The sequence below is a fragment of the Rhizobium sp. YAF28 genome (assembly GCF_052113285.1).
GTDB lineage: Bacteria > Pseudomonadota > Alphaproteobacteria > Rhizobiales > Rhizobiaceae > Rhizobium.
This window is the reverse complement of the sequence record NZ_JBFRCX010000004.1, coordinates 165,726-276,842: the sequence shown is the minus strand read 5'-3', so window position 1 is coordinate 276,842 and position 111,117 is coordinate 165,726. Positions and strand designations below refer to the sequence as shown.

The 111,117-nt window shown below is 60.1% G+C and carries 112 protein-coding genes and 1 tRNA gene (2 of these 113 running past the window's edge); 58 read left to right on the top strand and 55 right to left on the bottom strand.

Annotated elements, in window-relative coordinates:
• Positions 1-527 carry the 3' portion of an SDR family oxidoreductase gene (locus AB4Z13_RS11425; RefSeq protein ID WP_439013985.1) on the top strand. It extends 298 nt beyond the left edge of the window, so the window shows 527 of its 825 coding nt (coding positions 299-825); its start codon lies beyond the left edge, outside the window; the stop codon is at positions 525-527.
• Between the two features lie 2 nt (positions 528-529).
• Positions 530-1,012 (top strand): anthrone oxygenase family protein, encoded by a 483-nt coding sequence (locus AB4Z13_RS11420; RefSeq protein WP_439013984.1) that lies wholly within the window; start codon positions 530-532, stop codon positions 1,010-1,012.
• 86 nt (positions 1,013-1,098) lie between these two features.
• Here AB4Z13_RS11420 and AB4Z13_RS11415 read toward each other — a convergent pair whose 3' ends face one another.
• The 7 genes from AB4Z13_RS11415 to AB4Z13_RS11385 all read right to left on the bottom strand — a co-directional run bounded on the left by AB4Z13_RS11415 (position 1,099) and on the right by AB4Z13_RS11385 (position 7,939).
• Positions 1,099-1,635: a glyoxalase superfamily protein gene (locus AB4Z13_RS11415; RefSeq protein WP_439013983.1), complete on the bottom strand. Its 537-nt coding sequence runs from the start codon at positions 1,633-1,635 to the stop codon at positions 1,099-1,101.
• 187 nt (positions 1,636-1,822) lie between these two features.
• On the bottom strand, positions 1,823-3,001 hold the full coding sequence (locus tag AB4Z13_RS11410; protein ID WP_439013982.1) for a GGDEF domain-containing protein: 1,179 nt from the start codon (positions 2,999-3,001) through the stop codon (positions 1,823-1,825).
• A 178-nt stretch (positions 3,002-3,179) separates the two neighbouring features.
• A complete protein-coding gene (gene pyrC, locus AB4Z13_RS11405) occupies positions 3,180-4,220 on the bottom strand; it encodes a dihydroorotase (protein WP_439013981.1) in 1,041 nt (346 codons plus the stop codon).
• A 64-nt stretch (positions 4,221-4,284) separates the two neighbouring features.
• Positions 4,285-4,917 (bottom strand): nucleoside triphosphate hydrolase, encoded by a 633-nt coding sequence (locus AB4Z13_RS11400; RefSeq protein ID WP_113322877.1) that lies wholly within the window; start codon positions 4,915-4,917, stop codon positions 4,285-4,287.
• Complete coding sequence (locus tag AB4Z13_RS11395; RefSeq protein ID WP_113322876.1) at positions 4,914-5,696, bottom strand: ATP-binding cassette domain-containing protein; 783 nt, start codon at positions 5,694-5,696, stop codon at positions 4,914-4,916. Before AB4Z13_RS11395 ends, AB4Z13_RS11400 begins: the two co-directional genes overlap by 4 nt.
• 2 nt (positions 5,697-5,698) lie before the next feature.
• Entirely contained in the window at positions 5,699-6,763 is a 1,065-nt protein-coding gene (locus tag AB4Z13_RS11390; RefSeq protein WP_113322875.1) for an ABC transporter permease, read from the bottom strand.
• Between the two features lie 156 nt (positions 6,764-6,919).
• Positions 6,920-7,939: a sugar ABC transporter substrate-binding protein gene (locus AB4Z13_RS11385; RefSeq protein WP_037071865.1), complete on the bottom strand. Its 1,020-nt coding sequence runs from the start codon at positions 7,937-7,939 to the stop codon at positions 6,920-6,922.
• A 235-nt stretch (positions 7,940-8,174) separates the two neighbouring features.
• Between AB4Z13_RS11385 and AB4Z13_RS11380 the strand changes: the two genes are divergently transcribed.
• A complete protein-coding gene (locus AB4Z13_RS11380; RefSeq protein WP_439013980.1) occupies positions 8,175-9,422 on the top strand; it encodes an ROK family transcriptional regulator in 1,248 nt (415 codons plus the stop codon).
• A complete protein-coding gene (locus tag AB4Z13_RS11375) occupies positions 9,406-9,882 on the top strand; it encodes an RbsD/FucU family protein (RefSeq protein WP_113322873.1) in 477 nt (158 codons plus the stop codon). The genes AB4Z13_RS11380 and AB4Z13_RS11375 overlap by 17 nt, the downstream gene beginning before the upstream one ends.
• Before the next feature lie 57 nt (positions 9,883-9,939).
• Here AB4Z13_RS11375 and AB4Z13_RS11370 read toward each other — a convergent pair whose 3' ends face one another.
• The 5 genes from AB4Z13_RS11370 to AB4Z13_RS11350 all read right to left on the bottom strand — a co-directional run bounded on the left by AB4Z13_RS11370 (position 9,940) and on the right by AB4Z13_RS11350 (position 16,039).
• Positions 9,940-10,977, bottom strand: coding sequence for a 4-hydroxyproline epimerase (locus tag AB4Z13_RS11370; protein WP_439013978.1), 1,038 nt, complete (start codon positions 10,975-10,977; stop codon positions 9,940-9,942).
• A gap of 89 nt (positions 10,978-11,066) precedes the next feature.
• Positions 11,067-12,317 carry an NAD(P)/FAD-dependent oxidoreductase gene (locus AB4Z13_RS11365; RefSeq protein WP_439013977.1) on the bottom strand — a complete coding sequence of 417 codons (1,251 nt, stop codon included), beginning with the start codon at positions 12,315-12,317 and terminating at the stop codon, positions 11,067-11,069.
• 76 nt (positions 12,318-12,393) lie between these two features.
• Positions 12,394-13,671, bottom strand: a complete 1,278-nt coding sequence (locus tag AB4Z13_RS11360) for an alpha/beta hydrolase (protein ID WP_439013976.1) — start codon at positions 13,669-13,671, stop codon at positions 12,394-12,396.
• Positions 13,672-14,290: 619 nt separating this feature from the next.
• Positions 14,291-15,172, bottom strand: a complete 882-nt coding sequence (locus tag AB4Z13_RS11355; RefSeq protein WP_113322868.1) for an aldo/keto reductase — start codon at positions 15,170-15,172, stop codon at positions 14,291-14,293.
• A 27-nt stretch (positions 15,173-15,199) separates the two neighbouring features.
• Entirely contained in the window at positions 15,200-16,039 is an 840-nt protein-coding gene (locus AB4Z13_RS11350) for an oxidoreductase (protein WP_113322867.1), read from the bottom strand.
• A 129-nt stretch (positions 16,040-16,168) separates the two neighbouring features.
• Here AB4Z13_RS11350 and AB4Z13_RS11345 point away from each other — a divergent pair, with 129 nt between their 5' ends.
• The gene (locus tag AB4Z13_RS11345) at positions 16,169-17,098 is read left to right on the top strand and encodes a LysR family transcriptional regulator (protein ID WP_439013975.1); all 930 of its coding nucleotides are present in this window, start codon (positions 16,169-16,171) and stop codon (positions 17,096-17,098) included.
• On the opposite strand, the gene AB4Z13_RS11340 is transcribed toward AB4Z13_RS11345, so the two are convergent.
• Positions 17,095-17,763, bottom strand: coding sequence for a TetR family transcriptional regulator (locus tag AB4Z13_RS11340; protein ID WP_439017166.1), 669 nt, complete (start codon positions 17,761-17,763; stop codon positions 17,095-17,097). The two genes, AB4Z13_RS11345 and AB4Z13_RS11340, sit on opposite strands and share 4 nt — an antisense overlap.
• A gap of 16 nt (positions 17,764-17,779) precedes the next feature.
• Positions 17,780-18,445: a class I SAM-dependent methyltransferase gene (locus tag AB4Z13_RS11335; protein ID WP_439013974.1), complete on the bottom strand. Its 666-nt coding sequence runs from the start codon at positions 18,443-18,445 to the stop codon at positions 17,780-17,782.
• A 225-nt stretch (positions 18,446-18,670) separates the two neighbouring features.
• On the opposite strand from AB4Z13_RS11335, the gene AB4Z13_RS11330 reads away from it, so the two are divergent.
• On the top strand, positions 18,671-19,642 hold the full coding sequence (locus AB4Z13_RS11330) for an oxidoreductase (RefSeq protein WP_439013973.1): 972 nt from the start codon (positions 18,671-18,673) through the stop codon (positions 19,640-19,642).
• Positions 19,643-19,702: 60 nt separating this feature from the next.
• On the opposite strand, the gene AB4Z13_RS11325 is transcribed toward AB4Z13_RS11330, so the two are convergent.
• From AB4Z13_RS11325 to AB4Z13_RS11300, 6 genes are all read right to left on the bottom strand, one after another.
• On the bottom strand, positions 19,703-19,981 hold the full coding sequence (locus AB4Z13_RS11325; protein ID WP_439013972.1) for a hypothetical protein: 279 nt from the start codon (positions 19,979-19,981) through the stop codon (positions 19,703-19,705).
• Between the two features lie 155 nt (positions 19,982-20,136).
• Positions 20,137-20,508 (bottom strand): cell surface protein, encoded by a 372-nt coding sequence (locus AB4Z13_RS11320; protein WP_439013971.1) that lies wholly within the window; start codon positions 20,506-20,508, stop codon positions 20,137-20,139.
• Between the two features lie 200 nt (positions 20,509-20,708).
• Positions 20,709-21,023, bottom strand: a complete 315-nt coding sequence (locus AB4Z13_RS11315; RefSeq protein WP_405049679.1) for a hypothetical protein — start codon at positions 21,021-21,023, stop codon at positions 20,709-20,711.
• Between the two features lie 494 nt (positions 21,024-21,517).
• A tRNA-Arg gene (locus AB4Z13_RS11310) sits at positions 21,518-21,594 on the bottom strand.
• Between the two features lie 123 nt (positions 21,595-21,717).
• Positions 21,718-23,238 carry a sensor histidine kinase gene (locus AB4Z13_RS11305; RefSeq protein WP_113322859.1) on the bottom strand — a complete coding sequence of 507 codons (1,521 nt, stop codon included), beginning with the start codon at positions 23,236-23,238 and terminating at the stop codon, positions 21,718-21,720.
• A gap of 153 nt (positions 23,239-23,391) precedes the next feature.
• Entirely contained in the window at positions 23,392-25,383 is a 1,992-nt protein-coding gene (locus tag AB4Z13_RS11300) for a methyl-accepting chemotaxis protein (protein WP_439013970.1), read from the bottom strand.
• Between the two features lie 454 nt (positions 25,384-25,837).
• Here AB4Z13_RS11300 and rpmH point away from each other — a divergent pair, with 454 nt between their 5' ends.
• The 4 genes from rpmH (at position 25,838) to yihA (ending at position 28,973) form a co-directional block, all read left to right on the top strand.
• Positions 25,838-25,972 carry a 50S ribosomal protein L34 gene (gene rpmH, locus AB4Z13_RS11295; RefSeq protein WP_016552555.1) on the top strand — a complete coding sequence of 45 codons (135 nt, stop codon included), beginning with the start codon at positions 25,838-25,840 and terminating at the stop codon, positions 25,970-25,972.
• A gap of 22 nt (positions 25,973-25,994) precedes the next feature.
• Positions 25,995-26,396: a ribonuclease P protein component gene (gene rnpA / locus AB4Z13_RS11290; RefSeq protein ID WP_037100997.1), complete on the top strand. Its 402-nt coding sequence runs from the start codon at positions 25,995-25,997 to the stop codon at positions 26,394-26,396.
• A complete protein-coding gene (gene yidC / locus AB4Z13_RS11285) occupies positions 26,396-28,189 on the top strand; it encodes a membrane protein insertase YidC (RefSeq protein ID WP_439013969.1) in 1,794 nt (597 codons plus the stop codon). The genes rnpA and yidC overlap by 1 nt, the downstream gene beginning before the upstream one ends.
• A gap of 130 nt (positions 28,190-28,319) precedes the next feature.
• Entirely contained in the window at positions 28,320-28,973 is a 654-nt protein-coding gene (gene yihA, locus AB4Z13_RS11280; RefSeq protein WP_113322856.1) for a ribosome biogenesis GTP-binding protein YihA/YsxC, read from the top strand.
• Positions 28,974-29,017: 44 nt separating this feature from the next.
• Here the strand turns inward: yihA and AB4Z13_RS11275 are convergent, their stop codons facing one another.
• From AB4Z13_RS11275 to AB4Z13_RS11265, 3 genes are all read right to left on the bottom strand, one after another.
• Entirely contained in the window at positions 29,018-29,575 is a 558-nt protein-coding gene (locus tag AB4Z13_RS11275; protein ID WP_113322855.1) for a fasciclin domain-containing protein, read from the bottom strand.
• A 110-nt stretch (positions 29,576-29,685) separates the two neighbouring features.
• Positions 29,686-30,405 carry an anti-sigma factor gene (locus tag AB4Z13_RS11270; protein WP_442206006.1) on the bottom strand — a complete coding sequence of 240 codons (720 nt, stop codon included), beginning with the start codon at positions 30,403-30,405 and terminating at the stop codon, positions 29,686-29,688.
• The gene (locus AB4Z13_RS11265; RefSeq protein WP_439013967.1) at positions 30,402-30,938 is read right to left on the bottom strand and encodes a sigma-70 family RNA polymerase sigma factor; all 537 of its coding nucleotides are present in this window, start codon (positions 30,936-30,938) and stop codon (positions 30,402-30,404) included. The genes AB4Z13_RS11270 and AB4Z13_RS11265 overlap by 4 nt, the downstream gene beginning before the upstream one ends.
• A 156-nt stretch (positions 30,939-31,094) precedes the next feature.
• Between AB4Z13_RS11265 and argB the strand changes: the two genes are divergently transcribed.
• A complete protein-coding gene (gene argB, locus AB4Z13_RS11260; RefSeq protein ID WP_037100983.1) occupies positions 31,095-31,982 on the top strand; it encodes an acetylglutamate kinase in 888 nt (295 codons plus the stop codon).
• 31 nt (positions 31,983-32,013) lie between these two features.
• On the opposite strand, the gene AB4Z13_RS11255 is transcribed toward argB, so the two are convergent.
• On the bottom strand, positions 32,014-32,859 hold the full coding sequence (locus AB4Z13_RS11255) for an oxidoreductase (RefSeq protein ID WP_439013966.1): 846 nt from the start codon (positions 32,857-32,859) through the stop codon (positions 32,014-32,016).
• A gap of 119 nt (positions 32,860-32,978) precedes the next feature.
• On the opposite strand from AB4Z13_RS11255, the gene AB4Z13_RS11250 reads away from it, so the two are divergent.
• Entirely contained in the window at positions 32,979-33,896 is a 918-nt protein-coding gene (locus tag AB4Z13_RS11250) for a LysR family transcriptional regulator (RefSeq protein WP_439013965.1), read from the top strand.
• Here AB4Z13_RS11250 and AB4Z13_RS11245 read toward each other — a convergent pair.
• The 3 genes from AB4Z13_RS11245 to bchE are packed head-to-tail and all read right to left on the bottom strand — an operon-like array spanning position 33,881 to position 37,303.
• A complete protein-coding gene (locus AB4Z13_RS11245; RefSeq protein ID WP_439013964.1) occupies positions 33,881-34,651 on the bottom strand; it encodes an isocitrate lyase/PEP mutase family protein in 771 nt (256 codons plus the stop codon). The two genes, AB4Z13_RS11250 and AB4Z13_RS11245, sit on opposite strands and share 16 nt — an antisense overlap.
• Entirely contained in the window at positions 34,648-35,718 is a 1,071-nt protein-coding gene (locus tag AB4Z13_RS11240; RefSeq protein ID WP_439013963.1) for a bifunctional transcriptional activator/DNA repair enzyme AdaA, read from the bottom strand. Before AB4Z13_RS11240 ends, AB4Z13_RS11245 begins: the two co-directional genes overlap by 4 nt.
• Before the next feature lie 55 nt (positions 35,719-35,773).
• On the bottom strand, positions 35,774-37,303 hold the full coding sequence (gene bchE, locus AB4Z13_RS11235; RefSeq protein WP_439013962.1) for a magnesium-protoporphyrin IX monomethyl ester anaerobic oxidative cyclase: 1,530 nt from the start codon (positions 37,301-37,303) through the stop codon (positions 35,774-35,776).
• Positions 37,304-37,490: 187 nt separating this feature from the next.
• Between bchE and AB4Z13_RS11230 the strand changes: the two genes are divergently transcribed.
• Positions 37,491-38,198, top strand: a complete 708-nt coding sequence (locus AB4Z13_RS11230) for a pyrimidine 5'-nucleotidase (RefSeq protein ID WP_439013961.1) — start codon at positions 37,491-37,493, stop codon at positions 38,196-38,198.
• Positions 38,199-38,300: 102 nt separating this feature from the next.
• Positions 38,301-38,930 (top strand): calcium-binding protein, encoded by a 630-nt coding sequence (locus tag AB4Z13_RS11225; protein WP_439013960.1) that lies wholly within the window; start codon positions 38,301-38,303, stop codon positions 38,928-38,930.
• A 133-nt stretch (positions 38,931-39,063) separates the two neighbouring features.
• Here the strand turns inward: AB4Z13_RS11225 and AB4Z13_RS11220 are convergent, their stop codons facing one another.
• A complete protein-coding gene (locus tag AB4Z13_RS11220) occupies positions 39,064-39,930 on the bottom strand; it encodes an LOG family protein (RefSeq protein WP_439013959.1) in 867 nt (288 codons plus the stop codon).
• Between the two features lie 194 nt (positions 39,931-40,124).
• Here AB4Z13_RS11220 and dapD point away from each other — a divergent pair, with 194 nt between their 5' ends.
• The 3 genes from dapD (at position 40,125) to AB4Z13_RS11205 (ending at position 42,861) form a co-directional block, all read left to right on the top strand.
• A complete protein-coding gene (gene dapD / locus AB4Z13_RS11215) occupies positions 40,125-40,982 on the top strand; it encodes a 2,3,4,5-tetrahydropyridine-2,6-dicarboxylate N-succinyltransferase (protein ID WP_113325080.1) in 858 nt (285 codons plus the stop codon).
• Between the two features lie 102 nt (positions 40,983-41,084).
• The gene (gene dapE / locus AB4Z13_RS11210) at positions 41,085-42,278 is read left to right on the top strand and encodes a succinyl-diaminopimelate desuccinylase (RefSeq protein ID WP_439013958.1); all 1,194 of its coding nucleotides are present in this window, start codon (positions 41,085-41,087) and stop codon (positions 42,276-42,278) included.
• The gene (locus AB4Z13_RS11205) at positions 42,265-42,861 is read left to right on the top strand and encodes a hypothetical protein (protein WP_439013957.1); all 597 of its coding nucleotides are present in this window, start codon (positions 42,265-42,267) and stop codon (positions 42,859-42,861) included. Before dapE ends, AB4Z13_RS11205 begins: the two co-directional genes overlap by 14 nt.
• Before the next feature lie 65 nt (positions 42,862-42,926).
• Here the strand turns inward: AB4Z13_RS11205 and truA are convergent, their stop codons facing one another.
• The 6 genes from truA to AB4Z13_RS11175 all read right to left on the bottom strand — a co-directional run bounded on the left by truA (position 42,927) and on the right by AB4Z13_RS11175 (position 47,546).
• Entirely contained in the window at positions 42,927-43,733 is an 807-nt protein-coding gene (gene truA / locus AB4Z13_RS11200; RefSeq protein WP_439013956.1) for a tRNA pseudouridine(38-40) synthase TruA, read from the bottom strand.
• Entirely contained in the window at positions 43,733-44,668 is a 936-nt protein-coding gene (gene fmt / locus AB4Z13_RS11195) for a methionyl-tRNA formyltransferase (protein WP_439013955.1), read from the bottom strand. The genes truA and fmt overlap by 1 nt, the downstream gene beginning before the upstream one ends.
• Positions 44,669-44,688: 20 nt before the next feature.
• Entirely contained in the window at positions 44,689-45,111 is a 423-nt protein-coding gene (locus AB4Z13_RS11190) for a type II toxin-antitoxin system VapC family toxin (RefSeq protein ID WP_113325075.1), read from the bottom strand.
• Complete coding sequence (locus tag AB4Z13_RS11185; protein ID WP_113325074.1) at positions 45,108-45,371, bottom strand: FitA-like ribbon-helix-helix domain-containing protein; 264 nt, start codon at positions 45,369-45,371, stop codon at positions 45,108-45,110. The genes AB4Z13_RS11190 and AB4Z13_RS11185 overlap by 4 nt, the downstream gene beginning before the upstream one ends.
• Before the next feature lie 63 nt (positions 45,372-45,434).
• The gene (gene def, locus AB4Z13_RS11180) at positions 45,435-45,950 is read right to left on the bottom strand and encodes a peptide deformylase (protein WP_113325084.1); all 516 of its coding nucleotides are present in this window, start codon (positions 45,948-45,950) and stop codon (positions 45,435-45,437) included.
• A 96-nt stretch (positions 45,951-46,046) separates the two neighbouring features.
• The gene (locus tag AB4Z13_RS11175) at positions 46,047-47,546 is read right to left on the bottom strand and encodes a methyl-accepting chemotaxis protein (protein WP_439013954.1); all 1,500 of its coding nucleotides are present in this window, start codon (positions 47,544-47,546) and stop codon (positions 46,047-46,049) included.
• A gap of 193 nt (positions 47,547-47,739) precedes the next feature.
• Here AB4Z13_RS11175 and AB4Z13_RS11170 point away from each other — a divergent pair, with 193 nt between their 5' ends.
• The 3 genes from AB4Z13_RS11170 (at position 47,740) to AB4Z13_RS11160 (ending at position 52,487) form a co-directional block, all read left to right on the top strand.
• The gene (locus AB4Z13_RS11170; RefSeq protein WP_439013953.1) at positions 47,740-48,963 is read left to right on the top strand and encodes a DNA recombination protein RmuC; all 1,224 of its coding nucleotides are present in this window, start codon (positions 47,740-47,742) and stop codon (positions 48,961-48,963) included.
• Positions 48,964-49,007: 44 nt separating this feature from the next.
• Entirely contained in the window at positions 49,008-49,907 is a 900-nt protein-coding gene (locus AB4Z13_RS11165; RefSeq protein WP_439013952.1) for a ribokinase, read from the top strand.
• Between the two features lie 240 nt (positions 49,908-50,147).
• Positions 50,148-52,487, top strand: coding sequence for a methyl-accepting chemotaxis protein (locus AB4Z13_RS11160; RefSeq protein WP_442206005.1), 2,340 nt, complete (start codon positions 50,148-50,150; stop codon positions 52,485-52,487).
• Positions 52,488-52,557: 70 nt separating this feature from the next.
• Here AB4Z13_RS11160 and ptsN read toward each other — a convergent pair whose 3' ends face one another.
• From ptsN to lptC, 6 genes are all read right to left on the bottom strand, one after another.
• Positions 52,558-53,022 (bottom strand): PTS IIA-like nitrogen regulatory protein PtsN, encoded by a 465-nt coding sequence (gene ptsN, locus AB4Z13_RS11155; protein ID WP_029868958.1) that lies wholly within the window; start codon positions 53,020-53,022, stop codon positions 52,558-52,560.
• A gap of 72 nt (positions 53,023-53,094) precedes the next feature.
• On the bottom strand, positions 53,095-53,676 hold the full coding sequence (gene hpf / locus AB4Z13_RS11150) for a ribosome hibernation-promoting factor, HPF/YfiA family (protein ID WP_007814977.1): 582 nt from the start codon (positions 53,674-53,676) through the stop codon (positions 53,095-53,097).
• A 323-nt stretch (positions 53,677-53,999) separates the two neighbouring features.
• A complete protein-coding gene (gene rpoN, locus AB4Z13_RS11145) occupies positions 54,000-55,550 on the bottom strand; it encodes an RNA polymerase factor sigma-54 (RefSeq protein WP_439013950.1) in 1,551 nt (516 codons plus the stop codon).
• Between the two features lie 156 nt (positions 55,551-55,706).
• Positions 55,707-56,507: an LPS export ABC transporter ATP-binding protein gene (lptB, locus tag AB4Z13_RS11140; protein WP_113325068.1), complete on the bottom strand. Its 801-nt coding sequence runs from the start codon at positions 56,505-56,507 to the stop codon at positions 55,707-55,709.
• Positions 56,508-56,523: 16 nt separating this feature from the next.
• On the bottom strand, positions 56,524-57,174 hold the full coding sequence (locus AB4Z13_RS11135) for an LptA/OstA family protein (RefSeq protein WP_113325067.1): 651 nt from the start codon (positions 57,172-57,174) through the stop codon (positions 56,524-56,526).
• A 13-nt stretch (positions 57,175-57,187) separates the two neighbouring features.
• Positions 57,188-57,853, bottom strand: a complete 666-nt coding sequence (gene lptC / locus AB4Z13_RS11130) for an LPS export ABC transporter periplasmic protein LptC (protein ID WP_113325066.1) — start codon at positions 57,851-57,853, stop codon at positions 57,188-57,190.
• A 223-nt stretch (positions 57,854-58,076) separates the two neighbouring features.
• Between lptC and sppA the strand changes: the two genes are divergently transcribed.
• The 3 genes from sppA (at position 58,077) to AB4Z13_RS11115 (ending at position 59,790) form a co-directional block, all read left to right on the top strand.
• On the top strand, positions 58,077-59,027 hold the full coding sequence (gene sppA, locus AB4Z13_RS11125; RefSeq protein ID WP_113325065.1) for a signal peptide peptidase SppA: 951 nt from the start codon (positions 58,077-58,079) through the stop codon (positions 59,025-59,027).
• A gap of 30 nt (positions 59,028-59,057) precedes the next feature.
• On the top strand, positions 59,058-59,357 hold the full coding sequence (locus AB4Z13_RS11120) for an integration host factor subunit beta (protein WP_003544934.1): 300 nt from the start codon (positions 59,058-59,060) through the stop codon (positions 59,355-59,357).
• Positions 59,358-59,457: 100 nt separating this feature from the next.
• A complete protein-coding gene (locus AB4Z13_RS11115) occupies positions 59,458-59,790 on the top strand; it encodes a LapA family protein (RefSeq protein WP_037100920.1) in 333 nt (110 codons plus the stop codon).
• Between the two features lie 6 nt (positions 59,791-59,796).
• On the opposite strand, the gene AB4Z13_RS11110 is transcribed toward AB4Z13_RS11115, so the two are convergent.
• Together AB4Z13_RS11110 and AB4Z13_RS11105 are read right to left on the bottom strand one after the other, a co-directional pair.
• The gene (locus tag AB4Z13_RS11110) at positions 59,797-60,240 is read right to left on the bottom strand and encodes a GNAT family N-acetyltransferase (protein WP_439013949.1); all 444 of its coding nucleotides are present in this window, start codon (positions 60,238-60,240) and stop codon (positions 59,797-59,799) included.
• A 45-nt stretch (positions 60,241-60,285) separates the two neighbouring features.
• Positions 60,286-60,738, bottom strand: a complete 453-nt coding sequence (locus tag AB4Z13_RS11105; protein ID WP_439013948.1) for a CoxG family protein — start codon at positions 60,736-60,738, stop codon at positions 60,286-60,288.
• A gap of 115 nt (positions 60,739-60,853) precedes the next feature.
• On the opposite strand from AB4Z13_RS11105, the gene AB4Z13_RS11100 reads away from it, so the two are divergent.
• The 6 genes from AB4Z13_RS11100 to AB4Z13_RS11075 all read left to right on the top strand — a co-directional run bounded on the left by AB4Z13_RS11100 (position 60,854) and on the right by AB4Z13_RS11075 (position 67,330).
• The gene (locus AB4Z13_RS11100) at positions 60,854-61,945 is read left to right on the top strand and encodes a class I SAM-dependent methyltransferase (protein ID WP_439013947.1); all 1,092 of its coding nucleotides are present in this window, start codon (positions 60,854-60,856) and stop codon (positions 61,943-61,945) included.
• A complete protein-coding gene (locus AB4Z13_RS11095; RefSeq protein ID WP_439020296.1) occupies positions 61,942-62,799 on the top strand; it encodes a TrmH family RNA methyltransferase in 858 nt (285 codons plus the stop codon). Before AB4Z13_RS11100 ends, AB4Z13_RS11095 begins: the two co-directional genes overlap by 4 nt.
• The gene (gene lspA / locus AB4Z13_RS11090) at positions 62,796-63,302 is read left to right on the top strand and encodes a signal peptidase II (protein WP_439013944.1); all 507 of its coding nucleotides are present in this window, start codon (positions 62,796-62,798) and stop codon (positions 63,300-63,302) included. The genes AB4Z13_RS11095 and lspA overlap by 4 nt, the downstream gene beginning before the upstream one ends.
• Positions 63,303-63,357: 55 nt before the next feature.
• Entirely contained in the window at positions 63,358-65,592 is a 2,235-nt protein-coding gene (locus AB4Z13_RS11085) for an ATP-binding response regulator (RefSeq protein ID WP_442206004.1), read from the top strand.
• Between the two features lie 108 nt (positions 65,593-65,700).
• Positions 65,701-66,576 carry a GNAT family N-acetyltransferase gene (locus AB4Z13_RS11080; protein ID WP_439013942.1) on the top strand — a complete coding sequence of 292 codons (876 nt, stop codon included), beginning with the start codon at positions 65,701-65,703 and terminating at the stop codon, positions 66,574-66,576.
• A gap of 118 nt (positions 66,577-66,694) precedes the next feature.
• Positions 66,695-67,330 carry a bleomycin resistance protein gene (locus AB4Z13_RS11075; protein ID WP_310379427.1) on the top strand — a complete coding sequence of 212 codons (636 nt, stop codon included), beginning with the start codon at positions 66,695-66,697 and terminating at the stop codon, positions 67,328-67,330.
• Between the two features lie 45 nt (positions 67,331-67,375).
• Here AB4Z13_RS11075 and AB4Z13_RS11070 read toward each other — a convergent pair whose 3' ends face one another.
• Positions 67,376-69,661: an NADP-dependent malic enzyme gene (locus AB4Z13_RS11070; protein ID WP_113325056.1), complete on the bottom strand. Its 2,286-nt coding sequence runs from the start codon at positions 69,659-69,661 to the stop codon at positions 67,376-67,378.
• 113 nt (positions 69,662-69,774) lie between these two features.
• Between AB4Z13_RS11070 and mutS the strand changes: the two genes are divergently transcribed.
• From mutS to murJ, 4 genes are all read left to right on the top strand, one after another.
• On the top strand, positions 69,775-72,501 hold the full coding sequence (mutS, locus tag AB4Z13_RS11065) for a DNA mismatch repair protein MutS (protein WP_439013941.1): 2,727 nt from the start codon (positions 69,775-69,777) through the stop codon (positions 72,499-72,501).
• A 10-nt stretch (positions 72,502-72,511) separates the two neighbouring features.
• A complete protein-coding gene (locus AB4Z13_RS11060) occupies positions 72,512-72,787 on the top strand; it encodes a hypothetical protein (protein WP_113325054.1) in 276 nt (91 codons plus the stop codon).
• Positions 72,788-72,901: 114 nt separating this feature from the next.
• The gene (locus AB4Z13_RS11055; RefSeq protein WP_439013940.1) at positions 72,902-75,793 is read left to right on the top strand and encodes a [protein-PII] uridylyltransferase; all 2,892 of its coding nucleotides are present in this window, start codon (positions 72,902-72,904) and stop codon (positions 75,791-75,793) included.
• Positions 75,790-77,370 (top strand): murein biosynthesis integral membrane protein MurJ, encoded by a 1,581-nt coding sequence (gene murJ / locus AB4Z13_RS11050; protein ID WP_439013939.1) that lies wholly within the window; start codon positions 75,790-75,792, stop codon positions 77,368-77,370. The genes AB4Z13_RS11055 and murJ overlap by 4 nt, the downstream gene beginning before the upstream one ends.
• 57 nt (positions 77,371-77,427) lie before the next feature.
• On the opposite strand, the gene AB4Z13_RS11045 is transcribed toward murJ, so the two are convergent.
• Complete coding sequence (locus tag AB4Z13_RS11045) at positions 77,428-77,856, bottom strand: YcbK family protein (protein ID WP_113323570.1); 429 nt, start codon at positions 77,854-77,856, stop codon at positions 77,428-77,430.
• 187 nt (positions 77,857-78,043) lie between these two features.
• Here AB4Z13_RS11045 and AB4Z13_RS11040 point away from each other — a divergent pair, with 187 nt between their 5' ends.
• The 16 genes from AB4Z13_RS11040 (at position 78,044) to trmB (ending at position 91,942) form a co-directional block, all read left to right on the top strand.
• On the top strand, positions 78,044-78,448 hold the full coding sequence (locus AB4Z13_RS11040; protein WP_439013938.1) for a VOC family protein: 405 nt from the start codon (positions 78,044-78,046) through the stop codon (positions 78,446-78,448).
• Positions 78,449-78,539: 91 nt separating this feature from the next.
• Entirely contained in the window at positions 78,540-79,604 is a 1,065-nt protein-coding gene (trpS, locus tag AB4Z13_RS11035) for a tryptophan--tRNA ligase (protein ID WP_439013937.1), read from the top strand.
• A gap of 75 nt (positions 79,605-79,679) precedes the next feature.
• Positions 79,680-80,171, top strand: coding sequence for a universal stress protein (locus AB4Z13_RS11030; protein WP_007814929.1), 492 nt, complete (start codon positions 79,680-79,682; stop codon positions 80,169-80,171).
• A 107-nt stretch (positions 80,172-80,278) separates the two neighbouring features.
• The gene (locus AB4Z13_RS11025) at positions 80,279-80,845 is read left to right on the top strand and encodes a NifU family protein (RefSeq protein ID WP_007814928.1); all 567 of its coding nucleotides are present in this window, start codon (positions 80,279-80,281) and stop codon (positions 80,843-80,845) included.
• Positions 80,846-80,932: 87 nt separating this feature from the next.
• On the top strand, positions 80,933-81,592 hold the full coding sequence (gene tsaB, locus AB4Z13_RS11020; protein WP_439013936.1) for a tRNA (adenosine(37)-N6)-threonylcarbamoyltransferase complex dimerization subunit type 1 TsaB: 660 nt from the start codon (positions 80,933-80,935) through the stop codon (positions 81,590-81,592).
• The gene (locus tag AB4Z13_RS11015; RefSeq protein ID WP_439013935.1) at positions 81,589-82,089 is read left to right on the top strand and encodes a GNAT family N-acetyltransferase; all 501 of its coding nucleotides are present in this window, start codon (positions 81,589-81,591) and stop codon (positions 82,087-82,089) included. Before tsaB ends, AB4Z13_RS11015 begins: the two co-directional genes overlap by 4 nt.
• Positions 82,090-82,123: 34 nt before the next feature.
• Positions 82,124-82,552: a Fur family transcriptional regulator gene (locus AB4Z13_RS11010; RefSeq protein ID WP_007814920.1), complete on the top strand. Its 429-nt coding sequence runs from the start codon at positions 82,124-82,126 to the stop codon at positions 82,550-82,552.
• Positions 82,553-82,579: 27 nt separating this feature from the next.
• Complete coding sequence (locus tag AB4Z13_RS11005) at positions 82,580-83,377, top strand: lysophospholipid acyltransferase family protein (RefSeq protein ID WP_439013934.1); 798 nt, start codon at positions 82,580-82,582, stop codon at positions 83,375-83,377.
• A gap of 48 nt (positions 83,378-83,425) precedes the next feature.
• Positions 83,426-84,835 (top strand): tRNA (N6-isopentenyl adenosine(37)-C2)-methylthiotransferase MiaB, encoded by a 1,410-nt coding sequence (miaB, locus tag AB4Z13_RS11000; protein ID WP_310379451.1) that lies wholly within the window; start codon positions 83,426-83,428, stop codon positions 84,833-84,835.
• Positions 84,836-84,853: 18 nt separating this feature from the next.
• Positions 84,854-85,906 (top strand): PhoH family protein, encoded by a 1,053-nt coding sequence (locus AB4Z13_RS10995; protein WP_113323564.1) that lies wholly within the window; start codon positions 84,854-84,856, stop codon positions 85,904-85,906.
• Positions 85,906-86,421: an rRNA maturation RNase YbeY gene (gene ybeY / locus AB4Z13_RS10990; protein ID WP_113323563.1), complete on the top strand. Its 516-nt coding sequence runs from the start codon at positions 85,906-85,908 to the stop codon at positions 86,419-86,421. The genes AB4Z13_RS10995 and ybeY overlap by 1 nt, the downstream gene beginning before the upstream one ends.
• The gene (locus AB4Z13_RS10985; protein WP_113323562.1) at positions 86,418-87,554 is read left to right on the top strand and encodes a hemolysin family protein; all 1,137 of its coding nucleotides are present in this window, start codon (positions 86,418-86,420) and stop codon (positions 87,552-87,554) included. The genes ybeY and AB4Z13_RS10985 overlap by 4 nt, the downstream gene beginning before the upstream one ends.
• Positions 87,555-87,632: 78 nt before the next feature.
• Positions 87,633-89,237 carry an apolipoprotein N-acyltransferase gene (lnt, locus tag AB4Z13_RS10980; protein WP_442206003.1) on the top strand — a complete coding sequence of 535 codons (1,605 nt, stop codon included), beginning with the start codon at positions 87,633-87,635 and terminating at the stop codon, positions 89,235-89,237.
• Between the two features lie 153 nt (positions 89,238-89,390).
• Complete coding sequence (locus tag AB4Z13_RS10975) at positions 89,391-89,810, top strand: helix-turn-helix domain-containing protein (protein ID WP_007814904.1); 420 nt, start codon at positions 89,391-89,393, stop codon at positions 89,808-89,810.
• Between the two features lie 180 nt (positions 89,811-89,990).
• A complete protein-coding gene (gene metK, locus AB4Z13_RS10970; protein WP_310379463.1) occupies positions 89,991-91,244 on the top strand; it encodes a methionine adenosyltransferase in 1,254 nt (417 codons plus the stop codon).
• Complete coding sequence (gene trmB, locus AB4Z13_RS10965) at positions 91,241-91,942, top strand: tRNA (guanine(46)-N(7))-methyltransferase TrmB (protein ID WP_113323559.1); 702 nt, start codon at positions 91,241-91,243, stop codon at positions 91,940-91,942. Before metK ends, trmB begins: the two co-directional genes overlap by 4 nt.
• A 19-nt stretch (positions 91,943-91,961) precedes the next feature.
• Here trmB and AB4Z13_RS10960 read toward each other — a convergent pair whose 3' ends face one another.
• The 3 genes from AB4Z13_RS10960 to AB4Z13_RS10950 all read right to left on the bottom strand — a co-directional run bounded on the left by AB4Z13_RS10960 (position 91,962) and on the right by AB4Z13_RS10950 (position 93,513).
• Positions 91,962-92,690 (bottom strand): carbon-nitrogen hydrolase family protein, encoded by a 729-nt coding sequence (locus AB4Z13_RS10960; RefSeq protein ID WP_442206014.1) that lies wholly within the window; start codon positions 92,688-92,690, stop codon positions 91,962-91,964.
• A gap of 92 nt (positions 92,691-92,782) precedes the next feature.
• Positions 92,783-93,040: a DUF1150 family protein gene (locus tag AB4Z13_RS10955; RefSeq protein ID WP_007814896.1), complete on the bottom strand. Its 258-nt coding sequence runs from the start codon at positions 93,038-93,040 to the stop codon at positions 92,783-92,785.
• A gap of 47 nt (positions 93,041-93,087) precedes the next feature.
• Entirely contained in the window at positions 93,088-93,513 is a 426-nt protein-coding gene (locus AB4Z13_RS10950) for an Hsp20 family protein (protein WP_037100862.1), read from the bottom strand.
• 282 nt (positions 93,514-93,795) lie between these two features.
• Here AB4Z13_RS10950 and AB4Z13_RS10945 point away from each other — a divergent pair, with 282 nt between their 5' ends.
• Positions 93,796-94,740: a nucleoside hydrolase gene (locus AB4Z13_RS10945; RefSeq protein ID WP_113323557.1), complete on the top strand. Its 945-nt coding sequence runs from the start codon at positions 93,796-93,798 to the stop codon at positions 94,738-94,740.
• Between the two features lie 71 nt (positions 94,741-94,811).
• On the opposite strand, the gene grpE is transcribed toward AB4Z13_RS10945, so the two are convergent.
• On the bottom strand, positions 94,812-95,447 hold the full coding sequence (grpE, locus tag AB4Z13_RS10940; RefSeq protein ID WP_113323556.1) for a nucleotide exchange factor GrpE: 636 nt from the start codon (positions 95,445-95,447) through the stop codon (positions 94,812-94,814).
• Positions 95,448-95,558: 111 nt separating this feature from the next.
• Complete coding sequence (gene hrcA / locus AB4Z13_RS10935; RefSeq protein WP_037070837.1) at positions 95,559-96,647, bottom strand: heat-inducible transcriptional repressor HrcA; 1,089 nt, start codon at positions 96,645-96,647, stop codon at positions 95,559-95,561.
• A 178-nt stretch (positions 96,648-96,825) separates the two neighbouring features.
• Here hrcA and rph point away from each other — a divergent pair, with 178 nt between their 5' ends.
• The 4 genes from rph (at position 96,826) to hemW (ending at position 99,896) form a co-directional block, all read left to right on the top strand.
• Positions 96,826-97,542 carry a ribonuclease PH gene (gene rph, locus AB4Z13_RS10930; RefSeq protein WP_113323597.1) on the top strand — a complete coding sequence of 239 codons (717 nt, stop codon included), beginning with the start codon at positions 96,826-96,828 and terminating at the stop codon, positions 97,540-97,542.
• Between the two features lie 71 nt (positions 97,543-97,613).
• Positions 97,614-98,030: a VOC family protein gene (locus tag AB4Z13_RS10925; RefSeq protein WP_113323555.1), complete on the top strand. Its 417-nt coding sequence runs from the start codon at positions 97,614-97,616 to the stop codon at positions 98,028-98,030.
• 9 nt (positions 98,031-98,039) lie between these two features.
• Positions 98,040-98,684, top strand: coding sequence for an RdgB/HAM1 family non-canonical purine NTP pyrophosphatase (rdgB, locus tag AB4Z13_RS10920; protein ID WP_442206002.1), 645 nt, complete (start codon positions 98,040-98,042; stop codon positions 98,682-98,684).
• Positions 98,685-98,699: 15 nt separating this feature from the next.
• The gene (gene hemW, locus AB4Z13_RS10915; RefSeq protein WP_439013930.1) at positions 98,700-99,896 is read left to right on the top strand and encodes a radical SAM family heme chaperone HemW; all 1,197 of its coding nucleotides are present in this window, start codon (positions 98,700-98,702) and stop codon (positions 99,894-99,896) included.
• Positions 99,897-100,001: 105 nt separating this feature from the next.
• On the opposite strand, the gene AB4Z13_RS10910 is transcribed toward hemW, so the two are convergent.
• Positions 100,002-100,922 carry a DMT family transporter gene (locus AB4Z13_RS10910; protein WP_442206001.1) on the bottom strand — a complete coding sequence of 307 codons (921 nt, stop codon included), beginning with the start codon at positions 100,920-100,922 and terminating at the stop codon, positions 100,002-100,004.
• 141 nt (positions 100,923-101,063) lie between these two features.
• On the opposite strand from AB4Z13_RS10910, the gene gcvA reads away from it, so the two are divergent.
• Entirely contained in the window at positions 101,064-101,948 is an 885-nt protein-coding gene (gene gcvA / locus AB4Z13_RS10905) for a transcriptional regulator GcvA (protein WP_439013928.1), read from the top strand.
• A 98-nt stretch (positions 101,949-102,046) separates the two neighbouring features.
• Here the strand turns inward: gcvA and AB4Z13_RS10900 are convergent, their stop codons facing one another.
• The 5 genes from AB4Z13_RS10900 to mutM form a co-directional block, all read right to left on the bottom strand.
• Positions 102,047-103,129: a saccharopine dehydrogenase C-terminal domain-containing protein gene (locus AB4Z13_RS10900; protein WP_442206000.1), complete on the bottom strand. Its 1,083-nt coding sequence runs from the start codon at positions 103,127-103,129 to the stop codon at positions 102,047-102,049.
• A 133-nt stretch (positions 103,130-103,262) separates the two neighbouring features.
• Complete coding sequence (gene dnaA, locus AB4Z13_RS10895) at positions 103,263-104,816, bottom strand: chromosomal replication initiator protein DnaA (RefSeq protein WP_113324749.1); 1,554 nt, start codon at positions 104,814-104,816, stop codon at positions 103,263-103,265.
• Positions 104,817-105,677: 861 nt separating this feature from the next.
• A complete protein-coding gene (gene rpsT / locus AB4Z13_RS10890) occupies positions 105,678-105,956 on the bottom strand; it encodes a 30S ribosomal protein S20 (protein ID WP_113324735.1) in 279 nt (92 codons plus the stop codon).
• A 194-nt stretch (positions 105,957-106,150) separates the two neighbouring features.
• A complete protein-coding gene (locus AB4Z13_RS10885) occupies positions 106,151-106,924 on the bottom strand; it encodes an enoyl-CoA hydratase (protein WP_442205999.1) in 774 nt (257 codons plus the stop codon).
• Positions 106,925-106,933: 9 nt separating this feature from the next.
• A complete protein-coding gene (gene mutM, locus AB4Z13_RS10880) occupies positions 106,934-107,824 on the bottom strand; it encodes a bifunctional DNA-formamidopyrimidine glycosylase/DNA-(apurinic or apyrimidinic site) lyase (RefSeq protein WP_442205998.1) in 891 nt (296 codons plus the stop codon).
• Between the two features lie 153 nt (positions 107,825-107,977).
• On the opposite strand from mutM, the gene ubiE reads away from it, so the two are divergent.
• From ubiE to AB4Z13_RS10865, 3 genes are all read left to right on the top strand, one after another.
• Positions 107,978-108,754 carry a bifunctional demethylmenaquinone methyltransferase/2-methoxy-6-polyprenyl-1,4-benzoquinol methylase UbiE gene (gene ubiE / locus AB4Z13_RS10875; protein WP_439017165.1) on the top strand — a complete coding sequence of 259 codons (777 nt, stop codon included), beginning with the start codon at positions 107,978-107,980 and terminating at the stop codon, positions 108,752-108,754.
• A 5-nt stretch (positions 108,755-108,759) separates the two neighbouring features.
• Entirely contained in the window at positions 108,760-110,334 is a 1,575-nt protein-coding gene (gene ubiB / locus AB4Z13_RS10870) for a 2-polyprenylphenol 6-hydroxylase (RefSeq protein ID WP_113324739.1), read from the top strand.
• A 92-nt stretch (positions 110,335-110,426) separates the two neighbouring features.
• On the top strand, positions 110,427-111,117 hold the 5' portion of the coding sequence (locus AB4Z13_RS10865; RefSeq protein ID WP_113182162.1) for an aromatic amino acid lyase. Its footprint extends 893 nt past the window's final position; 691 of the gene's 1,584 nt are visible here — the first part of the coding sequence; its start codon is at positions 110,427-110,429; the stop codon falls past the right edge of the window.

The following is a 111,117-nucleotide window of genomic DNA, read 5'->3' as shown; positions in this document are numbered from 1 at the left end:
AAGGGGCACAGCGGAGCGAGGAAGCGCTCAAGGCAATTGGGATCGGCTACACGATCCTGCGCGCCTCCTGGTTCTGCCAGAATTTCAGCGAGGGCGCTTTCGTGGAGCCGCTCATTGCCGGCAGGCTGGAGCTGCCGGCTGGCGATATCAGGGAACCCTTCATCGATGCCGATGACAGTGCCGATGCGGCAGTGGCGGCACTCACCGATATCAGGCATCGCAACAAGATCTATGAGCTGACCGGCCCTCGCGCCCTGACCTTCCGCGAAGCCGTTGCCGAGATTGCCGCAGCCGCGGACCGTCCGATAGAATATGGGCAGGTATCGATGGCGGATTTCAAGGACGGGCTTGCCGCTGCAGGAATGCCCGAGCCGATCGTGGCACTTCTGGAAGAACTCTTCGGACAGGTGCTCGATGGGCGCAATTCTGAAGTGATGGGTGGTGTGACAGAGATACTCGGCCGCCCGGCAAGGGATTTCAGCCAATATGCGCGGGAGACCGCGGCAACCGGATTGTGGAGCGCCTGACCATGCAGATCGTTCTCGTCATTTCCCTCATTGCGGCAGCGATCGGCAGCGGCCTTGTCGCCGGCATCTTCTTTGCCTTCTCCACCTTCATCATGACCGCCTTTTCGCGCATCCCGGCCGAGCAGGGCATTGCTGCGATGAATTCCATCAATGTGACCATCGTGCGCTCGCCCTTCATGCTACTTTTCGTGCCGACGGCGATCCTCTGCGTAGTGATCGCAGTGCTCGCCTTCATAAACTGGCGCGGCGGCGCCTCTTCTATGATGCTGACCGGCGCGGCACTCTATGTCATCGCGTCCTTCCTCTCGACCATCGTCTTCAACGTGCCGATGAACGACGCGCTGGCGAAAGTCAGCGGCAACGGGCCAGAAGCGGTGCAGCTCTGGATGACCTATCTCAGGGACTGGACCTGGTGGAACCATGTGCGCACCAGCGCCTCGCTGCTGGCCTCGGTCGCGTTCGTCCGTGCGCTGATGCTGATCTGAAAAGGGCGGAGGCAATGCCCTCCGCCCTTCCTTTGTTTTCACGCAATTCCCGACGCAGAACCGCTGCACAGTTTTGCTGTAATTGCTCAGTTCTGTTGGCAGAAGGTGATGCGGTTGTTGAAGGGATCGATGACGCCCATTTCGAGGCCCCAGGGCGCTTCCTCGATGCCCGGGTTCATATAGCGGTAGTTCTTGGCGGCGAGTTCGGCCTGGTAGGCGCTGATATCCTTCACCCGCACGAAGGCTCGGGCGCCGGGGCTGGCATCGCCGGAATGCTCGCTCAGATGTAATTGCATGCTTTCACGCGAGACCTGGCAATAAAGCGGGGAGTTCTCGCCGAAACGGTGCTCCCAGTCGAGCGTGAAGCCCAGGAAGCCGCAATAAAATTCCATGGCTTTTTCGACCGAGAAGATGCGGAAGATCGGCACCGGTGGCTCGATGCCCACAGCCGATTTTACGCCTTTGGTGTCATCCAGTTTTGCGGAGAGAATATTCCACTGGTCGAAGCCGAATTGTCTGGCGACAATCTCCAGGGTTTCGCTATGAGTGAGGGAAATATCGCGGTCGGCAAGCGCCTGACGCAGGTTTTTTGCCATAAGCTTGGCATCGCGAAAATCGCGCATGGTTCATCCTTCTCCGTTGGCGGCAAACAGGAAGATCAGTGCCCGCGTCTGCTGACCCGTTCGCCATCGATTGCCAAGAGCAAGGATGTGAAACTGGATTTGGATGCCTTCACCATAATGCTTGCGCATCGCGGGGCGGCTGGCTGCATCCGGCCGGCTGTGAGCTTACGAAAGGTCGGGAGAAGGATCAAGAGGCCGATCGCGCATCCCCTGACGGTACCGAATGCAGGTGGCTGGCGAGTTCGACACGATTGCGGCCGGCGCGTTTTGCGACATAGAGCGCCTTGTCCGCCTCCCCCAGCATGGCATCGAAATCCAGCGGCTTGGAGCGACCAGGTGCAACACCGACACTGACGGTGCATTTCAGCACCTCATCGTCGATATAGATATCGCGCTCCTCGAAAGCCTTGCGGATGCGCTCAGCGGCAAGCTCGGCGCGGCCGGGCATGATTTCCTTCAGCACCAGCGCGAATTCCTCGCCGCCGAGGCGGGCGGCCGTATCGCCGCTACGGCAATTGGCCGAGAGTTCGCCGGCAAAGACCTTCAGGACGTGATCACCGGCCGCATGGCCATAGCGGTCGTTGACCGATTTGAAATGATCGATGTCGAAGACGATGACAGCAGTCGAAGCGCCCATGGCGCGGACGCCATATTGGTCGAACAGAGCGCGGCGGTTCAGCAAGCCGGTCAGCGGATCGGTGATCGCATCCATGCGGTGACGGGCGGCAAGCCGCCATTGATGCAGCGCCAGCGACAGGGCACCGATACCGGTCATGCCGGCAATGCATATGGCAAGGCTCAGATCTTCCGCCCAATTGCTGGGTGCGGCGCCAAGCACCAGTTTGCCGTCCCAGATCAACACGGCAGCGCAGAGTACGAAGGAAATCGCCGTCAATGTATAGAGAGCGGTAATGCCCGATATCGGCGCAGGTGCTTCGGCGCGGTCGAGCCAATATTGCCAGGCGGTCGCGAAGAGCAGAAAGGCGATAGCGAGATTATCGGCCATGAAAGCCAGACCATCCAGCCCGGCGATCATCGGCGGAATGGATGTGGCCATGGCGACAAGTGCACGGACGACGATGCCTGATATCGGGAGCCTGCCGGTACGGAACTGATAGCCAGCGCCCCAGATAGTGGCAAAACCGGCATGAAACAGCACGAAATTACCTGCACCAAGCAGGCGCCCGGGCTGCTCCACATAGAAGGCATAGGCAAAAATGCCGGCGACGACGAGAACGAGGCCGAATGCGCCGGTGAGAAGAAAGGTTTCGGCCCGGCGCGCGAGCCAACTTCCCGTGAGCGTCACGGCAAGGCAGGTTGCTGACACGCCAAGCGCCAGCAGCAATGAATTATAGTCAAGCATCATGCTTTAAATCTCCGCGGCTCTTGCCGCGCCGATAACGTTCTGAAATCTATCTCGTCATTGCTGACGAATGTCTTACGCATTCCGTTAAAAAAACATGGATTTCGCAGCCGGGCGTTACAAATTCAACATTCGGCAGCAACTATAAGAAGAATAATATTTAAGCCCGCAACGTCTTTTCTCAGGCTTTGATCTGCCAATGCAGTGCAAACATCGGATCGAAGACGGTAACCAGGCCGGCGCCGGTCTCAATCCTGGCGGGGAAGACCACGGGTTCGGCCTGCCGCTCCAGCGTGATACGTTCCTCGTTGGGCGCCAGCCCATACCAGGCCGGGCCATTCAGGGAGGCAAAGGCCTCCAACCTGTCGAGCGCACTATCCTGCTCGAACACATGGGCAAGGCAGCTCATCGTATTGATCGAGGTATAGATCCCCGCGCAGCCGCAGGCGCATTCCTTGAGCGGGTCGACATGGGGCGCTGAATCCGTGCCGAGGAAGAACCTAGCATCGCCGCTCGTCGCCGCGGCCCGCAGCGCCAGCCTGTGGTTCTCGCGTTTTGCGACCGGCAGGCAGTAATAATGCGGGCGAATGCCGCCGACGAGGATGGCGTTACGGTTGATGATCAGGTGATGGGTGGTGATGGAGCCAGCGAGATTGGCCTTGGCCGACTTGATGTAGTCGATGCCATCGGCCGTCGTGACATGTTCCATCGTCACTTTCAGCTCCGGCAGGCGCTTGCGCAGCGGGTCGAGCACCGTCTCGATGAAGACGGCCTCACGATCGAAGATATCGACATCAGGTGTCGTCACCTCGCCATGAACGCAGAGCGGCAGGCCGATCCTGGCCATGCGCTCCAGCACCGGCATGGCCTTTTCCATGTCGCGCACACCACCGTGTGAATTCGTCGTGGCGCCGGCGGGATAGAGTTTCACGGCGGTGATGAGGCCGCTCTTCTTTCCCTCTTCCACGTCATCGGGGCTCGTATTCTCGGTGAGATAGAGCGTCATCAGCGGCTGGAAGCGATGGCCAGCCGGAAGCGCCTTCATGATGCGCTCGCGATAGGCGGTCGCATCTGACGTCGTGACGACGGGTGGCACTAGGTTCGGCATGATGATGGCGCGCGCAAAGGTGCTGCTCGTATCCCCGATCACACCTTCCAGCATGGCGCCGTCGCGCAGATGCAGATGCCAGTCGTCAGGACGGCGGATTGTGATCGATTGCATGGGAGCCTCCGAAGCGATGCGGGTTTCGCCTCGATAGCATCAACACCGGTACGGAAACAACTGTTCAGGCCAGCGCGATTTCCAATGTGATGTCTGCAGGCCGGCGATTTTCGAGGATGAGGCGACCGTTCGGCAGGTCGTTGCCATAGACTTTGGCGCTCGCTTCTTCCTCAGTCAGCTTGTAGCCGCGCCAGCGATCCCAGAGGCGCTCTTCCAGCACCTCCATCGGCGGGGCGAGCATGATCGTGTAATCGAAGATACCGTCGAGTTCGGCCCATTTGCCCAGCGTGAAGAGCAGATAGTTGCCCTCGATTATGATGAAGCGGTCCTGAGGATCGATCGGCCGGGCAGAGGCGATGGCAAGTTCGCGCGAACGGTCGAAGACGGGAACGAGGACCTCCTGATCGGCGGGACGCACGGCTTTGACGATATCGAGGAAGCCGCGTACATCGAAGGTCTCCGGAATGCCCTTGCGGGCCAGCAGACCACGCTCGATGAGAATGGCGTTGTCCATATGGAAGCCATCCATGGGAAGCACCGAGACACTCTCGCCCTTGGCCTTCAGGGCGCTGGCGACATTGTCGGCCATGGTGGATTTGCCGGCGCCGGGCGGCCCGGCGATCGCGATGAGGAAGCGCCTCGTGTTGCCGGCGCGGTTTAGAACCTCGCCGACAATTTCGTCTATTCTTGCATTCATGCAGCGACGGGCTCCGCAGGGACCGCCTTGGCGCCGGTCATGAAGGCGACGGCATCGGACATCGTGTATTCCTTGGGGTTGATGACCGTCAAGCGGCGCCCAAGGCGATGGATATGGATGCGATCCGCCACCTCGAAGACATGCGGCATGTTATGTGAGATGAGCACGATCGGAATGCCGCGGGCGCGCACGTCGAGGATGAGTTCCAGCACTCGGCGGCTTTCCTTGACGCCGAGAGCGGCAGTCGGCTCGTCCATGATGATGACCTTTGAGCCGAAGGCAGCGGCACGGGCAACGGCCACGCCCTGACGCTGGCCGCCGGAGAGCGTTTCCACTGCCTGGTTGATATTCTGGATGGTCATCAGGCCGAGTTCGGAAAGCTTGCTGCGTGCCTGCTTTTCCATCGTCGGACGGTCGAGCATGCGGAACCAGGAGCCGAGCGGACCCGGTTTGCGAATCTCGCGGCCGAGGAACATATTGTCGGCGATCGACAGTGCCGGCGAAAGGGCGAGGTTCTGATAGACGGTTTCGATGCCCGCGTCGCGCGCTTCCATCGGCGATCTGAACTGTACCTGCCGGCCTTCCAGGGTGATCACCCCGTCATCGGGCGTGATTGCGCCCGATATCGCCTTGATGAGCGAGGATTTGCCGGCGCCGTTGTCGCCGATGACGGCAAGGATTTCGCCCGGATAGAGGTCGAAATCGGCGTTATCGAGCGCTGTCACACGTCCATAACGCTTGACGAGGCCGCGGGCGGTGAGAATGGGTTCGCCAGCCATGATCACACCGAAACCTTTCTGATCCACTGATCGATAGCGACAGCGGCAATGATCAGCACGCCTGTCAGCAGGACTTTCCATTGTGGGTCGGCGCCGAGCATGTTGAGCCCCATCGACACGACGCCGACGATCATGGTGCCGAAGAGCGTGCCGAGAATGGAGCCACGGCCGCCGAACAACGAGATGCCGCCGATAACAGTCGCGGTGATTGCCTGGAGGTTATAGTCCGTGACGGCCGAAGACGGAGAAATCGAGCCGTTGCGGCCGATCGAGACCCAGGCGGCGAAGGCAGCGATGACGCCGGATATAGTGTAAACGGTCAGCAGCACCTTCTTGGTCTGGATGCCGGAGAGCTTGGCAGCTTCCGGATCATCGCCGACGGCATAGACATGCCGGCCCCAGGCGGTGTGATTGAGGACATACCAGAGCAGCACGACGAGCAGCACCATGGCGATCACGCCGAGGGTCAGCACTGCGCTGCCAAGCTTGAAGCTTGTGGCGAAGAGATGGAGCAGCGGCGCCTGTTCGTCGACATCGGTATCGCGGATCGTCTCATTGGCGGAATAGATAAAATTCGTCGCCATGACGATATTCCACGTGCCGAGTGTCACGATGAACGGCGGCAGCTTCATGAAGGCGACGAGGAACCCGTTCAGCAATCCGCAGAGGCCACCGACGATGAGGCCGGCGATAACAGCGATCGGTGTCGGGATGCCATAGGTGATGGCCACATTGCCCATGATGACGGCCGAGATGACCATGATGACGCCGATCGACAGATCGATGCCGGCGGTCAGGATGACCAGCGTCTGGCCAGCTCCCAGAATACCGACGATGGCGATCTGCTGCAGGATGAGCGTCAGCGTATAGGACGAGAAGAACCGTCCGCCGATCGCCAATCCGAAGATCACGATCGACAATATCAGCACGATCAGCGGCACGGCGGCCGGTGTCGAGTGCAGAAAATGCTGCGCGCGCTTTATCAGCGAGACACTCTCGTGCTCGAACGAGGCGACGCTCTTGTCGCTTTCGTCGAGGACGCGTTCAAATTCCTGTGCTCCGGTCATTGTTCCTCCTCCGCAGCCGCGCGCCGAACTCACGCGAAAGCCGTCGCCGATCGTTTTCCGGTCTTTGTTCAGCCGGTTTGTCGGGCGACGGCATATGGTCCGCCCAAAACGGCCGAGGATCAAGACCCGGCCACTCTGCACTTATTCAGGCAGGGCTTAGCCCCAGCACTTATCAGTGCCTTCCTTCGTGTCGATCGACTTGACGCCGGAGACCGGCTTGTCGGTGACGAGGGAGACGCCGGTGTCGAAGAAGGACTTGCCTTCAGTCGGCTTCGGCTTTTCACCGCTGTCGGCGAACTTCTTGATCGCCTCGATGCCGAGCGACGCCATCAGCAGCGGATATTGCTGCGAGGTGGCGCCGATGACGCCTTCCTTGACCGACTTGACACCCGGGCAACCGCCGTCGACCGATACGATCAGCACGTTCTTTTCCATACCGACGGCCTTCAGTGCCTGATAGGCACCGACTGCAGCCGGTTCGTTGATCGTGTGGATGACGTTGATGCCAGGATCCTTCTGCAGAAGGTTTTCCATGGCCTTGCGGCCGCCTTCCTCGTTGCCGTTCGTCACGTCATGGCCGACGATGCGCTTGTCATCTTCATCGCCGATCTTGTTCGGGTTCTTCGGGTCGATGCCGAAGCCGATCATGAAGCCCTGGTCGCGCAGAACGTCGACCGTCGGCTGCGACGGCGTCAGGTCGAGGAAGCCGACCTTGGCGTCCTTGGCCTTGTCGCCGAGCGTTTCCTTGGCCCACTGGCCGATCAGCTTGCCGGCGAGCAGGTTGTCGGTGGCGAAGGTGGCGTCGGCGGCATCGGCCGGCTCGAGCGGCGTGTCGAGCGCGATGACCAGCAGACCTGCATCACGCGCTTTCTTAACCGAAGAGACGATGCCCTTGGTGTCGGAAGCGGTGAGCAGGATGCCCTTTGCGCCGTCAGCAATGCAGCTTTCGATCGCCGCGACCTGGCTTTCGCTGTCGCCATCGATCTTGCCGGCATAGGACTTCAGCGAAACGCCGAGTTCCTTGGCCTTGGCCGTAGCACCTTCCTTCATCTTGACGAAGAAGGGGTTGGTGTCGGTCTTGGTGATCAGGCATGCAGAAACATCTGCCGCCATCGCCGGAGCGGAAAAGGCGACGCCGAGCGCGAGAGCGCCGAAAGCGAGAACTGATTTCTTCATGAACTCCTCCCAGAGATTAGCCGGCCCGCCCCCAAGGCGGTGCCGGAATTCATGCACGGCGAGACTTGCGGAATGTGACATCAGCCCCCTCCAAAAGCCGTCCCGTGCCCTTGACGCTGGTAATTAAGAGCGAAAGAAAACTGCTTGTCAATAAATAAATCCAATTGAATTATTAATTCGATGTGGCATGCTGGCGGGAAATCGGGCATAGGCCGTTAATCGGGAGGAGTGGCCAATGTCGTCCTTGGATGGTCCGGATTCCATGCCGGCCCCACCGCCAATTCTGAATCCGTCCGGAGGCGCGAACCAGATCAGGGTGCGCGCCTATAACGAACGGCTCGTGCTGTCGCTGGTGCGCCTCTACGGTGCCCTGTCGAAGGCCGATATCGCACGTCGTAGCGGGCTGTCTGCCCAGACCGTCTCCGTCATCATGCGGGTGCTGGAGAAGGAAGGGCTGCTTTCGCGTGGCGAGCCCATCCGCGGTCGCGTCGGCCAGCCATCCATACCCATGCGGCTCAATCCGGATGCCGTCTATTCCTTCGGCGTGAAGATCGGCCGGCGGAGCGCCGACCTCGTATTGATGGATTTCGTCGGCAGAATTCGGCTGCAGCTGCACAGAATCTATGCCTATCCCCTGCCCGACGAGATCCTGTCTTTCGTCACCCACGGGATCAAGGAGCTGGAAGGCAAGCTGGACGAGCGCGAGCGCAGCCGCATCGCCGGCCTCGGCATCGCGGCCCCCTTCGAGCTCTGGAACTGGGCCGATGAGGTGGGCGCACCCGAGGGCGCGATGGAGGTCTGGCGCGATTTCGACCTGCAGTCAGAAATCGCCACGCAGGTATCCTATCAGGTCTTCCTGCAGAACGACGCGACCAGCGCCTGCGGTGCAGAACTGGTGTTCGGCATCGGTCCGTCCTATCCGGATTTCGTCTATTTCTTCATCGGCTCCTTCATCGGTGGCGGGATCGTGCTGAATTCAGCGATCTTTTCCGGCAAGACGGGAACGGCAGGAGCCATCGGTCCGCTGCCTGTGCGCGGCAAGAACGGCGAGACACTGCAGCTTCTGGAGATCGCTTCCATCTTCGTGTTGGAAAACATGCTGCGCGAGCGCGGCATAGATCCTTCGCCCCTCTGGTATTCAGCCGATGACTGGGTGGATTTCGGCGAGCCGATGGAGGCCTGGATCCAGGATACGGCCAAGGCGCTGGCACAGGCGATCGTGGCTGCCGCCTCGATCATCGACTTCAGTGCAGCTGTCATCGATGGCGGCTTTCCCGACTGGGTGCGCCGGCGCATCGTGCAGGCGACGATCTACGAAGCTGAAAAGCTCGACCTGCAAGGCGTCGTCATGCCCGATATCGTCGAAGGCGTGGTCGGCGCACAGGCGCGCGCCATCGGCGGCGCCAGCCTGCCGATCTTTGCGCGTTATCTCACAGACCAGAATGTGCTTTTCAAGGAGATCGACAATGCTGAAAGGGCTTGACCCGCTGCTGAGCCCGGACCTGCTCGCGACATTGCGCGGCATGGGCCATGGCGATGAAATCGCCATCGTCGACGGCAACTATCCGGGTATCGAGCATGCGCGGCGGCTGATCCGGCTCGACGGGCACCATCTCATCCCGGTTCTTGATGCCGTTTTGAGCGTGCTGCCGATCGACGACTTTGTGGACGAAGCGATCTTCCGCTCGACCGTGAAGGCCGAGCGCGACAAGCTCGATCCGGTGCACGAGGAAATGATCGCCTGTTGCGCCAAGCACGAGCCGGATCGCGAGGTCATTCCACTCGTCGGGCAGGATTTCTATGGCCGCGTGCGGGCGGCCCATGCTGTCATCCAGACCAGTGAACCGCGGCTCTATGCCAATATCATCCTGCGCAAGGGCGTAATCTATCCCTCGGCTGATGACGACCCCGTCAAGGCCGAAGTCGATCCCTTCGTCTATTGAGGTCTGCCGCAGAGCAATTCCAGACACAAACCGCTGCGCGCTTTTGCTGGAATTGCTCTAGATCTCGCCGGCCGACGGCCCCCAGACATCCGTCAGCACAAAACCGAGGGGATGCGGATCGAAGGGGTCGAGTGCGACCTGCGACAGGCCGAAGGTGAAGCCGCGGCCGGTGATCGTCGGGATGACAGCCGATTTGCCGGCCACTTCCGTCACCGCCTGCAGACCGACCTCGAATTCCGAACCGATGATCGACTTCGACTTGAAGACATCGCCGACCTTGGCCTTTCCGCGGGCGTATAGGGTCGCCAGATTGGCCGAATTGCCTGTGCCGCAGGGCGAACGGTCGGCGCGGCCCGGCCACATGGTGGTGCAGGTGCGCACCGTGCCATCAGCCTCGATATCGCGGAACATGACATAGGCGACGCCCGAGATTGCCGGGATTTCCGGATGCACAACGTGGATATTGCGATTGATGAGCTCTTTGAGGATCATGCCGGCCTGCACCAGTGCTGCGGCATTGGCCTTCTCGATCGTCAGGTTGATCTGGCCGACATCGACCAGCGCATAGAAGATGCCGCCATAGCAGATGTCGGCCTTGATCTTTCCCCAATGCGGGGTGTCGATCTCGACATCAAGCTCGTGGACGAAGGACGGCACCATGGTGAGTTTAACCTTCTCGCAGCGACCGTCGCGGCAAGTGGCCGTCGCCTTCACCAGACCGGCTGCGGTTTCCAGCGTGACGATGGTTTCCGGCTCCTTCATCTCGACGATGCCGGATTCCAGGAGAGCGGTGGTCACACAGATGGAGTTCGAGCCGGAGCTCGCATGCGCCTGGTCTGGCTGCAGGATAATAAAGGCAGCGTCAGCATCGGGATGCTTTGGCGGCAGCAACAGGTTGACGGAGCCGATCGGTGCGCCGCGCGGCTCGAGGCAGAGGAAGCGACGAAGCTCCTGCCCCTTGGGGTCGGTGTTCAGCCAGTGAAGCTGGGCGGCGACCGTCTCGCCCGGAATTTTCGGCACGCCACCGATGGCGACCTTGCCGATTTCACCTTCGGCATGAACATCCAGAAGCTGGATCGTGCGCTTCCATCTCATCTTTCAAACTCCAAATCGGACGTGACGCGCGATGCCGCCATCGACGCGGATATTTTTGCGGGTGACGAAGGTTCCGGCCATGACCAGCCCTAGTACCTGTTGATGCGGAATGGCTTGATATCAACTGATGTTTTGACACCTGCCACCATATCCGCGATCAGCCGCGCTGTCGTTGCCGAATAGGTCAGGCCGAGATGGCCGTGGCCGGTGGCATAGAAGACGCCAGGCATTTTCGATGAGGGTGAGATGATCGGGATCGTATCCGGCAGCGCCGGGCGGTGCCCCATCCATTCACTGGTATCCTGAACCTTGAGATCGGGCAGGATGCGCTGCGCATGGCGCACGAGCACGCGCGGACGACGGAAATCGGGCGCGGCGGTCAGTCCGGCCAGCTCGACATTGCCCCCAATGCGGATACCGCCTGCCGTCGGCGTGACCATGAAGGCGCGATGCGGCCAGATCACCGAATAGCGCATGGAAATACCGGGCTGCATGATCTGCGTATGATAGCCACGCTCGGTTTCAAGCGGGATCGGCTCGCCAAGCGCCTCGGCGAGGAAACGCGTATGGACGCCGGCTGCGAGGATGACCTTTTCGGCTTGGATGCGGTTGCCGTTTTCGAGAAGGACAGCGGTCTTGCCATCACTCTTGCGTTCGACACTTTTTACTTGGCCAGATACGAAGCTGGCGCCCGCGGCCTTTGCGGCATCGGCGAGCTTTACGACAAGCTTATAGGGATCGCGGATGGACTTGTTATCCGGCAGCAGCACGGCTTTGGCGACTTTCGGCGACAGCGTCGGCTCGTAATACTGGATCGCGCCGTTGCTCAGCACTTCGAATTCGAGGCCGTAGCGCCGCATCAGTTCGAGATGGCCGCGATCGGCATCGAATTCGGCTTCGGTCTCGTAGATCGCCAGGCAGCCCTCTTCGGTCATCAGCTCCGGTGCGCCGATGGCATCGAGCATGGTACTGATATCGCCGAGAGCGATCTTGGAGAGGCTCATGCCCGCATCCTCGATCTCCCTCAGACGCGAGGGACGGCCAGCTGCGAGGAAACGCAGGAACCAGGGTAGGATTTTCGGCGCATAGCCTGGCCGCAGCCAGACCGGACCTTCCGGATCGATCAGCCAGCGCGGCAGCTTCTTCCAGGTCGAGGGGCCGGAACCGGCTGCAAAGTCGAGCGCGATGCTCGCCATATTGCCGTAGGAGGTTCCCCTGCCCGGTTCACCCTTGTCGATCAGCGTTACTTGAAAGCCGCGCCGCTGCAGTTCGAAAGCAATCGAAGCGCCGATCACACCGGCGCCGACGACGGCTACCGTCTTATTCGTTTCATTCGCCATGTCTTGTCCACCGCACGGCAGAGTCGATGCCGTTGGAGATGTGATATATCACAACGAAGCGAATGCCTATGATTTTTTACTGAGCATCTTCCGGCAGTCCGGCGCCGACGCTATCGCCCACGGAACCCACGGTATTGTTCATTGACTGGCCGAGACGGCGCACCTGGTCGTCATAGTTACGGCGGGTGCGGGGATCGAAAATGGCGATTGGCGTGCTAACAGCAAGACTGACCGCGCTGCCGGCGGTCTGGGCCGCGCCGATCGCGACAGCACCGACCGCCTCGCCAAGGCCGACCTCGGAATCGGTGATGGTCTGGCCGGCGATCAGCCGGTCACCGATGAGTTTCACCACTTCGGGGCTTTCGGCGAACTTGCCATGGTTCAGGCGATCGCCGGTCTTCAGCTTGGTAAGGTCAAGCACGGTGATGCCAGCCGCTTCCAGCTTGCTGCGATAGGGCTCGGCGGAAGGATCAATCTGGCCGAGGCGATCGACATTGCCGGAGATGCGGCGCGAAAGCGCCAGCGCCCGATCATCCTGGGATACGAAGATGGTGAAATGCGGCTTGTCCTTACCGAGGCTCATAAACTGGCGGCCGAACACGTCGACGTCTAGATCCGGTGAGGCAAGAATGACGTTGTTGATCTTGGAGGCAACGTGGCCGTCGCGGATCGCCATCTGGCGCAGGGCTTCGACCGTCAGCCACGTGCCCATGGAGTGGGCCATGACGGTGATGTCGCCAACGGCCGGATTGTTGGCCGTGCGCCGCAGCAGCTCTTCCAGCGCATCGCGCGAATAGTTGGTGCTTTCCTTGTCGTAGTTGTAATCGAAGATGCTGGCGCGCGACGGCCAGGTGAAAACGACGGGCGCAACGTCGGCATGCGAATCATGGACGATCTGCGCGAAACGATAGACCGCATCCTCGTAGCGGTTGTTGAAGCCATGAACGAAGATGAGGACGCGCTTGCTCCCAGGCATATGCGTCTTCAGCCAGTTCTCACCAGCCTTCTCGCCATCAAGCGGATCAACCGCCACCGTCACGAAATTCTTGAGCGGGTCGGCAGGCAAGCGGGAGGGCCACTGCACCTGCCCGACCTTGCGATTGGCTTCAGGCGGAATGGAGATATCGACGGCATTGACCATCAGGCCGGTGCCACGCTCGCCGGAGAAAAGAACGCCGGGATCCTTGTCCGCAGCGCGGGTTGTGGCAACCAGCAGATCGACGCGAGATGTGCCCGGAGGAACCGTGCCGGCCGCCTGCATGACACCGATCGGCCGCCCGCAGGATGCAAGACCAATACACAGGACGAGCAGGGCTGTGAGGGCTTTGCGCGAAACGCCGCATCCGCCGATCATGACTACTCCGCAGGTTCAGGCGTCATCGCGCCAAGCCACCGACATGCGCTTGCCGCGCGCCTCCAGATAGTCCGAGGCCAGCGAGAGAGTCAATTTTACGAAAGTTTGGGATAGGCATGACCCGGAAAAGAAAAGAGCCCGGCGCGGGAGGAGGTGCACCGGGCTCTTGATCCTGACTGACAACTGGGAGGAGGAGTGTTGTCAGTCCGATGAAGGAGCGCTGGGAGGAGGAGTGCGCTGCCTTCGTGATTATTAATACCCAATTCATTTGATGGGGAATAGCGAAAATACCGCAATGCAGCAATGCATTGGACGCAATGCTTGCCTCACTGAGCTCACGTCTGCGCCTCATTTTGCGCCATCTTTGATCAGCTGGTCAAATTATTGGGCAAAATGCTCGCGCATGAAGTCGATATAGGCCTGATCGTCCAAGGCAAAATGTCGGGACCGATGTCGCAGGACGCCCTTCCCGGGCCTGTGCCTCTATCATTCCGGCCACCGGCAAATGCCGCCAACGCTGCGCGCCTTTCTCGATATCGCGCGGGAAATGACGGCGCGGCGCGAAACGAAAACGGCCGCGGCTGAAACCGCGGCCGTTTCACGACTGATTTTATGTTTATCAGGCAGCCTTGAAGAGCTTCTTGCCTTCTGCATCGAGGGCTTTGAATTCCTCGTCCGACAGCGTGATGTTAACCGCAGCGACGTTTTCTTCCAGATGCTTGACCTTGGAGGTGCCGGGGATCGGCAGCATGACGGGGCTGCGCTTCAGCACCCAGTCGAGCGCGATCTGGCTCGGGGCGGCGTTGTGCTTCTTGGCGATCGTGTCGAGCAGTGAGCCCGGCTTGGCGAGATCGCCGGCCGCCAGCGGATACCAGGGGATGAAGCCGATGTTGTGCTTTGCGCAATAGTCCAACACATCCTCGCTGGTGCGGTCGACGAGATTGTAGCGGTTCTGGACCGTGGCGACCTTGAAGACCTTGGAAGCGGCTTCGATATCGGAGACCGAGACTTCGCTGAGGCCCGCATGGCGGATCAGGCCGGAATCGAGCAGCGACTTGATGGTGTCGAACTGTTCCTTGGCCGGAACCTTCGGGTCGATGCGGTGAAGCTGCCAGAGATCGATCTGCTCGACGCCGAGGTTGCGCAGGCTCTTGTGCACCTGCTGGATCAGATATTCCGGGCGGCCGAGCGGCAGCCAGATATTCGGACCGTGGCGCGTGAGGCCGCCCTTGGTGGCGACGACGAGGCCTTTCTTATAGGGGTGAAGCGCTTCCTTGATCAGCTGTTCGGAAACGTCAGGACCATAGGAATCGGCCGTATCGATGAAGTTGATGCCGAGTTCCGGCAGGCGTTTTAGTGTGCGGATCGATTCTGCATGATCCTTGGGATCACCCCAGATGCCGTCGCCGGTAATGCGCATGGCGCCGAAACCGAGGCGGTTGACCTCCATATCGCCACCAATCTTGAAGGTGCCGGATTTCGCTGCGTTGTAATCAGTCATCGTATTTTCCTCTCTTGGTCAATCAAATCACTCAAAATCGGTGGAGCTGGAGACTTGCTCCCAGGCGTCGAATTCGCTCTTGAGAGAGCCCAGTTTCTCACGAACGAGGCTGATCGCGTCCCGCCCCAGCAAGAGATGGGCCGGCGGATTATCGGATGCAATGAGCGTCAGCATTGCGGCCGCGGCCCTTTTGGGGTCGCCCGGCTGGTTGCCGTTGCGTTCGAGGCGGCGCTGGCGCAATGGCTCGAAAACCTCATCATAATCTTCGATCGAACGCTCCGCACGCACCATCGAGCGGCCGGCCCAATCAGTGCGGAAACCGCCGGGCTCGACAGCCGTCACATGGATGCCGAAGCTCCTGACTTCCTTGCCGAGGCTTTCCGAAATGCCCTCGAGGGCAAACTTGCTGCCATGATAGAAGGCAATGCCTGGCATGGTGATGATCCCGCCCATCGAGGTGACATTGAGGATATGGCCACTGCGGCGCTTGCGCATATAGGGCAGTACCGCCTGCATGACAGCCACCGGACCGAAAACATTGACCTCGAACTGGTGGCGCAGATCTTCCATGCTCGATTCCTCGACGAGGCCTTCATGGCCGTATCCGGCATTGTTGACGAGAACGTCGATCGGGCCGACCTCCCTTTCGATCTCGGCAACGACAGGCGCGATCGCTGTGGTATCAGTGACATCGAGCAGCATACCGAAGGCAAAGCTGGGCTTCAGCGCCTCGAACGCTTTGCGGGATTCTTCATTGCGCAGGGTGCCAACCACCTTATGGCCCTCGGCGAGGGCAGCCTCTGCAAGGGCGCGGCCGAAACCGGTGGAAACACCTGTAATGAAAAGGATCCTAGCCCTTGTTGTCATGGCCTTCACTCCGTCTGGCTGTTGGTGGAGGGGAAGTTAGGCCGCGGAGATAATTTCGATAAGCTCATTAAATGGCAATGGCCTTTTTAGAGAAACTTATTAATCTCGGTCTTGAAACCGGAGAATGGAATGCGCCAGGACATGCTTGACGGCATGGTAACCTTTGTCGTCGTCGCCGAGGAAAAGAGCTTTTCGGCTGCCGCCATTCGGCTTGGCGTATCGCCGTCCGCCATCAGCCAGACGATCAGCAAGCTGGAGAGCCGATTGCGTCTGCCGCTCTTCAACCGCACCACCCGCAGCGTGAGCCTGACGGAAGCTGGCGGCCGCTATCTGGAGCGAGTGCTTCCCGCCCTCGGCGAGCTTGCGGCCGCGAGCAAGGATCTGGACGCGGATGTCGGCCGGCCGGCGGGCCTTTTGCGGCTCAATGTGCTGCGCGCTGGCTATATGATTGCCATCCAGCCGCTGCTTCGCGATTTTCTGGAGGCCTATCCCGACATCCAGGTCGAGGTGAAGATGGAAGCCTCGATGAACGATATCGTCGCGGAAGGCTTCGACGCCGGCATCCGCTTCGGAGAGACGGTGGCAAAGGACATGGTGGCCATTCCGATCGGCCCGCCTATCAGCGCCCATGTCATCGCCTCGCCGGAATATCTCGGCCGCCGCGGCATGCCGAAGCATCCACGCGACCTGCTGCAGCATGATTGCATCGGCTTTCGTTTCGTGACGAGCGGTCAGGTCGAGCGCTGGGAATTCGAGAAGGATGGCGAAGGCGTCGATATTACGCTCCATCCACGGCTGATCCTCAACGATTCCGCAGCACTCACACAGGCAGCCCTCGATGGGATTGGCATTTCCTACATGATCAACGGCTATATCGAGCGTTTTCTTGAAGATGGCCGGCTCGTGCGGATCCTTGCCGACTGGAGCCCGCCGCTGTCCGGCCTGACGCTCTATTATCCGGATCGCCGGCGGGTGCCTGCAAAGCTGCGCGCGCTCATCGATTTCCTGAGAAAGCATCGATCCGAAGCGCCGCCGGCAACGGAAAGCGTGATTATCTAGCGTATAGAATTGCTTTGGAGGTAGGCTTTCGTCTCATCGCCGAATTCGGCCAGCATCTTCCAGAGTTCGCCAAAGATCTCGCGTGCGAAGGCTTCCATTGAAACGCCCTCCATCGAAACACCCTGGGTACGCTCTTGCCAGACCTCGCTGCCAACGCGCAGCGCGCCGATGACGATTGCCGAAAGCAAACGCATGTGCGCCCGCGCTTCAGGATCACCGCCCTTGCGGGCAATCAGCGCCTCGGTCAACTTCTGCTCCAGCTTGGCATATTTGAGCTGATCGCGGGCCTTGAGGGTCGGAGTGCAATGGATGAGTTCGCCAAGCGCCATGGCGCGCTCGTCAGCCGAAGCGGTCGCAGTGACGATCAAGGCTTCCTCGACCGCCTTGACGTCAGACTCACCGGGCGGGCGGGCGGCAATCGCCGCCATCAACCGGTCAGCGAAGGAATCCTGCCAGGCGAAGACGACTTCTTCCTTCGACGGGAAATAATCGAAGAAACTGCGCTTCGAAACGTCAGCTGCTTCGGTAATCTCCTCGATGGTCGTCGCGTCGAAGCCGCGCTCCAGAAAGAGGCTCATCGCTGCCTGCTCGATGCGCTCGCGGGTTTGGCGCCGCTTGCGCTCGCGCCTGCCCTCGATGGCTTCAGGCAGTTTCTTCTCTGTCATTTGCATCAGATGTTATTCAGTCATCCGCTTCGGAGAAAGCGGCGATCTCCATATCCACTCCGCTGCTGCGATATTTGAAGCGCTCACGCGAGAGCTCCAGCGGCTTGCGGCGCGAAATCCGGTAGACGGAAGCCGGCGGCAGGTTGCGGACCGTGCCGCCGATGCGCGTCGCCTTCAGGCCCAGGCGATCGAGGATCGGACGCGGCACAGGACAGCGCGGTCCATAGGTAAACTGATAGAAGGCGCCGCCGGCCCGCATATAGACGAAGGCGCCCGCCAGGATCGAGGCTATCTTGCGCGGCGACATGGAAAGCAGCGGCAGACCGCTGACGACGGCGCCGACAGGTTCACCTTCGAAAATATCGGCCTGCGCCAGATGGGCGGCATCCATCTGCAGGATGCGTGCATCGGGAAAACGCTTTTGAAGCGATCCGATGAATTCAGGACCATATTCGATGAGCGTCAGATCGGATTCGCTGATGCCGCGCGCAAGCAGCGCGCGGGTAAAGACGCCGGTGCCCGGCCCGAGCTCGATGATCGGACCGTCCAGCGCCGCGATCTCGCTGGTCATGATCCGCGCGAGCGAATCGCCGGAGGGCGCGATGGCCGCAACCCTCAGCGGGTTACTTAGCCAGGAACGGAAAAAATGCAGGAAATCGGAGAATGCAGTCTTTGCGATCATGATTATCCCACCTGCCTGAAATGCGATTGACTATCGATGCGACGATCTCTCGCAGCATGGCAATTCCATGGCAGCCTCGTCAATCCATCGTTTTCGCGCATGTCTTTTTCCAACAACATTTCGTGTATTTTTGTATCTATTGCATTTTTGCAGTTAATGCAATAATTCTCATCGCGTGATTTACCGATCGGTCCGCGCCGCCTCACACCGCAAAAGGAAATTTCCATGACTGACTGGACGACGACGAACATACCGGACCAGACGGGCCGCATCGCAGTCATTACCGGCGCGACCAGCGGCATCGGATATGAAACGGCCAAGGCGCTCACCGGAGCCGGCGCCCGTGTGATCATCGCATCACGCAATGTGGAAAAGGGCAACGAGGTGCTCGCGAAGATCCGGGCGACGCATGCCGGGGCCGAGGTGAGCTTCGAACCGCTCGATCTTGCGAGCCTGACATCGGTCGCAAACTGCGCTGCTCGTCTCTCTGCCTCGCTGCCGCGCATCGACCTGCTCATCAACAATGCCGGTGTGATGGCGATCCCGACGCGCCACGTCACCGAGGATGGGTTCGAGATGCAGCTCGGCGCCAATTATATCGGCCATTTCGCCTGGAGCCTGCGGCTACTGCCCATGGTGCTCTCGGGAAAGGCACCGCGCGTCGTGACCGTGAGCAGCCTTGCGCACCGCTCCGGCAAGATCAATTTCAACGACCTGCAATGCGAGAAACGCTACGGCTACTGGTCAGCCTATGCGCAGTCCAAGCTCGCAACGCTGATGTTCAGCCTGGAACTCGACCGTATTGCCCGCGCGGAAGGCTGGAACCTGACGAGCACGGCGGCGCATCCCGGCTACGCCGTGACCGGCCTGCAGAGCACGGGCCCGCGCATGGGACGCACCGGCCCAAGCTGGCAGGAGCGTTTCGGCAAATTGCTGGAGCCTCTGCTTTCCCAGTCGGCTGCTGCCGGCGCATTGCCGACGCTGTTTGCCGCGACCTCACCGGATGCGAAGGGCGGCGTCATGTACGGCCCCGATGGTTTCTATGAGCTGAAGGGTTCGCCGAGGCTCGCAAAGATTGTTCACGCAGCGCAGGACAAAACGGTCTGGCGAAAGCTGTGGCAGGTCTCTGAAGATCTGACCGGGCTCTCCCTCGACAACGTGACCGAGGCTTCCCTGGAACGAAAAAGGCAGCCATGAAGGCTGCCCTCTTTTCGTGACAGGGATGTCAGTTCCCTCGCCTATGCCTGCAATCCGCGTTCAATAGTTGCAGCCCGAGCTACTGGTCGGGTTGAAGCGCAGGCCGCAAGCCATGTTAAGCGACTTCTTCCGGCCATACTGGTAAGGTTCGGAGCTGCTGGAAGTACCATTGACCGAACCCGTGGTGTGGGGCTCATTGCGAGCGGTCGTGTTCTTCTGCTGCTTTACGACCTGCTGCTGCTGTTGCGCCGGGGCTGCGTTGGCAGATGCGAAAGCCGAAACGGTGATGATTGCGCCAAAGGCTACGGCCACGAGGCCATTCTTCACGACATTGATCATTTCTTGTCTCCTTGGGAGGATGGTTGGAATTTACGCCAAGGAGCTAGGAAGCGGAATTGTCATATTCTACTGCCTTGAAACGGCGATCACGACGACGTGAGTTCCGATTGCGGACAAGAAAAAGGCGGCTTTTGGCCGCCTTTTTCTTTGCCGGCTCAATAGCCGTTGTCACAGGGCATGCTGCCGGGGCCGATCGTGCCATTAAACGAGGGGTTGCACATAGTTTTCGGCTCGGGGCGGTTGACGGGTTCGCGGACAATCGAGCCCGTGGTGCCGGCTTCAACGCCGAACGCGGCAAGCGGATACCAGTAGCCGTCGGAGTGACGGCGGGTACCGGGGCGTTCCGTGCGGAATCCATGATAGCCATGCCAATAGCCGGCATGTGCTTTATATTGCACCATTTCCACATTCGATGGGACCGGGATCCGGGCCTGCTGAACGGGCGCCGCCAGCGCGGGAACGGTAGACGAGAGGGCGAGAAGAGCGCTGAGCGCAAAGGCGGCTGGGGCTGGATTAAGCATTTTCATGATAAACCCTCCTTCTGGATTTACCTATGAAAAATGCGTTCTATACGCGCGAAGTTCCATCACGACACGCAGCTTCCTACACTTGTGATTGCAGGCGATCCGGCGTGACTGAAAGACACAAAAAATCAAAAATTGCGATTTTGCAAAAGCCGCGAGAGCAGCGCCTGCGACAATTCATCAGCTGTGTGAATTCACCGTTCTCAATTCGCGTACAAAGGACGGTAGCCCTGGCTTGCGACGCAGGAGACATATTGCCTGTGAGCCGCGCCGCTTGCATTGGTTTCCCGTTCCATCGCGTCGCGGTGCCCGGTCATCTGCGCACGCAGGTCGTACTGCTTGTTTGCCTCATCATACATTGCGTTGGCATCGGACATACAGAGGCTGTGGGTGACACCAGGCGGATTGACGGGAGAAGCGACCGGCACGAGCACCGGCGCATTGGCGCGATCGATACAGCCTGCCAGAGCAGCCATCATCGCGACGAGACCAACGACACCAACAATTCTCGTCATCATCCAACCCTCCGGCTTCTCGCCCGACACAATCCATCGCTTCCGCAGATAGACGCCGAAGGTTGCGCGAAACTAGGCATGGAGGTGGGGAGCTATGGTATCGTGGCGCCCGTCGAAGCTTGAGGCAGGCTTCAGAATGGACGCTCGGTCGCGGCACCATCTGCATCGGAGCTTCAAAATGACAGTTGTTCAGGAAGAAGAACCTTTGACCGCGGTCCTTCACATCCTCGGCAAATCAGTCAGTGTTTGATCTGCGCCGGGGAAGTACATTGCCTTGCACGCCAGATTCGGAATAACGCCGAAGAGCGTGATCAGCGCCGGAATTGCGGTCGCCGCCCTGGCGCTCGCGCTGGGTTATCTTACATCGTCGAGGTGGTGGAGAGGCGGGAACCAATCAGGCCCAAGTTGGCCGAAGCCGATTTGCTTGCGACAAGAGCAATGGCGCCGGGCGCGATGAAGAGCCTGCTGCCAAGTCATGACCATGAACAATTGGAAAATGGCGCACCCGAAGAGATTCGAACTCCTGACCCCCAGATTCGTAGTCTGGTGCTCTATCCAGCTGAGCTACGGGTGCGTCTGCAGTGGCGGCCGTGCCGCTTGCGTGGGCGGTTCTCTAAAGGGTCTTTTCGGGCAATGCAAGAGCAATTCGAAAAAAATCGCGACTTTGGTTCGGCAAGGCTCCCCTGCGGAAATTGCATCACTTTTCGGCGTGCGACCGGCTGCGGTAATCTTCCAGTGAAACGGGGCGATCCGGAATTTCGATACGGAACTGCGTGCCGACCGAGGGCTTTTCTACAAGCGCGATCGTGCCGCCGTGGGCCAGCACCAGCTCGCGGGCGATGGTGAGGCCAAGACCGGTGCCGCCGGAGCGGGCCGAGCCGCGGAAGGCCGCAAACAGGTTCTGGCGCGCCTTCAGCGGCATGCCGGGGCCTGTATCGTCCACCGTGATGCTGACGACGCTGCCGACGCGCTGGGCGGCGACTGTGATGCGCCTGACGATCCCAGCCCCCTGCTCGCCCGGCGAGGTCAACGCCTGCAGAGCGTTGCGGCAGAGATTGTGGATGATCCGGAACAATTGCTCGCTATCAGCGTCCACTTCCAGATCCGGCCCCATCTGCTCGATGAACTCGACGCCGCTTTGTGGCTCGATGGCGAGGATGTCCTTCACCTCCTGCACAAGCTCGTAAAGATGGATTCGGCGGCGGCGCGGCGCCGATTCAGTTGCCTTGCCGTAAGAGAGGACTTCGGTCGTGTAGCCGACGGCGCGATCGATGGTGCGCAGTAGCTTCGGCGCGAAGCTTTTCACCAAGGGATCGTCGACATCGACGAGGCGGTCAGACATGAGCTGGGCGGATGCCAGGATGTTGCGCATGTCGTGGTTGATCTTCGAGACCGCGAGGCCAAGTGCTGCAAGGTTTTTCTGCTGCTTCAGCGTCTTCTGCAGTTCGAGCTGCATGGATGTAAGATTGCGGCCGGCAACAGCCAGTTCGTCACGGCCGCCGTCGCCGACATAGACATGCAGCGGATTTTCGGGATCCGAGGCGAATTGCTGCATGCTGCCCGTCAGTCTGCGGATCGGGCGGATGAGAATGCGATTGATGGAGAAGAAAATCAGTGTCGCGGTAAACAGCGAGATCAGGATCGACAGCAGCAGCACGTTACGGGCATAGACGAACATCGCCTTACGCAGAGGCCGGTCTTTCATGACCACCTCGACGCCGGTATTGGTCTCGCCCACCGCACCATAGACGCGGATCATGCGGTTGCCGCCGAAGATCATCGTGTCCAGCGCGTCGCGCATCGCGGTCAATGGCGGGATGTTGCTGAGATCGTAGGATTCGTCGACCGAGGTCGGCATTTCGCTCATGGCGAGCAGGCGGGAGGTGCCGTCCTTGCGCAGCACAATCGCCTTGGTGCCCGTCGCCTCCAGCGTCTCCTTCTGCAGCGCGCGCGGCAGATCCACCGGCTGCAGGCCGTCGATGACGATTGCGGCAGCGGCGGCCGTATTCAGCCGATCCTCCAGCCAACGCACACGCATGCTCGCGATCGAGGGAAAGAAGATCAGGATTTCCGCCAGCATGATGAAGAAGACGGTGAGCCAGAGCAGCTTGCCGGAGAGGCGGCTGAACATGCCGGCACGCGGATAGGAACCCCTAGCAGCCTCACCGGCCGCGATGTTTTCCGCCTTGAAAGGCTCGCCCTGGTCTTGAACCGGCATCTCGTCTTGTCCGTGCGGCGAAAGGCCGCCATCAGAATGAGCTCTTATATTAGACGAGAATGCTCCGCTTTCAAATCTTTGCGAGGAGCGGCAAGTCGTCACAAACGAAAACGCCGCCCGCAGGCGGCGTTCCGATCCCGGTCATAAAGGCTATCAGAACTCTTCCCAGCTCTGCTCCGCAACAGCGGCATTGCCGCTGAAGGCGCGGGCGACGCGGCCGATAGCACGGCGCGCCGGAGAGGCGACTGGCTGGTGATGCTGCTGGCGGGCAACGGCAACGGGCGCCTCGTTGGAAACCTTGAAGCGGGAGATGAGGCGCACGAGGCCATCGGCTTCGGCTGACAGCTTGTGGGTCGCAGCCGAGGTTTCCTCCACCATCGCGGCGTTCTGCTGCGTCACCTGGTCCATCTGATTGACGGCGGTGTTGACCTCCTTGAGGCCGGTCGATTGTTCCTTTGCCGCCGTTGCGATCGAATGGATATGGTCGTTGATGGCGATGACCCTCGTCTCGATCTCCGAGAGCGCACTGCCCGTCGCCTGGACCAGCTTGACGCCGACCTGCACTTCGTCGCCAGACTTGTTGATGAGCGCCTTGATATCCTTCGCGGCCGTTGCCGAGCGCTGGGCGAGCTCGCGCACTTCCTGGGCGACCACAGCGAAGCCCTTGCCGGCTTCACCAGCGCGTGCGGCCTCGACGCCGGCATTCAGCGCCAGCAGGTTGGTCTGGAAGGCGATCTCATCGATGACGTTGATGATCTGACTGATTTCGCGGGAGGCCTGCTCGATACGACCCATGGCATCGACGGCGTTGCGGACCACGACCCCGGAACGACCGGCATTGTCCTTCGCCTCGGAGACCATGACGGTCGCTTCCTGGGCGCGTTCCGTCGAGTTCTGCACAACGGCTGTGATCTCATCGAGAGCAGCAGAGGTTTCCTCAAGTGCGGCAGCCTGCTGTTCCGTGCGCTTGGAAAGATCGTCGCTGGCGTTCCTGAGTTCGTTGGTATTTCCGTTGATCGCTTCGGTCGTCTCGCGCACTTCGCGCATGGTCGTCTGCAGCGTCACGAACGTGCTGTTGACGTTTTTCTGCAATTCGGCAAAGGCGCCCTGGAATTGACCGCGCATAGTCTGCGTCAGGTCGCCTTCAGCAAGGCTTGCTATGACGCGGCGGGTTTCGTCGACGCCGGCATCGACGCTCGACAGCAGCGTGTTGATATTGCCGGCGAACTGGTTGAGGCTTTCGTCCTGATAATCCTTGTTGATGCGGTGGCTGAAATCGCCGGCAGCAGCGGCTGCAACGACGACGGACATGCTGGACTGCAGGTCGTCGCTCTTTGCACGCATTGCCGCTTCCTGTGCGTTCATGCGCTGGATGACGAGGCCGTTTTCCTTGAAGATGGCGACGGCAGCGGCCATCTCACCGATTTCGTCCTTGCGACCGGCGAACGGCACTTCCGCCTGGAAATTGCCGTCTGCGACGTCCTTGATCGCCTGAGTCACCTTCTTGATCGGCCGACTCAGGTGGCTGGTGCCGATGTAAAAGCCCATACCGACGCCGACCGCGATACCGATGCCGGTGATGCTGAGCACCAGCATCAGGATCCAGCTGCGGAAGCTCTCGATCTGGTCGTCGACGGCCGTCAGTGCGGCCTTGTCAGTGTTGACGATCGCGTCGATCTCGGCCTGGAAAGCCTTGCGGTTGGCGCGGTTGGCGTCATTGTTGCCCTGCTCGTTTGCGGCCTGCGGGCTCACCTGCGTGCCGAGACGGGCTGTCTCAGTGCGGAAGGTGCGGAATTCCTTGGCGCGGTCGATGAGCTTGGTGAAAGTATCCTTCTCGCTATCAGGCACAAGTGGCGCCCAACCGGCGATGACCTTGTCGATCTCGTCCAGATCGGCCATCAGGCCCTTGGCGAAGGCCGGCGTCTGTTCCAGGCTCTTTGCAGCATAGATGCCGCGCGACTCCATGACGACGGCGGTGACGAAGCGGTTGAGACGTTCGCCGGCGTAGGCGCGGGCCGCGGCATGTTCATAAGCAGTCAGGTTCGCGTTGTACTCGCTCATCGCCGACAGCGCGGTGGCACCGATCAGAAGCGCAACGCCACCCATGACGGAGACAAGAAGATTGATTTTGCCGCGAATTTTCACTGAACGCTCCCTCGCTTCGCACAATGGCTGGAAAGCAAATTCCCAGCCGATGTACTGAAAGATCGGGTAAATTCGTTAATGTTGTATTTCGAATATTAACAATATCGACTACAAGAAATTACCCATATTTACTGTTGCGCGCATTATGCTTTGTCTCGGGCCGAGCATCTTCAAGGAATAAAAGTTGCGGCTGAGAGCTTTCGGAAGCTTATGGATGAAATATACAACCATATAGTGAAGAACCAAATTCGTTAACACCAGAGTGCGAAATCTTGCCATCCGCCACGCAGCTCCGGGGAATCTGCCTGTCATAATTGACTTTGGCAGGCTTCATTTGTATAAGCCGCCGCACGTCCGGTCGTTTCAGGTCTTTTGCGACCTTGCCCGTTCGAAAAACCACGCTCCTTGCATTATGCAAATTCAAGAAGGGCCGCACTCCGCGGTGTTTAAATAAATGAAGCGTACCTATCAGCCCTCGAAGCTTGTTCGCAAGCGCCGCCACGGTTTCCGTGCGCGTATGGCCACTAAGGGCGGCCGCAAGGTCATCGTTGCTCGCCGCGCACGCGGCCGCAAGCGTCTTTCGGCCTAAGGCCGGAATTGCCCGATAGCAAATGACGGGCGACTTGAAGACCAAAGAAGACAAACAGATTGTCGGGCGGCTCTTGAGCCGCCCGCAATTTCTTGCAGTCCGCGAAGGCGAAAAGCGCCGCGGCCCTCTCTTCCTTCTCGAGGTCCTGAACCGCAAGGAAGAAGAAAGCGAAGCCCGCGTCGGCTTCACAGTCACCAAAAAACATGGCAACGCGGTCGAAAGAAACCGCATGCGGCGACGCCTGAAAGAGGCGGTGCGGCTTCATGCAGGGTTTGCAATGCAGCCCGGACACGACTATGTGGTTGTCGCCCGCAGGGACGTCTTGACAGCGTCCTTCGATGAACTGGCCGCGGAACTGAAAACCCGCGTGGAAACCAGGCCGAAACACAGGCGCCCGAAAGACGAGCGCCCCAGGAACGTATGATGCAAAACAACCGCAATTACTTCATTGCGATCGCTCTCTCGGTGCTGATCGTCCTTGGCTGGCAGTTCCTCTATATGAACCCGCGCATCGAGGCTCAGCGCAAGGCTCAGGAAGCCCAGAAGGCACAGCAGCAGACCGAGCAGACGCAGCAGCCTGCCGCCGGCGGCCAGAGCGCGCAGCCGAATGGCGCAGCTCCCACCGGTCAGGCCACGGCGACGGCGACCCGCGAGGAAGCTCTGGCGAAATCGCCGCGTGTTGCCATCGACACGGCTGCCCTTTCCGGCTCCATCAACCTCGCCGGCGCGCGCCTCGACGACCTGAGGCTGAAGGGCTATCACGAGACCGTCGACAACTCGAGCCCGATCATCACCCTGTTCTCGCCGGCTGAAACCAAGGACGGCTATTTCACCGAGTTCGGCTATATCGGCACTGATGCGACAGGCGCCGTTCCCGGCCCGTCTACCATCTGGACCGCGCCCGAGGGTGCGAAGCTCACCGAAAAGACGCCGGTGACGCTGACCTATACCAATGACAAGGGCCTGACCTTTGCCCGGACGATTTCCGTCGATGACCGTTACATGTTCACGGTCGTCGACAAGATCACCAATAGCGGCGACGCCGCCGTATCGCTGTCCAATTATGGACGCGTGACGCGCTACAACAAGCCGACCACGCCTTCGGTCTACGTGCTGCATGAGGGCTTCCTCGGCGTGCTCGGCGCCGGCAGCGGCATTTCCGAGAGCAAGTACACGGCGATCGAAAAGGAAAACCAGTCCAACCCGACGGTCACCGGCGGCTGGATCGGCATTACCGACAAGTATTGGGCTGCGGCTCTCATTCCGAGCCAGACCATTCCCTTCGATTCCCGCTTCTCGCATTTCACGGACGGTCAGCCGCGCTATCAAGCCGATTTCAAGGGTGAAGGCCTGTCGATCGCTCCCGGAGCGACGGTCGACGTCAAGAACCTCGTCTTTGCCGGCGCCAAGGAAGTGCCTGTCGTCGATGAATATGAAACGAAATATTCCATCCCGAATTTCGATCGCCTGATCGACTGGGGCTGGTTCTGGTTCCTCACGCAGCCGATGTTCAAGCTGATGGACTTCTTCTTCCGCTACTTCGGCAATTTTGGCGTGGCGATCCTCTGCACGACTATCGTCGTCAAGGCGCTGTTCTTCCCGCTCGCCAGCAAGCAGTACGCTTCGATGGCGAACATGAAGCGCATGCAGCCGAAGATGGAAGAGCTGAAGGCAAAATTCGGCGACGACCGCATGGGCCTGCAGCAGGCGACGATGCAGCTCTACAAGGAAGAGAAGATCAACCCGATCGCCGGCTGCTGGCCGGTTGCGCTGCAGATTCCGATCTTCTTCTCGCTCTACAAGGTGATCTACATCACCATCGAAATGCGCCATGCGCCGTTCTTCGGCTGGATCCGCGATCTTTCGGCGCCCGACCCGACGACGATCGTCAACCTGTTCGGCCTGCTGCCTTTCGAGGCACCGGCCTTGCTGCATCTCGGCGTCTGGCCGCTGATCATGGGCGTCACCATGTTCGTGCAGATGCGCATGAACCCGACCCCGCCCGACCCGACGCAGGCAATGATCTTCAACTGGATGCCGCTGGTGTTCATGTTCATGCTGGCAAGCTTCCCGGCCGGCCTCGTCATCTACTGGGCCTGGAACAACACGCTCTCGGTGCTGCAGCAGTCGGTGATCATGAAGCGTCACGGCGTGAAGATCGAGCTCTTCGACAATCTGAAGGGCCTGTTCAAGCGAAAACCGGCGCCATCGAAATAGTCGAAAAGCCCTGCTTCGGCGGGGCTTTTTGTTTCGGGCCACAGAAGCGCTCAACCGTACGAACCTTGACAATACGTCTTAAAAACATGAAGCCGGTTTCATTACCGATCCCGGAGATTGCAGAATTCATATGACTGAAATCGCAAAGCCGCTCTTCGGCCACCCCTGGATATTCATCCGCGGCGTGCCTTCCATGAAATTCCTTCCGCCGGAAGGCCCCTTGGAAGTAGCTTTCGCCGGCCGGTCGAATGTCGGCAAATCGTCGCTGATCAACGCGCTGGTCGGTCAGAAAGGTCTGGCGCGCACCTCCAATACGCCGGGCCGCACGCAGGAGCTCAACTACTTCGTTCCGGACGGTTATTCCGGCGAGGGCAACGACCTGCCGCCGATGGCGCTGGTCGATATGCCGGGCTATGGCTATGCACAGGCGCCGAAGGAGCAGGTGGATAACTGGACAAAGCTCGTCTTCGACTATTTGCGCGGCCGCTCGACGCTGAAGCGCGTCTATGTGCTGATCGACAGCCGCCACGGCATCAAGAAGAACGACGATGACGTCCTGACGCTGCTCGACAAGGCGGCCGTCTCCTACCAGATCGTGCTGACCAAGACGGACAAGATCAAAGCGCCTGCCGTGCCAAAGCTGCTGGCTGAAACATCGGAGAAGATCCGCAAGCGCCCCGCCGCCTATCCGGGCGTGCTTTCCACCTCCTCGGAAAAGAACGAAGGATTGGACGAGCTGCGGCAGGCGATTGCCGAAACGGTCGGCGTCAGCAACTGGAAATAAAAAGAGGCGCCCAGAAGGGCGCCCCCGACAGCCTGTATTTGAATTTACATCTTCGGCAGCAGCACTTCGTCGACGACGTGGATGACGCCGTTCGACTGTTTGACGTCGGCGATGGTGACGTGGGCGACACCGCCATTTTCATCCGTCAGCGTGATCTTGCCCATGCTTTCCTTTGCCTTGAGCACGCAGCCGCCGACCGTTTTGATGTCGTGCTCGCCGCCATCGTCCTTGATCATCTTGGCGACGGTCTTCGACATGGCATCTGCGGCAACGACATGGCAGGTCAGAACCTTGACAAGCTTGCCCTTGTTTTCTGGCTTCAGCAACGTATCGACAGTGCCTTTCGGCAGGGCAGCGAAGGCTTCATTGGTCGGCGCGAAGACGGTGAAAGGCCCCTTGCCTTCCAGCGTGCTGACGAGGCCGGCTGCCTTCACGGCAGCAACCAGGGTGGTGTGATCCTTGGAATTGACGGCATTCTCGACGATGTTCTTGTTCGCATACATCGCGGCGCCGCCGACCATCGGGTTCTTTGCCTGAGCGGCGAAGGCGATAGCCGAAAAGGCGGCGGTGAGCGCTGCGGCACGCAGTGCGGACTTGATCATGGTTTTCTCCTCTGCACCCGGTCGCAGCCGCCGGCTTTATGCCCTGCGCCGCCCGGATATCAGCAACTACGGAAGGCGCTGCAGAAGAGTTTCAGAAAATGATTTTTATTTTACGGCCTGTGGATCGAACCGCTGGCGATGACGGGGCCTGACGGCTGATGTGTGGGCGAGCCGCCGAATGGCTCCAGGCTGACGGCCAGCGTCGTTCCATCGGAAATCTGGCTGCGCATATCGGTCGGGATCAGCAATGCGCCGTTCATGCCCGGTTGGAAAACGCCGAGAGAACGGGGCGTCCCGCTACCCGGCACGAGCCAGAGCTCCAGAGATTTCTCCTCCGGCTTGCCGGCCGCAACCGGCACGATCTTCAATCGGCCACTCTGGATATCGTAGGAGGCCATCAGATTGACCTGATTGTTCTGTCCCGAGAGGTCCGCCACCAGCGGTGGCGATGCCGGAGGCTGGGGCACGAGACCGGAGGCAAAGGCGATGACGCCCAAGGTGACCGCAAGCGAGGCAAATGTCAGCGAGCGCCAGAAACCGGCGGAATTCCAGAGGCTGTGCGAAAAGCGCGGCTCACTTTCTGCATTGGCGAAGAGGCGCGCCTCGATCTGCTTGAAGGTCTCGCTGCTTGGAGCAGCCGTGCCATATTCGTCGTTGAAGCTGGAGAGGTTGACCTCCCAGCGGCTGACGATGGCGGCAAACTGCCGGTCGCGGCGCATGCGCTCCTCGACGATCCTGCGATCCTGAAGAGAGAGGACGCCCAGCACATACTCGCCGGCGAGAACCTCATCCCGGGAGCGGTCTCCCTTGCTTTTGTCGGGCGATGTCATCGTTCCATGCACTCTCTCAGTTTCAGCAGGCTGCGTCTTAGCCATGTCCTCACCGTGTTCAGCGGGACACCAAACTGATCGGCCAGTTCCTGATAGCTCAGCCCTTCGACATAAGCCCGTTTCACCGCGACCGCACGATCAGCTTCCAACTCTTCCATGCAGGTGTCAATCCGCCTTCCTTCATCCTTAATCACGACTTGCGCTTCAGGATCGGGACCGGCATCGGCAAGATCAAGCGCTTTGTCGATTTCGTCGGCTACCGGCTTGCGCGCCCGCAACGCATCGATCGACTGATTGCGGGCAATTGCCGCAAGCCAAGCGACCGATGTCGAGGAGCCAGCAGTAAAGGCACCGGCGCGCTGCCATATCTTGATGTAGACCTCTTGCAGCACCTCTTCCGCCTCGTTCCTGCTTCCCAGAATACGAAGGCAGATCGCCAGAAGTTTCGGACTGGTCTGGTTATAGAGTGCGGCGAAGGCCTTGCGGTCGCCGAGCGCTACGCGGCCGATTAAATCTGCAAAATCCCCAGTCATGTCGCCCTCGAATGAACGATTTCCGATTCGATAGTTTCAATATGAGCTGGCAGGTTCCCAGGTCGGCCTTAGATACGAAAAACTATTGCGTGCCGGATTATTCCATCTGTCAAAAACTTGAGATAAAAGGCCGCGATCAATTCCGCGGGGTCCCCCATGAACGAGTCCGAAAGCGAAATCCAGGCGCGTCTTCTCGCGCAGGCGCTGCCCTTCATGCAGCGCTACGAAAACAAGACGATCGTCGTTAAGTACGGTGGCCATGCCATGGGCAATCCCGAGCTCGGCAAGGCCTTCGCCAGCGATATCGCACTTTTGAAGCAATCCGGCGTCAACCCGATCGTCGTGCATGGCGGCGGCCCGCAGATCGGCGCGATGCTGACGAAGATGGGTATCGAATCCAAATTCGAAGGCGGCCTGCGCGTTACCGACCAGAAGACGGTCGAGATCGTCGAAATGGTGCTTGCCGGCTCGATCAACAAGGAAATCGTCGCGCTGATCAATCAGACCGGCGAATGGGCGATCGGCCTCTGCGGCAAGGACGGCAACATGGTCTTCGCCGAAAAGGCCCGCAAGACTGTCAAGGATCCCGATTCCAACATCGAGCGCGTGCTCGATCTCGGCTTCGTGGGCGAAGTCGTCGAAGTCGACCGTACGCTGCTCGACCTTCTTGCCCGCTCCGAGATGATCCCGGTCATCGCGCCGGTTGCTCCGGGCCGCGACGGCGCGACCTATAACATCAACGCCGACACTTTCGCGGGCGCCATCGCCGGCGCGCTGAACGCCACCCGGCTGCTGTTCCTGACGGATGTGCCCGGCGTGCTCGACAAGCAGGGCAAGCTCATCAAGGAGCTTTCCGTCGCCGAAGCGCATGCGCTGATTGCCGACGGCACGATTTCCGGCGGCATGATCCCGAAGGTTGAGACCTGCATCGACGCCATCAAGGCAGGCGTGCAGGGCGTCGTCATCCTGAACGGCAAGACGGCCCATTCCGTGCTGCTCGAAATCTTCACCGAGCACGGCGTCGGCACGCTGATCGTTCCCTGATTGAGAAAGGCGCCCTTCCGGGCGCCTTTTCTTATGCTTCGGCAAAGCTTGTCGAGAGCGTCAGATCTTCCCAGGCATCGATTTCAGCGCTCAGGCTCTTCAGCTTGTCGCGAACAAGCGCCAGCGCATCGGCGCCGAGCAAGAGATGCACGGGCGGGTTTTCAGCCTCGACCAGCGCCAATACGGCGGCGGCCGCTTTGCGAGGATCGCCTGCCTGTTTGCCGCTCTTTTCCTCGCGGGCCCTGCGGATAGGATCGAAGAGCGAATCATAGTCGGCGATGCTCCTGTCGGTGCGGATCATCGATCGTCCGGCCCAGTCGGTGCGGAATGAGCCGGGAGCGACCGCCGTGACTGCGATGCCGAACGCCTTCACTTCCTTCGCCAAAACCTCGCTGATGCCTTCGAGCGCAAATTTGCTGCCGCAATAATAAGCGATGCCCGGCATGGTGATGAACCCGCCCATCGATGTGATGTTGATGATGTGACCGGCCCGCCGTCGGCGCATGAACGGCAGAGCGGCCTTCATCATTCCAACGGCGCCGAAGACATTGACCTCGAATTGCCGGCGCATCTCCTCGATCGGCGATTCCTCCAATGTCCCCTCGTGCCCGTAGCCGGCATTGTTGATGAGAACGTCCACCGGGCCGATTGTTCTCTCGATACCAGCAACGGCCGGTTCGATTGCTTCGATATCGGTAACGTCCAGGCGGACCGCCGTTGCACGACCCAGCGCCAAGCTCTCGAACAGAGCTGCGGCTTCCTCATTCCTCACGGTTCCCACCACGCGATGCCCCTTCTCCAATGCGGCCTGCGCAAAGGCATGGCCAAAGCCCGAACTGACACCGGTAATGAGAAACTGCTTTTCGATTGAACTCATCGTGAACTCCTGTTCTAGCGCAACCGCCACAAAGAGGCGGCGCGTTCCGTCATGTGGCGGCGCAGGAGAGGTAGTTCCAATATATTGCACAGGTGAATACGATATTTTAAAAGTATCACATGGAGCTTCGTCATCTTCGCTATTTCATTGCTGTCGCAGAAGAACTCAATTTCACGCGCGCCGCGCGGAAGGTCGGCATCGGCCAGCCGCCACTCAGCAACCAGATACGTGATCTTGAAAACGAGATTGGCGCACCCCTTTTCCGCCGCCTGTCGAACGGTGCGGAACTGACGGAGGCAGGCGGTGCTTTCCTGCCGGAAGCCCGGGCGATTTTGCTTCAGGCGGAACAGGCCAAGCAATCCGCCCTCCGGGCGGCGCGCGGCCAGAGCGGGCGGCTGCGGGTCGGCTTCACCAGCTCTGCGGTGTTCAATCCGGTCGTGCCCGCCATCGTGAACGCCTTTCGCGAGAAATACGCAGCCGTCGAATTCAGCCTGGAGGAAGCGCCTACCACGCAGCTGCTGGAGCGGCTCGATGGGGAAGAGCTCGACGCTGTCTTTATCCGCCCGGGAAGTGGTGATGCGCCGCAAGTCCGATGTCAGCTGCTGGCCGAAGACCCCATGGTCATCGTGCTTCCGGCAAGGCATCCGCTGTCAGAGGCGCAGACATTGCGCCTCGACGCGCTGGCCGGAGAGAGCTTCGTTCTCTTTCCACGCGAGGCGGGTGCCGGCTTCTTCGACGATATCATCGCCGCATGCCGGCGAGCGGGATTTGAAGCACAGCTCGGCCAGTCGGCGCCGCAGATCACCTCGATCGCCAGCCTGATAGCAGTTGGTCTCGGCGTCTCGATCGTCCCGGCGGACATGGCGAAGATCAATGTTCCCGGCGTTCGCTACATTGCGATTGCGGGCGAAGCACCGACAGCACGGTTGGCGCTCGCCACCCGACGCGACGAGCGCTCTTCCATCATTCGTAACTTCATAGCTCAGGCGATCGCCACACAGAAAAGCTTCGCCAACAATAATCAGATCGCCGAATAGATCGCGGTCGCGGCTTCCTTCAGCTTTTCCATCATGGCCCGATACGGTCCGGGACCGTAGCTGATGCGCGAAACACCGAGCCTTGCGAGATCAGCCGGATCGGGCGCGCCCGCCTTCATCATGATATTGACCGGCAGCGTGGATGCGGCGCAGACTTTTTCGATCAAGGCCGGTTCGATCAGGCCCGGCACGAAGAAGCCGCTGGCGCCTGCCGCCGCATAAGCCTTGCCGCGCTCGATCGCCGCATCGACCAACCCTGCATGCCTGGAGCCGTCACCTTCCTGAAGGAAGAGATCGGTGCGGGCGTTGATGAAGAAATCGATACCCCGTGCCTTGGCCATTTCCCTGATCGCGCGGATGCGTGCTGCTTGCGCTTCGATGGGATGAAGGCCGGTCTCGCCGACGCGCTGGTCCTCGAAATTGATCCCTACGGCGCCGGCCTCGATGAGCTTTGCGACATTGGCCGCGGCACCGGCGGGTTCCGAGGAATAGCCGCCTTCGAAATCCACCGAGAGCGGCAGGTCGTTGACGGCCGTGATCGAGCGCGCCGTCTCGATAAGCACATCCATCGGCAGCTTCTGGCCGTCGCCATAACCATTGGCGGCCGCGACGGACCAGCTTCCGGTCGCAAGTGCCTTCGCACCGGCCTCCGTCACAGCCTTGGCCGTTCCGGCATCCCAGATGTTGTAGAGAATAACGGGATTGCCCTTGCGATGCAGCGTGCCGAAAAACTCGGCCTTTTCAATCTGGTTCATGCTGTCCTCTCCATCTTATGCGCACTGATTTTTTCCTCGTGCCGAAGCAGCCATTGCTTGCGCCAGAGCCCGCCGCCATAACCCGTCAATGAGCCGTCCGCGCCGAGGACGCGATGGCAGGGCACGATGATCGCGAGCTGGTTGGCGCCGTTGGCGCGGCCGACGGCACGCACCACCTCCGGCCTTTCCATCTCTCTAGCGAGATCGCCATAGGCGCGCGTCTGGCCGACAGGGATTTCGATGAGCTTTGCCCAGACATGCTTTTCGAAGGGCGTGCCGCCAAGCGCCAGCGGCGTCTTGAAGGTGGTTAGCCGCCCTTCGAAATAGTCCCTGATCTCCGCCTCGATCTGGTCGATAACAGGCGTGCGACCGATCGCGACCGAGGAACGGACACGCTTCTGCAGCGCTTCGAGTTCGGTCGGCAGCGCCTTGCGGTCGTGAAATTCGAGGAGATGCAGATGCGTCTTATCGGCGACTGCTATCATCGGCCCGAGCGGTGTATCGAACCAGTCGGCAAAGAGCAGTTCGCGGTTTTGCGAAAGCGCCGGCCCCCTGCCGACCAGCCGCTGGAAAGCCGCTCGGAAGCCGCTTCCCGATTCATATCCTGCTTCGAATTGCACGTCGATGACGCGGGCGCCATCGGCGAGCTGCCGCGCGGCCTCGCCGAGCCGGCGATAGCGGACGATATCGTGGAAGGTCATGCCGAGCGCTCGCTTGAAAGCGCGGCGGACGGTCGATGGATCATATCCCCGGCGCACAAGCTCATCTTCGGTCCAGCGCACCTCCGGTTCGCTGTCGAGCCGCGCCAGTAGCATGTCGACGATCGGCTCGTGGCCCGGCTGCTCCAGCGGCTTGCAGCGCTGGCACGGGCGGAAGCCCGAATGCATGCAGGCGGCGATCGTGTCGAAGAAGATGGTGTTTTCCCGCTTCGGCTTGCGCGCCGGGCAGGTCAGACGGCAGAAGATGCCTGTCGTCTTCACGCAGACATAGGCCTGGCCCTCATAATCGGCGCTGCGCGTGATCAGGGCATCATAGAGCGTGTCATCATCGGGGCGTTCGAAAAGCATGTCCGCTTTCTAGCACTCTGCGCCTGTGTCGTCCGCCGAAAATCGGGCGTCTATTTCATTCCGCAGCGTCGAGGCTCTTCACATGCCGCTGCGGGCGCAACATCGATTCCTCCTCCGCATCCTGGGGGGCGCCCCAGAATGTCTCAAGCGTCGGACCTTCCTTGGGATGGCGGTGGCGGAAGAGGAATTCGAGGATCTCGTGAAACCAGACGCGGCGACCCATCTGCGTGTACCAGCGCATGGAATGACGCTGTTCCGGATCGCGATGAAAGAGGATGCGCAGTAGCGCCTTCGGCCGCGCCTGGACCGCGACCTCGATCAGCTTGACGCAGGCGACCAGCACGATCGGGTTAAGATGCCGCATCTTCAGGACCTGATGTTTGTAGTCCCATTTGCGGATATCGGTCTCGATCACCTGCCGTTCGCGGGCGATACGGAAGAACGGCGTCCAGCGATGCGGTGTCACATAGAGCGCCTGGATCTGGTCGGGATCATAGGAGAGCAACTGCCGGAAGCCGCGCCAGAGATCGCTCAGCCTCTCCTCCTCGAAACCGACGACCCAGGTCGCCATAGAAAGGATGTCGTGCTGGCGCAGGAGGCGGATAGCCTCGCGATCGGTCGTCTTGGCGCCGCCCTTCTTGATCAGGGCAAGCGTCGCCTCATCGGTGTTTTCCATGCCGAGCAGCCAGCGCACGACACCCGCCTTTCGGTAGAGGTGCAGGATATCGGCATCGCGGACGATATCGTCCGCTCGCGTCGAGCCGACGATCTGCACGGGCACATTCTCGGCGATCATCGCTTCGAGAAAAGCCAGCCAGGCTTTTCGCGAGGATGTCGGGTTCTCGTCGGCGAGATTGATGAGCTCGACGCCCTCTTCGCGATACAGCCGTACAATCTCGCGGGCGAAAAGCTCCGGCGAGCGGTGACGCCAACGGGTCCAGAAACCGCGCTGGCCACAATAATTGCAGAGATGCGGACAACCGCGAGAAAACTGCATGACGACGGCGCGCTTGCCGCCCCAGTAGCTGTACTGGCGGTGGTCGATCAGCTCCCAGCCGACGCGATAGGCATCGAGATCGGCGATCGCCTGTGCCGGCTGCGTTGCCAGGATTTCGCCATGGCCATCACGAAAGGCGATTCCGGGGATGGTCGCGAGCGGGCGGTTCGTCGCCAGCGCATCGGCAAGGCGTCGCATGGTTTCCTCGCCCTCGCCTCGCACGAGGATGTCGAATGCCTCGGTCTCGGCCAGCACCTCCCGCCAATGATAGGTGGGGAACACGCCGCCGTAGATGATGGAGATTTTGGGATCGCCGCGCTTGATCGCTTCTGCGATCACGCGGGCAGTCGGATGCGCCGACGTCGAGCCGGAATGGCCGATTAGCACCAGATCGGGACTGTCAGCCATCACCCGGCTGACGATGTCTGCAACCGTCATCGGTCCGAATTCTGCATCGATGAGGCTGACGGCATGACCATCGTCGATCAGCGGACCTCCAACCGAAAGAAGCCCGAGCGGTGGAAGATGATCATCGGGAATACGACTGCCGATCGCCGTATGCGGCGGGTTTATCAGAACGATCTTCATGCTACTTCACCCTTGCGGGTCCCCCTGTCTGACGCAGGCAGAGGTCACCAGCGATCAATGGCGAAAGTCAGCCAAAATCTCTCTGAAGTTGTGAAAATCTGGCGGCATTTTTGGGAGAGCCTTGGCAAGCCGGACCTGCAAGCAAAAGCCTTTGGTTTCCCGCCGCGACCATGTCATAAGGGCGGCTATGACAAAGATCGACCGCACGCCTACCAAGAACGATTTCGAGCATGTGACCGAATGGGTCTTCGACCTCGACAACACGCTCTATCCGCATCATGTCAATCTCTTCGCGCAGATCGACAAGAACATGACGGCCTATGTTTCGGCGCTCCTGCAAATGGAGCAGGAAGAGGCCCGCAAGCTGCAGAAGCAGTACTACTACGATCACGGTACGACGCTGCAGGGGCTGATGATCCATCACGGGGTCGATCCCAACGACTTTCTCGAAAAGGCGCATGCGATCGATTATTCGGCACTGACCCCGCAGCCGGAGCTTGCCGAAGCCATCAAATCCCTGCCGGGCCGCAAGTTCATCTTCACCAATGGCAGCGTCCAGCATGCACAGGCGACGGCCGGCGCGCTCGGTATCCTCGACCATTTCGACGACATCTTCGATATCGTCGCGGCCGACTATCTGCCGAAGCCGGCACAGGCGACCTATGACAAGTTCACGGCGCTGAAGAAGGTCGAGACGGGCAAGGCTGCGATGTTCGAGGACCTGCCGCGCAATCTCACCGTACCGAAAGCGCTCGGCATGCAGACCGTTCTGCTCGTGCCGCGCAATCTGGAAGAGACTGTCGTCGAATGGTGGGAGAGAACGAGCGGCGAGGACGACCACATCGATTTCGTCACCGACGATCTCGCTGATTTCCTGAAGAAGATTACGACCTAACTTACCAAAGTTTCATCCATCTTACAGATGTTTAACTGGGCCGTGACAGGGTTCGGTCCTACCTTTCGTATCGAGGGACATCCTACGAAAGGACGCACTGACATGTACCGCAACAAGCTTATCCTGACGGCGCTTTCCTCTGTTCTTCTTCTCGGCGCAGCCGCCGGGGCCAGCTTCGCAGCACCAGGCGACCAGGCTGATCATCCAGGCCACCATGGAAAAATGGAGCATGGCATGATGAGCGGTCCGCGTGGCGCGGCCTTCCGCGAAATCCTCTTCGTGCGCATGCTGAAACAGTTCGACACGAACAAGGATGGGCAGATTACCAAGCAGGAGGCGACCGATGGCATGGAGAAGATCTTCGCCGCCATCGACACCAACCATGACGGCTCGCTGACGCCAGGCGAAATCCGCGCGTACCGCGAAGCACAGTTCAAGGCGCGTCGTGAAGCGGTATCGGCCAAGCAGGGCGATGCGGATCAGAATGCGGCGCCGCAGGCAGGCGACGACAAGGACCATGGCCGTCACGGCCACGACGGTCACCATTGGATGCATGGCAATGCCCGCTTCATGGCAATCACCATGATGATGGGCCGCATCGACACTGACCAGAACGGCCAGATCAGCAAGCAGGAAGCGGAAACCGCCTTCAACAAATTCTTCGATCGCATGGACCGCAACAAGGACGGCGTGATCTCGATCGACGATATGCCGGACCAGCCCTTCCTTTGAAGGGAATAACAAAGCGTTCCCTGGATATCGCGAGGGGTTTGCCCCTCACCCGAAGCCCTCTTCCCGTCCACGGGAGGAGGGTTTTTCGTTTGTACCGGGCGTAAAGCCGCTGACCAGTTTGGCTTGAACTGCTCTATTCGCGGTGTTCGTAAAAGTCCTGCACGATCTTCCAGGCCTCATCGGCAGTATCGACGAAGCTGATCAGGTTCACGTCCTCAGGCGCGATCGTCCCGAATTCGGCAAGCGCCTCGAAGTTGATGATGCTGTGCCAGAATTTCGAGCCGAAGAGCAACAGCGGGATGCGTTCCATGCGGCCGGTCTGGATCAGCGTCAGGCATTCGAAGAATTCGTCCAGCGTGCCGAAGCCGCCGGGGAAGACCGCGACCGCCTTGGCGCGCACCATGAAATGCATCTTGCGGATCGCGAAATAGTGGAAGTTGAAGCTGAGCTCGGGTGTCACATAGGCATTCGGCGCCTGCTCGTGCGGCAGGACGATGTTGAGGCCAATCGAAGGGGCTCCCTCATCCGCCGCACCGCGGTTTCCCGCTTCCATGACGCCGGGGCCACCGCCGGTGACGACGACATATTCGTGGAAATCGAAACCGGCCGCATAACGCGAGCAGAGGCGGGCGAATTTGCGAGCTTCGTCATAATAGACCGATGCGGCTTCGAGGTTTGCACGCTGGGTCTCGTTGCGGGCTGCCCAGGCGCTCTGGCCGGGTGCCGGAATGCGGGCGCCGCCGAACATGACAACGGTCGATTTGATGCCGCGCTCGGCCATCATCATCTCGACCTTCAGAAGTTCGAGCTGCAGGCGGATCGGTCGCAGTTCCTCGCGGCAGAGGAAATCCTCATCCACATAGGCAAGGCGATAGGCCGGCGAGAGCGTCTGCGGCGTCTTCGGAACCGCTTCCGCGCGCTGCCTGTCGCTCGAACTACTCTTCAACGGATCCCAGACACCGTCCTTGCGTCGTCCGCCACCGTTTCTTGCCTTTGCCATATCGAAATGCCTTTCAGTATCACCGGCCACGAATGACCGGATATGTCGCTATAACGCCTTGAATCCAGATATGATCTTGTCCGAAAAATCATTCCATTTTACGGGTGCATGCTATAGATCGGGTGACAACCCGCCAATCGCAATTCCGGAGACCTGCCGTCTCCACGATAAAGATCGAAGTTTAAGGAATTCCCATGAGCGCCACCGACCTCGTATCCCTTGAAAAGACCATCGAAACCGCTTTCGACAATCGCGACAATGTGAACACGTCGACGAAAGGCGAAGTGCGCGATGCAGTCGAGGCCGCTCTAAACCTGCTCGACGGGGGCAAGGCACGCGTGGCCGAGCGCGGCACCGATGGCGTCTGGAAGGTCAATCAGTGGCTGAAGAAGGCCGTGCTGCTCTCCTTCCGCCTCAACGATATGGAAGTGGTCAAGGGCGGTCCCGGCCAGTCGACCTGGTGGGACAAGGTGCCCTCGAAATTCGAAGGCTGGGGCGAGAACCAGTTCCGCGCCGCCGGCTTCCGCGCCGTGCCTAGTGCGGTCGTGCGCCGCTCGGCCTATATCGCTCCGAACGCCATCCTGATGCCGTCCTTCGTCAACCTCGGCGCCTATGTCGGCGAAGGCACGATGGTCGACACCTGGGCCACCGTCGGCTCCTGCGCGCAGATCGGCAAGCATGTGCATCTCTCCGGCGGCGTCGGCATCGGCGGCGTTCTGGAGCCTATGCAGGCCGGACCGACGATCATCGAGGACAATTGCTTTATCGGTGCGCGTTCGGAAGTCGTCGAAGGCTGCATCGTGCGTGAAGGCTCGGTGCTCGGCATGGGCGTCTTCATTGGCAAGTCGACCAAGATCGTCGACCGCGCTACCGGCGAGATCAGCTATGGCGAAGTACCGCCCTATTCGGTCGTCGTTGCGGGCTCGCTGCCGTCAGACAAGACGATGGCAAACGGCCAGCAGGCGCCTAACCTCTATTGCGCCGTGATCGTCAAACGCGTCGACGAGCAGACCCGTTCCAAGACGGGCATCAACGAACTGCTCCGAGATTGATGACAGCCCGAGATTGATTCGGTAAACAATCGGCGTCTTTTAGGCGAGGCGGCCTCACGCCTTGCCACGCCTTTGCCATTCCCACCGGATAATTCGACCGCCATGACCGCCACGAATCCTGTTGCCAATCTTCAGACCCTGATCCGCTGCCCGTCCGTGACGCCAGCAGAAGGCGGCGCGCTTTCCGCGCTGGAAGCGATGCTTTCTCCGCTCGGTTTCAAGGTCGACCGAATGGTCGCGAAGGAAGATGGCACGCCTGATGTCGAGAACCTCTATGCCCGTCTCGGCACCGAGGGACCGCATCTGATGTTTGCAGGCCATACCGATGTGGTGCCCGTCGGTGACGAAGCCGCCTGGGCGCATCCGCCCTTTGCCGCCGAGATTGCCAATGGCGAGATGTTCGGCCGTGGCGCAGTCGACATGAAGGGCGGCATTGCCTGTTTTGCCGCCGCCGTTGCCCGGCATGTCGAAAAGCATGGAGCGCCCAAGGGCTCGATTTCCTTCCTGATCACCGGTGATGAGGAAGGCCCGTCGATCAACGGGACGATCAAGCTGTTGCAGTGGGCGACTGAGCGCGGCGAGACATGGGATGCCTGCGTCGTCGGCGAGCCAACCAACCCGAACAAGCTCGGCGACATGATCAAGATCGGCCGGCGCGGTTCGCTGTCCGGCAAGATCGTCGTGCACGGCGTGCAAGGGCATGCGGCCTATCCGCATCTTGCCGACAATCCGGTGCGCGGCATGCTGCAACTCACCCAGGCGCTGATGGATCCGCCTTTCGACGCCGGCACGGACAATTTCCAGCCGTCCAACCTCGAAGTAACGACTATCGATGTCGGCAATCCGGCAACGAACGTCATTCCGGCCAGGGCTTCGGCGAGCTTCAACATTCGCTTCAACGACACCTGGACGGCCGATACACTCCGAGCCGAAATTGTCCGGCGCCTTGATGCAGCTGCCACTGACGGCACATTACGGCCGGGCCGCGAGCCGGTGAAATACGAGATCATCTGGGCCGACCGCCCGAGCCATGTTTTTCTGACCCGCAACAATGCGCTGATCGCCTCGCTGTCGTCGGCAGTCGAGAGCGTGACCGGCGCATCGCCGGTGCTGTCGACCACAGGCGGTACCTCGGATGCGCGCTTTATCAAGGATTATTGCCCGGTCGTGGAATTCGGCCTTGTCGGCCAGACCATGCATATGGTCGACGAACGGGTCGCCGTTGCGGATCTGGAGACGCTGACGGCGATCTACGAGACTTTCATCGAACGTTGGTTTGAGAATGCCGGGCTTTAGAGAGGTCCAATATTATCTCGCCGGCATCTGGTTGCTGATCAAGCTCGATCCGCGCGGTTTTCGCTTCCTCGACATATCGGATCGCGGGGTCAACCGATCCTTCTGGGCGATCATCTGGTGCCTGCCGCCAACGGGAATCACCTGGCTTACGTTGCGCAACGGCTATCTCAGATCGATGCCGCCAGAGGCTGATGTCGGGTTTACCTTCTATTTCCGGCTAGGGCTGATCGAACTCAGCAGCTGGATCGTGCCGCTGATCTTTGCTGGCCTGCTATTGTTTGCCTTGCGCATGGGGGAGCGTTTCGCGCCTGTCGTCGTCAGTGTCAATTGGCTCAGCGTGCCACTCGCTTACATCAACGGATTGCTGCTGGCGCTTGTCTTTTTCATGCCAGGTTCAACCGACATCGTACGATTGCTGCTCCTAGTAAATGCGCTCGCACAAATCTTCGCGCTGGCGCGTGTTCTGCGGATGATCTGCCACGGGCAAGTTCTAACGGTCGGCGGTCTCACTTTGGCGCTTATGGTGCCGCCGATGATAGTGTCAGAATATCTGTTCAACTTCCTCGGCATCTCTCCGGGGTAATCAGCACCGGTTGACGACTCCACCGTCTTCCTTGACGAAGGTCCTGATACGCGCCGCAGGCCGGATTATGATAGATCGTCGTCTCTATCGTTTTCATCCGCCTGTTTGCGCCGGTCGGTGATCACCTCCGGATAATCCACCTGCATGAAATAGAGCCCGTCGGGCGGCGCTACGGGGCCGCAGGCCTTGCGGTCGCGCGCGTCCAACGCTGCCCGTACATCGTCAGGTGTCCACTTGCCCTCGCCCGCGAGCTTCAGCGTTCCTGCAAAGGAACGGATCTGATTGTGCAGGAAACTCCGGGCGGTGGCACGGATCTCAACCAGTTCGCCATTACGGGTCACATCCAGCCGGTCGAGCGTGCGCACGGGGCTGTTTGCCTGGCAGTGAGCCGAACGGAAAGTCGAGAAATCATTCCTGCCGACGAGGGTCTGGGCTGCTGCATGCATGACTTCATGATCGAGCGTCTTCGGCACCCACCATGCCTTGCCCGCCTCCAGCGCCAACGGCGCGCGACGGCTGATGATGCGGTAGAGATAATGCCGGCGGAGCGCGGAGAAGCGCGCGTCGAAGAATTCGCTCGCGGCCTCGACATCAAGGATCGCCACTTTCTCACCCGCAAGCTTCAGATGGGCATTCAGTGCATTCTGCAGCTTGAAGGGCGACCAGTCCTTCGAAAGATCGGCATGGATGACCTGCCCCATGGCGTGGACGCCGGAATCGGTGCGGCCCGCGCCGCGAGCTGACACGGTATCGCCGCTTGCCGAGAAGATCGCCTTTTCGATCGCGCCCTGCACCGAAGGTCCATTGTCCTGTCGCTGCCATCCGACATAGGGGCCGCCGTCATATTCGACGATCATGCGGTATCGCGGCATCAGACGAGCCTCGTGCCCGCAGCAAGCGGTGTGCCGCGCAGGAAATCGGCAGCGGCGAGCGGTTTGCCGCCGGCCTTCTGAAGCTTCGTGAGGCGGACGGCGCCCGCCCCGCAGGCAACCACAAGATCATCGGTCAGAAGTGCGCCGGCTGCGCCCTCACCCGCCGCAAGTTCGGAGCCGAGAACCTTGATGCGCTCCGCCTTGCCATTGCTCTCAAGCTCGAACCAGGCGCCCGGGAAAGGTGCGAGGCCGCGGATATGATTGTGAACATCTTTGGCGTCGCGGCTGAAATCGATACGCGTTTCCGCCTTGTCGATCTTGGTGGCATAGAGCACGCCTTCGGCCTGCTGAGGCGTCAGCGGCAGATCGTCCATCTCCAGCTTGACCATGGCCTCGGCCATCGCCTTCGCGCCTGTTTGCATCAGGCGGTCGTGCAGTTCGCCAGCCGTCATGTTCGGGCCGATCTCGACTTCACGAGTCAGCGCGACATCGCCTGTATCGAGGCCCTTGTCCATCTTCATGACCATCATGCCGGTCTTCTCGTCGCCGGCCATGATCGCCCGCTGGATGGGCGCAGCACCGCGCCAGCGCGGCAACAGCGAGGCATGGCCATTATAACAGCCGTAACGCGTGCCGGTCAGGATAGCCTCGGGCAGCAGCAGGCCATAGGCAACGACGACGCCGACATCGGCACCCAAGGCACGGAAGCGCTCACGCTCTTGAGGATCCTTAAAATTGACCGGCGTGAAGACCGGGAGGCCAAGCAGCTCGGCCGTCTGGTGCACCGGCGATTTCTGGAGATCGAGCCCGCGCCGTCCGCCCGGCCGTGGCGGTTGAGTATAGACAGCCACGATCTGATGGCCGGCGTCGACGAGCAGGCGCAGCGTCGGGACGGAGAAGTCGGGCGTTCCCATGAAAACGATACGAAGAGACATTCTATCTCGCCAATTGAGGATCAACCGTCTTCAAACGGGTTTACGAGCTTGAGATCAAGCCCTTCGAAATCTTTTGTGTTGCGGGTTGCAAGCGTCGCACCATGCACAAGGCAGATGGCCGCGATCATGGCGTCTTTCGTCTCCATTCTTCGACCGCGCTTTTCACGCGCCGCCCTGAGTGCACCGTAACGATGCGCTGCGGCCAGGGTGAACGGAATTATCCTGCCCGAAAATGCCTCCTCAAGACGAAGATAGTCCTGCATCAGCGCCTCTCGCCGCTTGCCTTCTGGCAAGAGAGACAAACCGTAGTGGATTTCTGCAACACTGATAGTCGTCAGATAAAGGTCGGCTCTGTCAAAGCCGTTCAACCAATGCAGCAATCGCTCGCTATATTTACGGCCTTCCAACTCGGAGATGACGTTCGTATCTAGAACGACGCTCATTCGTGGAATTTCGGTGGAGCACGGTCCGCTTCATGCCGTGCAGTTTCTATCGCTGATAGCTCGTCATCGGTCCAGCGTTCAGCCCCGAGAAGACCACGCAGCCATTCTCCTGCCGGCTGCCGATCTTCGCGCAAGGTGCTGAGTGAGCGACGCAGATGGATGATCGCTTCCTCCGAAAGGCTGCGTCCGTTCTCCCGCGCGCGATTTTGAAGCTCGTGCTTCAGGGCATCATCCAAGTTTCGGATCAGAAGATCACCCATTAACAGCTCCTATGATATCATCGATATCATAAGGCGCGGCCGCAACATTTTCAATGCTGCAACTCAGAGCGCCTTGGACTTGGAAGCCTTGGTGAACTTCTTGATGACCATTTCGCGCTTCAGCCGCGAGATGTGATCGATGAAGAGCACGCCGTTCAGATGATCGATCTCATGCTGGAGACAGGTAGCGAGCAGACCGTCGGCCACCACACTCTGTTCTTTGCCTTCACGGTCGAGATATTTGACGGTGACCTGCGCTGGCCGCTCCACTTCCGCATAATAGTCGGGAATGGAAAGGCAGCCTTCCTCATAGACGGAACGGTCATCCGAGGAGCTGACGATCTCCGGATTGATGAAGACGAGCGGCTGTTTTTCCTCGCCTTCCTTCGAAAGATCGATGACGAGCATGCGGCGTGGAACGCCGACCTGGATTGCGGCAAGGCCGATGCCCGGCGCGTCATACATTGTTTCCAGCATATCGTCCGTAAGGCGCTGGAGATCGGCGTCGACCCGCTCGATCGGCTTGGAAACCTGACGGAGAACGGGATCGGGAAGAATGATGAGTGGCTTGATGGTCATGGCGTTCCCATAACCCATCTTTTCAAACTAGGGAATTATCCGCCGGGCAGGGATTGCGGTTTTTTGCAGCGCCTGCCCGGATTTTGCCTGGATTATTCAGGCTGCGCGGCGGGCGGTACCGGCAACCTGCCGACCTTCAGTACGAGCGCGGAAACGCTGCAGCAGTTCGATGAGGTTCTCGACCCCATCCTTCAGCCTGCGGGTTTCGGCAGACGTACGCTCGACCATGCCGGAATTCTGCTGAGTGATGGTGTCCATGTTGCGGATCGCCACGCTCACCTCGTTGACGCCAGTCGCCTGATCGCGGGCGGCAGCCGCAATATCGGCGACGAAGCTGTTGATGATGTCGATACGGCTGATCATGTCGCTCAGCGCCTCACCAGTGCTGCTGACGATGTTGACGCCCTCGTTCACCTGCGTCGAGCTTTCGGAGATCAGATTCTTGATCGCTTTGGCGGCATCGGCCGTGCGCTGGGCAAGCTGACGGACTTCCTGTGCGACGACCGCAAAGCCCTTGCCGGCATCACCGGCACGCGCAGCTTCGACGCCGGCATTCAGTGCCAGCAGGTTGGTCTGGAAAGCAATCTCATCGATGACGCCGATGATCTTGGCGATTTCGGTGGAGGACTTCTCGATGCCCGCCATGGCCGAAACGGCGCTGGTGACGAGTTCGCCGGAATTCTTGGCTTTCTCCTGCGTTTCGCGCACGGCGCCGGACGCCTTTTCGGCGTTGGCGGCGGTCTGGCTGACGCTGACGGAGAGCTGTTGCAGCGCAGCCGAGCTCTCTTCGACGCCGGCTGCCTGCTGCGCGGTGCGCAAGGCGAGATCGTCCGTTGCCTTGGACATCACATCGGCACCTTCGAGAATGTGGCCGGACGTGGTGCGGACAGATGTGAAAGATTCGCGAAGAGCGTTGACGGCCCTGTTATAGTCTTCAGCCATTTGGCGAAAATTCCCGGGCAGATCGGCAGGAAGGGTCGCTTCGAGATCGCCACGCGACAGTGCTTCGAGGCCGCGGCGCAGATGTTCCAGTGCCAACGCCTGATCGGCTTCTGAGCGGGCGCGTTCTTCTTCCAGCGCGTGGCGCTTTTCCTCGAGCGCTTCCAGATAGACGGAGATGGAATAATCCATGTCGAGCATCGCCGCCTTGATGACGGCGGTCAGCTTTTCGGCAAGCGCCTTTCCCTGCTGACGGGCAAAGAGCGATGGCCACTGCTTTTCCATCAGGCCCCGGACGAGCTCAGACATGACAAGCGCATAGCCGCCGATATACCAGCGCGGCTCCAGGCCGATGCGGGCATGGGTGCGGCCGACGGCAGTCACACCATTCACATAGCTTTCGTCGAAATTGCCGCCCGAAAGATTGCCCCAATGTTCCTGCTGGCGCTTCTTGGCGTGGCCCATATGGGCCTTGTTGGAGAAGAAGCCTGCGACCGCCGGGGTCTTTGCGAGCTTGCTGTAGAACTTGTCGAGTGCGCCGCCGAGAAGCTCCGAGATCGCCGGCCGTAGCTCCCGCAGGTTCTTGCGCGCCTCATCGTCAAGCTCAATGAAGTCAAGGCGCTGCCTGAGGGCATTGTCGGTCTGGTGGGAAGTCATGGGGGATCTCTATCTGGCGCGAATGCGGAGGGAAATTGCAGCGCCAGATTTGGCGAATATGGTTTAGCAATCGTTAAGTGCGCGGCTGATTTTTCTTCCGTTACAGCAAATTAGCGTCGTTCGTATTGGTGATACGGTGTGGATTGTTCACGTTTTGATCTGGATATCGCCGCTTATTTTGTTATGGTGCAGCATGACCATGACATCCGACTCACTCACTATTTCCCTGCCGATACTGAGCCCCGGCGTGCTTGCACTTGCCAGCGGCGCACTCGCCGTTCTCATTCTGGTGACAATCGTGTTTGCCTTGCGCAATGCCGGCATCCGTCGCGAGCAAGCCGAAGAAGCCAATCTTCGCGCCGCGGAAAGCGAGGCGCGCATGGCTGAGCTTCTGAAAATACAGGCGGAGATGCAGGGACGCATCTCGACCATGACGGAAGTCTTCGGTGCACGGCAGGCCGAGCTCAATCACGCGATCAACCAGCGGCTCGACGGCATGTCACAGCGCATGAGCTCGACGCTGACCGAGCAGACGAAATCAACGCACGACAACCTGCAGAAACTGCAGGAGCGCCTGGCGGTGATCGATGTCGCCCAGAACAATATCCAGACGCTCGCCAAGGATGTCGTCGGGCTGCAGGCCATTCTTTCCAACAAGCAGACGCGTGGGGCTTTCGGCCAGTCGCGCATGGAAACGATCGTCGCCGATGGCCTGCCGATGGGCGCCTATGCCTTCCAGCAGACGCTTTCCAACGGCTCGCGCCCGGACTGCACGATCAGGATGCCGAATGGGGCACCGCCGCTCGTCATCGATGCCAAATTTCCGCTCGAGGCATGGAACGCGATCCGCGATGCAGGCGGCGCGGACGCCGGTAAGCTTGCTGGTCAGCAGTTTCGCCGTGACATGGAAGTTCACATCAAGGATATTTCCGAGAAATATCTGATCCAGGGCGAGACGCAGGAGACGGCTTTCCTTTTCGTTCCCTCAGAATCGATCTTCGCTGAAATTCACGAAAATTTCGAAGGGATCGTGCAGAAGGCGCACCGCGCACGCATCGTTATCGTCTCGCCTTCGCTCTTGATGCTGTCAATCCAGGTCATTCAGGCCGTGCTCAAAGACCAGCGCATGCGGGCGCAGGCGCATGTCATCCAGGGAGAAGTCGCCCTCCTCATGGACGATCTCGGCCGGCTCGACGAGCGCGTACGCAAGCTGCAGGGACATTTTTCCCAGACGCAGCGCGACGTGGACCAGATCATTACCTCAGCGGACAAGCTCACCAAGCGCGGCGCGAAGATCGAGGCGCTGGAATTCGAAGCAGGCGGCGACGGCAAGCCAACCCGCGAGAACGAGCCGGCGGCGAAATCCGTCGAAAGCCGAACTGGTTTGCTCAAGCTCAGGGTGGTTGACGAGGAGTGATCGCTTCGGCAGTGTCGCGGCCCGAAGCAAGGGACGGACATGCCATGATCACAGTTTTCGGCTCCATCAATATGGACCTTATCGCCACCACCGAGCGCCTGCCGAAGCCCGGCGAAACAGTTGCCGGCAACAGCTTCGCAACGGCTGCCGGTGGCAAAGGCGCCAATCAGGCGCTCGCCGCCCGGCGAGCAGGCCGCTATGTCCATATGGCGGGCGCTGTCGGCAAGGATGCCTTTGCCCAGGGCGCCCTTGAACTGCTCGACGGCGCAGGCACCGACCTTTCCGGCGTCAGCCATGTCGAGGGGCCGACGGGCACAGCTCTCATTCTCGTCGGCGGCGACGGCGAGAACATGATCGCGGTCATTCCCGGCGCGAACGGCAAGATGAGCGGCGACAATGCAGAGGCCGCCGTCAACGCCATGAACGAGGGCGATATACTCATGCTGCAGCTCGAAGTTCCCGTCGAGGCGGTCGAGCGCGCGCTTGCTGCCTCTCGCGCCAAGGGCATCACCAGCATTCTCAATCTCGCGCCGCTTATTCCGGATGCGCCGCGCCTCGGCCGGCTGGCCGATATCGTCATTGCCAATGAAACCGAGTTCGAGCGGCTGGCGGGACAGGAAAACATGAGTGCCGGTGACCGCGAGGCGGCGTTGGAGCGCCTGCATGCCGAGACCGGCCAGACGCTGATCGTCACGCTCGGCGGCGATGGCGTCATCGCGATCCGGGATGGCCAGATTTCCCGGGCGCAGGGCCTCGTCATCGAACCCGTCGATACTGTCGGCGCCGGCGATACGTTCTGCGGTTACTTCGCAGCAAGCCTCGATGAGGGGCTGGATTTCAACTCGGCGCTGCGCCGTGCAGCGGTCGCCGGCTCACTCGCCTGCCTGAAGCCGGGGGCACAACCCTCCATTCCGCTCGCAGCCGAAGTCGCAGACAGAATATAGTCCAGTCCAGCCGCGAACAATCGATAAAAAGCCACCCCTAGTTTTGGGGTGGCTTTCCGGATTTGCTGCCGAAACATAGCGAATTTCATTCAAATTTAAGAGGTTTCTGGCGATCCTTCGGGCGATCGCCACCTCGTTCATCTTCGAGGCGGTCAACCCCACGGCTGCTCCATGATAGAGCGTGCCTTACCCGCTGCGCCGGAGAATGGCCCTTCGGCGCGTCCTTGCCCCGAGGAATCTATGTTCATTTTCAGAATGAAATCGCTTGCGGCGAAGCTCATCGTCATTACCGGTGCCGCCATTGCACTGGTGCTTGTCGTTTCGAACCTCTTCCTCATCGACCAGACCCGTAACCGCGTCCAGACCCTGACGCTGGATCAGGCCAATTCGGAAGCCAAGTCGATCGCCAACGAGATTGCAGCCAATGTCGGCGAGCTTGCGAGTGCTGCCCGCACCATGTCCGGCGTCGTCGGACGCGGACATGAAGGCAAGATCCTCGATCGCAAGGGCATCATCAGCATTCTGAAGGCCAATCTCGAACAGAACGCTTTCGCCTTCGGCAGCTGGTTCTGCGAGCAGCTTGGCGCCTTCGACGGCAAGACCACGGAAATCGCCAACAACAATGATGAAGGCACCAACAAGGTCGGCGCCTTCACGCCTTACTGGTCGAAGAACAGGACCGGTGACATCCAGTTCTCGACCTTCGACAATGACTATACCGCAGAGTGGTGGAAGCTCGCCGCCGACAGCGGCAAGGGTGCGATCACGGCGCCCTACCTCGCAGAAGGCACCGACGTTCCGACCCTGCTGACTTCGATTGCCTATCCGGTCATGTCCGGTGGCAAGATGATCGGTGTGGAAGGCGTCGATATCTCGCTGAAGTCGCTCACCGACAAGGTGCAGGCGCTGCGCCCCTTCGGCTCCGGCCGTGTAACGCTGATCGCCCAGAACGGCAACTGGATCGTCGCTCCGACCCCCGACCTAATGTCGAAGCCTTATGGCGACAATCCTGGCTCGGCTGACGTAAAGGCTGCGCTTTCGTCCATGAAGGTCGGCCTCGTCAGGAACCTCAGCTTCGACGGCCTCGATCCCTTCGACCGCGTCGTCTATCCCTTCGCAGTTCCCGGCCTGAACGCCAACTGGGTCGTGCTGGTCGACGTCCCGCACACGGCGATCAATGCTCCGGTTCAGGACCAGACCTTCATGATGGTCATCAACGGCATCATCGTCCTCGGCGCCGTGCTGCTCGCCCTCTACTTCGCCGTCCGCGCGCTTGTTCAGCGTCCGCTCGCTGGCCTCGTTTCCAGCGTCAAGGCGCTGAGCGACGGAAAATACGACGAAACGGTTGCCGGCCAGAACCGTGCCGATGAAATCGGCTCGGTCGCCAAGGCTCTCGAAGGCTTCCGCTTCGCGCTTGCCGATACGCGGCGTCTCGAAGCCGAGGCCGACAACCAGCGCCTTGCCGCCGAAACCGAACGCGGTCGCTCGGAATCGGAACGCCAACAATCGGTCAACCTGCAGCGTCACATCGTCTCGATCGTCGGTGCAGGCCTTTCCGAATTGTCACAGGGCAATCTCGGCCACCGCATTACAGAGGAATTCCCCGGCGAATACGGCAAGTTGAAGCAGGACTTCAATGCCGCTCTGGCAAGCCTCGAGGAAACCATCAACACGATGAGCCTCAGCGTCATCAATATCGGTTCGGGTACGGGCGAAATCAGCAACAGCGCCTCCGACCTTGCCAAGCGCACCGAGCAGCAGGCGGCAAGTCTGGAAGAGACGGCAGCGGCGCTCAACGAGCTGACCGCCCAGGTCAATTCCAGCGCCGAGAACGCCCGCACCGCAGCTGACAACGTCAATCTCGCTTGCGAAGACGCCGAGAAATCAGGTGAAGTGGTGCAGAAGGCGATTGCCTCCATGCACGGTATCGAACAGTCCTCGACGGAAGTTTCGCGCATCATCGGTGTTATCGACGAGATCGCCTTCCAGACGAATCTTCTGGCTCTGAACGCCGGTGTCGAAGCGGCCCGCGCCGGTGAAGCAGGCAAGGGCTTTGCAGTCGTCGCACAGGAAGTCCGGGAACTCGCTCAGCGTTCGGCGAATGCCGCCAAGGAGATCAAGACACTCATCAACACCTCGGCCGTCCAGGTCAAGGAAGGCGTCGATCTCGTCGGCCGTGCCGGCGAGACGCTGCACAAGATTGCCGAGCAGGTGATGGGCATCAACGGCCTTATCCGTCAGATCTCGGCCTCGGCCAGCGAACAGGCCATCGGCCTGAAGGAGATCAACCAGGCCGTGAACCAGATGGACCAGGTCACGCAGCAGAACGCCGCGATGGTGGAAGAAACCACTGCTGCCAGCGTGACGCTGAACGACGAGGCTCAGACGCTGAAGACACTGGTCACCCGCTTCCGCGTCTCCGGCCAGCGAAATGCCGCGACAGCACTGCGCTCCACCGCACAGCAGATGCGCGCACCGGCTGCGCCGGCGCCACGCGCGGCTGCTCCGGCACCGCGCCGGGCCGTTGCACAGTCTCGCGGCTCAGCCGCTGTTGCCCAGGACAATTGGGAAGAGTTCTGATCGCTGATCGCATGACAAGAAAAAGGCGCCTGAGCGATCAGGCGCCTTTTTTTGCATTCCGGGTAGATCGTCAGGCAGCGTTCGACGTCTGCTCTTCATTGAGGAAGGCATAAATCGCCGAAGCGGAATCGGTCGCGCGCAGCTTGGCGACCAGATCGTGGTCGCGCAGGACACGGGCGATGCGCGAAAGCGCCTTGAGGTGATCGGCACCGGCGCCTTCCGGCGCCAGAAGCAGAAACACCAGATCGACCGGCTGGTCGTCCAGCGCTTCGAAATCGACGGGCTGTTCCAGCCGGGCGAAAATGCCGACGATGGAGTGGATATTGACGAGCTTGCCGTGGGGAATGGCGATGCCGTTGCCGACACCGGTCGAGCCCAAGCGTTCGCGCTGCAGGATCACATCGAAGATTTCCCGTTCGGAAAGCCCCGTAGTCCTGGAGGCTTTTGCTGCCAATTCCTGAAGCAACTGTTTCTTGGAATTTACCCTGAGGGCGGGAATGATCGCATCCTGGTGCAGCAAATCTGCCAATGCCATTTCTTTTTCCTTCTGTCGCCGAGAGCACGGGTCCGGGGGAGCGGCGCCCTGCGCCGCTCCCCCGCCCTGATCTCAGCCTTTGATATTGGCCGAATCGATCCAGCCAATATTTCCGTCGTGACGACGGTAAACGATGTTGAGCTGTTCCTTGCCAGGGCTGCGGAACAGGAGAAGCGGCTCGTCGGTCATGTCGAGCGCCATGACGGCGGTTGCAACAGACATCGTCTTGAGCTGCTTGGTGCTTTCGGCGACGATGGCCGGAGCGAAATCGTCCGGAACCTCGTCTTCATGATCGGGAACCGCGTCCATGACGGTATAGGCGACTTCTGCAAAGCCGTTACCGTTCAGATGATTTCCGGCGTGGTGATCCTTGAGCTTCCGTTTGTAGCGGCGCAGCCGCTTCTCGATACGCTCGGATGCCGCATCAAAGGCAATCTGCGGATCCATGGCCTCGCCTGCCGCATGCAGCACGACGCCGCTATCGAGATGAAGCTTGCAATCGGCGGAAAAACGGGAGTTCGACTTCTCCACGATCACCTGACCGGAATATCCCCCGTCGAAGTATTTCGTGACGGCCAAACCGATTTGGTCCTCGATCTTTTGACGGAAGGAGTCACCAATTTCCATATGTTTACCGGATACACGCACACTCATGGAGTTTCCCTTCTTATGGTAGTTTGCGAGTACCAGTTTACGCCAAGCCTCAACCTCATCCAAGCACTTCGCGCAATCTCAAGCAAGATGAGCTCAAGTCTGCGTGTCCCTGTTGCTGTGAGGATGATGGGGATAATGCCCGGATGCACTTTGCTGCTCCGATTGCGGCGGGCTTCTAGCGACAGCCTCCCGAAAAGTCAATAGCCCGGCACAGCGAGGTCTAGCATACGCGGAAAACGTGCACTGAAAATCCCATGAAATTGGGATGTCTCCGCCATCAACGGTTCCAAGCGGCGATCATCGGCTCGCCCCGGCGTTGCAAGTCAGAAACCGGCGACCTTGGCCACTGCGCGCTTTTCCCTGCGGCGCTGGACGGAAGAGGCGATGTTCATCGCCTCGCGGTATTTGGCGACCGTACGACGAGCGAGATCGATGCCGCCCTTTTTGAGCATATCGACGATATCATCGTCGGAGAGTACCGCATCCGGGCTTTCCTGCAGGATCAGCGTCCGGATCTTGTGGCGAACTGCTTCAGCCGAATGACTGTCACCGCCCTCGACGGCGCTAATCGAAACCGTGAAAAAGTATTTCAGTTCGAAGAGGCCGCGCGGCGTCAGCATGTATTTATTCGACGTGACACGGCTGACCGTCGATTCATGCATCTTGATCGCCTCGGCCACCGTCTTCAGGTTCAGCGGCCGCAGATGATCGACGCCGTGCAAGAGGAAGGCATCCTGCTGGCGCACGATCTCGCTTGCGACCTTCATGATGGTCTTGGCGCGCTGATCCAGGCTGCGCGTCAGCCAGTTGGCGGTCTGCAGACATTCGGAGAGGAAGGCGTGATCCTCGCCGTTCTTCGCGACGCGCGAAAAATAGGACTGATTGACGAGGACCCGCGGCAGCGTATCCGGGTTGAGCTCGACCAGCCAGGCGCCATCCGAGGAGGGGCGGACCACGACGTCAGGCATGATCGCCTCTGAAACGCCAGCCTCGAAACCGCTGCCGGGCTTCGGATTGAGTTGGCGGATTTCGGCGAGCATGTCGAGCAGGTCTTCCTCATCGACGCCGCAGAGGCGTTTCAGGGTGACGAAGTCGCGGCGCGCCAGCAATTCGAGATTTTCGACCAGCGCCTGCATGGCGGGATCGAAACGATCCTTCTGGCGAAGCTGGATCGCCAGGCATTCGGCAAGGCTACGGGCGAACACGCCGGGCGGATCGAGCGTCTGCAGCGCTGAGAGCACGCGCTCGATGTCATCTGCATCGGTACCGAGACGCTCGCCGGCTTCCGCGACATCGGCCTGCAGATAGCCGGCATCGTCGAGCTGATCGACCAGATTCTGGGCAATCAGGCGATCGGCCATATCGGGCAATATGAAGGGTATCTGCTGGGCAAGGTGGTCGCGCAAAGAGACCTGACCGGCGACGAACTCATCGAGATCGTAATTGCTGTCAGCACCTTCGGCGCTGCCCGGCATGGATTTCCACTGGCTGATGAGCTCGGGGGCGTCGAGGCGCTGCGGTGCGCCGTCATCGGGGAAGACATTGGTGTAATTGGCATCCAGCTCGTCACTCAGCCGGCTTGAGCTGCCATTATCGTACCAGTCGCCGGACAGCGTTTCGCCGCGATCCTCATATTCGCCGTCCCCCGCACCATCCGTTTGCTGCGGGTATGGTTCGTCCGCAGCCTCGCCGCGTTCCCCGGCCTCGCCCTCGTCCGACGGAAGTTCCAGAAGTGGGTTCTTCTCCACTTCCTGGGCGATGAACTGAGTGAGTTCGACATGCGTCATCTGCAGCAACTGGATGGATTGCATCAGTTGCGGTGTCATTACCAGGGACTGGTTCTGTCGCAGAAAAAGATTGGCAGACAGGGCCATGGCGGACGCGAAACTCCCTCGACTCCTCCAGGAAACCGCGTCTGATGAAGATTTCAGGCCACGGAATTCCGAGTTGGCCCAAAAATTGCTTTTTTATCCTACTTGGTCAAGCGGAACCTATGCCGCAGCCGCAATTTTCTGTCGTCCAGGACCGGTTCAGAGACTGAAATTGTCGCCCAAGTAAAGCCGGCGCACTTCCGGATTGTTGACGATGTCGTTCGCGCGTCCATGGGTCAGCACTTCGCCAGCATGGATAATATAGGCCCGGTCGATCAGCCCCAACGTCTCACGCACATTGTGGTCGGTGATGAGAACGCCAATGCCGCGTGCCGTCAAATGATGCACGAGGTTCTGAATATCGGCAACCGAGATCGGGTCGACACCTGCAAAGGGCTCGTCGAGCAGCATGAAGGTCGGGTCGGTCGCAAGTGCGCGGGCAATTTCCAGGCGTCGGCGTTCACCGCCCGAGAGAGCCACGGCGGCACTCTTGCGGAGCTTCGCGATGTGAAACTCCTCAAGCAGTTCGTCGAGCTTGCGCTCACGCGCCGTCTTGTCCTTTTCATGCACCTCAAGGACGGCGCGGATATTCTCCTCCACCGTCAGCCCACGGAAGATCGAGGCTTCCTGCGGCAAGTAGCCGACGCCGAGGCGGGAGCGACGATACATCGGCATCGTCGTCACGTCGTTGCCGTCGATTTCGATCGTTCCCTCATCAACAGGCACGAGGCCGGTGATCATGTAGAAACAGGTCGTCTTACCGGCACCGTTAGGCCCCAGCAGGCCCACAGCCTCACCACGCCGCACGACTAGCGAGACGCCATTGACGACACGCCGCGTCGCATAGGTCTTGGTCAGACCGCGTGCGATCAGCGTTCCCTGATAACGAGCCTTGTCGACAGGAGCCGCGGCTTCCGTTGCGGCTCTGCCGGACTTGGTGGATAGAGAGAATAGCTTCACGTGAAAGGCCGACTTCTCAGTTCTGCTTTGGCTGCTGACTCGGCTGCGATTTTGGATCGAGCTGAATCTGGACACGACCACCGCAGCTTTCAAGCTCCGCCTGACCGGTCGCCATGTGAACCGTGAGCTGGCAGCCGGTAAAGACGTTCGGGCCATCGGTCAGCACGACCTTCTTGCCCGTGAGGATAAAGACCTGCGAGGTCATATCGAAATTGCCATCATCGGCGGTCGCCGTCTGCGTACCCGACGTCAGGTAAACCTTGTCGGTCACCAGGATCTTATCGATATCGGCACTACCCGAGGCAAGCGAGCTCGACTGTTCTGCAGCGACCGGAGCCGTCTCGGCAGCAGGTGCCGGCTTGGTGGCAGCATCGCCCGCTGCCGGCTGCTTCGCCTTGTCTTTGTAATAGACCGTCATCTTGCCGGCTTGCAACGTCGTCGTGCCCTGAACAACCTTGACGTCGCCAGTGAAGAGCGCCGTGTGTTCCTGGTCATGGATTTCCAGCTTGTTGCTTTCAATCTGGATCGGCTGATCGCTGGAAAGCTTCATGCCAGGCATCGTCGTCGACTGGGCGGCCGCCCCCGCGACCGACAGGACGAAGGCAAGCGCGCCTGTGATAAAAGCTACGCCAGTCTTGCGAGTTGAAATGCGACAATCTTTTGTCATGTGACCCGGCTCTTTAGGTGCCCTGTTTATGGATGGTGGATGAATCAACATTCATGCGAACGTTCCCCTCGAATGTGATCACGCGCCCCTTATCGGTTATATTCATCGACCGCGCAACAATCGAAGCATTGTCCTTGGTAATTCTGACGGGATCATCCGTCGTCATGTTTCCACCCTTGATATCAAGGTGTGCAGACTGAAAATTCGCAACGAGACCGCTGCTCAGAACAAGCGTGAACGGCGCCGTCATATGCAGATTGTCCGTGGCGCGATTGAAATCTGCCGTCGCCGCGGTCACGCGGGCCATCAGGCCGTCGTTCATCGGCACGGCGGCCTTGATCGTCTCCAGCGTGATGAGATCTGGATTGCGAATATCCTGCAGTGCGCGTTCGGCGAGCATCGAATAGTTGATGCCGTCGGAGTTGCGGCCGGCGATTGCCGGCTTTTCCATCACGACCTTGCCGTTCTCGATTTTGGCGCCCTCGATCTTAATGGTTTCCGGCAGGTAAGTGCGGATCACCGAGACGGCGATGAAGATGAGGGAAATGATGAGGGCTGCACCCGGCAGCAAGAACTTCAGGCGGCGAACACGCGCGGAATGGAACCGGGCAAGGCCATAGGCACTGTCCTTTGGCCCCGCGTATGCGGGCTTCCCGTTGTTCCTGAGGGTATCGAGCATATGCCTGGTCCGTGTGTGATGATCGTGCCGCTTATATAGCAATGCCGGGCGCCAATCACAGTTCGTTTCGCATTATTACATTGGCTTGCCAATATGGATTTTTTTCTGCAACAAGCAACTAAACCGAAAATAGCAGGTTCCCGAGGCATTTTCTCGCGGCAGCGTGCGCCTTATCTCCCCAGCGGCGGAGTACCGCCGTTGGGTTTCGTCTCTGGAGGTTGGAATGGACAGCTCGATCATCGCAGACCGCCGGCTGCTGCGCCGCAGGCTTGGCTTCTGGCGCCTTGCCGCGGTCGTGCTGCTCGTCGCGCTCGGCTTTGCGCTTTATAATTTTGCCTTCAGCGAAGGCAGCACCGCGCGGCCCCATATCGCCCATGTGACGATCTCCGGCCTGATCACCGATGATGACGAGTTGCTCGAGAGACTGGAAAAGATCAAGGACAATGATCAGGTCAAGGCAGTCGTGATCTCGATCTCCTCGCCGGGCGGCACGACCTATGGCGGCGAAAAGATCTTCAAGGCGATCCGGGCGATTGCGGAAAAGAAGCCCGTCGTCTCCGACGTCAGGACGCTTGCAGCCTCCGCAGGCTATATGATTGCGACGGCCGGCGATACGATCATCGCGGGCGAAAGCTCGATCACTGGCTCGATCGGCGTCATCTTCCAGTACCCGCAGATCCAGCCACTGCTCGACAAGCTCGGCGTCTCGTTGCAGGAGATCAAATCCTCTCCGCTCAAGGCCGAGCCCTCGCCGTTCCACGACACCAGTGAAGAAGCCAAGGCCATGATCCGCAACATGGTTCTCGACAGTTACGACTGGTTCGTCAACCTCGTTGCCGACCGGCGCAAATTGCCGCATGACGAAGTGCTGAAGCTTGCCGACGGAACGATCTACACGGGCCGGCAAGCGCTGAAGGTGAAACTCATCGATGCGGTCGGTGGACAGCCGGAAATTCGCGCCTATCTGACCTCCCGAAACGTCAGCGACAAACTGCCGGTCGTCGACTGGGACAAGAAGAGCAATACGCCCTTCTTACTCGCTGGAGCTGTTTCCCGGTTGATTACGATCCTTGGTTATGGTGATCTTGTCAAAAGTCAGGATCTCAACGGCATCCTGCCCCCAAAGTTGCTTCTTGACGGGCTGCTTTCAGTTTGGCAGGTTGGCCAGGATTGAACAAGAAATCAATAATTTAAGGGGGCGACCGTGATCAAGTCCGAATTGGTGCAGATTGTTGCGGCACGCAATCCGCATCTCTACCACCGCGATGTTGAAAATATCGTCAATGCGGTCCTCGACGAGATCACTGATGCGCTTGCCGCCGGCAACCGCGTCGAACTGCGCGGCTTCGGTGCATTTTCCGTAAAGAACCGCCCTTCCCGTTCCGGCCGCAACCCGCGCACCGGCGATACGGTCTTCGTCGAGGAGAAGTGGGTACCCTTCTTCAAGACCGGCAAGGAACTGCGCGAGCGCCTGAACCCCGGACAAGCCGACGAAGAGGATTGATCCTCGGCATCAGGCATCAAGCCGCACTTGAACTTCTCCGCCGCACTTCTATTCTGGCGTCAACGAAGCTTGCCTTCGCTAAACCGGCGCGGAGACCGACATGACCAAGAAGATCATCAACCTTTTGATTTTGCTGCCGCTTGGCGTCATCCTGATCATCTTCTGCGTCGCCAACCGGCAGAGTGTAACGCTTGCCTTCAATCCGTTCCGGCCGGAGGATCAGGTTCTTTCCCTGGCCGCGCCTTTCTTCGTTTTCCTGCTGATCGCTTTTATCATCGGCATGCTGGTGGGCTCTGCTGCGACCTGGTTCAACCAGGGCAAGCACCGCAAGCGCGCACGCGTCGAAGCCAAGGAGGCGATCCGCTGGCAGGGCGAAGCAGATCGTCACAAGACGCGCGCAGAAGAGATCGTCGGGCAGTTGCCCTCGCGATGACTGCCGTTATTCCACTGGCGCCGGAGTGAAACTCAGCTCTTCATAATCGCCTTCGGGTGAGGCACCTCTGCCGGTGACCTGAAAGCCATGTGCCAGATAGAAGGCCTTGGCGTCGCGGTTGTTGACGAGGCATTTCAGCCGATAGTTATGCTCTGGCCAGCCCGGGAGCGATTGCAGCAGGGCGGTTCCCGCGCCTTTGCCCTGGAATTCAGGCAGGATATAGAGCATGTGGATGAAATCATCCGCCGCCCAGATCGAGATAAAACCGGCGATCTTCCCGTCGGGTCCCTCGCAGACGGAAACGACCTCGCCGTTAGTGTGGGCGGCAAAATCCTCCCGATGAAACTTGCCGGGATCAACCCAGGTGAAGGTCTGGCGCCGGACAGACAGGTAGATGTCGGCAAGCTGCGTCACGTCTTCGGCGCAATTGGGTCGGATTTTCCAGGTCATCGGTCTTGCGTAAAAGGGATTAAGGAGGATGCCAAGCCCATGTGCCTAGCCTGCGGCCTTTTCGATGACAGCGGCATTGAAGCTCCCCCAGAAGCGTCGCGCGAGCTTTTCCAGCGTGGTGCGGATCAGCCGACCGCCGAGCTCGGCAATCCGGCCACCCGTATCGCCGTCCGCACTATAACGCAGCAGGGTGTGCAGTCCCTCATCCACCAAGGTGACATCGGCTTCGCCCCTGGCAAAGCCAGCAATGCCGCCCCGCCCTTCCGCGGCGATGGTGTAACTGCGCGGCGCATCGACGTTCGAAAGCTTGATCTCGCCGTGGAACGTCACAGAAAACAGGCCGAAGCCGACTTTGACGGTTGCCAGGAATTGCGTGGGCGACAACTTTTCCACGCTCTGGCAGCCGGGAATGCATTGCCTGATGATATCGGGATCGTTCATGGCCGCCCATACAACATCCGGCCGCGCGGCGATGCGTTCCTCCCCGATCAGATCCATCAGCAATTCCCCATTTCTATGGTCTGACCATATCATAACGGGAAAGCGCTTTGCCAAGGTCGGACGGGATGCTATTTGCACTGGCTCAATTGAATTTAAGACGCGGAAGACCACGTTGAAACAAAGAGAACGCCGGCCTAGCGCGAAGGTAGCGACAGGCCCTTCGGGCGGACGCCGCTCCGATGCGCGGCCTGCAAAGCCGGAGAAGACGAAGGCGGCACCAGCGCGCGAACAGCGCCCACCGGCAGCCGTTCCAGCGGTAATCGAACGCCCGCTGACGGCGCGCCACGGCGAGCGGCCTGCAGAGCGCGTGCCTGTCATCCTGGAATCGACGGGTGCCGGCGATTTCCATCTGATCGACAGCGGCAACGGTCAGAAACTTGAACAATACGGCCCCTATCGGGTCGTGCGGCCGGAGGGACAGGCACTTTGGCAGCCGTCGCTGCCCGCCCATGTCTGGGAGAAGGTCGATGCTGCCTTCACCGGCGATACGGATGAAGAAGGCACCGGTCGCTGGCGTTTTCCGAAGGAAGCGCTTGGCGAAACCTGGCCGCTCAACCTGCTCGGCGTCGATTTCTTCGGCCGCTTCACCTCTTTCCGGCATGTCGGGGTCTTTCCAGAGCAGATCGTTCACTGGAGCTGGATGAAACAACAGGTGGAAAGCGCCGGACGGCCGCTGAAGGTGCTGAACCTTTTCGGTTATACGGGCGTTGCCTCGCTGGTCGCCGCGGCTGCCGGTGCGGAAGTCACCCATGTCGATGCCTCGAAGAAGGCGATCGGCTGGGCGCGTGAAAACCAGGCGTTGGGACGCATGGAAAAGCTGCCGATCCGCTGGATCTGCGAGGATGCGATGAAATTCATCCTGCGTGAGGAACGGCGCGGCAGTCAGTACGACATTATCCTCACCGACCCACCGAAATTCGGCCGCGGTCCGAATGGCGAGGTCTGGCACCTTTTCGAGCACCTGCCGTTGATGCTGGATATCTGCCGCGAGATCCTGTCGCCGAAGGCCGTCGGCCTTGTGTTGACGGCCTATTCGATCCGGGCGAGCTTCTATTCCATTCACGAGTTGATGCGCGAGACGATGCGCGGGGCCGACGGCGTGGTCGAATCCGGCGAGCTCGTCATCCGCGAGGCCGGCCTCGACGGCAAGACGCCGGGCCGCGCACTCTCTACCTCTCTCTTTTCCCGCTGGGTGCCGAAATGAACGAATTCCACGATCGAGGCCCCCGCAGGGTCGGGCATGTGAAGGAAGTCACCTCGCTTGCCAATCCGATCATCAAGGACATCAAGGCGCTGACCAACAAGAAGTCGCGCGAAGAGAGCGGCACCTTCATGGCCGAAGGGCTGAAGCTCGTCATCGATGCGATCGAGCTCGGCTGGACGATCCGCACGCTTGTCTATGCCAAGGCCGCCAAGGGCAAGCCGCTGGTCGAACAGATGGCGGCAAAGACCGTCGCCTCCGGCGGTCTCGTGCTCGAAGTCAACGAGAAGGTGATCTCCTCCATCACCCGGCGCGACAATCCGCAGATGGTGGTCGGCATTTTCGAAACACGCTGGACAAAGCTTAGGGATGTCAGGCCAAAGGATGGCGAGACCTGGGTAGCGCTCGACCGCGTGCGCGATCCCGGCAATCTCGGAACAATCATCCGTACGGCCGACGCGGCCGGCGCTTCTGGCGTCATCCTTGTCGGCGAGACGACCGATCCCTTCTCGCTGGAAACGGTGCGGGCCACCATGGGCTCGGTCTTTGCCGTTCCGATTGCCCATGCGACGGCAGAGGAATTCACCGCCTGGAAGAAGCAGGCCGGCGTTTCCGTTGTTGCGACCCACCTTGCCGGCTCGGTCGATTACCGCACGATCGATTACAAGAAAAAACCGGTCGTGCTGTTGATGGGCAACGAACAATCCGGCCTGCCGGACCAGCTTGCCAAGGAAGCCGATGCGCTTGCCCGCATTCCCCAGCAGGGCCGCGCCGATTCCCTCAATCTCGCCGTTGCCACCGCCGTCATGCTTTTCGAGGCACGCCGCCATCTCCTCTCACTGTCCGAGGGCAAATGACTGATCTTGCGACCGCACGCCCGGCGCTCTTCTCGCGACCGCTGCCGATCCTGATCTTCATCGTGATCGCCGTCATCCTCGACCAGATCGTCAAGATCGCCGTCGATCATTACCTGCCGCTGCAGGAAGCGATTCCCGTCATTCCGATGCTGGCGCTCTACCGCACCTACAATCTCGGCGTCGCCTTCTCGATGCTGTCGGGTATGGACGGCTGGTTCATCGTGGGGATGCGTCTGATCATCGTCGCTTTCGTGCTTTTTCTCTGGCATCGCACCGCCAAGGACCGCTGGCTGGCGCATCTCGGATATGCGCTCATCATTGCGGGGGCGATCGGCAATCTCATCGACCGTTTCGCCTATGGCCATGTGATCGACTACATCCTCTTCCACACGGAAACCTGGTCTTTCGCCGTGTTCAATCTCGCTGACAGTTTCATCACTGTCGGCGCCGGCTGCGTCATTCTCGATGAGATGCTGCAGAAGCCGAAAAAGGCGGATCACTAAATTTTTAGCGGATTCCTGAAAACATTCGGAACGGGCAATATGTTAGCTGAACTGCATGCAGAGTATGGCGCAGCTACAGGAACGATTGTCCGCCGCGTTTGGCGGAGCCGCCGTTAGGGCCTATCGAGGCCGGACGGCGGGTGAATTGACGTCGCCGGCTACCCTTCGCTCCCTGCATCCATTGCTCTTTCACTGGCTCGGCGGAGCAGGGCTCATTTCGGCGATCCTGCTGCTATTGCTTTCTCATTGGGGCGGTCCGCTCATGGCAGTCCTCGGCCTCATCCTGATCGCCGCGATTGCAGGCTATCTTGCCCTTCTTTTCAGAAACGGAAACCGGCCCGGCGGCCGTAGCCCGGAGACGACGGAACGCGTCGATGCAACCGGCCTGCTCGGCACGGTCCATGACGTGCTCGGCGATATCGTCGTCACCCGCATGATGGACCGGCGCATCATCGGCACCAACGAGACGTTCCGCAGCCTTACCGGGCGCGCCAAACCCGAAGGCCAGACCTGTGAGGAGATCGGCCTTGCCTTCCGTCCCGGCCCGCAGCCGCATCGATACGATGTGGAGATTTCGACACCGGCAGGACAGCGCATCTTTCTCTGGCACGATGTCGTGACCCGTGATCCGGCAAACGGACGCCTGCTTCTGCAGAGCATCGCGCGCGACGTGACCGAAGAGCGGCTTGCCGCCGAAAGCCGCGAGGAGGCACGGCAGAAGGCAGAATATAACAGCGCCGCCAAATCGCGGCTGCTCGCCACGGTCAGCCACGAAATCCGCACGCCTCTGTCAGGCATTCTCGGCATGGCGCATCTGATTTCTGAAACGAAGCTGACGCAGGAACAGCAGAACTATCTGACCAGCATCCGCCAGTCCGGCCATGCGCTGACGCAGCTGGTCGAGGATCTGCTTGACTTCTCCACCATCGAGGTCGGCCGTTTCGAACTCCGCCCGAGATCGGAATCGCTGCGCAAGCTCGTCGAAAGCGTCGTGGAAATGCTGGCGCACCGCGCCCATGAAAAGGGTATCGAGATCGGCGCTACGGTCTCTGCCGATGTGCCGGAGCTGATGAGCTTCGATCCGGCGCGGCTGCGGCAGGTGCTTTTCAATGTCATCGGCAATGCGGTGAAATTCACGCAGACCGGCGGCGTCTTCATCCGTGTCTCCAGGGCGGCTGGCGAGCTGTCGATTACCGTCAACGATACCGGGCCTGGCATGACGGCGGAGGAACAGGCGCGCATATTCGGGGAATTCGAACAGGGCGGCTCGCTTGCCCAGAAGAGCAACGGCACGGGCCTCGGCCTTGCAATCTCCGCCCGCATCATGCGTGAATTCGGCGGTTCGCTGACAGTTGCAAGCGAGAGGGGCAAGGGCAGCCAGTTCACCATTCGCTTCCCCGTCGAACTTTCGGAAGAGGATAAAGCCACCAGGAATGCACTGCTGGCGGGAAACAGTATCGTGCTGCTTGCCCCGGCGGGTGCAGCGCGCACGGCGATTGCCGAGACGATCACGACGCTCGGCGGGCGCTGCCACCTCGTCGCTGGCGGCGAGGCGGCGCGCGAGAGCCTGCTGTCGCTCGCCCGCAACGGCGAGCGGCCGACCGATATCATCGTCGATCACCGCATGTCCGAGGAATTCTCGCTGCATATCGCCGACCGCACGGAGATCGCGGCACTCGGCCTGCGCAAGGTGCTGCTCGTCAATCCGGAAGAGCGTAACTCCTATTCGCTCGACCTCTTCGATGCGTGGCTGATCCGGCCGCTGCGCGAGCAGTCGCTGATCGACGTGCTGCGCGGACGCATGCGTGGCATGGAGAAGCGCGATGCTCTGAACGACAACCAGCCCGGCCTCGGCCCGTCCATTGCAGAACGGACGGCGGTGGGCGACGGCCTTTCCGTCCTCCTCGGCGAGGACGATCCGATCAACGCCATGTTGGTGCGCGTCATGCTGGAAAAAGGCGGCCATTCCGTCAGGCATGTGGATGATTTCGAAACCCTGCTCGATTGTGCCCTTGGTGACGACAGGCCCGACATCATCATCAGCGATCTTTCCATGCCCGGCGGCAACGGTATCGACATGCTCGGACGCCTGCGCGGACACGAACGTCGGCTCGATCTTCAACCGATTCCGGTCATCGTTTTGACTGCGGACAAGAGCGACGAATCGCGGCGACAGGTCTTGCTCAACGGCGCCAATCGCGTCATGGTGAAACCGGTGGATCCGGTCAGGCTGCTCACCGAAGTACAGGCGGTTGTTGCTCTTTCAGCCCGCCGGGCTGAGGCGCGCTAAAGCTGGGGAAAACGGCACGTTTCTTGCGTGCACAAATTCGGTATGTCACTTTCCTGTCGTACATAAGTGTTTTATGGCGTGTGATAGGCCGGAGACGGGAGAATCGCCATGTCTGTTGACATCCTTAATTGTGACGCCACTGCCGAGGCCGCTCGGCCATCGACGGCCGCCGCCCCGAAGGAAGGCGACATTCTCGGCCGCATCGGCAATTTAGAGACCCGCCTTGCCTGCAGCGCGCGTGAGATCGATGCCGCGCAGGCCGTGCGCTACCGCGTTTTCGTCGAGGAAATGAAGGCTCAGCTGCCAGCGGACGCCATGCGCCGCGAGCGGGACTTCGATGCCTATGACGCCTTCTGCGACCACCTTCTCGTTCTCGACCGCTCGATCGAGGGCGATGCCGAAGACCAGATCGTCGGTACCTACCGCCTGCTCAGACAGGACGTCGCCATGGCCAATGGCGGTTTTTACTCGGCTTCGGAATTTGCGATCAACGAGCTCATTGCCCGCCACCCCGACAAGCGCTTCATGGAGCTCGGTCGCTCCTGCGTTTTGCCGGAATACCGCACCAAGCGCATCGTCGAACTGCTCTGGCAGGGTAATTGGGCTTACGCGCTGAAGCACGGCATGAGCGCCATGTTCGGCTGCGCTTCCTTCCCGGGCGTTTACCCGGAAAGTCATGCGCTGGCTCTTTCCTTCCTCTATCACAGCGTACTCGCCAAGGATGAATGGGCCGTCAGCGCGCTGCCGCATCTGGCGCGCGACATGGATCTGATGCCGGCTGAAGGTGTCAACCCGAAAAGGGCGCTGATGGCGCTGCCGCCGCTCATCAAGGGTTACCTGCGCCTCGGCGCAATGGTCGGCTCCCACGCTGTCGTCGATCAGGCGTTCAACACGACCGACGTGCTGATCGTGCTGCCGATATCAAGCATTTCCGACCGGTATCTCAATTATTACGGTGCGGATGCAGGCCGTTTTGCAAGCTGACGGCTGCCGCTTGACGGCGGTGCCTCGCCAATTCATTCTCTTTCGGCGTTTTCAGTAGGGCGCATCGGCAATGGTGCCGGCTGGGCTATGCCCGCCTACAACATCAAAACCTTGCGCCATGCCGAATTTCGAAAATCTCAGGAAGAAAGCTAAGCGGTTCAAACGGTGGCATCAGGATCGTTATTATCCTGTTGCAGCGGAAATCCGCTATTGGCTTGCCCGCTACCGCCATCTCAGTGACCGGCAAATCCTCGAGCTTGAGTTCAAGCTTGCGGATGCGCAGGAACTGGTGGCGGCGCAGCAGGGATTCGAAAGCTGGGCGGCGCTGAAAAAGGGTCTCGCCGACATGAGTGCAACAGCCGAACAAAAATCCACATCCCAACCGACGCTGCTCGATGCCCAGCCGCAGCTTTTCGTGAGCGATATCCAGGCCGCCTGCGATTTCTACACACAGAAGCTCGGCTTCGCCCTCGCCTTCATTTATGGCGAACCGCCCTTTTATGCGCAGGTCGTTCGCGGTGCGGCGAGGCTCAATCTCCGGCACGTTGACATGCCGGCCTTCCATCCGGAGCTTCGCCAGCGCGAGAGGGATATCCTCTCGGCGACGATTACGCTTGATGACGTGAAGGCGCTTTTTCTCGAATACACCGCAAACGGCGTTCCGTTTCATCAGCCGCTGAGGCTGGAACCCTGGGGCGCGCGAACATTCATCGTATGCGATCCGGATGGAAATCTGATCGCTTTTGCAGGCTAAGCCCGTCTGAGGCGGACCACACTAGCGGTCCGCCTCTATTACTTATCAGGAACCGGCAGCATAGGCCGCAATCGCAGCCATGTTGACGATATCGCTGTCCTTGGCGCCCATCGAGGTGATCTGCACCGCCTTGTCGAGGCCGACGAGGATGGGTCCGATGACCGTCGAGCCGCCGAGTTCCTGCAGCATCTTCGTCGAGATCGATGCCGAGTGGAATGCCGGCATGACGAGGACGTTGGCCGGACCGGAGAGGCGGCAGAAAGGATATTGTTCCATCACCTTACGGTTCAGGGCAACGTCGGCGGCCATTTCGCCATCATACTCGAAATCGACGCGACGCTTGTCGAGGATCTTTACAGCTTCGCGGACGCGCTCGGAACGCTCCCCCGAGGGATGGCCGAAGGTGGAATAGGCGAGCAACGCGACGCGCGGCTGGTAGCCCATGCGGCGTGCGAGACCTGCGGCCTCCTCGGCAATATCGGCAAGCTCCTCGGCCGTCGGCATATCGTGAACCGCAGTGTCGGCAACGAAGACCGTGCGGCCGCGGCAAAGCGCGATCGACACGCCGATCACTCGATGGCCCGGCTTATGGTCGATGCAGCGGCGCACATCTTCGAGTGCCGTCGAATAGTTGCGGGTAATGCCCGTCACCATGCCATCGGCATCGCCAAGCGCCACCATGGTGGCAGCGAAATGGTTGCGGTCATTATGGATCAGGCGCTGCGCGTCGCGGTGCAAATAGCCCTTCCGCTGCAGGCGGGCATAGAGATAATCGATATAGGCCTCGACGCGGGTCGAGATACGGGCGTTGACGATCTCGAGGCCTGGACGATTGAGGTCGATGCCTGCGCGTTCGGCCGTTGCACGGATCAGATCCTCGCGGCCGAGTAGGATCGCGGTGCCAAGCTGCTGATTGGCGTAAGACATGGCGGCGCGCATCACCTGCTCTTCCTCGGCCTCGGCAAAGACCACGCGCTTCGGATGGCGGCGCACGCGCTCATAGAGGCTGGCGAGTGTGGAGGCGATCGGGTCGCGGCGGGCCGACAGCTCTCGCTTGTAGCCAGCCATGTCGGTGATGATCTTGCGGGCGACGCCGCTTTCGATCGCCGCTTCGGCAACGGCGGCCGGAATGGCGGATATCAGGCGCGGATCGAAGGGAACCGGGATGATGTATTGCGCACCAAAACGCGGACGATTGCCCTGATAGGCAGCCGCAACATCATCGGGCACGTCTTCACGGGCAAGGCTGGCGAGTGCCTTCACAGCGGCAATCTTCATCGCATCATTGATGGTCGAGGCGCGGACATCGAGGGCGCCGCGGAAGATATAGGGAAAGCCCAGCACGTTGTTGACCTGGTTCGGATAGTCCGAACGGCCGGTCGCCATAATGGCGTCATCACGAACACGAGCAACTTCCTCGGGCGTAATTTCCGGGTCGGGGTTGGCCATGGCGAAGATGATTGGCCGGTCGGCCATGGAGCGGATCATCTCCTCGGAGAAGGCGCCTTTCTGCGACAGGCCGAAAACGACGTCTGCGCCCTTCATGGCTTCTTCGAGCGTGCGTGTATCGGTCTTTGCCGCATGCGCCGATTTCCACTGGTTCATGCCTTCGGTGCGGCCCTGATAGATGACGCCCTTGGTATCGCAGAGGATGATATTCTCAGGCGCAAAGCCCATCGACTTGATGAGTTCAACGCAGGCGATGGCGGCAGCACCCGCGCCGTTGCAGACGAGCTTGGTGGTCTTGAGATCGCGGCCGGTCAGTTCCAGCGCGTTGATGAGGCCGGCGGCGGCAATGATCGCGGTGCCGTGCTGATCGTCATGGAAAACAGGAATATCCATCAGTTCGCGCAGACGGCTTTCGATGACGAAACAGTCCGGCGCCTTGATGTCTTCCAGATTGATGCCACCGAAGGACGGACCGAGGAAACGCACGCAGTTGATGAATTCGTCGACATTTTCCGTATCGACTTCAAGGTCGATGGAATCGACATCGGCGAAACGCTTGAAGAGTACGGACTTGCCTTCCATGACCGGCTTGGAGGCAAGCGCGCCGAGATTGCCGAGACCGAGAATGGCCGTGCCATTGGAAATGACGGCAACCATATTGCCGCGGGTCGTATAATCATAGGCCGTGGCCGGATCGGTGGCGATGGCTTTGACCGGCACCGCGACACCGGGAGAATAGGCCAGCGAGAGGTCGCGCTGCGTCGCCATCGGCTTGGTCGGGTTGATCTCCAGCTTGCCGGGCCGACCCATCGCGTGAAATTCGAGCGCTTCCTGATCGGTAACAGAGGTCACCGGCCGTTCTTTCTTCTCCATCTGGGACATGCCTCCTCCAAACGTCTGTGGGTGACGTTTTCCTCTTCCCCAATTGCTGTTGTCATCTATAGCGGCGCGCGGATAGGGTTGGCACCTGTTTTTTTGGGAAAAACTGCACCTCCGTGAACGCACGAATAGACATCAGAAACGAAGCCTTCTCGGCAGCCGAGCTTGCGACTGAAGAAAGCCGCGCCTCGGCGACGCCGATGATGGAACAGTTTATCGAGATCAAGGCGAACAATCCGGATTCGCTGCTCTTCTATCGCATGGGCGATTTCTACGAGCTGTTCTTCGAGGATGCGCTCGAGGCTTCGCGCGCGCTCGGCATCACGCTCACCAAGCGCGGCCAGCATATGGGGCAGGATATTGCGATGTGCGGCGTGCCTGTGCATGCGGCCGACGATTATCTGCAGAAGCTGATTGCGCTCGGCTATCGCGTCGCCGTCTGCGAGCAGGTGGAAGACCCGGCGGAAGCCAAGAAGCGGGGGGCGAAATCCGTCGTCAAGCGCGATGTCGTCCGCCTCGTCACACCGGGCACCATTACCGAGGAAAAGCTGCTTTCGCCCTCGGAATCGAACTATCTGATGACGCTGTCGCGTATCCGCGGTACTTCCGAGCCGGTGCTGGCGCTTGCCTGGATCGATATTTCCACCGGCGTCTTCCGGTTGGCGGAAACCGATGCATCGCGACTGCTCGCCGATATCCTGCGCATCGATCCGCGCGAACTCATCGTACCGGATACGATGTTTTATGACGGCGAACTGAAATCGGTCTTCGATGTACTCGGCCGCACCGCCGTTCCACAACCGGCTGTGCTTTTCGACAGCGCGACGGCAGAAACCCGTATAGCGCGCTACTTCGACGTTTCGACGCTCGACGGTTTTGGAAGTTTCTCGCGCGCCGAGCTTGCAGCCGCGGCAGCCGCCATCGCCTACGTGGAGAAGACGCAGATTGCCGAACGGCCGCCGCTCGGCAGACCGGAACGGGAGAGCGGCGCCTCGACGCTGTTCATCGATCCGGCCACACGCGCCAATCTGGAACTTGTGCGTACACTCTCCGGTGATCGCAATGGTGCGCTGCTGAAGGCGATCGACCGCACGACCACCGGTGGCGGAGCGCGGCTGCTTGCCGAACGACTGATGTCGCCGCTCACCGATCCCGCCCGCGTCAACGAGCGCTTGGATTCGATAGGCTTCCTGATGCAGGAACCCTCGCTCTGTGGCGACCTGCGCGATGCACTGAAACACGTACCCGACATGCCGCGGGCGCTCTCCCGCCTGGCGCTCGACCGCGGCGGCCCGCGTGATCTCTGGGCGATCCGGCAGGGACTCGGCGCTGCCACGCATATCGCCGATCTCCTGGGAAGCGCGCTGCTGCCGGAAGAATTGGAACAGGCGCGCATGGGCCTGCAGGCTCTGCCATCGGAGCTCGAAGCCCTGCTTGCGGACACTCTTGCCGAAGAACTGCCGCTGCTGAAACGCGATGGCGGTTTCCTGCGCGATGGCGCCAATGCCGATCTCGATGAGGTACGCGCGTTGCGCGACCAGTCGCGCCGCGTCATTGCCGGCCTGCAGCTGCAATATGCCGAGGAGACCGGCATCAAGTCGCTGAAGATCAAGCACAACAATATTCTCGGCTATTTTATCGAGGTGACGGCCGGCAATGCCGGGCCGATGACCGATACGGCCGAGGCGAAGGCTCGCTTCATCCATCGGCAGACGATGGCAAATGCCATGCGGTTCACCACGACCGAGCTTGCCGATCTCGAAAGCCGCATCGCTAACGCCGCCGACCGCGCACTGCAGATCGAGCTCGAAGCTTTCGACCGGATGACGGAAGCGACTGTTGCCGAGGCCGAAGCGATCAAGGCCGGTGCGCGGGCGCTTGCCGTCATCGATGTCGCTGCAGGTCTGGCACTGCTTGCCGAAGAGCAGGCCTATTGCCGGCCGCTGGTCGATGGCTCGAAGATGTTTGCGATCGAGGGCGGGCGTCATCCTGTCGTCGAACAGGCCCTGCGGCGGCAGTCCATCGGGCCGTTCGTCGCCAATAATTGCGACCTGTCTCCGGTTTCCGACGGCAAGGATGGGGCGATCTGGCTGCTGACCGGCCCGAACATGGGCGGTAAATCGACGTTCCTGCGCCAGAATGCGCTGATCGCCATTCTTGCGCAGATGGGCTCCTTCGTGCCGGCGACGTCAGCGCATATCGGCATCGTCGACCGGCTGTTCTCGCGCGTCGGCGCATCCGACGATCTGGCGCGCGGGCGTTCCACCTTCATGGTGGAGATGGTCGAGACTGCGGCGATCCTCAATCAGGCGAGCGAGCGCTCGCTGGTCATTCTCGACGAGATCGGCCGGGGCACTGCGACCTTCGACGGTCTTTCCATCGCCTGGGCTGCTGTCGAGCATCTGCATGAAGCCAACCGCTGCCGCGGGCTTTTCGCGACGCATTTCCATGAGCTGACCGTGCTTTCCGAAAAGCTTGCCCGGCTATCGAACGCAACGATGCGCGTGAAGGAATGGGACGGCGACGTGATCTTCCTGCATGAGGTCGGTCCAGGGGCAGCCGACCGGTCCTACGGCATTCAGGTCGCGCGGCTCGCCGGTCTGCCAGCTTCGGTCGTGGCGCGGGCGCGCGACGTGCTGACCCGTCTTGAGGATGCCGACCGCAAGAACCCGGCAAGCCAGCTGATCGACGACTTGCCGCTCTTCCAGGTCGCAGTGCGCCGCGAGGAGGCGACCCGCGGGCCGTCCAAGGTCGAGGAGGCCCTGAAGGCGATGAGCCTCGACGATATGACACCGCGCGAGGCGCTCGATGCGCTCTACGATCTCAAGAAAAAGATGAAGTAGGAATTCCCCGATGTTCATGGAAAAACTGCTTCAGGAAACCCAGCGCCTCTCCGTCATCGTCTCGATGCTGGAGATTATGAAACAATCTGATGGTAATCTGGAGGCGCGCGGCTGGAATACGCCGATCGGCATGGCGAAGATTACCGGCTCCTGCTTGAAGATCGGCGAGCTCAGCAGTGCAATCATTGACGCCGGATACCGCGAATGCGACAAGGCGACGCTCAATGGCATCATGAGTGAAACGCGGCAGGTTCTCGATACGCTGCTGACGCAGGCTTCAGCCTAAGGACTTGCGGCAAAGCGTCCGCGGCCGACGGCTTGCCAACACCATTTCGCCAAATTTAAAGGTTCATGGAATATGGAGGCCTGTGTCAATCCGCGGGCAAAGAGGCTATAGCGCATGCAGATCAAACAAGAGGCGCGCCATGAGCAAGCGACCCGGACCGAAGAGGTAAGCCCCCGGCCGATGGCGACGCACGACATCGATTTCTCCGAAATCCTCGATGTGGAATTGCTGCAGGGGCAATGTGACGCCATTGCCGAAGCCAACCGCAACCGTCCCGACGTGCTGCGAAACGATCTTCTTGCCGCTCTGAAGAAAGCCAGCGTCGAGGGACGCAAGAAGGCGCGTGAACTGCTTGACGCCCAGGGCGGCGGGCTTGATTGCGCCCACCGCATTTCCTGGCTGCAGGACCAGATCATCACCATTCTCTATAATTTCGCCACGGCGCATGTCTTTCCGAAGCAGAAGGACAAGTTCGCAGTCACGGCAGTCGGCGGCTACGGCCGCGACACACTGGCACCGGGTTCCGATATCGATCTGCTCTTTCTCTTCCTGCCGAAGCCGGCGGAAGAGACGCATAAAGCCGTCGAGTTCATGCTCTACATGCTGTGGGACATGGGCTTCAAGGTCGGCCATGCGACCCGCACCGTCGAGGAATGTATCGCGCTTTCCAAGTCCGACATGACCATCCGCACCGCCATCCTGGAGATGCGCTACATCTGCGGCCTGAAGTCGCTGGAGACGGAGCTGGAATCCCGCTTCGACAAGGAAATCGTCACCGGCACGGGGCCGGAATTCATTGCCGCCAAGCTTGCCGAACGCGACGAACGCCACCGCAAGGCCGGCGACACGCGCTATCTCGTCGAGCCGAACGTCAAGGAGGGCAAGGGTGGCCTTCGCGACTTGCACACGCTCTTCTGGATTTCGAAATATTATTATCATGTTCGCGACCCGGCCGATCTGGTGCCGCTCGGCGTGCTGTCGAAGCAGGAATACCGGCTTCTGGAGAAGGCCGACGACTTTCTCTGGGCCGTGCGCTGCCACATGCATTTCCTGACCGGGAAAGCAGAGGAACGTCTTTCCTTCGATATCCAGCGCGAGATCGCCGAGGCGCTCGGCTATCATTCCCGCCCCGGCCTTTCGGCCGTCGAGCGTTTCATGAAGCACTACTTCCTGGTGGCTAAAGATGTCGGCGACTTGACGCGCATCCTCTGCGCCGCGCTCGAAGACCAGCAGGCGAAGTCGATCCCGGGTCTGACGGGCGTCATCAACCGCTTTACCCACCGCAATCGCAAGATCCCCGGCAGCGTCGAGTTCGTCGAAGATCGCGGCCGCATTACGCTTGCCAATCCCGATGTCTTCAAGCGCGATCCGGTCAGCATCATCCGCCTGTTCCATGTGGCCGATATCAATGGGCTGGAATTCCATCCCGATGCGCTGAAGCGCGTCACGCGTTCGCTCGGCCTCATCAACAACGACCTGCGCGAGAATGACGAGGCCAACCGGCTTTTCCTGTCGATTCTCACTTCCAAGCGCGATCCCGCCCTCATCCTGCGGCGCATGAACGAGGCCGGCGTGCTTGGCCGCTTCATTCCCGAATTCGGCAAGATCGTCGCGATGATGCAGTTCAACATGTATCATCACTACACAGTCGACGAGCACCTGATCCGCGCCATCGATGTTCTCACTGAGATCGATAAGGGCAAGGCGGAGGAGCTGCATCCGCTCGCCAACAAGCTGATGCCGCATATCGAGGATCGCGAGGCGCTTTATGTCGCCGTACTGCTACACGATATCGCCAAGGGCCGTCAGGAAGACCATTCGATCGCCGGCGCGCGTGTCGCCCGCAAGCTCAGTGCCCGCTTCGGCCTGTCGCAGAAGCAGACTGAGATCGTCGTCTGGCTGATCGAAGAACATCTGACCATGTCGATGGTCGCCCAGACGCGCGACCTGACGGACCGCAAGACGATCACCGACTTTGCCGACCGCGTTCAGTCTCTTGACCGCCTGAAGATGCTGATGATCCTGACGATCTGCGACATCCGCGCCGTCGGACCGGGTGTGTGGAACGGCTGGAAGGGCCAGCTGCTGCGCACGCTCTATTACGAGACGGAACTGCTGCTTGCCGGCGGCTTCTCCGAAGTGTCGCGTAAGGAGCGCGCCCAGGCTGCCGCCGAAGCGCTTTATGCGGCGCTTGCCGACTGGCCACAGAAGGATCGCCGCACCTACGCCAAGCTGCATTACCAGCCCTATCTGCTCTCCGTGCCGCTGGAAGACCAGATCCGCCATGCGCATTTCATCCGCCAGGCGGACAAAGCCGGCCAGGCGCTGGCAACCACGGTGCGCACTGACAGCTTCCACGCGATCACCGAAATCACCGTTCTCTCGCCCGACCATCCGCGCCTGCTCGCCGTCATTGCCGGAGCCTGTGCGGCAGCCGGCGCCAACATCGTCGATGCGCAGATCTTCACGACCTCGGATGGCCGGGCGCTCGATACGATCCATGTCAGCCGCGAGTTTCCGAACGACGAGGACGAGCTTCGCCGCGCCGGCACGATCGGCCGGATGATCGAGGACGTGCTGTCAGGCCGCAAGCGCCTGCCCGATGTGATCGCAACCCGCGCGAAGAACCGCAAGAAGAGCAAGGCCTTCATCATTCCGCCGTCGGTGGCGATCACCAATAGCCTGTCGAACAAGTTCACGGTCATCGAGGTGGAATGCCTCGATCGGCCCGGCCTGCTGTCGGAAATGACTGCCGTCCTGTCCGATCTGTCGCTCGACATCCAGTCGGCCCGCATCACCACCTTCGGTGAAAAAGTGATCGATACTTTCTACGTCACCGATCTTGTCGGCCAGAAGATCTCCGGTGACAGCAAGCGCGCCAATATCACTGCCCGTATGAAAGCGGTCATGGCCGAGGAGCAGGACGAACTGCGCGAACGCATGCCATCAGGGATCATCGCCCCTGCCGCTACCGCCGCCGAAAAGAAAGCCGATTTCCCCGCATGAGCCTCGTCAAGAAATTCGCCACGGTCGGCGGCGCCACGCTCGGAAGCCGCATCTTCGGTTTTGCCCGCGAAACGCTGATGGCCGCCGCTCTCGGTACCGGGCCGATGGCCGACGTCTTCTATGCCGCCTTCCGCTTCCCTAACCTCTTCCGTCGGCTCTTTGCCGAAGGCGCTTTCAACGCCGCCTTCGTGCCGCTCTTCGCCAAGGAGATCGAGGCGAACGGCACTGATGGTGCCAAGCGCTTTTCGGAAGAAGTCTTCGGTGTTCTGTTCTCCGTCCTGCTGCTCATCACCATCGTGATGGAGCTTTCCATGCCGCTGCTTGTGCGCTTCGTCATCGCGCCGGGTTTTGCTGATGACCCCGAGAAATTCGACATCACCATCCGCATGGCGGCAGTGATGTTCCCTTATCTCATGTGCATGTCTCTGACTGCGATGATGAGCGGCATGCTAAATTCGCTGCATCACTTCTTCGCCGCGGCCGTCGCGCCTATCTTCCTCAATGTGGTGATGATCGGCGCGCTGTTCTACGCGCTCTATACCGGCGCCGAACCGTTGACGACGGCCTGGTATCTTTCCTGGGGCGTGCTGGCAGCCGGCGTTCTGCAGCTCGCCGTCGTCTATCTCGGTGTCCTGCATGCCGGCATGAGCATCGGCTTCCGCTTCCCGAAGATGACACCGAACGTCAAGCGGCTGCTGATCCTTGCCGTTCCAGCGGCCGTCACAGGCGGTATTACGCAGATCAACCAGCTCATCGGCCAGGCAATCGCCTCTTCGCGCGAAGGCGCTATTGCAGCCCTGCAATATGCCGACCGAATCTACCAGCTTCCCCTCGGCGTCGTCGGCGTCGCCGTCGGTGTGGTGCTGCTGCCCGAACTCGCCCGCGCACTCAAGGGCGGGGCGTTGCGCGAAGCGGGCTATCTGCAGAACCGCTCGATCGAATTCGTGCTGTTCATGACGATTCCTGCCGCCTTCGCGCTCTGGATTCTCTCCGACGAGATCATCCGCGTGCTCTATGAGCGTGGCGCCTTCCACCAGGAGAACACGTTCATCGTCGGCTCGATTCTCGCCATCTACGGCATCGGCCTGCCGGCTTTCGTGCTGATCAAGGCACTGCAGCCGGGCTTTTATGCCCGCGAGGACACCAAGACGCCCATGCGTTTCTCTGCGGTTGCCGTCGCGGTCAACTGTGCAACGGCGCTGACGCTCTTTCCCTATATCGGCGCGCCCGGCATCGCGGTGGCCGAAGCCACGGCCGGCTGGATCAGCACCGTCCTGCTCTTCACGACACTTCTGCGCCGCGGCCATCTCACATGGGAATGGGCGCTTGCCAAACGCGCCGTCCTGCTGGTCGTCGCCTCTGCCGTCATGGGCGCGGTCATCTTCTACCTCAAGCAGCACTGGGCGCCCTGGCTTGCCTCGGGCGCACCGCTTCTGACCAAGGCCGGCACGCTTGGTCTGCTGATTGCGATTTCGATGGTCGTCTATTTCGCGACCGCCTTCCTCATCGGCGGGGCGGACCTCGGCATGATCCGCCGCAACCTCAACCGCAAGCCGGCGCCGGCGAAAGATGCCTAGCGCCCTTTTTTCGCAATTCCGGACGCAAAACCGCTGCGCACTTTTGCTGGAATTGCTTTAGCAATCCACCCATCGTCGCTGCGGCCCGACATCGACGTGGACGATGCCATTGCAATAGGTGCCGATCCCTCCGATGCCGGGTGCGGTTTTCGCAGCGGCGACGATCGTGCGCTCTGACACGCCGGGAATCCGGATATCAGCCGCAAGGCATTTCCCGTGCATGGAACCGTGGCGGCGGGGATGTGGCCGGAAGCCCGAAGTTATCATCGGCCGTCGTCCGGTCTTTGCCGCGATGTGCGACAAGACCACCCGCAATCGCTCCGGGAAGCAGCCGGCGCGAACGCTGACGGTCTGCATCGTGTAAGCAATACGCGTCTCGTATTTGGGAAGCTGACTGGTCTGCCGTCGATTATCTTGACCGACGGCCGTCGTTGCTGATTGTAGGGCGAAAAGGCCTGCCATGGCGAGCAAACTAGCGTTCTGCATGGTCCCTCCGATCGGTTATCCCGACGGCCCCTTGGGGCCGCCAGCCCGGCGAGAGGATTTTCAGTTCAAAGAAAGCTTTTCTGTGAAATTTTATACTCAGTTTTAGCTAAACACACTGATCAATTTGGCGTAAAACCGGGCACTTTTCTGCATATAAATGGAATAAACGTCCGAATCTGGAGATCTCATGATCCAATCTCTGTTTCTCGTCACCCTCGTTGTCGATAATTATGACCGCGCCAAGGCCTTCTATTGTGAGGCCCTCAGCTTCGAATGCCTTCAGGACGAAGTACAGCCGGAAGGCAAGCGCTGGGTCGTCGTCAAGCCAAAGGGCGGGGATGGCGCGGCCTTTCTACTGGCGCAGGCGGCAAATGAAGCGCAGCGAGCTGCTGTCGGAAATCAGACCGGCGGGCGTGTCGGCTTCTTCCTCAAGACCGACGATTTTGCGCGCGATCACGCAGCGATGCTTGATGCCGGCGTTCACTTTCTGGAGGAACCGCGACATGAGGTTTACGGCACCGTTGCGGTCTTTTCGGATCCTTACGGCAACACCTTCGACCTCATTCAACACGCTGCGCCCACCGCCTCTTGATTGCGACCGGGAGCGCGTGCATAAGCGCCCGCGTTAGCAACATGGGCCTTTGGCCCTGGGGCCCTCCACCAGCCTAATCGAGGACAACATCATGGGCGAATTCAAGAAGCTCGTATTCTCCGGCGTTCAGCCGACGGGCAATCTGCATCTCGGCAATTATCTCGGCGCGATCCGCCGCTTCGTGCAGCTCCAGGACGGCAACGACTGCATCTATTGCGTCGTCGATCTTCATGCGCTGACCGCGCAGCTCGTCCACGAGGACATGCTGTCGCAGACGCGCTCGATCGCAGCCGCCTTCATCGCTTCCGGCATCGACGCTGAAAAGCATATCGTCTTCAATCAGTCCGCCGTACCGCAGCATGCCGAACTCGCCTGGATCTTCAATTGTGTCGCCCGCCTCGGCTGGATGAACCGCATGACGCAGTTCAAGGACAAGGCCGGCAAGGACCGCGAGCAGGCCTCGCTCGGTCTCTACGCCTATCCGAGCCTGATGGCTGCCGACATTCTCGTCTACCGCGCCACGCATGTGCCCGTCGGTGAGGATCAGAAGCAGCACCTCGAGCTGACGCGTGACATCGCGATGAAGTTCAATCTCGATTACGCCTCGCATATCCGCAAGACGAATTACGGGATCGACATCACCGTCGGCGACGAGCCTGTGCATGCCTATTTCCCGATGGTCGAACCGCTGATCGGCGGGCCGGCGCCGCGCGTCATGTCGCTGCGCGACGGCACGAAGAAGATGTCGAAGTCCGATCCGTCGGATCTTTCGCGCATCAACCTGATGGACGATGAGGACGCGATCTCCAAGAAGATCCGCAAGGCCAAGACCGATCCGGATGGCTTGCCGAGCGAAATCGCCGGTCTCGAAAACCGGCCGGAGGCTGAAAACCTCGTCTCGATCTATGCCGCACTCGCCGACAAGACGAGGGAACAGGTGCTCGCCGAATTTGGCGGCCAGCAGTTCTCCGTATTCAAGCCGGCGCTGATCGATCTCGCTGTCCAGGTGCTGTCGCCGATAACAGGCGAAATGCGCCGCCTGATGAACGATACGAGCCATATCGACACGATTCTGCGCAACGGCAATGAACGCGCAAGGGCACGCGCCGACGTGACGATGCGCGAACTTCGCGAGATCATCGGCTTCCTCTACTAGTCCGATCGACATGCAGAGCTCCCGTGCAAAACGGGGGCTTGCAAATTTTTGGTCTCAGGTGTCAGAGTTCGGATCATGGTATCAAAGCGACTCTCACGGCTCGAAGGTCATCGCCGCAAATTTATGGCGGTGATAGACGGGACACCCGAATGCCAACGCGCCGTCCACTATGCCGGACGGCGCGCCAAGAATTCCAATGGCGGCCTCGTTCTGCTCTATGTGATCCCGGAAGGCGATTTTCAGCAATGGCTTGGCGTCGAGGAGATCATGCGGGCGGAAGCCCGCGAGGAGGCGGAAGCCACTGTCGCCAAGATCGCACAAATCGTGCGCGAGACGATTGGCATCGAACCGGAGATCGTCATCCGCGAGGGCAATTCGGCTGAGCAGATCAATGCGGTGATCGAGGAAGACAGGGACGTCGCCATCCTCGTGCTTGCCGCAGGCTCCGCTAAGGAGGGACCGGGACCGCTGGTTTCGTCCGTCGCAGGACGTGGAGCTGCCTTTCCCATTCCTGTCACCGTGCTTCCCGACACGCTGACGAATGAAGAAATCGACGCCCTCTGTTAAGCCATTTCTTGAGTATCAGTCTCTTGAATCGGTCGGGCAATAGGCTTATTTTCTTTTGAAGAATTCTAAAGACGGCAGAGGCCACGGCCCGCCGCATGGAGAGCGAGATGTTCATTCAGACCGAAGCCACGCCGAACCCAGCAACGCAGAAGTTCCTTCCCGGCAAGGTCGTAATGGAAAACGGCACGGCCGAATTCCGCAATGCCGATGAAGCCCAGGCTTCGCCGCTCGCCGCTCGCCTTTTCGAGATTCCAGGCGTGACCGGCGTCTATTTCGGCTACGATTTCATCTCAGTCTCCAAAGACGATGCCGAGTGGCAGCATCTGAAGCCGGCTATTCTCGGCTCGATCATGGAGCATTTCATGTCCGGCAAGCCGGTCATGGGCGATGCCTCCATCCTCTCGGAAGACATTGATGCCGGCGATGAATTCTTCGATGAAGGTGACGAATCGATCGTGCTGACCATCAAGGAACTGCTGGAGACGCGTGTGCGTCCGGCTGTTGCCCAGGATGGCGGCGACATCACCTTCCGCGGCTTCAAGGACGGCAAGGTTTACCTCAATATGAAGGGTTCCTGCTCCGGCTGCCCGTCTTCGACGGCAACGCTGAAGCACGGCGTCCAGAACCTGCTGCGCCATTTCGTTCCGGAAGTGCAGGAAGTGATTGCCGCTTAAATTGTAAGATTCGTCCGGCCGTTCATCTAGGGTTCGGCCGGACGGATTTATGGATAGGCGACAATAGTTTATTCGGAAATTGATGGCATGATCGTTCTGGCGCTCGACACGGCAGGTGTGGATTGCGCTGCCGCTATTTATGATGGCGGCAGGAATACGATGCTGGGGGAGGCATCGGACATGATCGGCAAGGGGCATGCTGAACATCTGATGGGTATCGTCGACCGCGCGCTGGATCAGGCGGGCGTCGCACTTTCGGATGTTGACCGCCTTGCGGTCACCGTCGGCCCCGGCTCCTTTACCGGTATCCGCGTCGGTGTTGCCGCAGCCCGCGGCTTTGCGCTTTCCCTTAATATTCCCGCCGTCGGCATCACCACGCTGGAAGTGATGGCGGCCGCCCAGCGCGAAAAGACGCCTGGCCGCGCAGTGCTCGCGGCGATGGATGCCAAGCGGGACGAAATCTATCTCCAGTCTTTTGCAGCCGACGGCTCATCGCTCGATGAGCCCCGGGCGGTCAGCATTGCCGAAGCGCAGGCTTTCGCTACCGGTTTCGACGGCGAGATCACCGGTTCGGCGACCCCGATCCTGAAGCCCTATGCGACGGGCGAATACGCCAACTCTTTCCCGATCTCCATCGTGGCGCGTCTCGGTGCTGCCGCGGACCCGAATGCCGGAAAGCCGAAGCCCCTTTATCTGCGCGGACCCGATGCCAAACCGCAGGCCGGGTATGCGATTGCAAGAGTATGACGATGCTGGAAGCCTATCTGACGCTGAAACCGGAATTCGAAATCGTCGCCATGGAGCCGGAGGATTGCCTCGACGTTTCCGTCCTGCATGGCGAGCGCTTCGCCCGCCCTTGGGGTGACGGCGAATTTCACAGCCTGCTTTCGCAGAGCACCGTCTTCGGCTTTGTCGCCCGCCAGACCAATGCCATCCTGAAAAAGACGCTGCCGGGCTTCATCCTGGCGCGCCAGGTGGCGGGCGAGGCGGAAATCCTGACGGTCGCCGTGCAGGCGAAGGTCGCGCATTCCGGCCTCGGCTGGCGGCTGATGCAGGCCGCCATGCGCGAAGCACGCCTTCGTGGCGGTGAGAGCATGTTCCTGGAAGTCGATAACGGCAATACCGCCGCCCTCGGCCTTTACCGCAAGCTTGGCTTCGAGATGGCTGGTGAGCGCAAGGGCTATTATAAGGATGCCAATGGGGCTACCTCCACGGCGCTTGTCATGAAGCGCGTTCTTCGGTAGTTCCCTTCTCGGCAGGAATAGCGAGAAGGCAGCCATGACTGAGGTAGCCAAAACCCTTGAGGAGCTTTGCGCTGAACGCGGCATGCGCATGACCGAGCAGCGCCGGGTGATCGCGCGCATTCTCGAGGACTCCGAAGATCACCCCGATGTCGAGGAGCTCTATCGCCGCTCCGTCAAGGTCGATGCCAAGATTTCGATTTCGACGGTCTATCGTACGGTAAAGCTATTCGAAGATGCAGGTATCATCGCCCGCCACGATTTCCGTGACGGCCGCTCCCGCTACGAGACAGTGCCTGAAGAGCATCACGACCATCTGATCGATCTGAAGACAGGTGTCGTCATCGAATTCCGTTCGCCGGAGATCGAGGCGCTGCAGGAGCGGATCGCCCGCGAGCATGGCTTCAAGCTGGTGGATCACCGCCTGGAACTCTACGGCATCCCGCTGAAGAAAGACGAAATCTGATATCATGGCAGTCCGGGAGCGCCGCATTTGATCGTCTGGCTGCGCATCGCCTTCGCCATTACCGTCATCATTGTCGTCAGCATCCTGCTCATGCCGCTACAGGTGCTGGCGCTGCGTTTCGATTGGAGACTCAGGCGCACCCTGCCCCGGCGCTGGCATCGTATCGTCTGCTATTGTCTCGGCATCCGCATTCAGGTGCGCGGCACGCTTGAGAGTCGCCGGCCGCTGATGCTCTGTTCCAACCATTCTTCGTGGATGGACATCATGGTCATGTCGGCCGTGGCCGACGTCGCCTTCATCGCCAAGATCGAGGTGCGCGACTGGCCGATTTTCGGCACGCTCGCCAAGCTGCAGAAAAGCGTCTTCGTGGTGCGGGAGGAAAAGCGCCGCACCGGCCATCAGGCGAGCGAGATCGCCGGCCGCATGGCAGACGGTGAAATCGTCGTGCTTTTTCCCGAGGGAACGACCTCGGATGGTAATCGACTGCTGGAGGTCAAATCGTCGCTCTTCGGCGCTGCCGCAATGGCCGTGCCCCATTCCCCGACCGGCGGCGTCATGGTCCAGCCGGTTTCTATCGCCTATACGCAGGTGCATGGTATCGCCATGGGCCGCTATCACCGCCCGCTTGCGGCATGGCCCGGCGATATCGAGCTCCTACCGCATCTGACCGACATCATGAAATGCGGCGCGATCGATGCCGAAGTCTCCTTCGGCGAGGCGATCGAATATGGCGAAAAGACCAATCGCAAGGAAGTCAGCGCGACGATCGCTGCCCGCATCCGCAACCTGCTGAACCGCAGCCTGCGCGGCCGCGCGATCGACTGATCCGAGATACCCTTTTCTCCCGCGTCAAAAACCACTAGATAACGGGCCATGACCCAGGACAGCGCCCTTCTTCAGGCCCCGGAGGCTTCTCTCCGCGATGGCTCCAACAGCCGCAAGGTTTTCATCAAGACCTATGGCTGCCAGATGAACGTCTACGACTCGACGCGCATGAGCGATGCTCTTGCCCGCGACGGCTATGAGACGACCGAGGATATGGAAGAGGCCGACCTCGTCTTGCTCAACACCTGCCACATCCGCGAGAAGGCGGCCGAGAAGGTCTATTCCGCGCTTGGGCGCCTGCGCGAGATGAAGAAGCGCAAGGCCGCCGACGGCCGCGAGATGATGATCGGTGTTGCCGGTTGCGTAGCGCAGGCGGAAGGCGAGGAAATCCTGCGCCGTGCGCCGGCTGTCGATGTGGTCATCGGCCCACAGACCTATCACCGCCTGCCGGAGGCGCTGCGCCGCGCCAAGGAAGGCCACCGCGTCATCGATACGGAATATGCAATCGAGGACAAGTTCGAGCACCTGCCGATCGCCGAGGCACCGAAGATCCGTGCCCGTGGCGTGACCGCCTTCCTGACGGTTCAGGAAGGTTGCGACAAGTTCTGCACCTTCTGCGTCGTGCCCTATACGCGCGGCTCCGAAGTGTCGCGGCCAGTCGCACAAATCGTCGAGGAGGCGATGAAGCTCGTCGATGGCGGCGTGCGCGAAATCACCCTGCTTGGGCAGAACGTCAATGCCTGGCATGGCGTCGGCCCGAAGGGCGAAGAGTGGAGCCTTGGCGACCTGCTCTACCGGCTTGCCGAAATCCCGCGCCTTGCGCGGCTTCGCTACACGACCAGCCATCCGCGCGACATGGACGATCGTCTGATCGAGGCTCATCGCGACCTTCGCACGCTGATGCCTTATCTGCACCTTCCGGTTCAGGCCGGTTCGGACCGCATTCTAAAGGCCATGAACCGCCGGCACACGGCAGCCGAATATCTTTCCCTCATCGAGCGCATCCGCAAAGCCCGCCCCGATATCGCACTCTCAGGCGACTTCATTACCGGCTTTCCGGGGGAGACAGACCGGGAATTTGAGGATACACTAAAACTCGTTGAGGAGGTTCGTTATGCACAGGCCTTCTCGTTCAAATATTCGACGCGGCCCGGTACGCCCGGAGCGGAATTGAAGGACCAGGTGCCGGAAGACATCAAGGCAGAACGGCTGGAACGCCTGCAGGCGCTGCTTCTTAAGCAGACGCAGGAATTCAACGAGTCTTGCATCGGCAAGGAAATCGATCTTCTCCTGGAAAAGCCCGGCCGTATGCCCGGCCAACTTATTGGCCGCTCACCGTGGCTGCAGTCCGTGAATGTTGATGCAAAAGCATCGCAAATCGGTGACATTATTAAAGTGCGAATCACAGGAACCGGAACCAACAGCCTGTTTGCCGAACGCGCAGAGGCTGAGGTCTAACCCAAGGAGCTCGACCGCTTGAACGGACAGGAATTGGTTTCCACTTCACCGCGCCACCCACGCATTGCGAGCGACGCCAATCACTTCGTCCTGACGTTCGAGAACAACCGGTTCGCCAGCGAACTTTTCGGACAGTTCGATCAGAATCTGAAGCTGCTGGAACAGCGGCTCCATATCGATGCGCGGGCGCGCGGCAACTCCGTTGTCATCACCGGCGATGTGCTGGCCACCAATCAGGCGCGGCGCACACTCGATTACCTCTATGAAAAACTCCAGAAAGGCGGCAGTGTGGAGCGTTCAGACGTTGAAGGCGCAATTCGCATGGCGGTTGCCGCCGACGACCAGCTCACATTACCGACGATGGAGAAAAAAGCCAAATTGACGATGGCGCAGATTTCGACGCGCAAGAAGACGATCATCGCGCGCACGCCGACACAGGATGCCTATATGCGGGCGCTCGAGCGCTCAGAGATGGTGTTCGGCGTTGGTCCGGCCGGTACCGGCAAGACCTATCTCGCCGTCGCCCATGCGGCCCAGCTGCTGGAGCGCGGCGCGGTCGAAAAGATCATCCTCTCCAGACCGGCCGTCGAAGCCGGCGAACGCCTGGGCTTCCTGCCGGGTGATATGAAGGAGAAGGTCGATCCCTATCTGCGCCCGCTTTATGACGCGCTCTACGACATGATGCCCGGCGATAAGGTGGAACGGGCGATTACCGCCGGCGTCATCGAAATCGCGCCGCTTGCCTTCATGCGTGGACGCACGCTCGCCAATGCCGCCGTCATCCTCGACGAGGCGCAGAACACCACGGCGATGCAGATGAAGATGTTCCTGACGCGTCTCGGCGAAAATTCGCGCATGATCATCACCGGCGACCCGAGCCAGATCGACTTGCCGCGTGGCGTCAAATCCGGCCTTGTAGAGGCGCTGCATCTCCTGAACGACGTCGAGGGTATCTCGATCGTGCGCTTCAAGGATGTCGACGTCGTTCGCCATCCGCTCGTCGGCCGCATCGTCAAGGCCTATGACGCGACCTATACCGCAGCAAACGAAGAGGCCAGCCGGCAGGACTGATGGCCGAGCTCGACATACAGATCAGCATCGAGGACACGGGCTGGCCCGCCGAAGATGTATTGCATGCTCTTGGCGAACGCGTGTTGGGTGCGGCTGTCACTTACCTGCGGGAAGAGGAACAGCAACCCTTCCCGAAGATGCCGCCGGAAGTTTCGCTCGTCTTCACCGACGATGCCTCCATCCAGGACATCAATGCGGAATGGCGCGGCAAGGACAAGCCGACCAACGTGCTGTCGTTTCCGGCCTTTCCGGTCAAACCCGGCAAAATGCCTGGTCCGATGCTCGGCGACATCATCATTGCCCTGGAAACGGTCGAGCGCGAGGCGCAAGAGCTCGAAAAGAGCTTTGACGATCATCTGACCCATCTTATGGTGCATGGTTTCTTGCATCTGCTCGGCTACGACCATATGAATAATGACGAAGCCGAAATTATGGAGGGGCTGGAGACTCGCATTTTGGCAGTACTCGGCCTATCTGACCCCTACGAGGGTCAAGACCTTAAAATGGAACCATGAGCGACTTTTCAACGAAGCCGGCGTCAGACGCCAGGGACTCCGAGCAATCCTCCTCTTCCGATGAGGGTGGCAGTAGTCGACACCGACCGCAATCCTTCTGGTCACGCGCCGCGCGCATCTTGAGACCGCAACAAGGCTCGCGCCTGCGCGAAGACATCGCCGACGCGCTGATGACCGACCCGGCTGCAGCCGACGCCTTTTCGCCCGACGAGCGGGCGATGCTTCACAATATCCTGCGCTTCCGCGAAGTGCGCGTTGCCGACGTGATGGTGCCGCGCGCCGATATCGAGGCGGTCGACCAGAACATCACGATCGGCGAACTGATGATCCTCTTCGAGGAAAGCGGCCGTTCGCGCATGCCGGTCTATGCCGAAACGCTCGACGACCCGCGCGGCATGGTGCATATCCGCGATCTTCTTTCCTACGTCGCCAAGCAGGCGCGCAACAAGCGCCGCAGCGGCACAAAGCCTGCGGCAAGCACGCCCGCAATCGAGGTCTCTCCGGAAAATATCCAGAAGGCGCCGCGCTCGGCCAAGCCGAACTTCGATCTCGGACGCGTCGACCTGCAGAAGACGCTCGCCGAAACCGGCATCATCAGACAGATCCTCTTCGTGCCGCCTTCCATGCTGGCATCCGATCTTCTGCGCCGCATGCAGGTAAACCGCACACAGATGGCGCTGGTCATCGACGAATATGGCGGCACTGACGGCCTCGCCTCGCACGAAGATATTGTGGAGATGGTGATCGGCGATATCGACGACGAACATGACGATGAGGAAGTCATGTTCAAACGCATTTCGGAGGACGTCTTCGTTGCCGACGCCCGCGTCGAGCTCGAGGAGATTGCCGAAGCCATTGGTCCGGATTTCGACATCAGCGAGCAGATTGATGAGGTCGATACGCTGGGAGGCCTGATCTTCTCGGCACTGGGGCGCATCCCCGTGCGCGGAGAAGTCGTTCAGGCCCTGTCGGATTTCGAATTCCACATCCTCGATGCCGATCCGCGTCGCATCAAGCGAGTGCGCATCACGCGCAAGCGCCAGGCAATCCGCCGCCGCGCCAAGGCGGATGGTGACGGGCCGCCCATCGGCGACGGAAACGATGATCGGTCGGCGGAATCGACCGCAAACTGACCTTTCCGTAAGACGACAAGCGCACGCTTTTTTGAAAGACTGCGATTGGATTGATTCGCGGCTTTGATGGGAGTGCGCATGGAGCGGCTTGCGGACAGGATTATCCTCGTCTGGGGTTTCAAACGGTCATTGCTTGCGATCGCAGCAGGCGCCTTTGGCGTCCTGGCGCTGCCTCCCATCGGCTTCTTCGCCGCGATGTTCGTTTCCTTCACGCTGCTCGTCTGGCTGATCGATGGGGCGGCCGCCTCGCCGGAAAGCAGCCTTCCCGGCAGGCTCTGGCCGGCATTTGCCACGGGCTGGCTGTTCGGCTTCGGTTACTTCGTTGCGGGGCTCTGGTGGGTTGGGCATGCGCTGCTGATCGATTCAGAGGAGTTTGCCTGGGCCTTGCCGCTCGCGATCCTCGGCCTTCCGGCCTGCCTTGCGACCTTCTACGGCTTGGCTGCGGCGCTTGCCCGTATCTTCTGGTCCGATGGCATGGGGCGGATTGCAGCACTTGCTGCCAGCTTCGGCCTGCTTGAGTGGGTACGCAGCTTCATCTTCACCGGTTTTCCGTGGAACGCCATCGGCTACGCCATGATGCCCATGCCTGTCATGATGCAGTCCGCGCATGTGATCGGCACCATGGGGGTGACGGCTCTCTCGGTCTTCGTCTTTTCTGCCCCTGCCCTGCTCGGAACGCGGCAGGGAGCGAAACTCGGCGTCAGCCTCGCGGCAATCCTCTTTGCGGCGCATCTCGGTTACGGCGCCTATATCCTTTATCTCACGCCGAAGCCCGAAGCGTTACCCGAGGACAAGCGGCCTGTGGTTCGCCTGGTCCAGCCGGCGATCGATCAATCCGTCAAGATGGACAATGATGCGGATCGCGAGGCGATCTTCGAGACACATCTCAAGCTTTCGACGGAGCCTCCCAAGGAAGGCGGCAAGAAACCTGACATCATCGTCTGGCCGGAAACCTCGATCCCCTTCATCCTCACCGACAACAAGGATGCGCTGACGCGGATTGCCGATACGCTCGACGACGACCAGATCCTGATCGCAGGCGCGGTGCGCGCCGAAGAACTCGGCCCCGGCTATCCCACCCGCTATTATAATTCGATCTATGTGATCGACGGACGGGGGCAGATCGTCGCCGCCTCCGACAAGGTGCATCTCGTTCCCTTCGGCGAATATCTTCCGTTCGAGGACATGCTCAACGAACTCGGCATCCAGAATGTGGTGGAGATGCCGGGCGGTTTTTCGGCGGCCGCCAGCCGTCATTTGCTCGAGCTTCCGAGCGGACTGAAATTCTACCCGCTCGTCTGCTACGAGATCATCTTCCCAGACGAAATGACCGGCGACATCGGCCAAGCGACCGCCATTCTCAACATCACGAATGACAGCTGGTTCGGCTCAACACCGGGTCCCTACCAGCATTTTCAGCAGGCTCGCGTACGGGCGGTTGAGACCGGTTTGCCGCTGATTCGCGATGCGAATAGTGGAATTTCGGCGGTTGTAGACGCGCGCGGCGAAATCGTTTCAGGTCTAAAATTAGACGAAATGGGCTTTATTGATGCAACCCTCGATGGATTCGGAAAAAACACGGGAAGCCCATACCCCCGCCAAACGTACTTCTGGTTGACTGAAACGTTACTGATGATCATTGCGCTAATTTCACGCAGGGGTTTTATTTTCAGGTTGAATTGACCGAAAACCCCTAAAATTGCATAGTGGTCGCAATCGGCGTTAGTAACGTATGCTTCAAGGTGGGTTATCGCGACTTGCAACGTGGCGTTACGGAATGAGGTCAGGGCATGCCGGTTAGAACAGAGTTGAATTTTTCTTTGCTAGGGCACGACCATGATTGAAAATAAGAAGAAGCCGAATCCTATCGACATCCATGTCGGTAGCCGCATCCGGCTTCGCCGTACTATGTTGGGCATGAGCCAGGAGAAGCTTGGCGAAAGCCTCGGCATCACCTTTCAGCAAATCCAGAAATACGAGAAAGGTACCAACCGCGTTGGTGCCAGCCGCCTCCAGAACATTTCAAGCATCCTCAACGTTCCCGTTTCCTTCTTCTTCGAAGACGCTCCCGGCGAACATTCCGGTGCCTTGACCGGCATGTCGGAAGCCTCGAGTTCGAACTACGTCGTCGATTTCCTCTCCTCTTCGGAAGGACTCCAGCTCAACCGCGCATTTGTGAAGATCACCGATCCCAAGGTTCGTCGCAAAGTCGTCGAACTGGTGAAGGCACTGGCGGCGGAAGCCGACTCCGACTGAGCGTCCCCCACGCTCGGAAAAGCTTAAGGCGGCTCAAAAGGCCGCCTTTTTGCGTTTTTGGGGCAAAATTTGTCATTTCGCCGCAGATATAAAGATATATTTATGTCCTTCTGTGCTTGTCATCGGGGCACGAAGTGAGTACCTACTAGACCGCTTTTATTCTTTGAGGGGAATCCCGGAATGCGCGCGAACTATCTCTTTACCAGCGAATCTGTTGCCGAAGGTCACCCGGACAAGGTGTGTGACCGCATCTCCGACGAGATCGTCGATCTGGTCTACCGCGAAGCGGCAAAGACCGGCATCAATCCGTGGGGCGTGCGCATTGCCTGCGAAACCCTCGCGACGACCAACCGCGTCGTCATCGCCGGTGAAGTTCGCCTGCCGCCGAGCCTGATGAAGAAGGACAAGGACGGCAAGGACGTCATCAACCCGTCGAAGTTCAAAGCTGCGGCTCGTCGCGCCATCAAGGACATCGGTTACGAACAGGACGGCTTCCACTGGAAGAAGGCCAAGATCGATGTGCTGCTGCACTCGCAGTCGGCCGACATCGCCCAGGGCGTGGACAGCGCCGCCGACCAGCAGGGCGACGAAGGCGCCGGCGACCAGGGCATCATGTTCGGCTACGCCTGCAAGGAAACGCCGGATCTCATGCCGGCGCCGATCTACTATTCCCACAAGATCCTTCAGCTGCTCGCTGTCGCCCGCAAGAAGGGTGAGGGCGAAGTCGCCAAGCTCGGCCCCGACGCCAAGAGCCAGGTGACCGTACGCTATGTCGACGGCAAGCCGGCTGAAGCCACCTCGATCGTTCTTTCCACTCAGCACCTGGACGACAGCTGGGATTCGAAGAAGGTTCGTAGCGTCGTCGAGCCCTATATCCGCGAAGCTCTCGGCGACCTGAAGATCGCCGACGATTGCAAGTGGTACATCAACCCCACCGGCAAGTTCGTCATCGGCGGCCCGGATGGTGACGCCGGCCTCACTGGCCGCAAGATAATCGTCGACACCTATGGCGGTGCTGCTCCGCATGGCGGTGGCGCATTCTCCGGCAAGGACACGACCAAGGTCGACCGTTCGGCTGCCTATGCTGCCCGCTACCTCGCCAAGAACGTCGTAGCTGCCGGCCTTGCCGACCGTTGCACGATCCAGCTCTCCTACGCCATCGGTGTTGCCCAGCCGCTGTCGATCTATGTCGACCTGCACGGCACCGGCAAGGGTGTGACCGAAGATCAGGTCGAAGCCGCGATCCGCCAGAACATGGACCTGTCGCCGTCGGGCATCCGCCGCCACCTCGACCTCAACAAGCCGATCTATGCCAAGACCTCCGCTTACGGCCATTTCGGCCGCAAGGCTGGCCGCGACGGCTCGTTCTCCTGGGAACGCACGGATCTCGTGAAGGGTCTCAAGGACGCGGTCAAGACCAAGGCTGCTGCATGACGGATATGGAACGCCGGGGCCGGGCGACCGAAGCGTTTTTCGGTCGCCGCAAGGGAAAAGCCCTGCGTGAACAGCAGGCCGATCGGCTTGCTACATTGCTTCCGGCATTCATCATCGATCTCTCGGCGGCTCCCCCGGAGCCGCCGAAGGACATTTTCGCTGTTCCGGTCGAGAAAATGCGGCTGGAGATCGGCTTCGGCGGTGGAGAACATCTCATCCACCGCGCGCTGGAAACGCCTTCGACGGGCTTTATTGGCGTGGAGCCTTTTGTAAACTCCATGCAGAAGCTGCTTGCACGCGTCGACGAAACGGGTGTGCGCAACGTGCGTGTCTATAACGATGACGCGACGCAGCTTCTCGACTGGCTTCCCGATCATTGCCTCGATCAGATCGACCTGCTCTATCCGGACCCCTGGCCGAAGCGGAAGCACTGGAAGCGTCGCTTCGTCTCCAAGACCAATCTCGACCGTTTTCACCGGGTGCTGAAGCCAGGCGGGCTGTTCTGCTTCGCCTCAGACATCGACACCTATGTGAACTGGACGCTGCTGAAATGCCGCGACCATGGCGGCTTCGAATGGATGGCGCAGAATGCCGCCGACTGGCTGACGCCCTATGAGGGCTGGCCGAGCACCCGCTATGAAGCCAAGGCTCGCCGCGAAGGTCGCTCCTCGGCCTATCTCACCTTCAAGCGTGTCTGACCTACCTAGGTGTGAGCTTTCAGGGCAGATCAGCCATCACGACATCCTCGACGCCTTCGACGGCTTGGCCGATGACGGAGCCGTCGGGCGCGATGATGGCTGTGCAGCCATAGCCGAACCACCGGTCTGGGACTTCGTCGACTGCGCCTACGGCGTCGCAACACATGTACCAGCGCTTCGTCCGCCGCGCGCAGGAGCGCATATGCTCCAGTGATTCCTCGCGCCAGATCTCGGCCTTGAGAGGCCGCAGTACCATATTGATCGGGCAGCAGATCAGATCCGCGCCCTGTGCAACGAGCCTGTCAGCGGCATCGGGATAGTTGGTGTCGTTACAGATATTGATGCCGAAGGTGCGGCCGGCGCGGCTCCAGACAGGGAAGTCCGTTCCCGGAGCACAGCCGCTCTCGATGGGGTAAGCCTTGGCATAGGTGCCACGCAGCACGCCGGCTTCGATCACGACAGCACTGTTGAAGACCGCTTCGCCACGGCGTTCGAAACAGCCTATGACGGCGGTTGCCCTTGTCGGCGCGAGCTTTTCCAGAATTGAACGAAATGCAGGGCTGTCAAGCGAGAGCGCCCGTCGTTCAACGCGATGCTGCCGGTAGCTATGTCCCTGAAGGTAGGATTCCGAAAAAAGAGCGAGATCGACACCATGTGCATCGGCCCAGAGCAGGTCGCTCAATATGACTTCGGCCGCGGCCTCCGTGTCGTCGAAAATGGGAAAACGCTGGAAGGCGGCTATACGCATGGGCAAGGGACTAGCATGAGTCCCTCGCATCGCCCATTATCATTCTTCACACATGCATTCTGACGGTCGGCCTTGCGGCAGTCCGGTCGTGATCAATGCAGGCTGACTGTCTTCAGCTCGTCTTCGGCAGCCTTGAAGAAGGTGCTGGAGCGGTTATCCGTCAGCAGGATCGGTGTACCATCAGCGCCGAACAATGCCCAGAGATCAACGCTTGGATCGATATCCGGCGCCTCGGGGAAGCACTTGGCAACCTCTTCATTGCGTATTTTGCGGATATAGGCGACCTCGCCATTGCCGATGCCGGCAAGTTCGGACTTGGTCAGACGCGACGTAGCTTCTTTCATCAACATTCCTGTTCCTCCGAGAGAAGGGACCAACGGTTCAACAAACCGTTGTGCTACTGTGAAACCGAAATGTTAATTTTCTTGACCATGCGCGCCGGTTCCGGGCGAATTAGATCCACCGAGAGCAGACCGTTCTTGAGGCTTGCGCCTAAGACCTGCATGCCATCCGCGAGAACGAAAGTCCGCTGGAACTGTCTCGCCGCAATGCCACGATAGAGATAATCGCGCTCGCCCTGATCGATCTGCCGGCCACGGATCAGAAGCTGGTTTTCCTCGGTCGACACATCGAGCTCTTCTTCGCTGAAACCGGCGACGGCAAGCGTAATGCGAAGCCGCTCAGGCGCGTCGTGGCCTGCGGCGATGCGTTCGATATTATAGGGTGGATAACCATCGCTCGCCTTGGAAATCCGCTCGAGCGTCTTTTCCATGGCATCAAAGCCCAGAAGCAGCGGGCTGGCGAAAGGGGTGATACGGCTCATATTCCAAAGTCCTTGATGCAAGCGACCTCTCCGGACCTCAACACGCAGCATCCGGGTACCGCTAATATGGGAACGACAGTTGCTCGCTGCAAGGCGTGATGGCCGCCGGCCAGGCCTCCCGCATTTTAAGGTAAAGCTTCGTAGGACCGCTTCCTTGACAAAGGACGCAGTGCCCCGCATCAAAACATGCCCCGGTGCACTGTGTTGATTTGCGACGGGAGCGTGAAGACAATGAAAAGGTGCATGCTAGAGCGACACGCACCAGAGGATGGAACTACCCGGATGGCAGAACCGAGAAAAATCATTATCGACACCGATCCCGGCCAGGACGATGCTGCCGCGATCATGCTGGCCTTCGGCAGTCCGGGAGAGCTTGATGTCCTGGGCATCACCACTGTCGCCGGTAACGTGCCGCTGTCTCTGACAAGCCGCAATGCGCGCATCATCTGCGAGCTTTGCGAGCGGACCGATATCAAGGTCTTTGCCGGCGCCGACCGGCCGATAACCCGCAAGCTCGTCACCGCCGAGCACGTGCATGGCAAGACAGGTCTCGACGGCCCTACCCTTCCAGAGCCGACGATGCCGCTGCAGGCGGAGCATTCCGTCGACTTCATCATCGAAACGCTGCGACGCGAGCCGGAAGGCACAGTTACGCTCTGCACGCTCGGACCGCTGACCAATATCGGCCTGGCCTTCCAGAAGGCGCCCGACATCGTGCCGCGTATCCGCGAACTTGTCATGATGGGCGGCGGCTTCTTTGAAGGCGGCAACATCACGCCGGCTGCTGAATTCAACATCTATGTCGATCCGGAAGCCGCCGATATCGTGTTCCGCTCGGGCGTGCCCGTCGTCATGATGCCGCTCGACGTGACGCATCAGCTTCTGACCCGGAAGGACCGCGTCAAGCGCATGGCCGAAATCGGCACAGCGCCCGCCAAGGCGATGGTGGAGATGCTGGAATTCTTCGAGCGCTTCGACATAGAAAAATATGGCTCGGATGGCGGCCCGCTTCACGACCCGACGACGGTCGCTTACCTTCTGAAGCCTGAGCTCTTCAAGGGCCGGGACTGCAATGTCGAGATCGAGGTAGCGTCGGAGCTGACCGTCGGCATGACCGTTGTCGACTGGTGGCATGTGACCGAGCGCAAGCGCAATGCGAAGGTCATGCGCTTCGTCGATGCCGACGGCTTTTTCGATCTGCTGATCGAGCGCTTTGCGCGGATATGATCCGCCAAGATTAGACAGGAGCCAGAAAGGCCGCTCGCGCGGCCTTTCTTAATTGTCAGACGTCCTTTGTCTTAGGCGTCCTTCTCGTCCAGAACCGAGTTGGCCTCGGCTTCCACGAGTTTCGGACCACCCTTGGCGACGCCGACCATGGCCGGGCGCAGCACGCGCTCACCGATGGAGAAACCGGCCTGTACGACCTGCACGACCGTATTGTTCGGCACTTCGGTGTTCGGCACTTCGAACATCGCCTGATGGAAGTTCGGATCGAACTTCTGGCCGACCGGCTCCAGCTTGCGAACGCCGTGGCGCTCGAGAGCCGAGAGCATGGAACGCTCGGTCATCTCGACACCCTCGATCAGCGTCGTCAGGCCAGCGTCGGCAGCAGCCTTGACCTCGGGCGGAATGGCGTCGATCGCACGGCGCAGATTGTCCGAGACGGCCAGCATGTCGCGGGCGAAGCCTGCGACGGAATAGGACTTGGCGTCCTTGACCTCGCGCTCTGTACGGCGTCGCAGATTATCCATTTCAGCGGCAAGCCGCAGATAGCGGTCGCGCAATTCGGTATTCTCGGCCTTCAGAAGCTCAAGCGCATCCGGTTCGCCTGCAGCTGCTTCCTTCACGGCTTCATTCTCGACGTTTGCGGCGGCGTCGGCTGTGGCTTCCGCCGCAGCCGCGTCAGGTCCGTTCTTCGTCGTTTCATCAGTCATGACGGTCTCCGGTTCGTGTATTCTCAGATGCGCCCGATATCGATGTTTGGCCGGAAAAAATCAAGTCTGCGTGACGAAGAAGCTAAAATTCCGCCGGTTTCGCGCAAGGGATCAGAGAGATCCGCGCGAAAGGCGCGACACGAGCTGGGCCGTATAGTCCACCATCGGCACGATGCGGGAATAATTGAGCCGCGTAGGACCGATCACGCCCACCGCGCCGACGATGCGGTCGTCGTCATCACGATAGGGCGCCACAATGAGCGAGGAGCCGGAAAGCGAGAAGAGCTTGTTTTCCGAACCGATGAAAATGCGCACACCCGGCCCGCTTTCGGCAAGGTTCAGGAGTTCGATCAAGCTGTCCTTTTTCTCGAGGTCATCGAAGAGCAGGCGCAGCCGGTCGAGGTCTTCCGCCCCACCTACGCCTTCCAGCAGGTTTGCGCGGCCGCGGATGATGAGCTGTGCCGGCTTGGTCTCGTCCGAGCTACCGGCCCATACGGCGATGCCGCGCTCCACGAGATCCCGCGACAGCGCATCGAGCTCGTGGCGAACTTCATCTTTCAGCCGGCTCAATTGCAGGCGCAATTCCGGCAGCGTCTGGCCGGTCATGTGCGCGTTGAGAAAATTGGCGGCTTCGGTGAGCTGCGAGGAGGTAACGCCCGCAGGCAGTTCGATGATGCGGTTTTCTATCTGATCATGATCGCCGACAAGCACGGCCAGCGCCTTGGTAGGCTCCAGGCGGATGAACTCGACATGTTTCAGAACCGGGTCGCTCTTGGACGTAATGACGAGGCCGGCGCCGCGCGAAATGCCCGAGAGCATGCGGCTTGCCTCGTTCATCATCGATTCCACCGGATTGTCGCGGCTTCCGGCCCGGACCTGGCGGTCGATGCTGGCACGCTCCTCGACGGAGAGATCGCCGACCTGCATGAAGGCATCGACGAAGAAGCGCAGGCCGATCTGGGTCGGCAGGCGGCCGGCGCTGACATGCGGAGAATAGATAAGCCCGAGCTCTTCCAGATCGCTCATCACATTGCGAACGGAGGCAGGCGACAGAGACATGGGCAGAAGACGCGAAAGATTGCGGGAGCCCAAGGGCTCGCCATGCTCCAGGTAGCCTTCGACGATGCGCCGGAAAATTTCCTTCGACCGTTCATCCAGCGCAGCCACGGCATCCGAAATTGATGTCGACCTGTAGCTCATGAACTTTTCGCACCCGCACTGAATGATGTCAGGGAAATATAGCCATTCTGTCCCCCGTGGCAAAAGGGAATTTGCAAATGCACGCAGCCAATCGTAGAAGCGGGCGACGATACAATGCATGCATGACATTGCCCGAGAAGCGCTTACGCTTTTCGGCATCATGTTTCAGGAGAAGAGAATGCGGCCTTCAGGCAGAAAAACAGACCAGATGCGCAAGGTCTCCTTCGAGCGCAATTTTTCCAAGCATGCGGAAGGTTCCTGCCTGGTAAAGTTCGGCGACACACACGTGCTCTGCACGGCAAGCCTCGAAGACAAGACCCCGCCGTGGCTGCGCAACACCGGCAAGGGCTGGGTCACCGCCGAATATGGCATGCTGCCGCGCGCAACCGGCGAACGCATGAAGCGCGAAGCTGCTGCCGGCAAGCAGGGCGGCCGCACGCAGGAAATCCAGCGCCTCATCGGCCGCTCGCTGCGTGCCGTGGTCGATCTGACCGCGCTCGGCGAACGCCAGATCACGCTCGACTGCGATGTCATCCAGGCGGATGGCGGCACGCGCACGGCCTCGATCACCGGCGGCTGGATTGCGCTGTACGACTGCCTGCGCTGGATGGAAACCCGCAACATGATCAAGGCCGACCGCGTGCTGAAGGATCATGTCGCGGCGATCTCCTGCGGTATCTTCGCCAATCAGCCGGTGATCGACCTCGACTATCTCGAGGATTCCTCGGCCGAGACCGATGCCAATTTCGTCATGACGGGCGCCGGCGGCATTGTGGAGATTCAAGGCACGGCAGAAGGCACGCCTTTCACCGAGGAAGAATTCTCCTCGCTGATGGGCCTTGCCAAAGCAGGCATTGCCGACCTGGTAGACCTGCAGAAGCAGGCGATCGCCTGAGGCCTTTCAAGCCTCGCTAGTGAATTTCCTTGTCCCTGCTCCCGGGGGCAAGGCCGGACAAGGGGCGGGCAATGGCGCAACCCATCGAAGGCATTCTTGAGACCGCGCTCTACGCAACCGATCTTGATGCGGCCGAAGGCTTCTACGGAACTGTGCTGGGCCTTGAGAAGATCGCACGTTCGGGCAACCGCCATGTATTTTTCCGCTGCGGACCGGGCGTGCTTCTGATCTTCAACCCGGAGGAAACGGTGAAGCCACCGGCACCTGACAGCCTGCAGGTTCCGCCACATGGCACCATCGGAAAAGGCCACGCCTGCTTCAGGGTTTCGGGAGATAATCTCGATGCGATGGCGGAGAAGCTGAAAGCTGCCGGCATCGGCATCGAATCCGAGGTTCACTGGCCGCAGGGCGGCCGATCGATTTATTTCCGCGATCCTGATGGCAATAGCCTGGAATGCGCGGAGGCGAAAATCTGGGGCATGGGATAAGGATACTTTATGCGTAAGCTTGAAACCAAGACTATTGTCGTCGCCAGCCATAATCAGGGCAAGATCCGCGAAATCCAGGATCTGATCGGGCCGCTTGGCTTCACCGCCAAATCGGCTGCCGAGCTCAATTTCATCGAGCCCAAGGAAACAGGGACGACCTTCGAGGAAAATGCCACGATCAAGGCAATCGCCTCGGCCAAGGCCTCCGGCATGCCCGCGCTTTCTGACGATTCCGGACTCGTCGTCGATGCCCTCGGCGGTAATCCCGGCGTCTACACGGCCGACTGGGCGGAGACAGGCAACGGCCCCCGTGATTTCAACATGGCCATGGAAAAGGTCGAGAAGGCACTGGAAAAGGCAGGTGCCACGAAGCCGGAGCAGCGCACCGCGCGTTTCGTCAGCGTGCTCTGCCTTGCCTGGCCGGATGGCCACACGGAGCTTTTCCGCGGCGAAGTGGAAGGCACCGTTGCCTGGCCGCCGCGTGGAACGCAGGGTTTCGGCTATGATCCGGTCTTCCAGCCAGAAGGCTATGATGTGACCTTCGGCGAGATGAGTGCGGAGGAAAAGCATGGCTGGAATATCGGCAAGCCGCAGGCGCTGTCGCACCGCGCTCGCGCCTTCAAGCTCTTTGTCGAAACCTGCCTGGAAGCATAAGGCCAAGCTTAGAACATGATCGATTCGCCTGCGCTGATGTCCGACACAAAGCTTCTGCCTGATACCGGCGAACCCGGTTTCGGGATCTATGTGCATTGGCCTTTTTGTGCGGCGAAGTGTCCCTATTGCGATTTCAACAGCCATGTCCGCCATCAGCCGGTCGATCAGGAGCGCTACGTCGCAGCTTTCCTAAAGGAGATCGCCACGGCCCGCCAGATGAGCGGGCCGAAGACGGTGACCAGCGTATTCCTCGGCGGCGGCACGCCCTCGTTGATGAAGCCGGAAACGGTCGACGCGATCATGAACGGCATTTCTCGACACTGGCATGTGCCCGACGGTATCGAGATCACGATGGAAGCCAACCCCTCGAGCGTTGAGGCCGAACGCTTCCGCGGCTATCGCGCAGCCGGAGTCAACCGCGTCTCGCTCGGTGTGCAGGCGCTGAACGATCGCGATCTCAAATTCCTCGGACGACTGCATGACGTTGCCGACGCGCTGAAGGCGATCAGGCTGGCGCGCGACATCTTCCCGCGCATGTCCTTCGATCTGATCTATGCCAGGCCGAACCAGACGGTTGAGGAATGGGAGAGCGAGCTGAAAGAAGCGATCTCCTATGCAGTCGATCACCTTTCGCTCTACCAGCTTACCATCGAGGAAGGCACGCCCTTCTACGGCCTCCACAAGGCCGGAAAGCTGATCGTGCCCGATGGGGACCAGTCCGCCGCACTCTATGAGGCCACGCAGGAAATCACCGAGCGTGAAGGATTGCCGGCCTATGAGGTATCCAACCATGCCCGGCCCGGCGCCGAGAGCCGCCACAACCTCACCTACTGGCGCTATGGCGATTATGCCGGCATTGGCCCCGGCGCACATGGGCGCCTGACGCGCGGGCCAGAAAAGATCGCGACCGCTACGGAGCGCAAGCCGGAAACCTGGCTGGACCTCGTCGAAAGCGACGGGCACGGTATCATCGAGCAAGAGCGCCTCGGTTTCGACGAGCAGGCCGATGAATTGCTGCTGATGGGACTGCGCCTGAAGGAAGGCGTCGATCTTGCCCGCTGGCAGCAGCTTTCCGGCCGCGATCTCGATCCGAAGCGCGAAGAATTTTTACTGGAACACGGCTTCATCGAGCGGATCGGTAATTCCCGCCTGCGCTGTACGCCGGCAGGCATGCTGATCCTTGATTCCGTCGTCGCGGACCTCGCCTGCTAGAGCATTCCCCTTATTCTTCGAAACAGGAATGCTCTATCTCTTTGTTTTTACACAATTCCGGGCGAAAAACCGCCGCGCACTTTTGCTGGAATTCTCTAAGCCGCGTCAAGCAGCGCGCCTCTTTCTGAAATTGACGAGCCTTCCATCGATCGCCGCAAGGCCGGCCGCGATCAAGGCCATGCCGATCAGATGCTTGAACTGCAGTTGCTCGCCGAGTGCTGCAGCGCCAAGCAGGATCGCGCTGACGGGGATCAGAAAGGTCACAAGCATCAGATTCGTAGCGCCCGCCGTCGCCAGGATGCGGAAGAAGAGCACATAGGCCACGGCAGTCGAGAGGATCGCAAGGCCTGATAGCGCCAGCCAACTTTCGGCGGAGGGCATGGCGAGCGTCCAGGGCTGGTCAACAATCAGCGCGATCGGCAGCATCAGCACGGTGGAAGCAGTCACCTGCCCGGCTGCCGGAATGAGTGGCGCAAGGCCCATCCGGCGGAACCGCCGTCCCCAGATGCCAGCCAGCGAATAGGAGAAGGCCGCACCGAGAACCGCGAGCTGGGCAAGCACGTTCGAGCCGAGATCCTTCAAGGCGTCAAAACCGATCATGTAGGCCACGCCGGCAAACCCGACGATCACGCCGAAGAGACGGTTTGCCGTCAGCTTTTCATCCGCCGTCAGCACATGGGCAACGACCACGGCAAAGAGCGGTGTCGTGGCGTTGAGGATCGAGGCGAGACCGCTCGCAATATGTGTCTGGCCCCAGACGATCAGGCAGAAGGGAATCATATTGTTCAGAAGTCCCATGCCGAAGAAAGCGATCCAGCTCTGCCTGTCGCGCGGCATGGTGTGGCCCATGGCGCGCACGATCAGATTGAGTGCGATAGCGGCAAGCAGCACGCGCCCGGTCACGATGGTGAAAGGTGGCAGCGCCTTTACGAGAATGCCGTTGAAGAAGAAGGAGCCGCCCCAGAGAAGCGACAGCACGATCAGCATGGCCCATTCTGCAGCTCCCATGGACTTCTGAATGGACATGAAAATCTCCTTTGTCGAGTTTTGCTAAAGTGTAATTTCCAGCTCACTTGTGTGAATTTGCCAGACATATCGGTTTTTATTAGTATCCCCTGCACCTGACAAACGAGCATTTCTGCTTGCATGATTGAGCTGAGCTAAAGCATGATTGATCCTCTGCCCTCACTATCGGCCCTGCGCGCCTTTGAGGCGGCGGCGCGTCATCTGAGCATGACGCAGGCGGCGCACGAGCTGCACGTCACGCCAGGCGCCGTCAGCCTGCAGATCCGCGACCTCGAAGCCTCGCTTGGCGTGTCGCTGTTCGAGCGGCGAACCCGGCAGATTCTGCTGACGGCGGAAGGCCGGGACTATTTCGCGACACTGCGCACCGCCTTCCAACTCGTACGCGAGGCGACGGCATCGCTGACCGCACGGCGGCGCGGCAATGCGCTGGCGCTCACCTGTACGGCAGGTTTTGCAACGCACTGGCTACTGCCACGGCTTCAGCGGTTCGAGGACATGCATCCTGATATCGATGTGCGCATCAGCGCCTCCCATCGCATGTTCGATTTCGAGCGTGACGGGATCGATCTCGCCATCCGCCACGGACTTGGCGGCTACGAGGGATTGATCAGCGAGCGGCTGGTGGATGACGAACTGGTGCCGATCTGCACGCCGGCGCTTGCGGCGGCCCTTGGCGCCGATCCTTCGCCCGATCTGCTCGCAGGATATCAGCTCATCCATGACGTCTACCGCCGCGACTGGCAGCTCTGGCTGGCCGCAGCGGGCGCCACCAAGGTGGATGCCTCCCGTGGCCCGATCTTCAGTGATGGCAACGGCGCCTTCGAGGCGATGAAATCAGGTTTCGGCGTGGCGCTGATGCGCCGTTCCTTCATCGAGAAGGAACTTGCCGAAGGCCGGCTCGTCGCTCCGTTTCCGCTGGGGCTGACAAGCAAACTTGCCTACCATCTCGTCTATCCGGGCACAGCGCTGGAACGGCCGGCGGTCGCGGCCTTCCGGCGCTGGCTGCTTTCGGAGGCTAAAACTTAGAGCCTTCCCGTTTTTCTTCGAAATACGGAAAGGCTCTATCTTTTTGTTCTAACGCAATTCCGGACGCAAAACCGCTGCACACTTTTGCTGGAATTGCTCTAATCCCTGCTCGTAGCACCCGCCTTGAACAGGCTGCCCGTCGGTGTCTTCAAGAACATGTCCAGTGGAATGTGCTCCTGATGCAGGAAGCCATTGGCGGGCAGCAGGCCGTCGCGGACCATTTCGATGACAGCAACCACCGAGGCAGACGTCGTCCAGGCGATTGCCGTACGCCGAGCGCCGGCAATCTCGATCGGATAATAGGCGCGGACAAACTCCTTCCGGCGCAAGGAGCCGTTGATCGTGCCTTCGGCCGCGACATGCATATAGACGACATCATCATCGACCGGCGGCTTGGCGTTGGTCAGGATTTCGCCGGCGAGCTGGCGTTTGTCACGCATCAGAAGCTCATGGAAGAAGAAATTCATCAGCTCCATGTGGCCGGGATAACGCACCGTCTTGTAATCGAGATTATCGACCTTGCCGAGCATGGTGTCGCACATGGTGCCGAGGCCGCCCGAGGTCGTAAAGGCCTCCAGCTTGACGCCGCCGACATAGATCGTTTCGTGCCATTCCATCGGCGAGACGAGCTTACGAACCCCGCCCTCGATGACCTCGCAATCGTTCAGATATTCATTGACCACACCTTCCGGCGACCAGTTGAAGGCATAGCCCAGAAGCCCGGTCGGATGCTGTGGCAGAGCGCCGACGCGCATGCGGATCGAGCGGCAGCGGTCAAAACCATCGGCAAGGCTTGCACCGACGATGCCGACGAAGCCAGGCGCCAAACCGCATTGCGGCGCCATCAGCCCGCGGGCGGTCTTGGAAAGCTCGATGATGAAATTGGTGGTCGGCACATCCTCGGTCAGATCGAAATAATGGATGCCGGCGAGATGGGCCGCCCGCGCCAACTCGATATTCAAATGATAGGGCAGGCAGGACAGCACGGCCTCGACGCTCGACAGCAGCTCGCCGATGACAGAGGTATCCGTGATATCGCCGGCCCGGCATTTGAAGGGCAGGTCGCCCACGGGCAGTTGTGCATCGACGCCGATGACCTCGAAGCCGCCCTCATGCAAAAGCGTCGCCGCCAGCCGTCCGACCTTGCCGAGGCCGATCACGGCAATCCGTTCAAAACTCATTGATGTCCTCCCGAACGCCGACGTTCTTCACCGGCGCATTTTTCTCACGTGGGGGCTGTATAGAATAAAAAGCTTATAAAAGAAAACAGCCGGGATTGCTCCCGGCTGCTGAAACGCGGTGGATGTGCACTGCTTATTCGTTGATGAGGCGCTTCAAAAGCTCGATCTCATGCGACAGCTTCGTGTCTCCCGAGATCAGTTCCTCGATCTTGCGCACGGCGTGCAGAACCGTTGTGTGATCGCGTCCGCCGAAGCGGCGGCCGATCTCCGGAAAGGAGCGCGGCGTCAGCGTCTTCGACAGATACATGGCGATCTGGCGCGGCTTGACGATGACGCGCGTGCGGCGGTTCGAGACCAGTTCCTGACGCGAGACATTGTAGTGACGCGCGACGATACGCTGGATATCCTCGATACGCACACGACGCGGCTCGCCGGAACCGACGAGATGGGCCAGCAGCTCATCCACGCGCTCGATCGAGAGGTTCGGCTCGAAGGAGCGGCGGAAGACCAACTGGTTGAAAGCGCCTTCCAGTTCGCGACCGCTTGCCGTGATGTTGCGGGCCACATGCTGCATCAGCTCGGCCGGGATCTCCAGTGACGGATCTTCCAAGCGGGCAGCAGCAAGGCGGCGCTTCAAGATTTCGAGACGCATCTCATAGTCGGGACCATCGAGTTCGATCGCAACGCCGCCCTGCAGACGCGAACGGACGCGCGGATCGAGCGATTCCAGTTCCCACGGCGCTCGGTCGGCCGCGACGACGACCTGCTTGGCGCTGTCGAGCAGCATGTTCAGCAGGTGGCAGAATTCGTGCTGGATCATCTTGCCCTGCAGGAACTGCATGTCGTCGATGATCAGAAGGTCGATGTTGCGCAGCGAGTCCTTCAGCGTCAGCGCGTCATTGTCGCGGATCGCTGTCGCGAAACGCCACATGAAATATTCGGCCGTCAGATAGACGACGCGCAGGCCACGCGGGTTCTGCACCGCGGCATTGGCGATCGCCTGCAGCAGATGGGTCTTGCCGAGGCCGACGGTCGCATGGACGAAGAGCGGGTTGAAGCGCACGGCGCCCTGACCTGCTTCCGCAATGGTCTTTGCGGCGGCGAGCGCCACGCGGTTGGAGCTGCCCTCAACGAAAGTGTCGAAGGTGAAGCGGGAATCCAGCGGCGAGCCAAAGAGCGGCGAACCGACACTTGCCGGGCGCGCCGCAGCGGCGGCCGAAACAGCCTGCTGGACGATCTGCCCCGCCGGCTGGGCAGATGCCGGGCGGCGAAGCTGGGTGGGCTGGGTGACCGGCTCGACGGAGACTGCATCGTCCAGCGCCTTCGTGCCGGCGCGCGTTGCCGTGCGCACAAGGATCTCGACTTTCAGGATTTCGGGGTCTTCAGCCTGGAACAGGCCGACAATGAGATCGAGATACCGGTTGTTGATCCACGACTTCAGAAAGGTCGTGGGAACGGTGAGACGGACGACACTCTTGGAAACCGAATGAAGCTTGAGCCGTGCAAACCAACTTGCATAGACGTCAGGACCGACTTGTGCCTTCAGACGCGCGCTGACGCGTTCGAAGAGAACACCATGCTTCATCTCGCCCTTTTCTTCCGTTGCGCTCAGGTGAATGGAACCGAAAGACTGCTGTGCAGCTTCCCCGTTATCCAGTGCACCCGTCGTCATCGAATTCATCTGCATAATGCCGCCTTTCATTTCCTCGGGCGGTCATTCGTTGACAGCCGCCCGATCATTCCCCGCTTTGACAAAGCCGGCGGCATCTTCATGAGCCGCTCTCGCATGCCGGTTCACTCAAACACTGTCCCTTTTGGGACTGACAAAGAAACCCTGCGGTGGTCGCGGTCATGCGACAACCGTCTCAAGGCCTCTATGTCAGGCTGGCGGCCGATCCTCGTTTTTCGCCCGCAAGCCCGAACGCAATGCTACACTTTCCCCTGCCCTTCTCCTGGCCTCACGCAAAACGTGTGGCCGCGGAGCGCACAAAACGTCCCCGTCCCGTGACAGCCACGTCACGGTACAATGCCGTCGAGTGCGTGAGAAAACGGAAGCTGTCCGCTCCGTTGCAAATGACACAGAGCCATCATCCTGCCGACTTGGCAGTTTGGACTGACTTCTGCAGGTGATGTCCGCGCCCTTTGCTGGACGCCATTTAGGCAGGATCAAAAGGCAAGATCAACGATGAATTTTACGCAAAATTAAGACGCGGCCATTGACTCCGGCGGGGCCTTTAGGGCGTCACACCAACGTCAAAAAAGAATCGCTTTTGAATCAAGGAGATTCCCCGACCGGGTTATTTTGGACACGCATAAAAAGAAAAAAGAAAAAATCTTCTTGACTCATTTGAGGCTACGGGTTGCGTGACCAGAGTCGCAAGCCTTAAAAAGATCCTTGCGTAAGCTATTGTTTTAAAACAATTTTTCCTGTCATGCCCCTGACACGAAATCGTCGCAGGATTAACCATACCCACGGCGGGCGGCGGAATCGAAAAAGCCCGGTAAAATTACCGGGCTAATCATAACGAGCAATTCGTTAATGAGATATTTAGGCGTTCGCAGAAGCCGAAAGGGCCTTCACACGAGCAGCGAGGCGCGAGACCTTGCGGGATGCCGTGTTGGCATGCACGACGCCCTTGCTTGCGGCGCGCGCCAGCTCGGGCTCAGCGGCGATGAAGGCTTCCTTTGCCTTGGCGGCATCACCAGCGGCGAGTGCCTCTTCAACCTGGCGAACGTAGGTACGAACGCGCGAACGGCGAGCCTTGTTGACTGCGGTGCGGCGTGCGATCTTGCGGGTCGCCTTTTTCGCCGAAGTTGTATTGGCCATGGATGCCTCTCTCAAGAATTCGAACAAAACTCCGCCATTGCCGCGCTGGCCCTGCGGCCACTCAATTCAGCAATGCGGGAGCATTAGCGGAAAACCTGAGCGGCTTTCCGAACCGTGGGCGGGCATATAACGCTAAAGCCGCGCCACGTCAACGCGCATTTTCAAGGAAAAGCCCCTTTCCCGCCGCCGCCCGCTCACCTGTTCTTGAAGGCCGGTTTGCGCTTCTCGATGAAGGCGGCCATGCCCTCTTTCTGGTCCTCGGTCGCAAAGAGGCTCTGGAACAGACGGCGCTCGAAACGCAGGCCCTCTTCCAGCGTCGTCTCGAAGGCGCGGCTGACCGCCTCCTTGGCCATCAGCACCGAGGGGTGCGACAGCGATGCGATCTTGGTAGCGGCCTCCATCGCTTCGTCCAAAAGCCGCTCAGGGGCCACCACACGCGAAACGAGTCCCGCGCGCTCGGCTTCCGCCGCATCCATCATCCGGCCGGTCAGGATCAGGTCCATCGCCTTGGCCTTGCCGACCGCCCGCGTCAGGCGCTGCGAGCCGCCGATGCCAGGAATGACGCCGAGTGTGATCTCCGGCTGGCCGAACTTTGCAGTCTCGGAAGCGATGATGAAGTCGCAGAGCATGGCAAGCTCGCACCCACCACCGAGCGCAAAGCCGCTGACGGCGGCGATGATCGGCTTGCGGGCCTTGGCGATCTCGTCCCAGCCGCTGATGAAATCGCTCTTATAGACTTCGGCGAAATCGAGCGGCTGCATTTCCTTGATATCGGCGCCGGCGGCAAAGGCTCGCTCGGAACCGGTCAGCACGATCGCGCCGATGGCATCATCCGCATGAAAGGCCGCATAGGCCAATTTCAATTCCTTGAGCACGGTCGAATTCAAGGCGTTCAGCGCCTGCGGCCGGTTCAGTGTGATCAGGCCGACATTGCCGCGGGTTTCGACAACAAGAGTTTCATAGGTCATGGCGCTCTCCTATTTCTGGCAGGTGGCGCAATAGAAGGTGGAACGGCCAGCCTGCACGATGCGCGAGACCGTACCGCCACAGCCCGGCGTGCGGCAAGCAAGACCTTCGCGATCATAGACGGAAAAGGAATGCTGGAAGTAGCCGAGCGAGCCATCCGTCTGGATATGGTCGCGCAGCGACGATCCGCCGGCGGCGATCGCATCGGCGATGACATTGCGGATGGAGGTCACAAGCAGGTTCAGCGCCTGCTTCGGCTTGCCCGTCTTCGTCACCAGCGTGCCGGCAGCGCGCACGGGCGACAGATGCGCCCGCCACAATGCCTCGCAGACATATATATTGCCGAGCCCGGCGATGGTCTTCTGGTCCAGGAGCGCGCTCTTTAGTGGCTGGGCCTTGCCGGCGAAACGCTCGGCCAGATAGGCGGCTGACAGTTCGTTGCCGGTCGGCTCCGGCCCCAGGCCGAACAGGAAAGGGTTGGCATCGAGCTCGGAACGGTCGGCAATATCCATGAAGCCGAAGCGGCGCGGGTCATTGTAGATAACGCGGCGCGGGCCACCCTCGCCGTCCAGATGGAAGATGGCGTGATCGTGTTTCTCGTCCTTGGAGCGCTCGTGGTGAAAATCGCCCGGCGTGGCAGTCAGTGGCCCCTGTTCGATCCGGAAGGAGCCGGACATGCCGAGATGGGAAATAATCGTCTTGCCGCTGTCGAGATCAATGAGCAGGTACTTGGCGCGCCGTCCGAGGCCGATGATCTTGCGGCCGGACACCTGCTGCTCGAAATCCTGAGGAAAGGGAAACCGCAGGTCGCCGCGGCGCAATTCCAGCCTCTGAATGCGCGCGCCTTCCATTGCCGGCGTCAGGCCACGCTTCACGGTTTCGACTTCTGGCAATTCCGGCATCTTAACCCATCTATATCTAACGTGTTTCAACCGCCCGCGATGTGCGCTATAGCGCCAACGTGCCGCGGGCGGACCGTGGCCCACAGATAGCGCCGCAGCCACGCTTTCGCTATGGTCGCCGCGCCGAATTCTTGATGTGAACGGAGTAGCTTGATGTCAGACAGCCGGACCTCCGCCGATGGCGGCATGGAAACGTCCTACGGCTTCCGCGAAGTGCCGACCGGTGAAAAGCAGGGCCTCGTCAACGAGGTCTTCCACAAGGTCGCCAAACGCTACGACATCATGAACGACGTCATGTCCATGGGCATGCATCGCGCCTGGAAGGATGCGATGATTACGGCGCTGAACCCTCGCAAGGAGCCGGGCTACAAGGTGCTCGACGTGGCCGGTGGCACTGGCGACATCGCCTTCCGCATCGTTGAAGCCTCGAACCGCCAGGCACATGCGACCGTGCTCGACATCAACGGCTCGATGCTTGGCGTCGGCGCCGAGCGGGCGGAAAAGAAGAAGCTTTCGGACAATCTTACCTTCGTGGAAGCCAATGCCGAGGACCTTCCTTTCGAGGCAAACAGCTTCGATGCCTATACGATCGCCTTCGGCATCCGCAACGTGCCGCGGATCGAGGTGGCGCTCTCGGAAGCCTATCGCGTCTTGAAACGCGGTGGCCGTCTATTAGTGCTCGAATTTTCGGAAGTGGAACTGCCGCTTCTCGACAAGGTCTATGAGGCCTGGTCGTTCAATGCCATTCCGAAGTTCGGCAAGGCGATCACCGGTGATGCCGAGCCTTACCAGTATCTCGTGGAATCGATCCGCAAGTTCCCGAACCAGGAGAATTTCGCGGCGATGATCCGCACCGCCGGCTTCTCGCGCGTTACCTATACCAATTATACCGGCGGCATAGCAGCGCTGCATTCCGGCTGGAAGCTCTGATCCGCATGAGTGCTTTCGGGGCATATTTCAGGCTCGTAAGGGTCGGCTGGATTTTGGTGCGTGAAGGCGTCATTTCGGCGCTGCCTTCGGAAGGCCTGCCGCCATCCGTGAGCCTGGCAAAATCCTTTGTCGGCATGTTTGCGCGCAATCGCAGCAAGTATCAGAAGCGCAGCGACCGGCTGGCGCAGGCCGTCGAGCGGCTTGGTCCATCCTATGTGAAGATCGGCCAGTTCCTTGCGACGCGCCCTGATGTCGTCGGCGTCGAGTTTGCCGACGACCTGTCACAGCTTCAGGACCGGATGGCCTTTTTCCCGGCGGCAGCCGCCAAGGCCAATATCGAAGGCTCGCTCGGGCGATCGATCACTGATCTCTACGCGAGCTTCGGCGATCCGATTGCAGCGGCCTCCATTGCGCAGGTGCATCCAGCCGAGGTCGATACGCCGACAGGACCCAAGAAGGTCGCCGTAAAGGTCGTGCGGCCCGGTGTCCGGGCGCGGTTTGCCCATGATATCGAGGCGATGTATCTCGTCGCAAATATGCAGGAACGCTTCATGCCGGCCAGCCGACGCCTGCGGCCGGTCGAGGTGACGAAAACCCTGGAACAGACCACCAAGGTAGAGATGGACCTGCGCCTTGAGGCGGCTGCCCTTTCTGAGATTGCCGAGAATACCGAAAAGGATCCTGGCTTCCGCGTGCCGAAGGTTGACTGGGAGCGCACCGGCCGCGACGTCATCACCATGGAGTGGATCGACGGCGTCAAAATGTCCGATGTCGAAGGGCTGCGGGCTGCCGGCCACGATCTCAATGAGCTTGCGGACACGCTGATCCAGTCATTCCTGCGCCATACGCTGCGCGACGGCTTCTTCCATGCCGACATGCATCCGGGCAACCTCTTCGTCGATTCCGACGGCATGATCGTCGCTGTCGACATGGGCATTGTCGGGCGTCTCGGGAAGAAGGAGCGCCGCTTCCTTGCCGAAATCCTCTACGGCTTCATCACCCGCGACTATATCCGGGTGGCGGAAGTGCATTTTGAGGCGGGCTATGTGCCCGGTCACCACAATGTCGAGAGTTTTGCCCAGGCGATCCGGGCGATCGGCGAACCGATCCACGGTCAGCCTGCCGAGACGATCTCGATGGGCAAGCTGCTGACGCTGCTTTTCGAGGTCACCGAACTTTTCGACATGCAGACGCGGCCCGAGCTCGTCATGCTGCAGAAGACGATGGTCGTCGTCGAAGGCGTCTCGCGCATGCTCAATCCGCGCTTCAACATGTGGAAGGCGTCCGAGCCGGTCGTCGGCGACTGGATCAAGAACAATCTCGGCCCCAAGCGCATCGTCACCGATCTCAAGGATGGGCTGAAGGCGGCCGTGAAGCTCGCAGAAGCCGCGCCCGAAATCGCCGCCCAGACAGAAAAGTTCCACCATCAGCTTCTGCATATGATCGAACACGGGTTGCGCTTCGATGAGCAGACGGCCGAGGCCATCGGCAAGGCGGAAGCACGCCACAACCGCTCGGCCAAAGCGGCCCTCTGGATCATTGCGCTCACGCTTCTCTATATTGCCTGGATACTGAGCTGATCGGGAAGCAACAAAAGCATGATGTGTTCGGCATTTGGAATATCCCGCCAGACGTGAGGCTCGCTTAGTCTCGCCTCCATGGAGATGAGCACATGAAGCATGAACGCCCCGGAATCGAACTGAGCGGCCAGCCCTTCAGCTTTGCCGAGATGATGAGGATCGGCTCCGGCAAGGTTGCGCTTTCGGCCTCGGAGATCGGTATGCAGCGCGTGAAGATCGCGCGTTCGATCGTCGAGGATGCCATCGAATCCGGCATGCCGGTTTACGGCGCGACCACGGGCGTGGGCGCCATGAAGGATGTCGAATGGTCGCCCGAAGATCTCGAGGTCTTCAATCTCGGCCTCGTGCGCGCCCACCACTTCGGCACCGGCACACCTTTTTCCTGCAATGTCGTGCGCAATGCCATGGCGATGCGCGTCAACACGGCCCTGACCGGCCAGGTCGGCTGCACGCCCGATCTCATCGACGCCTATATGCGCATGCTGAAGGCAGATCTCATTCCGGTCGTGCGCCGCACCGGCTCGATCGGCTGTGCCGATATCGGCCTGATGGGCCAGATCGGCGCAGTGCTGACGGGCGTCGGCGAAGCGATCTATCGCGGCAACCGCATGCAGGCCGCTGAAGCCTTCCAGGCCGCCGGCATGGAGCCGGTGAGGATGGCGCCGCGCGACAGCCTCGCCTCGCTCAGCGTCAATGCCGTCAGTTTTGCCGCCGCCGCGGAAACGACGCGCAATGCCGCCGCATCAATCCGTGTGCTGCTGGCAACCGGCATGATGGCCTCAG

Coding starts and splice junctions, on each gene's coding strand:
- AB4Z13_RS11055 (WP_439013940.1), top strand. CDS start 72,902: ATGCAGATCAAACAAGAGGCGCGCCATGAGCAAGCGACCCGGACCGAA.
- AB4Z13_RS11105 (WP_439013948.1), bottom strand. CDS start 60,738: ATGGATCTGATCGGGGAGGAACGCATCGCCGCGCGGCCGGATGTTGTA.
- lspA (WP_439013944.1), top strand. CDS start 62,796: ATGACTGATCTTGCGACCGCACGCCCGGCGCTCTTCTCGCGACCGCTG.
- AB4Z13_RS11345 (WP_439013975.1), top strand. CDS start 16,169: ATGCGCCAGGACATGCTTGACGGCATGGTAACCTTTGTCGTCGTCGCC.
- AB4Z13_RS11080 (WP_439013942.1), top strand. CDS start 65,701: ATGTCTGTTGACATCCTTAATTGTGACGCCACTGCCGAGGCCGCTCGG.
- AB4Z13_RS11385 (WP_037071865.1), bottom strand. CDS start 7,939: ATGAAGAAATCAGTTCTCGCTTTCGGCGCTCTCGCGCTCGGCGTCGCC.
- yidC (WP_439013969.1), top strand. CDS start 26,396: ATGCAAAACAACCGCAATTACTTCATTGCGATCGCTCTCTCGGTGCTG.
- ybeY (WP_113323563.1), top strand. CDS start 85,906: ATGGCCGAGCTCGACATACAGATCAGCATCGAGGACACGGGCTGGCCC.
- AB4Z13_RS11305 (WP_113322859.1), bottom strand. CDS start 23,238: ATGCCGGTTCAAGACCAGGGCGAGCCTTTCAAGGCGGAAAACATCGCG.
- lptC (WP_113325066.1), bottom strand. CDS start 57,853: ATGCTCGATACCCTCAGGAACAACGGGAAGCCCGCATACGCGGGGCCA.
- AB4Z13_RS11380 (WP_439013980.1), top strand. CDS start 8,175: ATGTCGTCCTTGGATGGTCCGGATTCCATGCCGGCCCCACCGCCAATT.
- trpS (WP_439013937.1), top strand. CDS start 78,540: ATGGGCGAATTCAAGAAGCTCGTATTCTCCGGCGTTCAGCCGACGGGC.
- AB4Z13_RS11165 (WP_439013952.1), top strand. CDS start 49,008: ATGATCACAGTTTTCGGCTCCATCAATATGGACCTTATCGCCACCACC.
- mutM (WP_442205998.1), bottom strand. CDS start 107,824: ATGCCGGAATTGCCAGAAGTCGAAACCGTGAAGCGTGGCCTGACGCCG.
- AB4Z13_RS11245 (WP_439013964.1), bottom strand. CDS start 34,651: ATGAACCAGATTGAAAAGGCCGAGTTTTTCGGCACGCTGCATCGCAAG.
- AB4Z13_RS10910 (WP_442206001.1), bottom strand. CDS start 100,922: ATGTCCATTCAGAAGTCCATGGGAGCTGCAGAATGGGCCATGCTGATC.
- AB4Z13_RS11255 (WP_439013966.1), bottom strand. CDS start 32,859: ATGAGTTCAATCGAAAAGCAGTTTCTCATTACCGGTGTCAGTTCGGGC.
- AB4Z13_RS11075 (WP_310379427.1), top strand. CDS start 66,695: ATGCCGAATTTCGAAAATCTCAGGAAGAAAGCTAAGCGGTTCAAACGG.
- AB4Z13_RS11340 (WP_439017166.1), bottom strand. CDS start 17,763: ATGACAGAGAAGAAACTGCCTGAAGCCATCGAGGGCAGGCGCGAGCGC.
- AB4Z13_RS11365 (WP_439013977.1), bottom strand. CDS start 12,317: ATGGCGAATGAAACGAATAAGACGGTAGCCGTCGTCGGCGCCGGTGTG.
- murJ (WP_439013939.1), top strand. CDS start 75,790: ATGAGCCTCGTCAAGAAATTCGCCACGGTCGGCGGCGCCACGCTCGGA.
- ptsN (WP_029868958.1), bottom strand. CDS start 53,022: ATGGCATTGGCAGATTTGCTGCACCAGGATGCGATCATTCCCGCCCTC.
- AB4Z13_RS11240 (WP_439013963.1), bottom strand. CDS start 35,718: ATGCTTTTCGAACGCCCCGATGATGACACGCTCTATGATGCCCTGATC.
- AB4Z13_RS10960 (WP_442206014.1), bottom strand. CDS start 92,690: ATGCGTATAGCCGCCTTCCAGCGTTTTCCCATTTTCGACGACACGGAG.
- rpoN (WP_439013950.1), bottom strand. CDS start 55,550: ATGGCCCTGTCTGCCAATCTTTTTCTGCGACAGAACCAGTCCCTGGTA.
- AB4Z13_RS11085 (WP_442206004.1), top strand. CDS start 63,358: ATGCAGAGTATGGCGCAGCTACAGGAACGATTGTCCGCCGCGTTTGGC.
- AB4Z13_RS11220 (WP_439013959.1), bottom strand. CDS start 39,930: ATGGCAAAGGCAAGAAACGGTGGCGGACGACGCAAGGACGGTGTCTGG.
- AB4Z13_RS10885 (WP_442205999.1), bottom strand. CDS start 106,924: ATGACCTATGAAACTCTTGTTGTCGAAACCCGCGGCAATGTCGGCCTG.
- AB4Z13_RS11375 (WP_113322873.1), top strand. CDS start 9,406: ATGCTGAAAGGGCTTGACCCGCTGCTGAGCCCGGACCTGCTCGCGACA.
- AB4Z13_RS11030 (WP_007814929.1), top strand. CDS start 79,680: ATGGTATCAAAGCGACTCTCACGGCTCGAAGGTCATCGCCGCAAATTT.
- yihA (WP_113322856.1), top strand. CDS start 28,320: ATGACTGAAATCGCAAAGCCGCTCTTCGGCCACCCCTGGATATTCATC.
- AB4Z13_RS11325 (WP_439013972.1), bottom strand. CDS start 19,981: ATGATCAATGTCGTGAAGAATGGCCTCGTGGCCGTAGCCTTTGGCGCA.
- pyrC (WP_439013981.1), bottom strand. CDS start 4,220: ATGCAATCGATCACAATCCGCCGTCCTGACGACTGGCATCTGCATCTG.
- grpE (WP_113323556.1), bottom strand. CDS start 95,447: ATGACTGATGAAACGACGAAGAACGGACCTGACGCGGCTGCGGCGGAA.
- AB4Z13_RS11115 (WP_037100920.1), top strand. CDS start 59,458: ATGACCAAGAAGATCATCAACCTTTTGATTTTGCTGCCGCTTGGCGTC.
- AB4Z13_RS10900 (WP_442206000.1), bottom strand. CDS start 103,129: ATGAGTTTTGAACGGATTGCCGTGATCGGCCTCGGCAAGGTCGGACGG.
- rnpA (WP_037100997.1), top strand. CDS start 25,995: ATGACGGGCGACTTGAAGACCAAAGAAGACAAACAGATTGTCGGGCGG.
- sppA (WP_113325065.1), top strand. CDS start 58,077: ATGGACAGCTCGATCATCGCAGACCGCCGGCTGCTGCGCCGCAGGCTT.
- trmB (WP_113323559.1), top strand. CDS start 91,241: ATGACGGATATGGAACGCCGGGGCCGGGCGACCGAAGCGTTTTTCGGT.
- AB4Z13_RS11190 (WP_113325075.1), bottom strand. CDS start 45,111: ATGAGCGTCGTTCTAGATACGAACGTCATCTCCGAGTTGGAAGGCCGT.
- hpf (WP_007814977.1), bottom strand. CDS start 53,676: ATGAGTGTGCGTGTATCCGGTAAACATATGGAAATTGGTGACTCCTTC.
- dapE (WP_439013958.1), top strand. CDS start 41,085: ATGACCGCCACGAATCCTGTTGCCAATCTTCAGACCCTGATCCGCTGC.
- AB4Z13_RS11025 (WP_007814928.1), top strand. CDS start 80,279: ATGTTCATTCAGACCGAAGCCACGCCGAACCCAGCAACGCAGAAGTTC.
- AB4Z13_RS11060 (WP_113325054.1), top strand. CDS start 72,512: ATGTTCATGGAAAAACTGCTTCAGGAAACCCAGCGCCTCTCCGTCATC.
- ubiE (WP_439017165.1), top strand. CDS start 107,978: ATGTCAGACAGCCGGACCTCCGCCGATGGCGGCATGGAAACGTCCTAC.
- ubiB (WP_113324739.1), top strand. CDS start 108,760: ATGAGTGCTTTCGGGGCATATTTCAGGCTCGTAAGGGTCGGCTGGATT.
- gcvA (WP_439013928.1), top strand. CDS start 101,064: ATGATTGATCCTCTGCCCTCACTATCGGCCCTGCGCGCCTTTGAGGCG.
- AB4Z13_RS11400 (WP_113322877.1), bottom strand. CDS start 4,917: ATGAATGCAAGAATAGACGAAATTGTCGGCGAGGTTCTAAACCGCGCC.
- hemW (WP_439013930.1), top strand. CDS start 98,700: ATGATCGATTCGCCTGCGCTGATGTCCGACACAAAGCTTCTGCCTGAT.
- truA (WP_439013956.1), bottom strand. CDS start 43,733: ATGCCGCGATACCGCATGATCGTCGAATATGACGGCGGCCCCTATGTC.
- AB4Z13_RS11360 (WP_439013976.1), bottom strand. CDS start 13,671: ATGATCGGCGGATGCGGCGTTTCGCGCAAAGCCCTCACAGCCCTGCTC.
- AB4Z13_RS11350 (WP_113322867.1), bottom strand. CDS start 16,039: ATGACAACAAGGGCTAGGATCCTTTTCATTACAGGTGTTTCCACCGGT.
- rdgB (WP_442206002.1), top strand. CDS start 98,040: ATGCGTAAGCTTGAAACCAAGACTATTGTCGTCGCCAGCCATAATCAG.
- AB4Z13_RS10975 (WP_007814904.1), top strand. CDS start 89,391: ATGATTGAAAATAAGAAGAAGCCGAATCCTATCGACATCCATGTCGGT.
- AB4Z13_RS10955 (WP_007814896.1), bottom strand. CDS start 93,040: ATGTTGATGAAAGAAGCTACGTCGCGTCTGACCAAGTCCGAACTTGCC.
- AB4Z13_RS11110 (WP_439013949.1), bottom strand. CDS start 60,240: ATGACCTGGAAAATCCGACCCAATTGCGCCGAAGACGTGACGCAGCTT.
- AB4Z13_RS11420 (WP_439013984.1), top strand. CDS start 530: ATGCAGATCGTTCTCGTCATTTCCCTCATTGCGGCAGCGATCGGCAGC.
- AB4Z13_RS11015 (WP_439013935.1), top strand. CDS start 81,589: ATGACGATGCTGGAAGCCTATCTGACGCTGAAACCGGAATTCGAAATC.
- AB4Z13_RS11370 (WP_439013978.1), bottom strand. CDS start 10,977: ATGAGATGGAAGCGCACGATCCAGCTTCTGGATGTTCATGCCGAAGGT.
- AB4Z13_RS11230 (WP_439013961.1), top strand. CDS start 37,491: ATGACAAAGATCGACCGCACGCCTACCAAGAACGATTTCGAGCATGTG.
- AB4Z13_RS11010 (WP_007814920.1), top strand. CDS start 82,124: ATGACTGAGGTAGCCAAAACCCTTGAGGAGCTTTGCGCTGAACGCGGC.
- AB4Z13_RS11275 (WP_113322855.1), bottom strand. CDS start 29,575: ATGATCAAGTCCGCACTGCGTGCCGCAGCGCTCACCGCCGCCTTTTCG.
- AB4Z13_RS11205 (WP_439013957.1), top strand. CDS start 42,265: ATGCCGGGCTTTAGAGAGGTCCAATATTATCTCGCCGGCATCTGGTTG.
- AB4Z13_RS11410 (WP_439013982.1), bottom strand. CDS start 3,001: ATGATGCTTGACTATAATTCATTGCTGCTGGCGCTTGGCGTGTCAGCA.
- AB4Z13_RS11415 (WP_439013983.1), bottom strand. CDS start 1,635: ATGCGCGATTTTCGCGATGCCAAGCTTATGGCAAAAAACCTGCGTCAG.
- AB4Z13_RS11095 (WP_439020296.1), top strand. CDS start 61,942: ATGAACGAATTCCACGATCGAGGCCCCCGCAGGGTCGGGCATGTGAAG.
- hrcA (WP_037070837.1), bottom strand. CDS start 96,647: ATGAGCTACAGGTCGACATCAATTTCGGATGCCGTGGCTGCGCTGGAT.
- AB4Z13_RS10925 (WP_113323555.1), top strand. CDS start 97,614: ATGGCGCAACCCATCGAAGGCATTCTTGAGACCGCGCTCTACGCAACC.
- AB4Z13_RS11315 (WP_405049679.1), bottom strand. CDS start 21,023: ATGATGACGAGAATTGTTGGTGTCGTTGGTCTCGTCGCGATGATGGCT.
- metK (WP_310379463.1), top strand. CDS start 89,991: ATGCGCGCGAACTATCTCTTTACCAGCGAATCTGTTGCCGAAGGTCAC.
- AB4Z13_RS11160 (WP_442206005.1), top strand. CDS start 50,148: ATGTTCATTTTCAGAATGAAATCGCTTGCGGCGAAGCTCATCGTCATT.
- AB4Z13_RS11250 (WP_439013965.1), top strand. CDS start 32,979: ATGGAGCTTCGTCATCTTCGCTATTTCATTGCTGTCGCAGAAGAACTC.
- AB4Z13_RS11395 (WP_113322876.1), bottom strand. CDS start 5,696: ATGGCTGGCGAACCCATTCTCACCGCCCGCGGCCTCGTCAAGCGTTAT.
- AB4Z13_RS11320 (WP_439013971.1), bottom strand. CDS start 20,508: ATGAAAATGCTTAATCCAGCCCCAGCCGCCTTTGCGCTCAGCGCTCTT.
- rph (WP_113323597.1), top strand. CDS start 96,826: ATGCGGCCTTCAGGCAGAAAAACAGACCAGATGCGCAAGGTCTCCTTC.
- def (WP_113325084.1), bottom strand. CDS start 45,950: ATGACCATCAAGCCACTCATCATTCTTCCCGATCCCGTTCTCCGTCAG.
- AB4Z13_RS11355 (WP_113322868.1), bottom strand. CDS start 15,172: ATGACTGATTACAACGCAGCGAAATCCGGCACCTTCAAGATTGGTGGC.
- AB4Z13_RS11330 (WP_439013973.1), top strand. CDS start 18,671: ATGACTGACTGGACGACGACGAACATACCGGACCAGACGGGCCGCATC.
- AB4Z13_RS11270 (WP_442206006.1), bottom strand. CDS start 30,405: ATGACATCGCCCGACAAAAGCAAGGGAGACCGCTCCCGGGATGAGGTT.
- AB4Z13_RS11175 (WP_439013954.1), bottom strand. CDS start 47,546: ATGACTTCCCACCAGACCGACAATGCCCTCAGGCAGCGCCTTGACTTC.
- argB (WP_037100983.1), top strand. CDS start 31,095: ATGAACGAGTCCGAAAGCGAAATCCAGGCGCGTCTTCTCGCGCAGGCG.
- rpsT (WP_113324735.1), bottom strand. CDS start 105,956: ATGGCCAATACAACTTCGGCGAAAAAGGCGACCCGCAAGATCGCACGC.
- AB4Z13_RS11170 (WP_439013953.1), top strand. CDS start 47,740: ATGACCATGACATCCGACTCACTCACTATTTCCCTGCCGATACTGAGC.
- bchE (WP_439013962.1), bottom strand. CDS start 37,303: ATGAAGATCGTTCTGATAAACCCGCCGCATACGGCGATCGGCAGTCGT.
- AB4Z13_RS10950 (WP_037100862.1), bottom strand. CDS start 93,513: ATGAGCCGTATCACCCCTTTCGCCAGCCCGCTGCTTCTGGGCTTTGAT.
- AB4Z13_RS11390 (WP_113322875.1), bottom strand. CDS start 6,763: ATGACCGGAGCACAGGAATTTGAACGCGTCCTCGACGAAAGCGACAAG.
- AB4Z13_RS11335 (WP_439013974.1), bottom strand. CDS start 18,445: ATGATCGCAAAGACTGCATTCTCCGATTTCCTGCATTTTTTCCGTTCC.
- AB4Z13_RS11070 (WP_113325056.1), bottom strand. CDS start 69,661: ATGTCCCAGATGGAGAAGAAAGAACGGCCGGTGACCTCTGTTACCGAT.
- tsaB (WP_439013936.1), top strand. CDS start 80,933: ATGATCGTTCTGGCGCTCGACACGGCAGGTGTGGATTGCGCTGCCGCT.
- rpmH (WP_016552555.1), top strand. CDS start 25,838: ATGAAGCGTACCTATCAGCCCTCGAAGCTTGTTCGCAAGCGCCGCCAC.
- dapD (WP_113325080.1), top strand. CDS start 40,125: ATGAGCGCCACCGACCTCGTATCCCTTGAAAAGACCATCGAAACCGCT.
- fmt (WP_439013955.1), bottom strand. CDS start 44,668: ATGTCTCTTCGTATCGTTTTCATGGGAACGCCCGACTTCTCCGTCCCG.
- AB4Z13_RS11225 (WP_439013960.1), top strand. CDS start 38,301: ATGTACCGCAACAAGCTTATCCTGACGGCGCTTTCCTCTGTTCTTCTT.
- AB4Z13_RS11135 (WP_113325067.1), bottom strand. CDS start 57,174: ATGACAAAAGATTGTCGCATTTCAACTCGCAAGACTGGCGTAGCTTTT.
- AB4Z13_RS11265 (WP_439013967.1), bottom strand. CDS start 30,938: ATGACTGGGGATTTTGCAGATTTAATCGGCCGCGTAGCGCTCGGCGAC.
- AB4Z13_RS11040 (WP_439013938.1), top strand. CDS start 78,044: ATGATCCAATCTCTGTTTCTCGTCACCCTCGTTGTCGATAATTATGAC.
- AB4Z13_RS10985 (WP_113323562.1), top strand. CDS start 86,418: ATGAGCGACTTTTCAACGAAGCCGGCGTCAGACGCCAGGGACTCCGAG.
- AB4Z13_RS10945 (WP_113323557.1), top strand. CDS start 93,796: ATGGCAGAACCGAGAAAAATCATTATCGACACCGATCCCGGCCAGGAC.
- AB4Z13_RS11185 (WP_113325074.1), bottom strand. CDS start 45,371: ATGGGTGATCTTCTGATCCGAAACTTGGATGATGCCCTGAAGCACGAG.
- dnaA (WP_113324749.1), bottom strand. CDS start 104,816: ATGCAGATGAATTCGATGACGACGGGTGCACTGGATAACGGGGAAGCT.
- lnt (WP_442206003.1), top strand. CDS start 87,633: ATGGAGCGGCTTGCGGACAGGATTATCCTCGTCTGGGGTTTCAAACGG.
- AB4Z13_RS11045 (WP_113323570.1), bottom strand. CDS start 77,856: ATGCAGAACGCTAGTTTGCTCGCCATGGCAGGCCTTTTCGCCCTACAA.
- miaB (WP_310379451.1), top strand. CDS start 83,426: ATGACCCAGGACAGCGCCCTTCTTCAGGCCCCGGAGGCTTCTCTCCGC.